The organism is Nonomuraea sp. NPDC049309 (assembly GCF_043196965.1).
GTDB classification, from domain to species: domain Bacteria; phylum Actinomycetota; class Actinomycetes; order Streptosporangiales; family Streptosporangiaceae; genus Nonomuraea; species Nonomuraea fastidiosa.
Genome location: NZ_JBICSH010000010.1, coordinates 1 through 113,595, shown reverse-complemented (window position 1 = coordinate 113,595; position 113,595 = coordinate 1). Strand labels below are relative to the sequence as shown.

The following is a 113,595-nucleotide window of genomic DNA, read 5'->3' as shown; positions in this document are numbered from 1 at the left end:
GGTACGGCCGCTCCTGTGGGTACGGCCCCACTCTCCTGCGGGTACGGCCGCTCCTGCGGATACGGCCGCTCCTGCGGGCACGGCCGCTCCTGCGGGCGAGGCGCTCTCCGGCGAGCTGGCCACCGTCGATCCACATTCCGGCGAGCAGGGCTCTGGCGAGTTCCGGTGGCTGCGGCGAGGCGAGGCTGCCGACGTGGCGGTGGGCACCGCTGAGCCTTCTTAGGGGCGGCGCTGCCCCGCGGGCCTCGCACGGGCGGCACCGACCCGGGTCTTACGGGTCGACGCCGAACCGCGTCGCCGACGCGTCGCTACGGGCGCTGCCTCCGGAGTTGCCGGGTGGTGCCGGTCGGGGGCGTCGTGCGGTGCTGGGGTGGTGCTGGCTCGGGTTTGCCGTGGCGGTGTTGGCCCGGGTGGCCGATGCGTCGTCGAGGTGGTGCTGTGTTGGGGCTTGCCGGGTGGTGGCGGCTCCGGGCGTCGGCGCGTCGCTCAGACGGCGCTGTGCGGCGGGGCGCTGAAGCGTCGCAAGCGCTGGCCGGGCGGCTTCGGCGTTACGTAGTGCTCTCCACCCGGGCCAGGGCGCCGGCTTCCAAGGCCACCCAGATCGCACCGTCCGGGCCTACGGTCAGGCCGTGGGGCTCCGCCCGGCGTTCAGTGCCCGGCCCCTGCCCGGCAGCCTGATGCTCGGCGCTCGATCCCCGAGAGGTGTCCTCGCGTCCGGCGTTCGTTTCCTGCGGAGTGTCGTCGTGTCCGGGGTTCGTTGCCTGCGGGGCGTCCTCGTGCTCTGCGTTCGTTGCCCGTGAGGTGGGCTCGTGCTCAGGGTTCGTTGCCCGTGAGGTGGGCTCGTGCTCGGGGTTCGTTGCTCGTGAGGTATCTCCGCCTTCGCCGTTCGACCCTTGCGCTTCTTCCGCGCGTTCGGCGGGAGCCGGTACGGAGGGGAGGGGGTGTTCGGTGATGTGGCCGTCCACGGTGATGCGGGCCAGGCGGCCGAGGCCCCACTCGGTGAACCAGAGGGCGCCGTCGGGGCCGGGGATGATCGCGTGGGGGCGGGCGGCTCGGTCGGGGAGCGGGTATTCGGTGATCTTGCCGTTGACGTCGATCCGGCCGATCTGGCCTGCGCCGATCTCCACGAACCAGAGCGCGTCGTCGGGCCCCCGGGTGATCCCCACCGGCGCCGCACCCTCCGTGGGCAGCGCGTGCACGGTCACCTCGCCCGACAGCGAGATCCGGCCGATGGCGTTGCCCTGGTTGAGCGTGAACCAGAGCGCGTCGTCGGGGCCGGCCGTGATGAACGACGGCATCCCACCCTTGACCGGCACCTCGTAGGAGGTGATCGTGCCGTCGGCGGCGATGCGGCCGATCCTGTCGGTCTGCATCTGGGTGACCCACATCGCGCCGTCGGGCCCGGCGGCCAGCCCGAACGGCGAGTCGACCGCATGGACGGTACGCCGTCCGTCGGTGGTGATGCGGGTGACCCGGCCGCCCTTCATCTCGCTGAACCACATCGCGTCGTCGTGGCCGCGCACGATCACCGTGGGCTGCCCGTCGGCCGGGTCGAGCTGGTGGATCTCGGGCCGCCCGCCCGGCACCAGCCGCCCGACGCGTCCCTCGTGGACGAGCGTGAACCACAGCGCGCCGTCGCGTGCGGTCGCGATGCCGTACGGCGAGCCGGAGCCGATCATGGTCAACATGGGAGTCCCCCCGATGGTGGTGGTCAAAGGATGCGCCCTCCTGCCAGCTCGATCTGCCTGCCGCGGAAGCGGCGGACGAGCGCGCGGTCGTGGGAGACCATGACGAGCGCGCCGTGGAAGCCGTCGAGGGCGCGTTCGAGCTCCTCGGCGAGCAGCGGCGACAGGTGGTTGGTGGGCTCGTCGAGCAGCAGCAGGTCGTGTTCGCGGGCCAGCAGCCTGGCCAGCGCCAGCCGTCGTTGCTGCCCGACCGAGAGCTCGCCCACCCGCTGGTCGAGGGTGTGCGGCCGGAACAGGCCGGTGGCCAGCAGCGCCGCCCTGCGCTCGTCGGGATGACCCTCTCCGTACGCCTCCAGCACCGGCAGCGCCGGGTCGAAGCTCACCTCCTGCGGCAGGTGGCCGACCCGGCAGCGGGCCTGCTCGGCCAGGACACCGAGCAACGTGGACTTGCCCGCGCCGTTGGCGCCCCTGACCAGGATCCGCTCGCCTGAAGTGATGATCAGCTCCTCGACCCGCAGCCGATCCCCGACCCGGATGTCCTTCAGGTGTACGAGGACTCTGTCGTGGCCGGTCCGCTGGCTCTCGCTGTCCCGCTGGTCCTGGCCGTCCCGCGCCTCGCGGGTGGCGCTGCTCGGGCCGGGGTGGTCGGGGTCGTATGTCGGCACGGTCTGTCGCGGAAGGGCGCTCGCGCCGGCCCCCATCGTGGCGCTGCGGGCGGGGGAGTGCGCGTCGAAGCTCAGTGCCGGGGTGCTTGGGGCAAGCGTGTCCGGCCGTCGCGTCGGGGTGCTCGTGGCGGGGTGCCGGGTGGACGGCGTCTGGACGCCGGGGGTGGTGTGGGGCGTCGCGGGGGTGCCGGTGGTGGTGTCAGGCGGCGGGCCGAACGTGGCGCGGAAGTGGAGCGGGGCCGGTGGGCGGGGGACCGGGTCGGCCTCCAGGCGGCGCAGCCGCTCGTGGGCGTTGCGGACCCGGCTGGCGATCGAGCTCTGCACCCGCCCGGCGTTGCGGTCGTAGGCCATCTTGTTGTTGTCACGCATCACGCGCCCGGCCGCGACGCGATGGGCGGTGGTGGCCGCGTACTCGCGCACCTGGCGCACCTCGGCGCACCAGGCCGCGTACGCCTGCTCCCACCGCGCCCTGGCCGCCGCCTTGGCCGCGAGGAAACCGCTGTAGCCCCCGCCGAAGCGGGTCACCGCACCCTGCTCGACCTCGACGATCGCGGTGGCCACCCGGTCGAGGAAGACGCGGTCGTGGGACACGACGGCCACCGCGCCGCGGTGCTCGCGCAGCCGGTCTTCGAGCCAGGTGAGCGCCGGCTCGTCGAGGTGGTTGGTGGGCTCGTCGAGCAGCAGCGCGCGGGGCGCGGCCGCCAGCACGCAGGCCAGGCCGAGCCGCGCCTGCTCGCCGCCCGAGAGGCTGCCGAGCGTGCGGTCGCGGCCCACGTGGGCCAGGCCGAGCCCGTGGAAGGCCCGGTCGACGCGGGCGTCGGCCTCGTAGCCGCCGCGCAGCTCGTACGCGGTGCACAGCTCGCCGTACGCGTCCATGACCTCCTGCGTCGCCTCCTCGGCCAGCGCCGACTCCAGCTCGCGCATCCTGCGCTCCATGGCGCGCAGGTCGGCCAGCGCGGCGTCGACGGCCTCCTGGACCGTGGCGCCGGGCGGCAGGCCCAGCGTCTCGGCGAGCGTCTGCGCGACATGGCCGAGGTCGGAGGTCAGGTGGACCTCGCCCTCGTCGGGACGCTCGACCCCGGCGAGCAGGCGCATCAGCGTGGACTTGCCCGAGCCGTTCTCACCGACGATGCCGACGCGCTCGCCGGCTCGTACGGACACGGACACGTCGCTGAGGACGGCCCGCCCGTCGTAGGACTTGGAAACTCCGCGGAGGGTGATCAGGATAGAACTCCAATCGCAACCGTTGTAGCTTTAGCATGGCATGCGAACGGAGTTAACGCAACTGGAGTAGTTTTTGGAGCGCAAGGAGCCACTCAAACGCCCCGGTGGGCGCAGCGCCCGCGTGCGCGACGCCGTACGCCGGGCGACACTCGCCGAGCTGGCCGAACACGGCTACAGCGGACTGACCGTCGAGCGCGTGGCGGAGCGGTCAGGCGTGCACAAGACGACCGTCTACCGGCGCTGGGGCGGAGTCGAAGGGCTGATCGCCGACGCGCTGGAGCTCGCCGCCGGCGAGCCGTGGCCCATCCCCGACACCGGGTCGATCGAAGGCGACCTGCGGGGGATCGTGCAGCTCGTCCGGTCCGGGTTCGCCGATCCCGAGCTGGGGCCGGTGTCGTCGGCCTTCGTGGCCGCCGCCGTCCAGAACGAGGCCGCCGCCCGTTCGCTGCACGACTTCTTCGTCTCGCGCAACGAGCAGTCGGCCGACGTCGTACGCCGGGCGATCGAGCGCGGAGAGCTGCCCGACGTCGTCGATCCCCGCGAGGTGATCAGGGTGGCGGTCGCGCCCGTCTACTACCGGCTGTTCGTCGCCCACGAGCCGGTCACCGAGGACGACGCGAACCGCGCCGCCGACGCCGCGCTCGCCGCCGCCCGCGCCGGTGTTCTTTGACCGCTTCTGTACGCCGACCGCTTCTGTACGCCGGCGGCCGCCATGCGCTCCCTTCACGCCGCCGTCCGCCGGGTGGTCGCTCGCGTGGGTGTGGGCCGGGTGGTCGCGAAGATGACCATTGCGGCCGGGCGATCGGCGTTCGCGGCGCGATTCGCCTGCGTGGGCGTCCGGCGCAAAGCCGTCCGCTGGGCGAGCGGGGGGGAGGCGTCAGGGCTCCAGGTTGCCGCGGAGCTCGAAGTCGTCCCAGGTGGTGCGCACCACCGACCGGTCGTCCTTCGGCGTGCGCGCGAACAACCCGAGTGAGCCGTTGCCGATCCCGTTCGGATCCTCGACCTCCTGGACGAGGTCGTCGTTCACCCACATCGACAGCCGCACGGTCTTGCCGCTCTGCTCGCAGGCCACGGTGATGCGCGCCTTGCCGGGCAGCGCGTCCACCTTCACGGGCTGGCCGATCACGCCGCCCGAGCCGTCGACGATGCGCCGGATGCGGGCGTTGCCCTTGGTGTCGAGGATGAACTCGTAGTAGTTCTCGCCGTCTTCGGAGTTGTGGCAGTAGAGGCCGTACTCGCCGGTGCCGACGGACCTCTTGACGTCGGCGGTGACCGACATGACGACCGATTCGGGCAGCATCGGCGTCGGGCTCGCCGACGGGTCGGGCGACTGCGTCGGCTTGTAGAACAGGAAGGGGACGGGCGCCTTGGCCCACCGCTCCTCGTAGTCGGGCTCGGCGTCGATGCCGTACGTGCCGTCGGGCCGGTAGCCGACGCTTCCCGGGCTCTCCGGGTCGTAGGTGCCGGTCCAGGCGCCGGTCGTCGTGAAGTCCTCCTGGTAGAGCAGCGCCAGGTTGTCGGGCGGCCCGCCGGGGCCGAGCAGCGCCCACGCGCCCACCCCGGCCGCGACCACGACCGCCGCGGCGGCGGCGAGGCCCGCGTACAGTCTGCCGCGCCGCGCCCGCCGGTCGCCTCCGCCTCCTCCCATGGGAGGGATCGTGTACGGGGCGGTGGACTGCTGCCAGGCCACCTGTACGGTGTGCGCCGCCTGCTCGGGCGCCGCCGACCGGCCCACGAGCTGGTCGAGGAGCTGCTGCGCGGTGGGCCGCTTGGCCGGGTCCTTGTTCAGCGCCGCCGCGACCAGCTCGCGCAGGCCGGGGTCGATGGCGTCGAGGTTCGGCTCGGTGTTGAGCACCTGGTAGACCATGGCCGGCAGCGTGTCGCCGCCGAACGGCGCCCGCCCGCTGGCCGCGAACGCCACCAGGCAGCCCCACGAGAACACGTCGCAGGCCGGCGAGACCGGGTCGCCGCGCAGCACCTCGGGCGCCATGTAGCGGGGCGTGCCGATGACCTCGCCGGTGCTGGTGACGCCGCCGATCGTGTCGAGCGCCCTGGCGATGCCGAAGTCGATCACGCGCGGGCCGACCGGTGACAGCAGCACGTTGGACGGCTTCAGGTCGCGGTGGACGACCCCCGCCGCGTGGATCGCGGTGAGCGCGGTGGCCACGCTGACGGCCAGCGCGTCGAGGCTGGAGCCGCGCAGCGGGCCCGATTGGCGCACGGCCTCGTCGAGGTTGGGGCCGGGGACGTATTCGGTGACCACGTAGAGCTGGTTGCCTTCGAGCGCGGCGTCGAGAACGGCGGCCGTGCAGAACCTGCGCACGCGCTGCGCCGCGTCCGCCTCCCTGCGGAAACGCGCCCGGAACTGCTCGTGCTGGCTGAGCTCAGGGTTGATCACCTTGATGGCGACCTTCTGGCCCGTGGGGTCTTCGGCGAGGTGGACCGTGCCCATCCCACCTCGCCCCAGCACGCTTAGCAGTCTGTAGCGCCCGATGTGGGAGGTTTCACCGCTCACGCCGCGCAAGCTTACCGATACAGGCCTCATCGTCGCAGTTCTCTGCTCCGACACGCGGCGCAACGCGGCCGGAGGAGCCGCGCGAGCGGCGCGGAGCCGGCCAGGCTCGGCGGCGTTCGGCATCAGAACCCGATCGGCCGGCATCAGGAACCCGATCGGCGTGGACCGGCTCGCAAGGCATGCGGGCGACTTGCGTTTCGAGCCGAGAGAACATATGTTCGAGTCATAAGCGCCCGTCTTCCCCCGGGTGGCTCAGCACAGGCACCAGAGCCGCGGGGAGAAGCGTCTTGAGCAGACTCTATGGCGATCCGATAGAGGTGTGGACCCGAGACGGGGAGCCGACCCAGTTCGTCTGGCGTGACCGGCTCTACCTCGTCCGCCGCGTGCTCGACCACTGGGTGGTCGCGCGTGAGTGGTGGAAGACCGGCGAGGGCGACCCCGGCGAGCGCCAGTTCTGGCGGGTGGAGGCGAGCCCCGGCCGCGAGGTGGGCTCCTATGAGCTGCGTTACGACACCGCCGGCAACGGCTGGCTGCTGCTGAGGGCGTGGGACTGATGGCGCCCCCGTTCCCGCACCTTCACGTGTGCTCCGCCTACTCGATGCGCTACGGCACCGCGTTTCCGCGAGCGCTGGTGAACCGGGCCGCCGAGTACGGCATGGACATCCTGGCGCTGACCGACCGCGACGGTCTCTACGGCGCGATGAAGCACGTGCAGGCGTGCGCCGACGCCGGGATCGCCCCCGTCATCGGCGTGGACCTGGCGCTCGACGCGCCCGTCACAGCGCGCCCGCGCACCGGCCCCGGCGCGGAAGACCGCGTCACCGTGCTGGCCCGCGGCAAGGGCTGGGCGCGGCTGTGCCGCCTGGTCACGGCCGCACACTTCGCGGGCGAGCGCGGCGCGCCGAAGGTGACCCGCGAGCTGATCGCCGAGTGGGCGGGCGGCAGGGAGACGCCGGGGTTCGGCGCGGAGGACGGCCTCGTGGTGCTGCTCGGCCCCCGCTCCGACGTGGGCCGCGCGGTGGCGGAGCGGCGCGACGAGCACGCGCGCATGCTGCTCGGGCAGTGGCGGGCCGCCGTGCCCGGCGTGGTGGTCGAGCTGGTCGACCAGTACGGCTTCCGCGACGCCACCACGGCCGTGCGCATGCTCGGCCTGGCCGAGTCGATGGACGTGCCGGCCGTGCTGACCAACGCCGTGCGCTACCTCGACCCCGGCGACCACCAGGTGGGCGACGTGCTCGACGCGGCCCGCCGGCTCGTCCCGCTGCACCCGCGCCACCTCGACCGCACGACCTCCCACGCCTACCTCAAGGGCGGCAAGGAGATGCTCCAGGTGGCGGCCAGGGTGTGCGCGGGCGACCAGGAGCGGGTGGTCCGCCTGCTGCGCACCACCAGACTGCTGGCCGAGGCGTGCGCGATGGACCCGCTCGACGTGCTGGCGCTGCGCAACGACCCGCCCGCCCTGCACCTGCCGGAGATCGGCCGCGACCCGGTGCCGCTGCTGCGCAACCGGGTCGAGGACGGCCTGTACAGGCGCGGGCTCGAGCGCTCGGCAGAGGCCAGGCGGCGGCTGGACGACGAGCTCGCCATCATCGAGCGCAAGCGCCTGTCGGGCTACTTCATCGCGGTGGCCGGCATCACCGACATGATCCGCGAGATGGGCATCCGCTGCGCCATCCGCGGCTCGGGCGCGGGCAGCCTGGTCAACTACCTCATCGGCATCGGCGAGGTGAACCCGCTCGACCACGGCCTGCTCATGGAGCGCTTCCTGTCGGAGGGCCGCATCGGGCTGCCCGACATCGACGTCGACGTCGAGTCGGCCCGCCGCCTGGAGTGCTACCAGGCCATCTTCGAACGTTACGGCGAGTCCAGGGTGGCCTGCGTCTCCATGATGGAGACCTACCGCGCCCGCAGCGCCATCCGCGACGTCGGCGCGGCGATGGGGCTGCCGCCTCACGAGATCGACGCCATCGCCAAGGCGTTCCCCCACATCAGGGCCAAGCAGATCACCGCGTCCCTGCGCGATCTGCCCGAGCTGCGCGAGAGCCGGCTCGGCGACGCCGGGCTGGACCGGGTGTTCCGGCTGGCGGAGAGGCTCGACGGGCTGCCCAGGCACATCGCGCTGCACCCGTGCGGCGTGCTCATCGGCAACGCCGGCCTGCGCGACCGCACGCCGGTGGAGCGCAGCCTGCTGGAGTTCCCGATGTCGCAGTTCGACAAGGACGACGTGGAGGAGGCCGGGCTGCTCAAGCTCGACGTGCTGGGCGTGCGGATGCAGTCGGCCCTGGCGTACGCGCTGAGCGAGATCAAGCGGGTCGACGGCATCACGGTCGAGCTGGACACCCAGCACGGCCCCGAACGCCCCGACGTCCAGTACGTCCCCCACGACGACCAGGACACCTACGACATGATCTGCGCCGCCCGCACCCTCGGCTGCTTCCAGATCGAGTCGCCGGGCCAGCGCGAGCTGGTCGCCAAGCTGGAGCCGCGCAAGATGCACGACCTGATCGTGGACATCTCGCTGTTCCGCCCAGGCCCGGTCAACTCCGACATGGTCACCCCCTACCTGGAGGCCAGGGGCGGCTGGCGCAAGCCGTACTACCCGCACGAGAGCCTGCGCGAGGCGCTGAAGGAGACCCACGGCGTGGTGGTGTTCCACGAGCAGGTCCTGAAGATCATCTCGGTGATGACCGGGCGCGACCTGTCGTACGCCGAGAAGCTGCGCCGCACGCTCGACACGCCGGAGGGCCGCGAGCGGGTGCGCCGCGCGTTCGTGCCGCTGGCCAGGGCCAACGGGTTCGACGACGCGGCCGTGGAGCGGGCCTGGCAGGTGCTCGACGCGTTCGGCTCGTTCGGGTTCTGCAAGGCGCACGCGGCGGCGTTCGCGCTGCCCACCTACCAGTCGGCCTGGCTCAAGCGGCATCACACGGCGGCGTTCTTCGCCGGGGTGCTCACGCACGAGCCCGGCATGTACCCGCCGCGCGTCATCATCGACGAGGCCAGGCAGTGCGGGGTGCGCATCCTGCCGCTCGACATCAACAAGTCGGGCAGGCACTGGCAGGTCGAGCGGCTCGGGCCGCGCGTCCAGGTGCGGGTGCGGCCGTCCGAGCTGGAGGGCGGCGGCGCGCGGGCGCGCAGGGAGTTCCGGATCGGCGACATCGGCAAGGGGTACGCGCTGCGCGTGCCGTTCTCGGCCATCAAGGGCGTGAGCGAGGCCGAGGTCGAGCGGATGGTGGCGGGACAGCCGTACACGTCGCTCGCCGACTTCTGGGACCGCGCGCGGCCCTCGCGGCCCACGATCGAGCGGATCGTCCAGGTCGGCGGCCTCGACGCGCTCCACGGCCTGCGCCCCGGCGGCCCGCGCTGGCGGCCGGGCGAGCTGACCCGCCGCGACCTGATCGCCCAGGTGGGCGCGCTCGACCGCGCCTCGGCCATCGGGGTGCAGGCGGGCCCGCGCAAGTCCCGGCGCTACAGCGCGCACATGTCCGGGATGCCGAAGGACGCGGCTCCTCCGGCGGTGCAGCTTCCGCTCGGGTTCGGCGAGAGGCTGTCGCCGGGGGAGCTGCCCGAGATGACCGAGGCGGAGATGGTCGAGGCCGAGCTGGAGATCCTCGGCATCGACGTCAGCCGCCACGTCATCAGCTTCCACGAGGAGCTGCTCGACGCGCTCGGGGTGGTACGTTCCAAAGACCTGCTGCGCCGGCGCAACGGCGCGGAGATCCTGGTCGCGGGGGTCAAGGTGGCCACCCAGACGCCGGCCATCCGCTCGGGTCAGCGGATCATCTTCACCACGCTCGACGACTCGACCGGGCCGATCGACCTGACGTTCTTCGAGTCGGTGCAGGGCAGGTGCGCCTCGGTCGTGTTCGGCTCGTGGCTGATGCTGGCCAGGGGCGTGGTGAGGCGCACGGGTGTGCGGGCGGTGACGATGCGGGCCCTCGACTGCTGGAACCTGGCCGACCTCGACGCGTTGTGGCGCTCGCGGGGCATCGAGGCGGTGCGCGCCGTCATCGACCGTGCCCCTGAGGAGGCGGCCGGCGGCGTCGGCGGGCGCCCGATCGAGTACGCCAACGGCTTCCGCCTGTCGCCCTACTCCGACCTCGCCCCGCCCGCCACCGCGAACCCGCCGAGGCGGCTCTGGCACGCCAGCCCGGGCAGCTCGGGCCCGACGGCCGCCTGAGCCCGGCCCCGCCTGGGCCCGAGCCGAAGGCCCGGCGTTCCCGGGCCGTCCCGGAGCCGCCCGGGGCCGCTCAGCTCGTCTGCGGCTGCGTCTGGGGCTGCGTCTGAAGCGGAGCCTGCAGCGCGTTCTGCGAGGCGTCCTGCGGCGGGGACTGCGGTTGTGCCGGCACCAGCGGCTGTGCGGGGATCACGGGCTGGGCCGGGGCCCGGTGGGCGGTCGTCTCGGCGGTCCACGAGGTGCGGGCGGCCCGCTGCAGGCCGGTCAGCTCGTGGACCGTGGCGGCGCACAGCACCGCCGCCACCGCCGCGCAGCTCAGCTCGGGCACGCCCACCCCGGTCAGGCCGCCGGCCGAGGAGTCGAGCGGCACCCTGATCGTCACCAGCGCCAGCGTGGCCAGCCAGCTCAGCCACCACGCCGACAGCAGCGCGAGCCACCTGCCGCGGCGGCCGGCCGGCGGGCGGGCGCCCCGCCACACCTGGTCGACGAGCACCGCGGGGGCGGCGAGGTTGACGAGCGGGATCAGCCAGGCGGCCGCCACCGGGCCGGTCGCGGCCGAGCGGTCGTTGGCCCGCCTGGCACGTACCAGCCAGGTGACGTAGGAGGCCGCCACCGCGAGCGTGGTGCCCGCCACCAGCATCATCAGCACCGCGAACGCGGTCACCGCGCCCACCACCGCCTCGGCGTCGGCGCCCTGGGGGCGGCCGCCGAACGCGGCGAGCTGCGCGGCGAGGTCGCGGCCGCGGGTCATTTCGAAGATCACGAGGGCGGTGAGGGAGAGCACCTGGGCGGTGAGCGTCACGTAGACGGCGGTGGCGGCTCTGGCGGGTGATGCCTGGGTGTAGCGCACGTTGTTCTCCCCCCGGGCCATGCGCTGAGGTTCTGATTCACTTGTATCCCGGGAGCCCCGCTGTTAATCAGCTCACCACGCCGGATTCCCACGCCCATGCCGCGATTCCGACCCTGTTGCGCACGCCGAGCTTGGCCTGGATGCTGCCCAGGTGGGTCTTGACCGTCGACAGTGACACGAACAGCTCGGCGGCCACCTCCTTGTTCGTCTTCCCCCTGGCCACCAGGCGCACGACGTCCAGCTCGCGCTCGGTCAGCGGCTCGGCGCCCGGCTGCGGGGCGGGCCGGCGGGGCTTGGCCAGGTGCTGCAGCAGCCGTACGGTCACCGACGGCGACACCAGCGCGTCGCCCACGGCGGCGGCCCTGACCGCCTCGACGAGCAGCGTGGGGCCGCTGTCCTTGAGCAGGAAGCCGGTGGCGCCCGAGCGGAGCGCGCCGTAGACGTACTCGTCGAGGTCGAACGTGGTGACGATGACGACCCGCAGCGGGTTCTCCACGCCAGGCCCGGCGAGGAGCCTGGTCACCTCCAGTCCGTCGAGCTTGGGCATCCGGATGTCGAGCAGGCACACGTCGGGGCGCAGCCGCCTCGCCTCGGCCACCGCCTCGGCTCCGTCCGCGACGGCCGCCACGACCTCTATGTCTGGTTGTGCGTCCAAAATCATCTGAAAGCCGGTTCGCACCAATTGCTGGTCGTCGGCGATGAGAACCCGAATAGTCACGTCGTCAACTCTAAGGATCAGCCGTTCGGCCGATGCGAGATGGACGCACGGCCGATCCCCGCGCACCGCCTTCCGAGGAAGGCTTGATGGCATGAACGAGGTACTTGTTGGACGGGCACTGACGAAGCGGTTCGGGCAGACGACCGCCCTCGCCGGCGTGGACATCACGGTCCAGGCGGGCGAAGCGGTGGCGATCATGGGACCGAGCGGGTCCGGCAAGTCCACCCTGCTGCACTGCCTGGCCGGGATCATGAAGCCGGACAGCGGCGAGGTGCACCTGCTCGGACAGCGCATCGACACCCTCGGCGAGCGCAAGCGCAGCGCCCTGCGGCGCACCCGCTTCGGCTTCGTCTTCCAGTTCGGCCAGCTCCTGCCGGAACTGCCCGCCGACGAGAACGTGGCGCTGCCGCTCATGCTGGGCGGCGTCCCCAGGGCGCAGGCCGTGAGCCAGGCCCGCGAGTGGTTCTGGCCGCTCGGCCTGCAGGGCATGGAGAGCAGGCGGCCCGGCGAGCTGTCCGGCGGCCAGGCCCAGCGGGTGGCCATCGCCAGGGCGCTGGTCACCAAGCCGGCCGTGGTCTTTGCCGACGAGCCCACGGGCTCGCTCGACCAGCAGACCGGCCAGGAGACCATGCGGCTGCTGGTGGAGGCGACCAAGCACAACGGCGCCAGCCTGCTCGTCGTCACCCACGACCCCAACGTGGCCTCCTGGTGCGACCGCACGGTCGAGGTCCGCGACGGCCGGCTGCTGCAGAGCGGAGCGATGGCATGAACCTCGATCTCACTTGGCGGCTGATCAAGGGTGGCGGGCGCAGGGGGATGCTCGGCACCTGGCTGACGTTCGGGGCGGTGGCGGTGGCGACGGCCCTGCTGCTGTTCGTGGTGGCGGCCAACCTCGCCTTCCAGGCCAGGGCCGAACGCAGCGCCTGGCGCAACCCGGTGCCGGCCGCGTCCGGCGCGACCCCGGTGGCGGTCGAGGCGCAGCGTTACGACTACGTACGCGACAAGAAGATCACCGTCATCGACCTGGCCGCGCTCGACGGCGCGCACCCGGAGCCGCCGCCCGGCCTGCCGCACTTCCCCAAGCCCGGTGAGGTGTGGCTGTCGCCCGCGCTCGCCGAGCTCGCCCGCGAGCTGCCCGCGAACGAGCTGGCCGACCGCTATCCCGGGCGCACGGGCGTGCTCGGCGACGAGGCGCTGGTCCACCCGGGCGAGCTGGTCGCGGTCTTCGGGCAGAAGCCGGACGCGCCCGCGATGACGGCGCAGCGCATCGACGACTGGGTGCAGTCCCGGCCGCCGGTCAAGGTCGCCAGCCTGGCCGGCGAGCCCAGCGAGGACGCGGTCGCCTACCAGTGGCTGTCGGCCATCGCCGGCGTGCTCATGGTGGTGCCGCTGCTGGTGTTCGGCGGGGCGGCGGCGCGGCTCACGGTGGCCAGGCGCGACAGCAGGCTGGCCGCGCTGCGGCTGGTCGGCGCCACGCCCGGCCAGGTCGTCGCGATGACCGTGACGGAGGCGGTGCTGGTCGCGCTGGGCGGCGCGCTCGCCGGAGCGGTCCTGTACGCGCTGTCGGTGCCGCTGCTCGCGCGGATCGAGATGCAGGGCGGCCCGTGGTTCGCCGGCGACCTGCTGCCCGGCCCGCTGACGTTGGCGGGGGTGCTGGTCGCGGTGCCGATCCTGGTCGGCCTGTCGGCCGTCGTCGGGCTGCGGCGGGTCGTGGTGAGCCCGCTCGGCGTGGCCAAGCGGGAGACACCGCCCGCCATGCGCTTCGTCCGCGTGCTCGCGCTGCTCGCCTCGCTCGCCGTCTTCCCGCTGCTGGGCGTGCAGACCAGCGTCACCGTCATCGTGATCGCGCTGGCCGTGGCGTTCCTGTGCATCAACCTGGCCGGTCCCTGGGTGGTCGGCATGATCGGCAGGATCGCGGCCGCGAGCGCGCGCCGCCCCGCCATGCTGCTGGCGGCCCGCAGGCTCGTGGACGACCCGCGCTCGGCCTGGCGCACGGTGAGCGGCGTCGCGCTGACCGGGTTCGTGGCAGGCTTCCTCGGCCTGCTCAGCCCGGGGGCGTTCGAGCAGGTCTCGGGGCCGCCGCAGCTCAGCGTGAACGTCACCGACGGCAGCCCCGCCCAGGTCGCCGAGCAGGCCCGCGACCGGCTGCGGGCGGCCGGCCTGACCGCCACCGTCGAGCAGCGCAAGGACGTGGTGGTCGCCGCCCTGGGCAGCGGGGCGGACGCGGCGGCCGTGGACAGGGCGCGCACCGCGCTGGCCGACCTCGTGCCCGGCCACACGCCCACCACACAGGAGGACAACCAGCGCTTCGGCTTCGACATCGTCGCCGACATCAGGGTCGGGACGATCGTGGTGCTGTCGGTGTCGTTCCTGGTGGCCGTCACCAGCTCGGGCATCACCGCGATGTCGTCGGTGCTGGACCGCAGGCAGACGTACGCGCTGCTGCGTCTGGCCGGCACGCCCCTGGAGGTGCTGGACAAGGCGCGCAGGTCGGAGACGCTGCTGCCGTTGATCGTGATGGGCGGCGGGTCGATCCTGACGGGCGTGTTCTGCGCCTGGCCGTTCATGCTCGGCGAGCCCAACCTGACCGGCGCGCTGACGCTGGCGGTGTGCGTGGTCGCGGGCTTCGCCGGGGTGCTCGGAGCGGGCGCGATGAGCCGGCCGCTGCTGCGCGCGGTCACCACCGACCCCGCGCCGCGCCCGGACTGACCCGCCCCGGCCGCTGAAGGGCTCAGCCGAGCACGAGGTCGCGGACGAGCTTCAGCGAGGGCTCGTCCCGCACCCCCATCACCAGCAGGGTGGTCACCGGGCTGCGGTGCCACAGCTCGAGGCGTTCCCTGATCCGGCCGGGCGGGCCGACGAGCGAGATGCCGTCGGCCAGCTCGTCCGGGATCGCGCGGAACGCCTCGTCCTTGCGTCCGGCCAGGTAGAGCGACTGGATGCGCTCGGCGGCCTCGGCGTAGCCCATGCGGCCGATGATGTCGGCGTGGAAGTTGCGCTGCCTGGCCCCCATGCCGCCGATGTAGAGGGTGAGCATGGTCTTGACGCCGTCGAGCGCGGCCCGCACGTCGTCGGAGATCACGACGAGCACCATGGCGGCCACGTCGAAGTCCGCGGGGGCCTTCGACAGGGCGTCGCCGTACATCTGCTCGATCTTCTCGGGGAACGCGAACAGCGGCAGCCAGCCCTGCGCCACCTCGGCGGCCAGCTCGACGTTCTTCGGCCCCTCCGCGCCCAGATAGACGGGGATGTCCTCGCGCAGCGGGTGGGTGATGAGCTTGAGCGGCTTGCCGAGGCCACCGGGCAGGGGCAGCGGGTAGTGCGGTCCCTCGCTGGTCACCGGCTCCTCGCGGCGCCAGACCTTGCGCATGATCTCGATGTACTCGCGGGTCCTGGCCAGCGGCTTGGCGAACGGCCGGCCGTACCAGCCCTCCACGACCTGCGGGCCCGACGCGCCCACGCCGAGCAGCAGCCGGCCGCCGGTGAGGTGGTCGAGGGTCATGGCGGTCATCGCCGTGGTGACCGGGGGACGGGCCGAGATCTGCGCAACCGAGGTGCCCAGCTTGATGCGCTTGGTACGCGCGCCGTACCAGGCGAGGGGCGTGAAGGCGTCGCTGCCGTAGGCCTCGGCGGTCCACACCGAGTCGTAGCCGAGGCGCTCGGCCGCGAGCACCGACTCGGTGGCGTCGTCGGCGTGGCGCTGCCAGTAGCCGAGGTTCAAGCCGAGCTTCATCGAGGACCACCTCCGGAATGAAGTTCCATTACCGCTGTGGTGGCCTTCACGTGTCAATGACGGATCCTCCGGGGAAGTCACACTCTGTGCTCAAGGCCCTGTGTCGACTCGCCTGCCTGCTGCTCGTGCTGCCGGCGGCCGAGCCCACCGTTGCCCAGAGCCAGTCGCGGCCCAACATCGTCGTCATCATGGCCGACGACCTCGAAAGCGGCACGCTGCAGCACTTCCCGAACATCACCCGCGAGCTCGTGCAGCAGGGCGCCACGTTCGACCGCCACTTCGTGACGAACTCCTGGTGCTGCCCGTCCCGCTCGTCGATCCTGCGCTCGCAGCACGTCCACAGCCACGGCGTGCTGACCAACACCGCTCCCGAGGGCGGGTTCCACCGCTTCCACGAGCTGGACCTGGAACGCTCCACGATCGGCACCTGGATGCAGCAGGCCGGCTACCGCACGGCGCTCATGGGCAAGTTCCTCAACCACTACCCGGGGGGCTCGGCGCCCGAGACGTACGTGCCGCCCGGCTGGAACGACTGGCGGGTCCCCGTACGCGCCCTGTACCAGGAGTACGGCTACCGTCTCAACGAGAACGGCACGCTGCGCGACTACGGATGGGGCGAGCGCGACTACCTGTCCGACGTGCTGGCGGGCTACGCCCGCGCCTTCATCAAGGCCTCGGACCAGCCGTTCTTCCTCTTCCTCAACCCGGTGGGCCCGCACAACCCGGCCAATCCCGCCTACCGGCACGCCGAGGCGTTCCCGACGGAGGCCGCGCCCCGCACCCCGTCGTTCAACCAGGACGACATCAGCGCCGAGCCGCTGTGGATGCAGATGCTGCCGCCCCTGTCGCGGCGGGCGAAGGCCGCCATCGACGAGCGCCACCGCACCAGGCTGCGCTCGATGCTCGGCGTGGACGACCTGGTCGGGTCGGTGCTGTCGGCGCTGCGCGAGTCCGGCAAGCTCGACAGCACGTACATCTTCTTCACCTCCGACAACGGCTTCCACCTCGGCACCCACCGGATCAAGCACGGCAAGACCACGCCGTTCGAGGAGGCGATCAGGGTGCCGCTCGTCGTCAGGGGGCCGGGCGTCGAGCCGGGCTCGACGATCACGCACATGACGGCCACGATCGACTTCGCGCCGACCATCGCCGAGCTGGGCGGGGCCACCGTGCCCGACTTCGCCGAGGGGCGCTCGCTGGTGCCGCTGCTGCGCGGGCAGCCGCCGCCGCAGTGGCGCAAACAGGTGCTGGTCGAGTTCGTCCGCCCGGCCAGCCGGGCGTCGGCCAGGCAGACGCCGGTGCCCGCCTACCAGGCGCTGCGCACCGAGCAGTACACGTACGTGCGGTACGAGACGGGGGAGCGGCAGCTCTACGACCTCGACGAGGACCCCTACCAGCTCGACAACCTCATCATGTCCGCCGACCTGTCGCTGCTGTCGCGGCTGGACCGGCGGCTGTCGGCGATGGTCTCCTGCTCGGGGGCGAGCTGCCGCCAGGCCGACATGGCCGAGTGAGCATCGGCCTGATGAGCATCGGCCCAGTGAGCATCGGCCTGATGAGCATCGGCCCAGTGAGAATCGGCCCAGTGAGAATCGGCAGGGCGTGTCAGGCGAAGAGCGTGGGGTAGGCGTGCGCCAGGTGCTCGGATACCGCTCTCGCCGCCTCGTCGGGGTCGCCGGACTCGATGGCCTCCAGGATGCGTACGTGGTCGGCGCGCAGGATCGAGATGTCGACGACCTGCCGCACCGCCTCCACCGAGTACTTGCGCATCGAGTCGCGCAGCGACCGCATGATGGCGGCGACGAGCCGGTTTCCCGAGGCGTCCGCGATCGCGCAATGGAAGGCCGTGTCGTGTTCAACGAACTGCTCGGGCGAGCCCGCCGAGTCCATCCCGGTCAGCGCCGCCGCCAGCTCCGATGTGTCGGCGCGGGCCGCGGCCGCGCGGGCGGCCGCCCATTGCTCGATCATGAGCCGGGTGTCGATGACCTCGCGCAGCTCGAGACCGGTCAGGCCGAGGTGCAGCCGCAGCAGGTCGCTCAGCGCCGCGTCGGGGCGCGAGGTGAGCACCGCGCCCGCGTCGGGGCCGCGCCCCACCTGGGAGGAGACCACGCCGAGGGTCTCCAGCACGCGCATGGCCTCGCGTACGGAGGAGCGGCTGACGCCGAGCTGCTCGGCGAGCTGGCGCTCGGCGGGCAGCCGGTCGCCCACGGTGAGCCCGTCCTCGGCGATGCGCCGTTCGATCTGGGCGAGCACGTCCTCGAACGTCCGCGTCCGCTTGACCGGACGCCAGCCGCTTACGTCCACGAGCCCTCCCTAGCCCGATATGAAGTATTCGACTATGGTCTGACCATTATGTGGTCAGACCATACCTTGGAAGGAGAGCCGTGCGAGTCGCCCTGTTCCTGACATGTGTGAACGACACGCTCTTCCCCGGAACCGGCAAGGCGGTCGTGTCACTGCTGCGCAGACTCGGCTGCGAAGTGGACTTCCCCGCCGCGCAGACCTGCTGCGGCCAGATGCACGTCAACACCGGCTACCGGACGGAGGGCGTACGGCTGGCGCGGCACTTCACCGAGGTGTTCGCCGGCTACGAGGCCGTGGTGATGCCGTCGGGATCGTGCGCGGCCATGGTGCGCGAGCAGTACCCGAAGCTGGTCGAACCCGGCAGCAAGGGGGCTGCGGCCATCGCCGAGGTCGTGCCCAAGGTGTACGAGCTGACGGAGTTCCTCATCGACGTTTTGAAGGTCGAGGACGTCGGCGCGTACTTCCCGCACCGGGTGACCTACCATCCGACCTGCCACTCGCTGCGCGGCCTGCACCTGGGCGACCGCCCCCTGCGGCTGCTGCGGAACGTGCGCGGCATCGACCTCGTCCCGCTGCCGGCCGCCGAGGAGTGCTGCGGCTTCGGCGGCACGTTCGCGGTGAAGAACCCGACGGTCTCGGCCGCCATGGGCGCCGACAAGACCCGTCACATCCTCGACACCGGCGCCGAGGTGCTGTGCGCGGCCGACAACTCCTGCCTGATGCACATCGGCGGCACACTGAGCCGCCAGCGGGCGGGCGTCAAGACCATGCATCTGGCGGAGATCCTCGCATCGACGGAGGAGGCCCAATGAGCGTCACCTTCATCGGGATGCCGCAGGCGTTCCCGAAGAAATCCGTGAAAGACGTTGAGAACGCACAGCTCCGCTTCAACCTCCGCAAGGCCACCCACACCATCAGGGAGAAGCGCGCCTCCGTCGTCGGGGAGCTGCCCGACTGGCAGGACCTGCGCGCCGCCGGCAAGGCCATCAAGGACCACACCCTGCGCAACCTCGACCGCTACCTGGTCCAGCTCGAGGAGGCGGTGACCCGCGCGGGCGGCACCGTCCACTGGGCCAGGGACGCCGCCGAGGCCAACCGCATCGTGGCCGACCTGGTCAAGGCCACCGGCGAGACCGAGGTGATCAAGGTCAAGTCGATGGCCACCCAGGAGATCGGGCTCAACGACGCCCTCGCCAAGGAGGGCATCACCGCATACGAGACCGACCTCGCCGAGCTGATCGTGCAGCTCGGCGACGACTACCCCAGCCACATCCTGGTTCCCGCGATCCACCGCAACCGCTCGGAGATCCGGGAGATCTTCCTCAAGAAGATGACCGAGGTCTCCGGCGACCTGTCCGACGAGCCGCGCGCGCTGACCGAGGCGGCCCGGCGGCACCTGCGCGAGCGCTTCCTCAAGAGCAAGGTCGCGATCTCCGGCGCCAACTTCATGGTGGCCGAGAGCGGCACCCTCGTCGTGCTGGAGTCGGAGGGCAACGGCCGCATGTGCCTGTCGCTGCCGGAGACGCTCATCAGCGTCGTCGGCATCGAGAAGCTGGTGCCGACCTGGCGCGATCTGGAGGTGTTCCTGCAGCTTCTGCCCAGGAGTTCCACCGGCGAGCGGATGAACCCGTACACGAGCACGTGGACGGGCTCCGTCGACGGCCAGGAGTTCCACCTGGTGCTGCTCGACAACGGCCGCACCGACGTGCTCGCCGACGAGGTGGGCCGCCAGGCGCTGCGCTGCATCCGCTGCTCGGCCTGCCTCAACGTGTGCCCCGTCTACGAGCGCGCAGGCGGCCACGCGTACGGCTCGCCCTACCCCGGCCCGATCGGCGCGATCCTCACCCCGCAGCTCAGGGGCATGCACACCGACCTGGACGCCTCGCTGCCGTTCGCCTCCAGCCTGTGCGGCGCCTGCTACGAGGTGTGCCCGGTCGCCATCGACATCCCGTCGGTCCTGGTGGACCTGCGCGCCAAGGCGCCGCACGCGGCGGCCGAGAAGGCCGCGATGGCAGTGGCGGGCCGGGTGCTGGAGAACCCCCGGCTCCTGGCGCAGGCGCAGCGCGCGGCCTCCCGCATGCGCAGGCTCGTCCCCAGGCGGCTTCCCGGGCCCCTGTCGGCGTGGACCGACACCAGGGACCTGCCGGACATCCCGGCCGAGCCGTTCAGGGACTGGTGGCAGCGCACCGGCGGCGGCCAGAGCGACGGGCAGCACAAGAAGGAGGAGCGGTGAGCGCGCGAGAGGAGATCCTCGCCAGGATCGGCAAGGCCGTCGCGGGGGCGCCCGACGTCGAGATCCCCCGCGGCTACCGCACCGACCGGCAGGCGGACGACAGGGAGGCGCTGGCGCGGCTGTTCGCCGAGCGAGTGGGCGACTACCGGGCCGTCGTGCACGTCGTGCCCGCGGCCGACGTGCCGGCCGAGATCGACGCGTGCCTGGGCGAGAAGAAGATCTTCGTCCCGGAGGGCTTCGACCGCGAGGGCGGCTGGCCGGACCTGCGCACCGCCGACGGCGTCGTCACCGGCTGCGCCGTCGGCATCGCCGAGACCGGCACCATCGTCCTCGACCACGGCCCCGGTCAGGGCACGCGGGCGGAGACGCTGCTGCCCGACTATCACCTGTGCGTGGTGCGCGCCGACCAGATCGTGCCCGGCGTGCCCGAGGCGATCGCCAGGCTCGACCCGTCGCGGCCGCAGACGTGGATCAGCGGCCCCTCCGCGACCAGCGACATCGAGCTGGACCGGGTGGAGGGCGTGCACGGCCCGCGCACCCTGGAAGTCATCGTCGGCATCTGAGCGCCCGGACCAGGGCGCTCAGCGCTCAGGTGCCGCTTGCGTGCACTGCGGCCGTCAGTACCTGAGCACCGCCGCGACGTCGTCCACGGCGTCGGTGAACCACACCTCGGCGTCCGTCATCGCGGCCGCCCTGATCAGCGCGGAGTCGGCGCGCTCGCGCATTGGCTCCGTCACACCCCAGTGGCGCAGCTCGCCGGGGTCGGTGCCCACCTGGGTGCCGGCCTCGCCGACCCAGACCGGCTTCGGCACCTCGCCGGGCATCAGCACCGCGTGCACGCGGCCCTCGCGCAGCGCCTTCGCCACGTGGCACGGCCCGGTGGGCGCGTCCGTCTCCTGGTGGCGTTCGAGCAGCTCGGCGCAGCGGTGGGCGAGCCACTCGTCGAGCGCGCGCTCCACGTCCCGCTCGAACTGCCCATGGTCCTCGCGGCTGCCGTGCTCGACGATCTTGACCCGGTCGGCCGCCTGCGTGCTGAGATGCTGCAGCAGGTACGCGCGCGACCTCGGCTGCCCGGCCACCAGCACCAGCTCGGCGCCGATCCTGCGCACCTGCCGGTCGATCTCCTGGGCCACGGCCACCGCGTTCTTCTCCCAGGTCTCCTCGACGGCCCGCTCGTAGCGGCGCTGCGACCAGCCGCCCTGCGAGGTCTTCTGCAGCGGCCAGGACTCGCCCTCCACCGTCGTACGGCGCGGCGCGCCCTCGCCGAACACGGTCACCTCGGCCCCCGCGTGGTCCACGATGACCCGGATGTGCGGCACGTTCTCGCCGCGCCGCATCAGCATCGGCGTCACGTGCGGCAGCGGCGTGTAGGTCACCAGGTCGGACGGCGGCTCCTCCAGCGACTCCGCGAACACGACCGAGCCGTCCGTGGCGAACAGCGCCCGCCCGGCGGCCGCCTGCAGCGCCTCCTCCTCCAAGGCCTCCATCGTGGCCTCGTCGACCTCGTGATCGAGCCGGTCGCGGACGGCACGCCAGTGGGCCTTGCGCTCGGCGGCGGTGAGCGCGCCCAGGTAGACCGACGCGTACGGGCCGGGACGGTCGTACAGGTGGCGGATGAAGTCGAGCCGCACGTTCTAGTACCTCCGCTGCTCCACGCCGAGGCCCAGGGCCTTGGCGATGTCGGCCATGTTCCTGTAGTCGCGGTCGGGCAGGGACTCCACCATGTCGAGCACGGAGTCGGGAGCGCCTTCCCGCCGGGCGCGGTCCAGCAGCTCGCTCTTGGACGCCGGCCAGTGCGTGGTGTCGCTGAGCCACTTCGCCAGCTCGCTGCGGACGTCCACGTCGTGCGGAGTCATGCCCTGCGGGACACCGGGCGCGTGGCCGGGCGCGTACGACGGGGTCTCCTCGCCGGGCGACGGCATGGCCTCGGGCTCCTTCCACTCCTCGGCGTGCGTCGTGCCGCCGCCGCGCACCAGGCCCTCGGTCTCGTGCTTCTGCTCTTCGTCCAGGCGCGGGCCGTGCTTGGCGCTCCCACGTTCCATGGTTCCCACACTCCTTTCAAGCCCGGCCCCTACCCCCGCTTTCGTGGGCAAACATCGCGGCTGTGTACCCTGCCCAGCGTGTTCGACCCCGATGTGCGCATCTCCACGGCACGGCTGACACTGCGGCCGTTCGGCCCTGAGGACGCGCCCAGGATCCGCAAGATCGTCTCCTCGGGCGCGCGGTTCCTGCCGCCCGGAGCACCCGTCAAGACCGGCGGAGTCGATCACTGGCTGCGGCACGGCGTCCACGAGCTGCGCCGCAGCGGGCAGGGCATCCACCTCGCCATGACCGACGCGGAAGGGCTCATCGTCGGCGCGATCAGCCTGTTCAAGACCTCGTGGAGCACCGGCACCACCGAGGTCGGCTACGGCGTGCACCCGCTGTACCGGGGCCGCGGCTTCGCCACCGAGGCGGTGCGCGGGCTGACGAAGTGGGTGTTCGAGAAGGTCGGGCTGCGCCGCGTCGAGCTGACCGCGAACCTGGACAACCTCGCCTCGCTCGCCGTCGCCCGCAAAGCGGGCTTCACCTGGGAAGGCGTCATCCGCGAAGGCGTGCTGGACGACGACGGAACCCACGACCTCGTGGTCTTCGGCCTGCTGCGCACCGACAGCCCCGCTCCCGGTCCCATGCTGCCCAAGGACGACCTGCTCACCCCGCGGCTGCACCTGCGCCCCCAGGAGCTCCGCGACGCGCCGCACCTGGCCGCCACCGGCGCGGACCCGCTCACCCAGGAGTTCACCGGCGTCCCGCGCGGCTACACCGAAGAGCACGCCCGCGCCTACATCGCGCACGCCGAACGCCGGCGCATCCGCGGCCTCGGCATCGCCTGGACCGCCGAGGAGCTCGTCACCGGCCGGTACGCGGTCAACATCGACCTGCGCGACCTCGACTGGAACAACAGGACCGCCGAGGTCGGCTACATGACCGCGCCCTGGGCCCGCGGCAACGGCTACGCCGCCGAGGCCGTGCGGGCCGTGGCCCGCTGGCTGTTCGACCGGCACGGCTTCGCCCGGCTCCAGCTGCGCGCCGCCACCGTCAACACCGCCTCCCAGCGGGTCGCCGAGAAGGCCGGCTTCGTCCGCGAGGGCGTCGCCCGCTCGTCCCTGGCCGGAGAGGACCTGGTCGTCTACAGCCTCATCCCCTCGGACCTCACCTGATCGGATCCGGCCCGAACGGACGGCCTCATCCCCTCGGACCTGGCCCGCAGGCACGGCGGACTGACCTCGCCACCCTTTGTGAAACCCCTCCGCAGCCGTCACCCTTGAAGTGAGGACGGTGAGGCGCATGATCACGGTTGTCGGCTGGGACGGATCCGAGCTGTCGGCCAAGGCGGTGACCAAGCTGCACGAGGCGGGGCTCGTCATCGGCCCCGACGCCATCCTCGGGCGGCTCAAGCTGAACGCGGCGACCACGGGAGACGGCGCGCTGCTGCAGACCATCGACGACCATCTCGAACGCGGCGAAGGGCCCGCGGTCGTGCTCGCGCCCGGCGACCCCGGCTTCTTCGGCGTCGTCCGCGACCTGCGCGCACACGGGCTCAAACCGGACGTCCTGCCCGCCGCATCGCTCGTCGGCCGCGCCTTCGCCGGCGCCGGGATGCACTGGGACGACGCGCTGGTCGTCGCGCCGTCAGGCCCCGAGCAGCTCGCCCGCGTGGTCAACGCCTGCCGCGCCCACCCCAAGGTCGCCCTGATCGTCGCGCCCGGCGTCGGCCCCGCCGAGATCGCCAGGGAGCTGGCGCCCACCACGCCGCGCGCCCTGATCGTCTGCGAGGACCTCGGCGGCCCCGACGAGCGCGTCGTCCACAGCCGCATGGGCGAGGCCACCACAAGGCCGTGGAAGGATCCCCAGGTGGTGCTCGTCATCGACCCGCTGCACCGGCCCGGGGAACGCGGCTGGGTGGCGGGCGCCCAGCCGGGGCCGCGGGAATGGGCGCTGGCGTTCGGCGGCCACGTCATGCCGCCGGAGGTCAGGGCGTACGTGCTGGCCAAGCTGGGGCCGCGCCTCGGCGACCTGGTCTGGGACGTCGGCGCGGGCGTCGGAGAGGTCGCCGTCGAGTGCGCGCGGCTCGGCGCGGCGGTCGTGGCCGTGGAACGCGACGAGGCCCGCTGCGCGGAACTGCGCCGCAACGTGCTCGCGCACGGCGTGAAGGTGGCGCTCACCAGAGGGCAGGCGCCGCCCGCCCTGGAGCCGCTGCCCGACCCCGACGCCGTCTTCGTCGGCGGCGGCGGGCTCGACGTGATCGACGCCTGCGCCGCCCGGCGGCCGCGCACGCTCGTCTGCGCGCTGCGCAAGGTCGAGCAGGTGCCCGCCGTGCTCGACCGGCTGCGCGAGCAGGGCTACCGGGGCGAGGGCACGCAGATCCTGGCCTCGCGGCTCAGCGTCGAACCCGACGGCGCACACGGCCTGACCCCGGCCGACCCCGTCTTCGTCGTGCACGCGCGGCCCGCCCACACAGCGTGACCTGTTCCCTACCGGCGCCCATCGGTTATCCTCGCGTGTCTTTGTCCACCGCATCGGAGATCCCCCACGATGAAGCCACCGCTCCTGCTGATCGGGCAGGGCTCCCAGGACGACGCCTACGCCGCCGAGTTCGGCAGGTTCGTACACCGCCTGCGCTGCCGCCTCGACCAGACCGGCGCCGACGTCTCGGGTGGCTACCTCGAGCGGGCCACGCCCCGGCTGAGCGACTCCATCGCCTCCCTGGTCGCGAGGGGGCACCACAGGCTCGTCGCGCTGCCGCTGAGCCTGAGCAGGATGGGCGAGGAGTTCTCCGCCGCGATGGCCCTGGAGCAGCAGCGCCACCCCACGCTGGTCTACGACTACTGCCGCCCGCTCGGCCCCGACCCGCGCGTGCTCGCCCTGCTGGCCGAGCGGCTCAACGAGGCGGCCGCCGAGATCTCCAGGCCGCGCGCGCTGGAGCTGGCCGGCGCGCGGCCCCGGCTGCGCGCCGTCGACTCCTCGCCGTCTGAGGACCCGCACGCCCACGTCGAGCCGGGAGAGACCGCGGTCGTCCTGGTCGGCGAGGGCTCGACCGACGCCACCGCCAACGCCGATATCCACCGCGTCTCCCGGCTGTTCTGGGAGACGCACGCCTACGACTTCATGACCGTCGAGACCGCGTTCGTCTCCGTCACCCCGCCCGGCGTGCCCGGCGGGCTCGAACGCTGCCGCCGGCTGGGCGCCAAGCGCGTCATCGTGGTGCCCTACCTGCTGTTCGCCGGCGGGCTGCTGGAGCGCGTGTGGGCGCAGGCGCTGGCGTACGGCGCCGGGCACCCCGATCTCGACATCCGCTGCGCCGAGGTGATCGGCGACTGCGAAACCCTCGCCGACGTCGTCATCGACCGATACGAGGAAGCACTCCAGCTCGTCCCGTAAGTGGAGGTTTTTCGTGCTCGCCGAGACGCTCGCCGACATCCGGCCCGCCGACCCGCAGGCGCTCGCGGACGCCCGCGCGCACCACGACCGCCTCACCAAGCCGCGCGGCTCGCTCGGCGCGCTCGAAGAGGTCGCGATCCGCCTCGCGGGCGCGGCGGGCGTCAGCCCGCCGCCCATGCCCGAGCCGGCCGCCCTGGCCATCTTCGCCGCCGACCACGGCGTGCACGCGCGCGGCGTCAGCCCGTGGCCGCAGGAGGTGACCGTGCAGATGGTCGCCAACTTCCTGAACGGCGGCGCGGTCGCCAACGCCTTCGCCGCCCAGGCGGGAGCCTCGGTGACGGTGGTGGACGTCGGGGTCGCGGCCGACCTGCCCGACGCGCCCGGCCTCATCAACCGCAAGATCGCGTACGGCACCGCCGACCTGTCGCAGGGCCCCGCCATGACCGTCGACCAGGCCGTCAGAGGGCTGGAGACGGGCATCCAGGTCGCCAGGGACCTCGTCTCCGGCGGCGCCCGCTGCCTCATCACCGGCGACATGGGCATCGCCAACACCACCGCCTCCGCTGCCCTCGTCTCCGCCTTCACCGGCAGGGACCCCGGCGAGGTGACCGGGCGGGGCACCGGCATCGACGACGCGACGTACGAGCTGAAGGTCGGCATCGTCCGCCAGGCCATGCGCAGGCACGCGCTCGCCGACGTGGCCTGCTCGCCCAGCGAGTCGCTGCGGGCGCTCGCCGCCGTGGGCGGGTTCGAGCACGCCGCCATCGCCGGGTTCATCCTCGGCGGTGCCGCGCTGCGCGTGCCGGTCATCCTCGACGGCGTCATCTCCGGCGCCGCCGCGCTCGTCGCCGCCGCCCTCGACCCGGCCGTGATCGACCACTGCGTGGCCGGCCACCGTTCCGCCGAGCCCGGGCACGCGGCCGCGCTCGACCACCTCGGCCTGCGCCCGATCATGGACCTGGAGCTGCGGCTCGGCGAGGGCACGGGCGGGCTGCTCGCGCATCCGACGGTGTGCGCGGCGGTACGGGTGCTGCACGAGGTGGCGACGTTCGACTCGGCCGGGGTGACCGAGAAGCAGGTCTGACCTCGGGGACCCGGACGGGCCGTTCACCCGGGCAACCTGCGGGGGCGGGTTATCCTGGGGGCCTGACAGCGATGGCCGGACGCCGTGGTCATGACGAAGGCGGGCCTCGCGGGAAGGCGCGGGGATCGCAGAAACGGCCGTTAACGTGTGCGCAGCAAATGACACAGGCGAAGCCGGTAGGTTTACCTCTTAACACAACCTTCGCGAACGGGAGATTCCCCCCATGGGTCCCTACCTCCTCGGCCTGCGGCTTACCGGCCGCCGGGTCCTCGTCGTTGGCGGCGGCCGCGTCGCCCAGCGCCGGGTGCCCGCGCTGCTAGAGGCCGGTGCGGAGGTCACGGTCGTCTCGCCGTCCGTCACGCCGGCGCTCGACGACCTGATCGCCGCGGGAAGGGTCACGTGGCACGCCCGGCCCTACGAGGTCGGCGACTGCGACGGGGCCTGGCTCGTACAGGCGTGCACCGACGACCGCTCGGTCAACACGGCGGTCGCCGCCGAGGCGGAGGCCAAGCGCGTGTGGTGCGTGCGCGCCGATGACAAGGACGCCTCCGCCGCCTGGACCCCCGCCACCGGGCGGGTCGACGAGATCAGCGTGGCCGTCACCGCGGGCGGCGACCCGCGCAGGGCCGCCGGCATCCGCGACGCCGTCGTCGGCGCGCTGCGCGACGGCACCGTCGACGCCCGGCGAAACCGCACCAAACCCGTCGGCGTCGCCCTCGTCGGCGGCGGCCCCGGCGACCCCGGCCTCATCACCGTGCGCGGACGCCAGCTCCTCGCCCAGGCCGACGTCGTCGTCGCCGACCGCCTCGCGCCCCGCGCCCTGCTCGACGAGCTCGCCCCCGACGTCGAGCTCATCGACGCCGCCAAGGTCCCCTACGGCCGCTCGCTGCCCCAGGAGACCATCAACGAGCTGCTCGTGGACCGCGCCAGGCAGGGCAAGTTCGTGGTCCGGCTCAAGGGCGGCGACTCGTTCGTGTTCGGGCGGGGCGGCGAGGAGCTTCTCGCCTGCGCCGAAGCCGGCATTCCGGTGACCATCGTGCCCGGCCTCACCAGCGCCGTCGCCGTGCCCGCCGCGGCCGGCGTACCCGTCACCCATCGCGGGGTGAGCCAGGAGTTCCACGTCATCTCCGTCCACGTCGCGCCCGACGACCCCCGCTCCACCGTCGACTGGCCCGCGCTGGCGCGTTCTCACGGCACGCTGGTGTTGCTGATGGCGCTCGAACGCCTCCCGAAAGTCGCAGAAGCGCTCATCCGTGACGGACGTTCGCCGGAGACTCCCGTAATGGTGGTGCAGGACGGTACCCTTCCGACCCAGCGGGCGGTCACCGCTTCGCTTTCCACCGTGGCCGACCGCGTGTCCGCGGCTGGGATCCGGCCTCCGGCGATCGTCATCGTCGGCGACGTCGTGAGGATCGGCCAGGAGGTCGAGATGGTTCGAGCGGAGCGCTTGCCGTGAACACGGCCATGGATGACGGGCGGCCCGAGTCGCCCGGGGAGCAGACAGTGAGCTTCCGCCCGGTGACCGACGAGGACCCTTCCGAGGTCCACGACGACACCGCCCCCGGCCGGGATCCGGGCGGGGGCGCGGACGCTCCTGCCCGCCGGCCGTCCCGCAAGGCCGACGTCCTGGCCGACGTCCTGGACGACGAGCCCGCGTCGGAGGCGCCCGCCGAGAGCGCGCGCGAAGACGCCGCCCAGCCCGCCCCGGACGGAGAGCCCGCCTCCGCGGCTCCGGCCTCCGTTCCTGAGAGCGCCGTTCCTGAGAGCGCCGTTCCTGAGAGCGCTGTTCTTGAGAGCGCAGAGCCCGAGAGCGCCGAGCCCGCGACCGAGGCGGAAACGTCAGCCGCGGAAGATGCGGTGGTGGCCGATGCCGGTGAGTCCGAGACCGGCCGGGCCGATGAGGCCGGAGGCGCCGCCTCCGCAGGGCGTGAGGCGACTGCGGGAGCCCGCGGCGGCCTCAAGGCCGAGGTGGCCGACGTGCTCGCCAAGGTGGCCGCCGCCGGCCTGCCGGTCGACACCGACCTGGCCGCGATCAGCGGAGCCGTGCAGGACCAGAGCGCCGGGGACATCAGCGCAACCGCGCCGGACCAGGGCGCCGAGGACGACGGCGGCGAGCCGGCGTCCGGCGAGCCGGCGTCCGAGGAGGCGCCCGCCCGCCCCGAACAGCCCGCTTCCCCCGGACCTTCACTCTTCGAAAAGCCGAACGTGCTGCAAGACCCCTCGACGACCGACAGCCCTCCAGCGGAGCTCCCGCCACCGGCGCCAGGCCGGTCGGCCGCGGCTTCCGGCCCCCGTACGTTGTCCGGCGATGACCGGCCCCTTACCGCGGACGGTGACGGCGCGGCGTCCGATGACGGGACCTCATGGGCGTTCCGTCCGGCGCGCAAGGTCGATCCGCAGCCCGAGCCGTCTTCGGGACGCCCTTCGCTGTTCGAGAAGCCGGCCGCGCTGCGCCGGCCCGCACCGCCCGGCGAGGGGCCGTCGCTTCCGTCCACGGACGCGCCGTCCGTGCCGTCGCTCGACTGGCCGTCGTTCCCGTCCATCGACGCCCCGGCCTCCGGGGCTGCCTCCGCCGCGCCTGAGCCGCCGTCGGGGCGCCCTTCGCTGTTCGAGAAGCCGGCCGTGCTGCAGCGGGAGGACACCCGGGAGGCCGTTCAGGAGACGGAGGAGTCCGTACGTACGGACTCCGCCGAAAAGACGGAGAGCGGCGAGAGCGCCGCGCCCCAGGAGCCGGAGGGCGAGCCGGACTCCGCCCCGCAGTCCGGCACGGCCGAGCAGTCCGGCACGGCCGAGCAGTCCGGCACAGCCGAGCGATCCGGCATGGCCGAGCGATCCGGCCCCGGCGAGCAGTCCGGCACGGCCGAGCGATCCGACACGGCCGAGCAGTCCGCCTCCGAGGAGCGGTCCGCCTCCGAGGAGCGGGACGGCTCAGGCGACCGCGCGGACGGCGAGGCGCGGCCCCAGGAGGCGGACAGCGCGCCGGAGACCGGGGAGGGCGACGACTCCTGGCCCGGCGTGTCGCCGCCCGGCCCCGGCGAGCGCGTGGAGGAGCTGCCGCCCGAGGTGGTCGAGGCGCTCACCTCGGCTCTGAACGCCCTCCGCGAGACCGTCGCCGAGGTGCGCCTCTGCGAGGACCTGCCCGGTGCGGCCGAGGCGCGCCAGGCGCAGCAGGCGCTGCTGGCCCAGCTCGAGAACTACGTCGTCCCGAGGATCAAGACCAGCACGGCCCCTGCGCTGATCGTGGTGGCGGGCTCGACCGGCGCGGGCAAGTCCACGCTGGTCAACAGCCTGGCCGAGAAGAACGTCTCGCGTACCGGCGTACGCCGCCCGACCACCGGGGTCCCGGTGCTGGTCTGCCACCCGGAGGACCACAAGTGGTTCGCCGAGGGCGAGCTGCTGGGCGGCCTGCGGCGGCTCGACAAGCCGGTCCCCGATGCCGGCCTGGACAGCGTGGTCATCGTCCCGACCGAGAAGCTGCCGCAGGGCGTGGCGCTGCTCGACACCCCCGACATCGACTCGGTGGTCGAGGAGCACCACGAGATCGCCCGCCGCATGCTCGACGCCGCCGACCTGTGGATCGTCGTGACGACCGCGGCCCGCTACGCCGACGCCCCGGCGTGGAATGTGCTGCGCCTGGCCAAGGAGCGCGGCGCGCGGATGGCCATCGTGCTGTCGCGGGTGCCGGAGAAGTCGGCCGACGTGGTGCTGAAGCACTTCGTCCGCATGCTGACCGAGTACGGACTGGGCGAGATCGAGCGGTTCATCATCCACGAGTCGAAGGTGACCGACGGCAGGCTGCCCGACAGCGAGGTGACGGAGCTGCGGCTGTGGCTCGCGGAGCTGTCGGTGGACGAGGCGCGGCGGGCGCAGGCCGTACGCGAGACGCTCAACGGCGTGCTCAACAGCTTCCGCACCCGCGTGCCCGCGCTGGCCAAGCACCTGGAGGCGCAGGCCGCGCTCAGGGCGGAGCTGCGCAGCGACATCGACACGGCGTTCACCGCCGCGATGCGCGAGATCGACGCCGCATCGAAGAACGGCTCGCTGCTGCACGGCGAGGTGCTGGCCCGCTGGCAGGACTTCGCGAGCTCCGGCGACCTGATGCGGGCGCTGCACCTGCGCAGGAAGGGCCGGGCGGCCAAGCAGGCGCCGGAGCGGGTGCTCGCGTTCAAGGCGGCGATCAGGTCGGGGCTCGAATCGGTGATCGTGGCCGCGGCCAACCGCGCGTCGAAGGAGGTGGCGGCGCGCTGGCGGCACCGTTCGGAGCTGGGGGCCAAGCTCGGGGAGGACCTCGACAGGCCGTCGGACGACCTCGTACGCCACGCGGGCCGGGCCATCGCGTCCTGGCAGGACCACCTGGGCGAGCTGGTGCGCACGGAGGGCGTGGCCAAGCGCTCCGTGTCGAAGATCGTCTCGTTCGATCCCGAGTCGCTGGCCCTGATCTTCATGGTGGCCATGTTCAGCGGGGGCAACGGCGAAGGCGTTCCGCACCGGCTGGTGAACGCCCTGCTCGGCGCCGAGTCCCTGCGCGGCATCGGCACCAAGGCGTTCAGCGATCTGCGGGCCAGGATCGGCATGCTCTTCGACGAGGAGGCCATGCGTTACGTGAAGGCGCTCGACTCCGCCGGCATACCGGACGAGTCCGTCGCAACCCGCCTCTACCAGGCAACGTACAACCTCGAGGTCGCTCGATGACCACCACGACCACGACCACGACCGCCCGGCCCGGGCTCGCTCAGCGGCTGTCCGCGCTCGCCAAGGTGGTGGAGCACGGCCAGGGGCGGCTCGAACCGAAGCTGCTCGAAGAGGCCAAGGCGCTGCTGTCGCGCGCCGGCGATCGGCTCAAGCTGTCGTCGGAGCACACGGTCGTCGCCCTCGCGGGCGGCACCGGCAGCGGCAAGTCGTCGCTGTTCAACGCCATCTCGGGGCTTGAGCTGTCGCCCACCGGCGTACGCCGGCCCACCACCGCCCGTACCCACGCCTGCGTGTGGGGGCTCGACGGCTCGGGCCCGCTGCTCGACTGGCTGCAGATCCAGTGGCGCCACCGCTTCTCCCGGGCGAGCGCCCTCGACAAAGGCGACAGCCAGCTCCACGGGCTGATCCTGCTCGACCTGCCCGACCACGACTCGATCAGGGCGCTCACCGACACCGAGGCCGACCGGCTCATCGGGCTCGCCGACCTGGTGGTGTGGGTGCTCGACCCGCAGAAGTACGCCGACGCCTCCACCCACCGCCGCTACGTCACCGAGCTGGCCGGGCACGACGCGGTCACCGTGTTCGCGCTCAACCAGGCCGACCGGCTGACCACCGAAGAGCTGGCCGAGCTGGTCATCGACCTCAACGACCTGCTGCGCAAGGAAGGCGTCGAGCACCCGAGCGTCGTACCGACCTCGGCCGTCACCGGACGCGGCATCGAAAGCCTCAAGAGCGTCATCGCCACCGCGGTCGCCCGGCGCCGCGCCGCCGTCCAGAAGCTCGAAGCCGACCTGCAGCGGCTCGAACGCAAGCTCAGCCAGGCCATGCCGCTGGGCGAGGCCCTGTCGGTGCCGTCCTCGGTCGACGAGGCCCGCCGCATGGGGCTCACCGACGCGCTCTGCGACGCCGTGGGCGTGCCGGCCGTCGGCGAGGCCATGGAGAACATGTACGCAGAACGGTCGAACCGCTACGTCGGCTGGCCGTACCCGCGGTGGGTGGCGAAGTTCCGCGCCGACCCGCTCAAGACGCTCAAGCTCGACGACATCGCCCAAGAGATCCGCGGCATCAGTACCACCTCCGTCACCGCACAGTCGGCCGAGGTCGCCAACGCGGTGCAGGCCCTGGCCGACGGGCTGTCGGCGAGCATGCACCCGGTCTGGCGCACGGCCGTCTACAAGGCGGCGCGGTCGCGCTCCCGGGACCTGCCCAAGAAGCTCACCGACGACCTCGCCGAGGTGGCGCCGCAGCTCGACCGCGTACCGATCTGGTGGTGGCTGCTGAAAATCTGGCAGTACCTGCTGGTGGTGGCGTTCGTGGCCGGGCTCGCCTGGCTCGCGGTCGGGCTGCTCATGCCGGACCGGCTGCCGCAGTCGCTGGAATGGCTCGGCGACAGCACGACACTGCCATGGGTGGGGCTCATGACGGCGTCCGTCCTCGGACTCGGCGCGCTGTCCGGCATCGCCTCCCGCAACTTCGTCGAGCTGGGGGCGTCGCGGGAACGCGAACGCCTCGAACGCGAGATGCGCCGCCGCGTCGGCGCCGTGTCCGCCACGATGGTCGTGGAGCCGGTGGAGCAGGAGCTGAAGCGGCACCACGCGTTCTACACGGCCCTGCGGGACCTCTCGGTCTGAGCGCCTGGGTGCTTGCTCCCTTGCTCCGTACGAGCAGGCACCCCACCACAGCCGACCGACCTGCGCCACGTTCCCCCAGGCACACGTTCACTGCGGCCGGGTCCAAGGGGCGGCGGCTCCGCTCCGACGGGGGAGCTTGGTGCCTGGCGGCTGATCGGCCTGTGCCATGTTCCCCCAGGCACACGTTCACTGCGGTCGCGTTCAGGAGGCGGCGGTCCCGTTCCGATGGGGGAGCTTGGTGCCTGGCGGCTGATCGGCCTGTGCCATGTTCCACTAGGCACACGTCCGTCACAGCCACGTTCAAGAGCCGGCGGCCCCGCTCCGACGGGGACACTTCGTGGCCCACGGCCGCCTCAGTCACTCCCGTTGATCGCAGCGGCCGATGGCTCACTGGGCTGTGGGCGTCTTGCGGTCGAGGGCCGCTTCCCTGCGCCGTTACAGCCGCTCGCAATGAGCGATGGCCCGCTTGAAGACGGACACTCTCAACCGCGCGCCCCCTTTTTCGCAGGCGTAAATCCACGAACGGACCCCGATGGAATCGGACGGGCGGAACCCCGCGGGCGGAATCGTGCGGGCGGGGTTGGACGCGCGGAGTCGAGCGGGCGGAATCGTGCGGGCGGAGTCGGACACGCCGAATTGCGCGGGCGGAGTCGGATGTGCGGGGTCCAGCCGGCGCAATCGCTGGGGCGGGACCGCTATCCACAGGCGGAGCCGCGTTCCTCTCCCCATCCACAGAACCCCGTTCGGAGCCTCCGCCCCCTGCCCTTCCCCGGCACCCTATGGCCCAGGTCGCGGGCACCCCGCCCGCCGCATGGGAGGCACGGAATGAACGACATCTACATCACGCTCACCGGAAACGTCGCAGCAGAGCCCAGGCAGTACAGCTTCGACGACGGCACCAAGGTCACCTCTCTGAAGGTCCTCACCGCACACCGCTACTTCGACAGGAAGACCGGCCAGTGGACGGACGGCGAGAAGGTCTGCTTCACCGTCCGCTGCTGGCGCGCCCTCGGAGAGAACGTCGCGGCCTCCGTACGATCGGGCCAGCCCGTGGTGGTGTCGGGCAAACTCCGCATCCGTGAGTTCGGCGCCGAGGGAGACCGCCGCTTCATGCCCGAGATCGAGGCCAGCGCCGTCGGCCACGACCTGCGCTGGGGCACGGGCGTGTTCACCAAGCCCGAACGCGGCGGCATCGGCTCGCTGAGCAAGGAGATGCGCGACAAGCTCGACGAGGAAACCCGCGACTGGGCCATGGGCCACAGCCCCGCCCGCGCGACCGCTTCGGCAGCCTCCGCCGCTCTCCGCCCGGTCGACAACGCGGACAGCGTTGCAGACGCCGACCAGCCACAGCCGCCCGCCTCGGAGACCCGAACCGAAAAGGGCAAGGTCCGCACGCTGGGCACGAACAACGACAGGGTCCGCATCCTCAGCGCCACCGACACGACCGACACCGACACCGGAAAGAAGGAACGCCCAGCGACAGACAAGCGAGCAGCCGCGTAACCCCCGCAGGTCAAACCGCACCCCACTGCTGGTGTCGGTGTAACGACACCCTGGCAGTGCGATGCGGTTTGCTCAGCCGCCGGTTGCGCGGTGTGACGACACTCTGCGGGCGAGACGAGGAGCCGGGGGAGGGGGTACGGGCAGGGCGCCGGCTCGGGGAGCCGGGGAGGGGGTACGGGCAGGGCGCCGGCTCGGGGAGCCGGGGAGGGGGGACGGGCAGGGCGCCGTGGACGGGGAGCTGGGGGAGGGGTACGGGCGCTGGGGGCGAGGAGAGGAAGGGGAGTAGTGGGGGGAGATCGGGGCGGAGCTGCAGGTCGCGACGGCGAAGATGGGGTCTGGCTGGAGCGGGAGGTATTGGGAGAGGGAGGGGGCACCGGCCGGAGTTTGTGAACGCCCCCGAGAGACGGCCAGTGGCGTGTCGTCGCCCGCCTCAGTGGGCTCGGGCGCCTGTCATGTCCAGGTCACGCCCCGCTCCATGGTCGCTCCTTTCCGACACGGCTGTCCGTCATGGCCCGCTCGCGATCTGAGCAGGTGCGGTCATTGCCAAACGTATCGGTTCCCATCGCACATCGCACACTCCGCAATTATTGTGTTACACATCGTTAGTCAGAGAGGAGACGAGATGGCGGTGACCGGTCACGCCTCGATCAAGCCTCGCGACGGTGTGTCAACAGCGGCCGATCGCTGGCCGTTGCTAGGGCAACGCCGCCCCCTGGTCGGCTACCTGTGCGCGATCGTCACTCTGGATCTCCTGGCTATCATTCTGCTCTCGGCGTCCACCACCTTCCACTGGTGGGACGTGCTGACGTTCGCCGCCCTCATGGCGTGCGGCGCCGTCTGCATCGAGGCGACCCGGCGGCTCGGCATGCCCGCCGGGGTGTCGCGCGACCTGCTGTCGGCCTGGTGGCTACCGGTGGCGTTGCTGCTGCCGCCGGTGTACGCGATCTTCGCCCCCATCGTGCTGCAGGTCCTGCTGCAGGTACGCGTACGCGCCACCGTCCTCTACCGCCGGGTCTTCAGCTCGGCCGCCATCGGGATCGCCGGGTGCGCGGCGTCCCTGATGTTCCACTGGTTCGTCCCCGACCCGATGGTGCTGACGCGGGGGAGTCCGGTGCCGCTCTTGTTCGCGGTGGCCGCCGCCGCGGTCTTCTCGCTGCTCAACACCGGCCTCATCGCCATCGCCGCTCACACCGCCGACCCCGACATGAGCTGGCGGGAGGTGCTATGGGACCGCGAGAGCGTGCTGCTGGACGTCGTCGAGCTCTGCCTGGGCATCCTGGTCGCGATCGCCTGCGGTCTCAACCTGGCCCTGCTGCTCTTCACGCTCCCGCCCGTGGTGCTGTTGCAGCGCAGCCTGCTGCACGCGCAGCTGCAGGCGGCCGCCCGTACGGACGCCAAGACCGGGCTGCTCAACGCGGCCGCCTGGCAGCGTGAGGCCGACACCGAGATCGTGCGGGCCCGGCGCACCGGCGAGTCGCTGGCGCTGCTCATCATCGACATCGACCACTTCAAGCGCGTCAACGACGCGCACGGCCATCTCGTCGGCGATCAGGTGCTGGTCGGGGTGGCGTCCACGCTGCGCAGCCAGTTGCGCGATTACGACGTGGTGGGCCGGTTCGGCGGTGAGGAGTTCGTGGTCCTGCTGCCGGGCGCCGACATCGACGAGGCCCGCCGCGTCGCCGAACGCCTGCGCGTGCACATCAGCCACATGGCCGTCCCCGTCGAGGACACGCTGGTCAAGGTCACGGTGTCGACGGGCGTGGCGTTGATGAGCATCCACGGTGACGACCTGATCGACCTCCTCGCGGCCGCCGACCTGGCGCTGTATCGGGCCAAGGAGCTGGGGCGGGACCGCGTCTGCATCCCCGCGATCCAGCAGTCCCCTCCTCCTCCCCGAGCCCCGTCTCCACAGACTCCACAGACTCCACAGTCTCCGCTTCCTCCGCAGGCTCCGCCCCTTGAGCCCCTGCCTTCGCAGGGTTCGTCTGGTGAGTCTGTGCCGCCCGAGGTTCCGCCTGCTTCGGGTTCATTTTCTGCTCAGGTGCCGCCTTTCGGGTCTCGGTCTTGGCGGGCTCCTTCTGGTGAGTGTGTGTCGCCCGAGGTTCCGCCTGTTCAGGGTTCGTTCTCTGCTCAGGTGTCGCCTTTGGAGTCTCGGTCTTGGCGGGCTCCTTCTGGTGAGTGTGTGTCGCCCGAGGTTCCGCCTGCAGAGTTCTTGTCTTCGCAGGGTTCGTCTGGGCAGCTCGCGCCGTCCCAGGATCCGTCTCTCCAGCCTTCGCTTCCTCCACAGGCTCTGCCTCCGCAGTCCCCGCATCCGCAGTCATCGCCTTCGCAGGCCCTGCCTCCTCACACCCCGTCGCCGCGTGAGATCCCTGGCGACGACGTTCCGCAGGATTCCGACCCCGGTCCAGGCTCCGGCCTCGGCCTCGATTCCGGCTCCGATCCGGACCCCATGTCTTGATCCGTCCGCCGGCTGATGTGTTCGGCGGTTGACCCGTCCGTCAGTTGATCTGCCCGTCGGCCGACTTGCTCGCCGGCTCTCCCGTTCTTTCTGTGCTCCCTCCTCCTGTGTCTGGTCTGCTCGCCCCTCCTGTGTCTGGTCCGTTCACCGGTCCTTCGGTACTCGTCAGTCCTTCTCGTCTGGTTCGGCTGCATCGTCGCCGTGGGTTGTGTCAGCGCTGTCAGGGGTGGCGGGCACTGGCCGCCGGAGCGACCTGGTAGCGGCCGTTGCAGGGCCGTTTCGTCCCGTTCCTTTGGTCAGAGCCCGTCCGGGTCGCGATGGGAACCGGCTGCGGGCGCCCGGTCGCTGTTGGATGTGCGGGCGGTCGCGGTGACGGGTCGCGTTGCATGTGTCGGCGGTCGGTGAGCGGTCGCTGTCTCATGTGTCGGTGGTCGGTGAGCGGCGGGCCGGGTCTTGCGGCAGGGTGTTCTCGTACGGCGTTATGACGTGTGTTCGTGCACGTCGGCGGCCGGTGAGCGCGGCGTGAGGCGGGGACCGCGGCGGGCGGGGCTGAGGAGCGGCGGAAGCCCGGGTTGAGAGCCCCTAAGCTAGATGGCATGCCGGAGTACATCTACACGCTGCAGCGCGTGCGCAAGGCGCACGGCGACAAGGTTGTCCTTGACGACGTCACGCTGTCGTTCCTGCCCGGGGCCAAGATCGGCGTTTTGGGGCCGAACGGCACCGGGAAGTCGACGCTGCTCCGGATGATGGCCGGCCTGGAGCAGCCGTCCAACGGTGAGGCCAAGCTGATGCCGGGCTTCACGGTCGGCATGCTTCAGCAGGAGCCGCCGCTCAACGAGGAGAAGACCGTCCTCGGCAACGTGCAGGAGGGCGTCGCCGAGACGATGGCGATGCTCCAGCGCTACAACGAGATCGCCGAGCAGATGGCCACCGACTACAGCGACGAGCTCCTCGAGGAAATGGGCAAGCTGCAGGAGCAGCTTGAGCACCGCAACGCGTGGGACCTCGACAGCCAGCTCGAGCAGGCCATGGACGCGCTGCGCTGCCCGCCGCCCGACGCCGACGTGACGAAGCTGTCCGGTGGTGAGCGCCGCCGGGTCGCGCTGTGCAAGCTGCTGCTCGAGGCGCCCGACCTGCTGCTGCTCGACGAGCCCACCAACCACCTCGACGCCGAGAGCGTTCAGTGGCTCGAGTCGCACCTGGAGAAGTACCCCGGCACCGTCCTGGCGGTCACCCACGACCGCTACTTCCTCGACAACGTCGCCAACTGGATCCTGGAGCTCGACCGGGGCCGTTGCTACCCCTACGAGGGCAACTACTCGACGTACCTCGAGATGAAGGCCCAGCGTCTGAAGGTCGAGGGCCAGAAGGACGCCAAGCGCAAGAAGCGCCTGGAAGAAGAGCTGCAGTGGGTCCGGTCCAACCCGAAGGCCCGCCAGACCAAGAGCAAGGCCCGACTCCAGCGCTACGAGGAGATGGCCGCCGAGGCGGAGAAGTACCGCAAGCTCGACTTCGAGGAGATCCAGATCCCGCCGGGCCCGCGCCTGGGCACCACGGTGATCAAGGCGGAAAACCTCACCAAGGGCTTCGGCGAGCGCCTCCTCATGGAGAACCTCACGTTCGACCTGCCGCGCAACGGCATCGTCGGCGTCATCGGCCCGAACGGTGTGGGTAAGACCACGCTGTTCCGCATGATCACCGGTAGCGAGACGCCCGACAAGGGCACGATCACCATCGGTGAGACCGTCAAGATCTCGTACGCCGACCAGGCCCGGGGCGGCATCGACCCCAACAAGACCGTCTGGGAGGTCGTCTCCGACGGGCTCGACCACATCAAGGTCGGCAACGTGGAGATGCCGTCGCGCGCGTACATCGCGGCGTTCGGGTTCAAGGGCCCCGACCAGCAGAAGAAGGCCGGCGTGCTGTCCGGTGGCGAGCGCAACCGGCTCAACCTGGCGCTCACCCTCAAGCAGGGCGGCAACGTGCTGCTGCTCGACGAGCCCACCAACGACCTCGACACCGAGACCCTGTCGTCGCTGGAGAACGCGCTGCTCGACTTCCCGGGCTGCGCCGTGATCACCTCGCACGACCGGTGGTTCCTCGACCGCATCGCGACCCACATCCTGGCTTGGGAGGAAGGGTCGAGCTGGTTCTGGTTCGAGGGTAACTTCGCCGACTACGAGAAGAACAAGGTCGAGCGGCTGGGGCCCGACGCGGCTCGCCCGCACCGCGTGACGTACCGCAAGCTCCACCGCGACTGAGGCCTCTCGCCGGCGGCGGCCGTCCGCTTTTTGCGTCCCGGCGGCGGCTGTCCGCGTACTCTTGCCGCCGGTGGCTGTCCGCGTCCTCTGGCGCCGACGAGTGTCTGCGTTCTCTGGCGCCGACGGTTGTCTGCGGGTGGTCGTCGGGTGGTCGTCGCCCCCGCGGACATTCCAGGTGTGCGGTATTAGGCGTTCCGAGCTGCAATCCGCCTCACGGTGGTCCTCTGGGGCTCCGGCGGGGGTGGAAGGTGCCGCCCTGCTCGAAAACTCCGGCATGTGCAGGGCGGCCGATCGGCTCGCCATCTGGCCCGGGGGTTGTGCCGTCTTTGCGCGATCCGGGTCGCGCCGTCTTTGCGCGGTTGGGGTCGTCGCCTTTGTGTGATTCGGGCCGGCCGCGGCTTGCCGTCGGTGGTCCCGCAGCGCAGGTAGCCGCCGTCGTCGGCTGCCGCTCTCCCCTCCGTAGCCGCCGGGCGCCGCTCCGGGCCGCTCAGGGGCTGGAAGCTGTCGCCTGAGGAATTCGCTCGCGCCGAGACCCGGTGCCCCGGGCACGGAGCCTGCTGCTCAGCACCCAGCTCGGCGGAGCGGGTAGTTCGGGGGAGGAACTTGGGCGCTGTGCGCGTGGTGGGTGAGCGCGCAGCTCGGCGTTGAGCGGGGGCCTGGTGCTGTGCACGGGGTCTGGCGATGGTGTGGAACTCGGTGCTGTGCGGGGGATGGCGCTCGTGTGGAGCCTGGTGCTGCGCGCGAGGATCGGTGCTGTGCGGGGGCCTGGTGGTGGGTGCGGGGTCTGACGCCGAGTGCTGAGGTTCGCGCTGTGCCCGGGTTCAGTGCTGGGTGTGGAGTTCGGCGCTGAGTTTTGGGCCCGGTGCGGGGTTTGGTGTTGAGCGCGGGGTCTGGTGGTGGGTTGGGGTGTGCGGAGCCCGGCGTGGGGCCGGGCTCGCGGACTCGTACGGCCGGCGTCACGCCTCCGCTTTCCCGACGCCCACCGTCGCCGCCGGTACGGGCTGGGCGGGGCGGCGCCAGGGGCCGTTGAACATCAGGATGGCGGGGATGAACAGGACGAGGCAGCCGAGGGCGACGAACAGCCACGTCTGCCAGTTGGTGGCCTCGACGACGTGCGGGATGACGAGCAGCCCGACCACCGCGATGCCCTTGCTGAGGAATCCGAACAGGCCCCACGCGGTGCCCTGCAGGCGCGGGTCGGCGTCCTCGGCGTCTTCGGAGTAATTGGCCATCCAGGGGGCGTACGCGACGCCGAGGGAGCCGCCGAGCAGCGCGCCGACGACCATGAGCAGCCCGGTGGAGACGTTCTCCTGGCCGAGTGAGAAGGCCAGGTACGCGGTGACGAGGACGGCCGCGATGGTGCCGCCGAGCGAGAACGGCTTGCGCAGCTGCGTACGGTCGGACAGGCGGCCGGTGACGATGAGCGTGATGAGGTTGAGGCTCCAGAAGGCCGCCATGATCGTGGAGGCTTCGGCGCTGCTGATGCCGAGCGCGCCGACCAGCATGGTCTGTCCGAACAGCGACAGCGTGATGTAGAGGACGAGCCACAGCGAGATGCCGACGACGTGGGCCCAGATGTTGCGGCGGCTGAACAGCGAGCGCAGGGTCGGCGGCTTGGCGAGGTCCACGACCTGGGTGGCGGCGCGTTCGGTGTGCTGGATCCTGGCCCGCAGCTCGGGGGAGAGGTCGGCGATGTTGAACGCGATGACGATCGAGATGACCAGCGAGAAGCAGCCCATGATGACGAACTGGGAGCGCCAGGAGTCGTTGAAGATGGGCAGCGTCCAGCCCGCGATGGCGGCGGCGAGGAAGTTGGCGCCGACGGGGCCCCACGTCCAGAAGCCGAACGCCTGAGCGCGTCCGAGGCGCGGCGAGAAGTCGCGGATGAGCGGCGCGGTGCTGGCCATGGCGACGCCGTCGACGAACGCCAGCACGATTCTGACGATCAGCAGGTCGCGCGGGGTGTGCACGAGGGTCATGGTGAAGCAGAGCACCGCGGTCAGCGCCATGAGGGGGATGAGCAGCCGGACCCGGCCGAGCCGGTCGGTGAGCCGGCCGCCGATGATGGAGGCGATCGCTCCGGTGATGGCGGCGCCGCCGGACACGGCGCCGTACGTGGCCAGCGACATGTCGAGGTCTTTGAGGAGCAGCGGGACGACGGGCGCGATCTGCCCTTCGTACGAGCCGATGAGGATGGCCAGCACGGCCATCGCGAGGATCTTCATGCGTCGGGCGCCGGTGGGGTACTCGTCGAGCTCACGGACGTAGGACAGCCTCATGGCCAGCCTTTCTGGTCGGGTCTTGACCCCCGTGTAGTTCTAGAAGGCGCCTCTAGAATCTATTTCTGCGATGCTGCCTCTCACATGGGACTCCGTCAAGAGTGAAGAGCCCGTCCGTTGCTAGAATGAAATTCTAGGATTGCCGAGAGCGAGGAGCCCCCGCGTGAACTTGGAACTGGACGGCCTCGACGTGCACTTCGACCACACCGCCGTGGCGGCGCCCCGGATCAGGGATCTGCTGCCGATCTACCGCGACCTGCTGGGCGGTCGCCACCTGGGCGGCGGCGGTGACAACCTGCGCGCCGGTTATCGCACGCTGCAGCTCACGTACGGCAACGGCGGCAAGGTCGAGCTGATGGAGCCGCTGGCCGGATCCACGTTCTTCGACAGCTTCTTCGAGCTCACCCGGGGCAGAGGCGGCGTCCACCACCTGAACTTCCACGTTTCCGACATCGACGCGGCGGTCGCGAAGCTGACCGAGCGCGGCTACCGGCTGCACGGTCTCAACCTGTCGGATCCGCGCTGGCAGGAGGTGTTCCTGCACCCCAAGGAGGCGCACGGCGTGCTCATCCAGCTCGCCAAGCCGGGGCCACGCGAGCCCGGCGAGGAGCGCCCGACGCTCGAGGACGTGCTGGCCGGCCGCGGCAGGAACGGCAACGGCATCCCCAGTCCCTGAGCATCCGCCCCGGTCCTCGTCCGTCTCCGTCGAGCCTTGCTTGCGGCCTCTTGAGCGGTTGTAGAACTTAGATCTAGAGTTGAATTCTAGAACTAGGATTGGGGAGGCCGATGAAGCCGGCACCTAAGCCCACACCGGAGACCCGGCCGTTCTGGGACGGGACGGCCGCGGGCGAGCTGCGGATCCAGCGCTGCACGGCATGCGAGCGCCACTACTTCTACCCCCGGCCCAGCTGCCCGCGGTGCGGCGGTGACCAGGTCGAGTGGGTCCGCGCCAGCGGGCGGGCGACCTTGTACTCGTACGTGATCAACCACCGCCCCGCGCCGGGGTTCGAGGACGAGGCCCCGTACGCGATCGCCGTCGTGGAGCTGGAGGAGGGCGTGCGGATGATGACCAACATCGTGGGCGTGCCCAACGACCCCGAGCATCTGGAGCTCGACATGGAGCTGCAGGTGGTGTTCGAGCGGCGCGGCGATGTGACGGTGCCGCTGTTCGAGCCGGCCGGAGGTGCCCGATGACCGTGGTGATCGCCGGGGCCGCCGAGACCGACGAGGTGGGCCGCCTGCCCGGCCACTCCACCCTGCAGCTCCACCTGGAGGCCGCGAGGAACGCGCTCGCCGACGCGGGCATGACCATCCACGACATCGACGGCATCGCCACGGTCGGCACGCCGGGCCCGATCCAGGTCGCCCACGCCCTCGGCATCACACCCGCCTGGCTGGACGGCACCGGCGTGGGCGGCTCGTCGTTCCTGTTCCACGTCCGGCACGCCGCCGCCGCGATCAAGGCGGGGATGTGCCACACCGTGCTCATCACGCACGGCGAGTCGGGGCGCTCGCGGGTGGGCGCAGGCCGGTTCGGCATCGCGCCGGACTCGCTGCTCGGCCAGTTCGAGCTGCCGTACGGGGTGATGGGCCCGACCACGTCGTTCACGATCACCGCGCTGCGCTACATGAAGGAGACCGGGCTCACGCACGAGCAGCTCGCCGAGGTCGCGGTGGCGCAGCGGCGCTGGTCGCACCTCAACCCCAGGGCGATGTACCGGGACCTCATCACGGTCGAGGACGTGCTCGCATCGCGCATGGTCGCCTACCCGTTCCACCTGCTGGAGTGCTGCCTGGTGACCGATGGCGGCGGCGCGCTGATCGTCACCACGCCGGAACGGGCCCGTCGCTCCCCGGTCTACCTGCTCGGCTCGGGGGAGGCGGCGGAGTCGCCGCTGATCTCCCAGATGGAGGACTTCACCACCTCGAAGGGCTTCCGGCTCTCGGGGGAGGCGGCCTTCGCCGAAGCGAAGATCACCCATGAGGACGTCGATCACCTCATGGTGTACGACGCCTTCGCCCACGTGCCCATCTACGGGCTGGAGGATCTGGGCTTCGTCGGGCGTGGCGAGGCCGGGGCGTTCATCGCCGAGGGCCACACCTCGCCGGGCGGCCGGCTGCCGATGAACACCAACGGCGGCGGGCTGTCGTACACCCACACCGGCATGTACGGCATGTTCGCCATCCAGGAGTCGGTACGCCAGCTCCGCGGCGAGGCGGCGGCGCAGGTACCGGGCGTCGAGGTGAGCGTGGTGCTGGGCAACGGCGGCATGTTCGCCTCGGCGGCCACGCTCGTGCTCTCCAACCGCCTGCCCTGAAACGGCCCCGGCGGGGGAGGGCGCACCTCTCCCGCCGGAGCCGCTTCAGGCGTAAGGGGGTGGCGCCCGGCCCTCCGGCCGCGCGAGCCCGGCCAGGGCCGCCCAGGGCCGGGCGCGCCCGGCCGGAGGGCGACCCGGGCCAGGGCCGGGCGCGCCAGGCGGGGTCAGCGCCAGGTCACCAGGGCGTCCAGCGCCTCCACCTGAGACCCCGTGACGAGCAGGGGATTGATCTCCAGCGACTCCAGCGCGTCGCCCAGCGTCTCGGCGAACCCCGCGATCCGCGCCACCACGTCGGCCACCGCGTCGAGGTCAGCGGCCGGTCCGCCGCGCACCCCGTTCAGCAGCGAGGCTCCGCGCAGCTCCGACAGCGCCGTGCGCACCTCGGCCGCGTCCACCGGCAGCACGCGCAGCGCGGTGTCGCGCAGCACCTCGACCCAGACGCCGCCGAGCCCCACGGCCAGCGTCAGCCCCCAGGCGGGGTCGCGGACGACGCCGACCAGCAGCTCGATCCCGCCCTCGCGCTGTGGCTGGACGAGCACGCCGTCGAGCGACGGCACGGCGGCGGCCACCTCGCGGTAGGCCCGCCGGACGTCCTCAGCGGAGCCGAGCCCCAGCCGGACCCCGCCGACGTCGCTCTTGTGCCCGAGCCCTTCGGCGGCGGCCTTGAGCACGACGGGATGGCCGAAGCGTTCGGCGGCGGCCACCGCCTCGGCCTCCGAGCGGGCCAGCTCGGACGGCACGACCGGCAGCCCGGCCGCGGCGAGCAGCGCCGCCGCGCGGTGTTCGGCCCACACGCCGTGCGCGCCGGGCGGGCGCCCCGCCTCGCCGGCGTGGGGGAGCGCTCGGGGCGCGGACGGCGGCCCGGTGCGGGGGATCGGCTCGGGACGCGACAGCAGCCGGGCGCGCGTGCGCGACCACCGGACGGCGGCCCCGATGGCGGTCATGCCGTGCTCGATGCCGCCCGCCACGTACGGGAACCCGGTCTCCTGCTGCACCTGCCGCCCGAACGCGGTGACGTCGGTGAGCACGTTGCTCACCACCACGACCGGCACCCGGGAGGCGGCGATGCGCTCGGCGCTGGCGCGGTACTGGGCGAGCACGGGGGCGGGGTCGGGCGGTGCGTTCTTGGGCGGCTCGGACAGCAGCATGACGAGGTCGATGTTCGGGTCGGCGGAGACCGTCTCCAGCGCGCGGCCGAGCAGGGTGCGGTCGATGAGCACGTACCCGGTGACGTCGAGCGGGTTCTGCACGGTGCCGAACGACGGCACGATCTCGCGCAGCCGCTCCACGGTCTCGGGCGCGAACGGCGGCAGCTCGAGGCCTTCGTCCTCGGCCCGGTCGGCGATGATCTCCGAGGCGCCGCCGGACGGCGTCACGACGCCGACGCGCGGCCCCGGCAGCGGCCCGCAGGCGGCGAGCAGCCCGGCGGTGATGATGAGGTCTTCCAGCGACCGTACGCGGATCACGCCGAGCTGGCGCAGCGCCGCGTCGATCACGTCGTCGTCGCCGACGAGCGCGCCGGTGTGGGCCTGCGCGGTGTGCGAGGCGAGCGTGCTGCGGCCGATCTTGAGCGCCACGATCGGCTTGCCCGCCTCCAGCGCCCGCCGCGCGACCCGGGAGAACTCGGCCGGGTTGCGCACGGTCTCCAGGAACAGCGCGATGACCCGGGTGGCCGGGTCGTCGATGAGGTAGTCGATGACGTCGGTGACGCTGACGACGGCCTCGTTGCCCATGGAGGTGAGCAGGCTGATGCCGACGTTGCGGGCCTGCGCGAAGGAGAGCACGGAGCTGGCCAGCGCGCCGCTCTGCAGCACCACGCCGACCTCGCCGCGCAGCAGCGGCGGCTGGATCGGCAGCCCGTACGGGGTGATGCCGGCGGCGGCGTTGATGTAGCCGTTGCCGTTGGGCCCGAGCACGGTCAGCCCGTGTTCGGCGGCGAAGCCGGCGATCTCCGATTCGAGCCGCGCGCCTTCCTCGCCGGCCTCGCCGAACCCGGCCGTGAGGATCACGTAGCAGCCGATGCCGAGTTTGGCGCCTTCGCGCAGCACGCCGAGCACGGCCGCGGTCGGCACCATCACGTAGGCCAGGTCCACGGGCTCGGCGATGTCGGCGAGGCTCTTGTGCGCCGGCATGCCGTGCACCACGCCGCCCCGGGGGTTGACGAGGTGCACGGGCCCGGGGAAGCCGTGGGCGCGCAGGTTGTTGAGCGTGCTGACGGACCAGCCGGACTTGTCCGTCGCGCCGACCAGGGCGATCGAGCGCGGGTTGAACAGCTCGCGGACGGACATGCCGCTCACTCTCCGATGAGGCCGAGCTTGACGTGCCCCTTGATGAGGTTGCGGGCGATGGTGCGGCGCTGGATCTCGTCGGTGCCCTCGAAGATGCGCAGCAGGCGCAGTTCGCGATACCACCGCTCGATCGGCAGCTCCTTGGTGTAGCCCATGCCGCCGTGGATCTGCAGGACGCGGTCCACGACCTGGTTCGCCATGACGGCGCCGTTGAGCTTGGCGATGGAGGAGGCGTGCCGGGCGTCCATGCCCTGGCTCACCCGCCAGGCGGCGTAGAGCGTGAGCCACTTGGCGGCCTCGATCTCCACCTGGGAGTCGGCGATCATCCACTGGATGGCCTGGTAGTTCGCGATGGGCTGGCCCATGGACTTGCGGATCTTGGCGTAGTCGATGGCCATCTGGAGCATGCGCTCGGCCGAGCCGATGGCGCGGGCGGGGATCATGTAGCGGCCCTGGCCGATCCACTGCATGGCCAGGTCGAAGCCCTTGCCCAGCTCGCCCAGGATGTTCTCCTCGGGCACCCGTACGTCCTCGAAGACGAGAGAGGCCGGCCCCCACTGGCCCATGGTCGGGATCGGCTCGGACTTCCAGCCCATGTCCCTGTCCACGAGGAAGCAGGTGACGCCGTACCCCTCGGCGACGGCGAAGACCATGACGAAGTCGGCCTCGTTGCCGCCGGTGATGAACGTCTTCTCGCCGTTGATCACCCATTCGGAGCCGTCGCGGACCGCGCGGGTGCGGATGTTGCGGGCGTCGGACCCGGCCCCCGGCTCGGTGATGGCGAAGCAGGAGCGCCGCTCGCCCTCGATGGTGGGGATGAGGTAGCGCTGCTTCTGCTCCTCGGTGCCGGCGTACAGGATGTTGTCGGCGCTGCCGCCGAACGAGAACGGCACGAACGTCCTGCCGGTCTCCATGGCGATGATCGCGGACATGATGGGGCCGAGCGCGGCGCCGCCGTACTCCTCGGGCGTGTTGATGCCCCAGAAGCCCGACTTCCTGGCCTTCGCGCGCAGTTCCTTCAGCACGTCGGGGGAGAGCCCGGGGCGGCCCTCGCGCTCATTGCGCAGGACCTCCGGCTCCAACGGCATGACCTCCTTCTCGATGAAGGACCTGACGGTGTCACGGATCTGCCGTTCCTCGGGGGTGAGCGAGAAGTCCACAGCCGCCTCCCTGGGCATTTCTAGAATCGTTCTCTAGGAAGAGGTTCTAGCCTTCGTGTCCCAGTGTCAAGAATCTGATTCTAGAATTAGCTGCGCTACGATTACCGGCATGGCACGCAAGTCCTCGTGGGAGTGGAGCCGTTCGGCCCAGACCCGCAAGAGCATGCTGCAGGCCGCGCGGGAGGTCTTCAGCGAGCACGGCTTCGCCGACTCCAACGTCTCCGACGTCGTCGCACGCGCCGGCTCCAGCGTGGGCAGCCTCTACCACCACTTCGGCGGCAAGACGGAGCTGTTCCTCGCCCTGTACGAGGATCATCAGGCGGCGCACGAGCAGGCGTCGGCCGCCAGCGTGGCCAAGGCCAAGAAAGAGGGGGTCACCGATCCGGTCGAGCTGCTGATCGCGGGCGCGCGGGCCTACCTCGCCGGCGCGTGGGAGCGGCGTGACCTGGTCAGGCTCTTCATCGACGGCGACGGACCCCCGGGCTTCGAGCTGATCCGCCGCACCCGCGGGCGCGAGTGGGTGCGCCAGAACGCGGTGCTGCTCGGCGCGGGCGGCGACCCGCTCGACCGGTTCACGGTGGCCGTGCTGACCAGCATCATCGGCGAGGCCGCCCGCGAGGTCGCCACCTCCGACAGCGAGGAGGAGGCGCAGGAGGTCATCGAGGCGGCGGTGACGCTCATCCGCCGCCTCGACCCCCTGAAGGCGCTGCGCGAGGACGACTAGACGATCGTCGCGCGGCCCCGGTCGATCACCACGGTCCCGTCGTCTTTGGCGGTACGGAACAGCACGTCCGTGCCGTCCACCCAGATCGAGACGGTCAGCGACTCGCCCGGGAAGACCGGGGCGGAAAAGCGCCCCGACATGGCCTTGAACCTGGCCGGGTCGGAGCCCGCCACGGTGTGCAGCAGCGCCCGCCCGGTCACCCCGTACGTGCACAGCCCGTGCAGGATCGGCCGGTCGAACCCGGCCCGCGCGGCGAACTCGGGATCGCTGTGCAGCGGGTTGTAGTCGCCCGACAGCCGGTAGATGAGCGCCTGCTCGGGGCGGGTCTCGTACGTCACCTTGTGGTCGGGCGCCCGGTCCGGCGCCGCCCATGGGTCGCGCGGCCCGCGGTCGCCGCCGAAGCCGCCCTCGCCTCTGATGAACACCGAGCTGCGCGAGGAGATCACGAGCTCGCCGGTGTCGATGTCCATGGCCCTGGACTCGGAGACCACCAGCGCGCCCGAGCCCTTGTCGTAGATGCCGGTCACCTTCGACGTGGTCCGCACCCCGCCCGCGGGCGGCAGCTCGCGGTGCAGCTCGAAGCCCTGCTCGGCGTGGACCAGCATGGCCGGGTCGAAGCCGCCGAGCCGACGCCCCGGCGCCTGCGCGGCCAGCACCGCGAACGTCGGCAGCACCCGCTGCCCCTTCTCCGTGGTGAACTCCAGCTCCGAGACGCCCGCGCCGACGCCGAGCGCGTACAGCATGGTGTCCTTGGCCGTCCACGTGCGCTCGTACGGCTCGCTCTCCACGCCGATGACGCTGTGATCGAGTGGCATGTCAGTCCTCCCGCCCGGGGATGCGGCCGTTGGTCAGCGCGTTGGGCTGGGCCTTCTCGACCAGGGCGGGGATGACCGAGCCCAGCTCCGCCGGGTCCCAGCGGCTGCCCTTGTCCACGCCGGGGCCGGCGTGCCAGCCCTCGGCCACGCTGATGGCGCCGCCGCGCACGTTGAACACCCGCCCCGTGATGGTGCGCGCCTCCGCGCTGGCCAGCCAGACGACCAGCGGCGCGATGTCCTCGGGGTCGGCGCCCTTGGCGCCCTTCGGCAGCAGGTTCTCGGTCATGCGGGTGAGCGCGGCGGGCGCGATGGCGTTGACCGTCACGCCGTAACGCTCCAGCTCCCTGGCGGCGATGATGGTCAGGCCCGCGATGCCGGCCTTCGCGGCGCCGTAGTTGCCCTGTCCCGGGTTGCCGTAGATGCCCGAGGACGATGTCGTGTTGATGATGCGGGCGTCCACCGGCTCGCCCGCCTTGGCCTTCGAGCGCCAGTAGGCGGCGGCGTGGCGCAGGGGCGCGAACGTGCCGCGCAGGTGCACCCTGATGACCGCGTCCCACTCCTCGGCGGTCATGTTGACCAGCATCCGGTCGCGCAGGATGCCCGCGTTGTTGACCAGCACGTCGAGCGTGCCGAAACGGTCGATGGCCGCGCGGATCAGCCGCTCGGCGCCGTCGAAGTCGGAGACGTCCTCGCCGTTGACGATGGCCTCGCCGCCCATGGCCTCGATCTCCGCGACCACCTCGGCCGCCGCCCCCGACCTGCCGGTGCCGTCCACCTCCGCTCCGAGGTCGTTGACCACCACCTTCGCGCCCTGCCTGGCGAACTCCAGGGCGTGCCCTCGCCCGATGCCCCTGGCCGCGCCCGTGACGATCACCACGCGGCCCTCGACTATCCCGCTCATCCGACACCTCGCTCCTAGACCGGCTGACGACGCATCGCGCAGCCCGACCGGCCGGCGGTGCGACCCGTTTCGGGTACGTCGCTCCGTGACCGGCCGGCGGTGCGACCCGCTGCTCGGGCACCTCGCTCCGTGACCGGCCGGCGGTGTCACCCGCTCAGCCGGCACCTCGCGCAGCTTGACCGGCTGGCGATGCGAATAAGATTCTAGTATTGAAATCTAGAAAGGATAAGGGCCTTTGGCGGCGACCACCCCGACCCTCGGCCACGCCTGGCGGACCCTGTCGGTCGTGAGCCTGGCCAGCGTCCTGACCGGGCTCGGCGGCAGCGCGATCAACGTCGCGCTCCCCGAGATCGCGCGGGAGACCGGCGCCGACGCCACCGCGGCGAGCTGGATACTCCTCGGCTACCAGTTGACCACGACCGTCCTCATGGTGGTATTCGGAAGACTGGCCGACTTGTTCGGCAGGCGCAGGATGTACCTGCTGGGGCTGGCCACGTACACGGTCGCCGCCCTGCTCGCCGGGCTCGCCCCGAGCCCCTGGCCGGTCGTCGCCATGCGGGTGGTGCAGGCCGCGGGCGCGGCCATGCTGCTCACCAACAGCGCCGCGCTGGTCAGCGACGCCTTCCCGCGCGAGCGGCTGGGCGAGGGCATGGGCGTGTACGTCGCCTCGTTCTCCATCGCCGGCCTCATCGGTCCCACGCTGGGCGGCGTGCTCGCCGCGAGCCTGGGCTGGCGCTGGGTGTTCTGGTTCAACGTGCCGATCGGCCTGATCTGCCTGCTGTGGGGCGCGCGCACGCTGCGCAGGACGGCGCCCGCCCGGCGCGACGGCGGGCTCGACGGGCCCGGCAGCCTGCTCGTGCTGCTGACGCTCGGCGGGCTGCTGCTCGCGCTGTCGGAGTTCACCAGGCTCGGCTGGGGACATCCCCTGGTGCTCGGCGGCGCGGTGCTCTTCCTGGTGGGGCTGCCGCTGTTCGTGCTCAGGGAACGCCGTGCCGCGCACCCCGTGGTGGACATGAGCCTCTTCCGCGAGCCGTCGTTCGCCTTCGGGACCCTCGCCTCCTTCCTCAACGCCGTCGCGCGCATGGGCATGGTCTTCCTCGTCGCGCTCTACTTCCAGGCCGTGCGCGGTGACGATCCCGTACGGGCCGGGCTCAAGGTGCTGCCGCTGGCCGTCGCCGCCATGACCGCCTCGGTGATCTCCGGTTTCCTGCAGCGCCGCTTCGGCGCCCGCACGCTCGCCGTGGCCGGGGCCGCCACCACCACCTGCGGGCTCGCGGTCATGATGGCCGTGATGTCCACGGCCATGCCGTACCCGGCGGTCGCCGCCGGGCTGGTGCTCATCGGGCTCGGCTCCGGCGTGTTCCTGCCCGCCAACAACACCGCCATACTCGACGGCCTGCCGTCCAACAGGCTCGGCATCGTCAACGCGATGCGCCTCATGCTGCAGAACACCGGAAACGTCGTCGGCACCGGCATGGTGCTGTCGATCCTCGTCGCGCCGCTGCCCGCCGCGCTGCACCAGCAGGTCTTCGCCGGCACGCTCGGCCTGCTGTCGGGGGAGGCGGTCGGGCAGCTGGTCCTCGGCTACCGGTGGGCGCTCGGCACGATGGCCGCGGTCTCGGTGCTGACCGTGCTGACCTGCCTGGCCCGCCGCCGCGCCACCTGAGCGCGCCCGGTACGGTGGCGGACGTGGTTGCACCTTCCCCGGAACGACGGCACATCTATCCGCGCGTGGTGAGATTCGGCGACATCGACTCTCAGGGCCATGTGAACAACGTGCGCTTCCTCGACTATCTGGAGGACGCGCGGTTCGGCATGCTCAGCATCGACCCGTACAACGAGGGCCACGAGCCCTTCGGAGGCCTCGTGGTGACCCGCCACGAGATCGACTACCGCCGCCCGCTGGGCTTTCGCGCGGCGCCCGTACGCGTCGAGACCTGGGTCACGGAGATCCGCCCGGTACGGTTCACGCTGCAGTACGAGATCCGCGACGACGAGGACCTCTACGTCACGGCGAAGTCGGTGCTCGCGGCCTACGACGCCGAGCGGGCCGCGCCGCGCCGCCTGACCGAGAGCGAGCTGGCCTACCTCAAGCGCTACGCGGTCTGAGCCGCCTCGGCCGATGAGACGGTGGTGGATGCTGGCGCTGGGCGTCAACGCGCACGCCAGCGTCACGTTAGGGCTGTACGGGCTGCCTCTGGTGATGCCCGAAATCCTGCGCCATTTCGGTGTCTCACTGCCTGTGGGCGGCCTGATCGGTAACGCCCCGGCGATAGGGATTCTGAGTGCCCTGGTCGCCTGGGGCGCGCTCGCCGACCGCCACGGCGAACGGCTCGTGCTCGGCCTCGGCGTCGGCCTGGCCGCCGTGACGCTGGCCGGCGCCGCCTTCGCCACGAGCACCTGGGCCGTGATCGCGCTGCTGGCCGCCGCCGGCGCGGGCGGCTCGGCCGCGATGGTCGGCGGCGGCCGGATCGTGCTGCGCTGGTTCCGGCCGCCGGAGCGCGGCGTCGCCATGGGCCTGCGCCAGGTCTCCTACACCCTCGGCATGGCCGTGGCCGCCTTCGTGCTGCCGCCCGTGGCCGCCGCTCACGGCCTGACCGGCGTGCTGCTGCTCTGCTCGGGCCTCGCGCTGCTCGCCGCCGTGCTGGCCGCGCTCTTCCTGGCCGAGCCGCCGCAGGCGGTGCCGGAGAGCAGGCCCGTCGCCGTGGGGTCGCCGTACCGGCAGCCCGCCCTGTGGCGGGTGCACGCCACCAGCGCCCTGCACGCGGTGCCGCAGATCGTCGTCGCCACGTACGGGGTGGACTGCCTGGTCACCTCCTACGGCTGGGACGGCGTCGCGGCCGGGCGGCTGTTCGGGGTGGCCGCGATCGCCGGCGCCGCCGTGCGCATCGTCGCAGGACGCTGGTCGGACCACACCGGCCTGCGCATGCGGCCGCTCCTGCTGCTCACGCTCTGGAACCTCGTCGTGCTCGCCCTGCTGGTCGCCGGGTCCTTCACCGGGGCCGCGTTCGGCGTGGCCATGCTCGCGCTCGCCTCGGTGATGACCGTGGCGGGCAACGGCCTGGCCTACCTCGCCGCCGGCGAGCTGGCCGGGCCCGGCTGGGCGGGGCGGGTGCTCGGCACGCACAACACCGTGCAGAACACCGTCGCGCTCGCCGCCACGCCGCTGCTGGGCCTGCTCATCGAGGGCTCAGGCTACTGGGCGGGCTTCGCCGCCGGCCTGGGCTGCGCGCTGATCTCGCTGCCCGTCATCCCGCTGCGGGCCGAGCGCTCATGACCGGCGGCGCAGCCACACCGCGGTGTCCGGCGGCAGCAGGTCGCGCCTGAGCGGGCCGCTCGGCAGCAGCACCTCGTCGTGCTCGGGCAGGCGTACGGGGCCGGTGCCGCAGTTGATCGCGCAGATCAGCGACCCCCTGGTGAAGAAAAGCGCTCCTTCGGGGGAATCGAGCCACTCCAAGGTATAAGGAATCTCCCCCACCAGCTCGCGGCGCAGCGCCAGCGCCCGCCGATAGAACTCCAGCGTCGAGTCCGCCACGCCCTCCTGCTTCTCCACGCTCAGCTCGGCGAACGAGGCGGGCTGCGGCAGCCACGGCTCCACCCCGCCCGGCGAGAACCCGTGCGAGGGCGGATCCACCGTCCACGGGATCGGCACCCGGCACCCGTCGCGCCCCGGCTGCTCGCCCTTCGTCTGGAAGAACACCGGGTCCTGCCTGGCGGCGTCCGGCAGGTCCGTGACCTCCGGCAGCCCCAGCTCCTCGCCCTGGTAGAGGTAGGCGGAGCCGGGCAGGGCCAGCATCGCGAGCAGCGCCGCCCTGGCCCGCGCCAGGCCCGTGCCGGGCTCGGCGCCCTCGTAGCGGGTGCGGTGGCGTACGACGTCGTGGTTGGACAGCACCCAGGTCGCGTGCGGCACGGCCGCCAGCGTGTCATCGATCACCTTGCGGAACGCCCCGGCCGACCACGGCGCCTGCAGCCAGGCGAAGTTGAAGCTCTGGTGCAGCTCGTCGGGGCGCACGTAGCGGGCCAGGTCCTCGTGGTCGTCGGTCCACACCTCGCCCACGGCCATCCGCTCGCCCGGGTAGGAGTCGAGCAGCCGCCGCCACTCGCGGTAGACGTCGTGCACCTCCGGCCGCCCCCACATCGGCGAGACCGTGCCGAAGGCCTGGTCGTCCACGTCGGGCAGCCCCTCCGCCTTGTACAGGCCCATCGCCACGTCGATGCGGAACCCGTCCACCCCGCGATCCAGCCAGAACCGCAGCACGTCGAGGAACATCTCGTGCACCTCGCGGTTGCGCCAGTTGAAGTCGGGCTGCGCCGGCGCGAACAGGTGCAGGTAGTACTGCCCGTCGGCGACCTGCGTCCAGGCGGGGCCGCCGAAGGTGGAGCGCCAGTTGTTGGGGCGGTCGCGGAAGATGTACCGGTCGCGGCCCGTCCCGCGCAGCGCCTCCTGGAACCAGGGGTGCTCCGACGAGCTGTGGTTGGGCACGATGTCCACGATCACCCGCAGGCCCAGCTCGTGCGCGCGGGCCACCACGGCGTCGAAGTCGGCGAGCGAGCCGAACATCGGGTCCACGCCCCGGTAGTCGGCCACGTCGTAGCCGCCGTCGGCCATGGGGGAGGGGTAGAACGGCGTCAGCCAGATGGCGTCGACGCCCAGGTCTCGCAGATAGGGCAGGCGCTCGCGGATGCCGGCCAGGTCGCCGACGCCGTCTCCTGAGGCGTCGGCGAAACTGCGAACGTAGATCTCGTAGACGACCGCGTCACGCCACCAGGGGATCTCCATGTGGCGTGTCATGCCCCGTTACGTGGGGGAGTTCACCAGGCTGTGGGCGGCGTACACCAGGTAGTCCCACAGCCGCTTCTCGTACTCCTCCGGCAGATCGAGCTCGTCGACCGCGTCGCGCATGTGGCGCAACCAGGCGTCCCGCTCGCGCTCGCCGATGACGAACGGCATGTGGCGCATGCGCAGCCGGGGGTGGCCGCGCTGCTCGCTGTAGGTCTTGGGACCGCCCCAGTACTGGATCAGGAAGCCCCGCAGCCGCTCTTCCGCGCCGGTGAGGTCGGCTTCCGGATAGAGCGGCCGCAGCAGCGGGTCTTCCGCAACCCCCTCATAGAAGCGGTGTACGAGGCGCCGGAACGTCTCCTCGCCCCCGACGGCGTCGTAAAAGGAGGTTTCAGTCACGATTACTAGCTTAGGCGCTGCCCACAAGCTGGATGCCCGCCGTGTCGAGGGCGTGCTTGACCCGCAGCCGCATCTCGCGCGCCACCTCGGACTGCGCGGCCGGCAGCGTCTTGGTGGTGAGGCGGAACACCAGCGAACTGTCGGACATCTGCTCCACGCCGAACACCTGCGGCTGCTCCACCATCTTGGTCTCGCGCAGCTCGGGGTCGGCCCACATCTCCTCGGCCACCTGTTCGAGCAGCACCTTGACGCCCACCACGTCGGCGTCGTACGGCACCGGCACGTCGACGTACGCCCGCGACCAGCCCTGCGACTCGTTGCCGACCCGGGTGATCGTGCCGTTGCGGATGTACCACACCCGTCCGTCGGCGTCGCGCAGCCGGGTGATGCGCAGCGTGACCGCCTCGACCGTGCCCACGGCGGGGCCGGCGTCGATCACGTCGCCCACGCCGTACTGGTCTTCGAGCAGCATGAACATGCCGGCGATGAAGTCCTTCACCAGCTCCTGGGCGCCGAAGCCGACCGCCACGCCCACGATGCCGACGCTCGTGAGCAGCGGGGCGATCGGGATCGTGAGCCGGTCGAGCACCGTCAGCACCGCGGTGCCGAGCACCACCACCGACACGACGTACCTGAGGATCGAGCCCAGGGTCTCGGCGCGCTGCTTGCGCCGCTCGTGCAGCAGCGCGTCGATGCCGTCTGTCGCCGCTCCTCTGCGGAACCTGCTGGTGAGCGAGCCGCTCATCGCCGCCCGGTGCACCACCTTCGTGATGATCCGCACGGCGAACTTCCGCACGACGAAGGCGAACACGAGGATGAGGACGATGGTGATCGCGTTGGACACCAGCGGCGCCCAAGGCTCGTTGCCGAACACCCTCACCAGCGTAGAGCAGAGGATGGTGTCGCTTTTGCAGACCGCCGACATCTCCGTGGCGATTTCGTCGACGTCCGGCAGCAGTGACGGAGACGGCGACGTCGGCTGTGGCGACGGCGTCACCAGCAGTAACACTATGGTGGATCCCCCTCCGGAAGCGGAACGGCCGACCCTTTGGACCGTTTCGATCCAAAAATACCGTCGGCCGAACCGCCCGCCGTCACATCACGCCGGGGAAGACGGGGTCGCCGGCTCTCTGGGCCGCGGAGGGAGAGAGGCGGCGCTCCGATGACGGACGGCTCGGACGGGACACGCACCCGGAAGCGTGTCCCGAGCCGGTTCCGGGAGGGATCCCCCGGACACCCGCCCGGCTGCGCGGACGGGTGGCTCGTGGTGCGGCCGGTACGGCCGGCCGGAACCGGCGGGGTGACCAGAGGCCCGGTACTTCGGCGCCCCTCCGCACCGGCCACCCCGCCGGCCCCCAGGAGCCGCCGTGGGTCGCGGTGAGCCGCGGTGGCTGCGCTCCACCCGGTTCACCGCCGTGCGCCGTGACGAGCCGCGGTGGCTGCGCTCCACCCGGTTCGCCACGTCGTTCACTCACCCGCGACGGCGAGCACGCGGGCGACCTTGTTCGCCGCACCGGCCGGATCGTCGGCCGTGTGCATCCGGTCGCCCCACGACCAGCAGTACCACCAGGACGAGGCGTCCGAGACGGCGGCCGGGCGGCACGTGACGTTCTCGGACAGGCTTGTGGCGTCCGGGTTGATCACCCGGACGAAGGTGCGCCCGCTCTGCGTGCGGACCACTCGGGCGAGCAGACCGCGGGCGCCGAGCTCGGTCACCAGACGCTCAAGGTGCTCGAAGTTGTCGTCCCCCACCGTTCGTCCCTCCCTTGTGATTCGTGGCCGGTGCGCCAAACATGGCCCAAGTCAGGGGATTGCGCAACGGGGCTGTTCGTTCACGGGGAGTCGCTTCTCACTCATGGGTTGTAAGAAACAGTCCTCGGGAGGACGATCCTTAACCGTAGGCTCCCTATCGGCGTTTCCCATCTCGCTGTCATTGCTTCATAGTCATGGGTAGGCGTACAGCGACTCAAGGGCTACGCTGAGTCACCAGTTGCGGACCGGTCGAGACTTGCGTGAGAGGGGCCGGGGATGTCCGGCAGACAGCACCGAGAGACTGAGATCGCTCGGCGGATCAGGGCCAGGGGCCTCGCCGCGGGGCGCACCACGGCCCAGATCGCCGATGAGATTCATGAGGCGTGCACCGCGCAGTTCAGCACGACTCGCATCAAGGCGCATCGTCTGGCGTACGGCATCGCGCTCGCCGACGTGATCGAACAGGTGCGCGCCCTGTTCGAGCGCGACAACAAGCCGATGCCCGGCATCGGCGAGACGCTGCTGTCGGCGTACGAGAGCGGCCTGAAACGCCCCGGCCCCGAGTACCTGCACTATCTGTGCACCGTCTACCGCGTCGAGCCGATCGCCCTCGGCTACGACGCGCCCTGCATATGCGGCCACAGCCACCGCGCCCCGAGCCCCGGCATCGAGATCAAGGAGCGCTGCGGCCAGCAGGAGCGCGACCTGACGATCAAGCCGGCCGACCCCGAGCCCGACCCCGACGCGGAGGAGGACGAGAACATCCTCCGGCGCACCCTCTTAAACCTGCTCAACACCGACGGCAAGGGCGTGAAGCTCGACGGTCCGGTGCTGGGGGCGTGCGAGGGCATCCGGCGCAGGATGGACGAGACGCTGGTCTCGGCCACGGTTTCGGCCGCGATGCTCGACCAGTGGGAGGAGGCGACGGTCAGCTTCGGCCGCCAGTACACGACGACGGCCCCGCTGCGGCTGCTGTGCGACGTGCTGCTGGAGCTGAGCGCCGTGCGCACGGCGATGTCCCGCCGCCAGCCGATCGACCTGCAGGAGCGGCTGTGCAGGATGGCCGCCCAGCTCGCCGGCCTGAGCGGGATGATCCTCATCAACCTCGGCGATCACCGGCTGGCCCGCTCGTTCTTCCGCACCGGGCGCACCGCCGCCGACGAGACCGGCGACCGCGCGCTGCGGGCGTGGATCTGCGCCCGCGAGTCGCTCGTCCCCCTGTACTTCGGCGACGCCCGCGAGGCGCTCAACCTCGCGAAGAAGAGCCGCGACATGGCGGGCTCCATGCCGTGCCCGGCGCAGGCCATGGCGCCGGTCGTCGAGGCCAGGGCGCTGGCCGCGCTGGCCGCGGGCGACGGCAACAAGAAGGAGATCGTCGATCAGGCCAAGCGCGCGCTGGCACGGGCGCGCAACGCGTTCGCCCACATGAGGGCCGAAGACCGCGAGGACGTCGCCTTCGGCTACACCGAAAAGCAGCTCTACTTCTACCAGGGCGACGTGCTCACCAAGCTCGGCCAGACGATCGAGGCGGAGGTCGTCCTCGACCAGGCGCTCACCAAGTACGAAGACCACATCCTCGACCAGACCCTGATCCGGCTCGACCAGGCCCAGTGCAAGCTCATCGACGGCGAGCTGGCGGAGGCCGTGGCCATCGGCACCCGCGCGCTCAGCCTGGTCGGCGACGAGTACTTCACCGACCTCATCGTCCGTCCCGCGCTCGCGCTCGGGGAGGCGCTCAAGGCCGCCGGCGCGCCAGGGGTGGACGAGTACTTCGCACAGCTTCGACGACCCAAACAGCACCTGATGCAAGGGGGCGATAAATGAAGCTGAGGATCAGGCGTTATCGCTGGTCCGACCTCGACACCCTGCTCGCGCTGCACCGGATCTGCCTCGCCGAGGTGGGCCTGGTGCCGGGAGACGGCGTCTACTACGAAGACGACTTCCCCCGCATCCAGGAGGTCTATCTCGCCTGCGGCGGCGACTTCCTGGTGGGCGAGGTGGGCTCGCGGATCGTGGCGATGGGCGGTCTGAAACCCATCGACACCTCCACGGCCGAGGTCTGCCGGCTGCGCGTGCATCCCGAACATCAACGGCGCGGATACGGCGCTGCCATGCTCGCCGCCCTCGAGCGGCGCGCGGTCGAGCTCGGCTTCCAGCGGGTGCGCGGTGACACCACGCTCAATCAGGAAGCCGCGCTGGCGCTCTACCAGCGCCGGGGCTGGCGCGAGCTCTCCCGCGAGCGGGTCGGCGAGCACACCGTCATCTACGGAGAGAAACGGCTCGTCCCGCGCGCCGTTATGGAAAGCTGACCAGTCCCGCTCACGTACGACCCCAAATACCCCCTCCTGGGGTCGCCACCTCTGCTTTTCCCGGTGACTGTTCCCGGGGACCCCGGCGTGACATGCCCGCCGAATCCCTTTGAGGACGTTCCGCGGTCCCGCCCGACCGGGCCCGATATCTGCGCGGAACGTGTCCGAGACGCCCCCTTCAGCCCTCGCGGATGAGGTGTTACGAACCCACGGGTGAGGCTCTTACCACCGAGGTGTAAGCAACCCTCACCGGCTGCGCCCTGTATATCTGACGTCGCGAATAGTAGTGCCATGCTTTTTCCATGGCAGTCTTGCCCGCTCCCCGCCCCCTACTGGGAGCCGCGCTCCTGTTGTTCGTCAGTGCCGCCTGGGGGTCGGCGTTCCCGCTGATGAAAGATCTCATCCCCCGTTTACCGGTGGAGGATCTGCTCGCCGAGCGGTATCTCATCGCGGGTCTCACGCTGATCGTCATCAGGCCGCGCGGCCTTCGGGGGATGTCGCGCCGCTCCTGGTTCCACGGCGTGATTCTGGGGTTCCTGTTCGGGGTGGGGCAGACGGCGCAGGCGATGGCGCTCAAGGACCTTCCGTCCGCGATCTCGGGCTTCGCCGTGGGGTGCAGCGTGGTCATCACGCCGCTGCTGTCGCTGGTGCTCTTCCGGCAGCGGGTGCCGCGGCGCATCTGGGCGGGGGTGGTGCTCGCACTGGCGGGCATGGGGGTGTTCACGCTCGTACGCGGCATGGACGCCGACGGCATGTCACTGCCCGCGCTGGGGATCACGCTCCTCGCCGCCGCTCTCTACTCGGGTCACACGCTCTTTCTCGCCCATCTGTCCAAACGGCCGTCGGGTTTTCCCGCGTACGGGCTGACCACCGTGCAGCTGCTCACCATCGGCGTGCTCACCGGCGGTTTCGCCGTACGCGACGGGATCTCCGTGCCGGGCGACCTGCCCGACTGGCTGATCCTCGCCCACCTGTCGGTGGTGTCGTGCGCGCTGGGCTTTCTGGCCCGCTCGTACGGGCAGGCGCACGTGCCCGCCATGCCGAGCCAGATCCTCATGTCCACGCAGCCCGTGTGGGTGGCCGCCATCGCGGTCATCTGGTTCGACGAGCCGATGGGCTGGGGCATGGTGCTCGGCGGCGTGCTGATGGGCGGGGCGACGCTGCTCGCGCTGCCCAGATCCGCGGGGCCGCCGCCGGACGAACGGCGCCGCCGTCACCTGCTCTCCGTCGCCCGCAGGGCCGCTCACGTGCTGGCCGAGCAGCGCGTCAAGCGCGAGGACCGGCTGCGGCTCGAGCGCGGGCCCGTACCGTACATCAACAGCAGCGCCTGTACGGACGCCGCGTCGTGCCCCTGGCAGACCCGCTCGCTCAAGGGCGGCGCGGAGCCCAGCCTGGAGCGCCTGCTCGACCGGGCCACCCGCATCGTGCGGGCCAAGAGCCTGCCGGGGCCGGGATGCTGTCAATCGATCACGTTGCTGGGGCGGTGCCTGTGCGACCTCATGGAGGATTCCGAGCGGTCTCATACCACAGGATTGCACCGCTGGTTTCGCTCCTAATGGGTTACATATGCCATTCGGAAGGCAAGTGGATTTTATCCATTAGCCTCCCACTTAATTCGAATAAATCTTGCTATTCGGTGGGGTGTCCCAATAATGGGTGATTAACCCCGAGTGGAGAGGCACGCCATGAAACGCATCGTCGTCCGCAAGCCTGGAACCGCGAGGCTCGCAGGGACCTCCAGCGTCATTCACAAGGGGTGACCGAGGAGAGGTCCCACCTCAAGGTCGAGGGCGGACCACCCGCCCGGAACGGGGCCGCGCGGCTGCTGATGCCGATGATCGACGCGCATCGGCGGCCGCGCGGCCCCTACACCTTCGCCGCCGCCCTCCTCGGCCACCTGGTGCCGGCGGCGCTGCGGGACGCTCCTGACCTGGTGGCCGCACACGACATCGAGATCCTGGCCGCCGCGCCCGAGCTGGCCGGCAGCGTGCCCGCACGGCGCGGCACGATCGACGCCCGGCTCTCCGACGAGGAACGCATCCTCGTGCCCGCGCCCCGCCGCACGCTGCGGCTGGCCAACGGGATCGCCGAGTTCGTCCGCGACGCCGTGCCGCCCGGGTCGGCCATCGCCGTGTGCAACGCGGCCGCCGCCGACCCCACCGACACCGAGCTGCTCGACGTGCTCATGCGGCGCGTACCGCCCGAGACCCTGGCGATCACCGTCTACTCCGGCGGACCCGAACCCCCGCCTGGGCCCAGCGCCCCCGAGGAGCTGTGGCCGCTCGTCGATCGCTGCATGCGCGAAGGATTCCTGCACGCCGCCGTCGAGCTCGGCCGCCTGGGCATGGCGGGCACGCGGGCCGGCGGAGCCCGCTGGTGGGACTTCGCCCAGCGCACCGCCACCGCGCTCGGCGGGCTCGGACGCACCGACGAGGCCCGCGAGCTGTGGGACCGCGTACGCGAGGCCAGCCAGGACCCCGCCATGCACGCCGCGGCCGCGTACGGCACCGCCATGCTCGACGCCCGCCACCCCGACCCCGCCGAACGCGACCTCACCCGCGCCCGCGCCTGGCTCAACCTCGCCATCGCCATCTCCGGCCTGCTGCCCGACCCCGCGGAACGCGCCTTCAAACTCGGCTTCGACCGCAACGGCCTGGCGCTCGTCGAACTGCGCCAGGGCCGGATCGACGCCGCGCTGTCCCTCGTCGAATCCGCCATCGAGCTGGCCCGCGAGCTCGGCCCCCGCCACCCCGTCCACCGGATGGTGCTGCTCGCCAACCGCGCCCAGTTACTGGCCGCCCACGGGCGCCACAAGGAGGCCCTGGAGGACTACGCCGCCGCGATCGCCCTCGACCCCGGCTTCCCCGACTACTACCTCGAACGCGGCAACCTGCTCTTCCGGCTCGGGCGGCACGAGGAGGCGCTGGCCGACTTCGAACAGGCCATCGCCGCTGGGCCGCCGCTGCCCGAGGCGTACTACAACCGGGCGGAGCTGCGTACCGTGCGGGGCGACATCGACGGCGCCCTCGCCGACCTCACCCGCGTCATCGAGCTCGACCCCGGCTACCTGGACGCCTACATCAACCGCGCCGGCCTGCTCGCCGCGCTCGACCGCGACGACGCGGCCAGGGCGGACGTCGACGCCGGGCTCGCCCTCGCGCCCGGCAACCCGCACCTGCTCACCGTGCTCGGCCAGCTCGAGACCGCCGCCGGCCGCTTCCCCGAGGCCGCCACCGCCCTCGACCTCGCCGTGGACCACGCCCCCGACCTGGCCGCCGCCTGGGGCAACCGCGGCGTCCTGCGCTACGCGACCGGCGACCTCGAAGGCGCGCTGGCCGACCTCACCCAGGCCATCGCCCTCGACCCCCAGCCCGACCTGTACGCCAACCGCGCCATCGTCCTGCGCGCCCTCGGCCGCCACCCGGAAGCCACCGCCGACGACCACCGCGCCACCACCTCGTGAAGCCGTCCACCGGCCGCTGAGCCCCGGGCCGGCGTGCTCGCCGCGCCGTGCTCGCTGCCGCAGCTCCTGCCACGCTCCACCCGGGCAGGGTGCGGGCGGGACGGTGGGAGCATGTGGAGCATGGGGCGGCGAATCGGGCGAGGTGCGGCGGTGTGCGGGGCGCTCGGCGCCTGGTGGTGGGCGAGCATGCGGCTGGCCTGGGCGGGCGTCGGGTGCGGCGACTGGGGGTGCCTGGTCCCGGCCATCGGCGTGGTCGCCGCCATCAGCCTGGCGCTGCTGGCCGTCGCGGCGTACGCGCTGGACGGGGCGGGCGTGCGCCCCGGACGGCGGGTGGCGCTGGTCGCGACCGGGATGTACGCGGTGTTCAGGCTGGCGGCGGGGCCCTTGCCGTCGTGGACGTCCACGCTCGCGCACGCGGCGGCGGAGCCGCTGCCGTCGTGGACGTCCGCACCGGCCCACCTGGTGGCCACCGGCGCGATGTTCGCGGCAGCCGGCGCGCTGGCGGCGTACGTGACGGAGCCCAGGACCCCGCGCGGCGGGCGGATCGCGGCGATCGCCGGCGTCGCCGCGCTGATTCCCGCCGCCCTGGCGATCACCCTCACCGTGTACGACCTGTGAGGAACCTCGCCGTCGTCTCCGGCGCGGATGACGCGGCGCGGGCGGCCGGTGGGTCTACGGTTGGGGCGTGAGCTTCAACGAGCTGCTCGACGACCTCGACCAGAGCGCCGGCGCCCAGGCGGCGGGCATCAGGCGCGGCTACGGCGGGCCGCCCGCCCGCACGGTCGCGGTCAGCTCGGGCCTGACCAGGCTGCGCTGCGCCTCCCTGCTCAAGCCCCTGTACGCCTGGGTGACGGCCGGCCGCATCGGCGACGCCGAGCGGTGGCGCAGGCACGCCGAGCCCGCGGTGGTCGTCTCGTCCAACGCCGACACGCTCGCCCTGTGGCTGTCGGTGGGGCCCCGCGTCATCCTCGACGACCTGTACGAGCGCACCGGCGTGCGCTGGACGCCGCCCAATGGCGACCCGTCGCGGTTCGGCTCTGTCGAGGTCGCGGCCGGCGAGGTGGCCGCCGCGTACGCGGTGCTCGCCCAGGCCGCCGCGACCGGCGACCCGGTGGCGGAGGCGGTGCTCGGCTGGATGGCGAAGGTGCCGGAGTCGCAGACGTTCGGGGCGCGCCAGGCGGTGGGCAGGGCGGACGCCGCGGTCAAGTGCGGCTGGTACGGCGGCCCCGACGAGACGTGCCTGCGCACGCACGCGGTGGCGGTCGTGCCGCAAGGGGGCACGAGGGTGAGCGTGGTCGTGGCGATGACCGCGCTGCCCTACACCGATCCGCACGAGCGCGAGGTCTATCGGGAGCGGGTCAACACCGGCATGTCCGTGGAGGACCGGCACGAGAAGCTGGCGGGCGAGCTGCTGCGCGGCCTCATGACGCGGACGATGACCGAGCTGGGGCACGGCGAGCGGTGAACCCGGACCGGGTCAGGCCGGCCGCTGAGACCGCGTCAGCCGCTCGATGATCTCCGGGAGCTCCGGCGGGTCGACGCCCTCCGGCAGCTCCTCGGCCGGCTCGCGCCGTGCGGCCTCCAGCGGGCTCTCCCCGGGTTCGAGCCGGCCGCCCGGCGGCTCGAAGACGTCGGCGCCGGCGATCCGGTCGTACCAGTGCATCAAGAGCACCCGGCCGTCGCGGTCGAGGCAGACGGCGCGGGCGCGGGGGTGGAGTCCTGGGCCTCGGTCATGCGTCCTCGCCGATCACCAGCGCGAGCAGCCCGGGGAAGCGCTCGTCGAATTCGGCGCGGCGCAGCCGGTTGAGCCGGCGCGCGCCCTCGTCGCGCTGTTCGAGCAGCCCGACGTTGCGCAGGACGGAGAAGTGGTGGCTGAGCGTGGACTTGGCGACGGGCAGGTGGTTGAACGTGCCGCAGGCCCGCTCCCAGTCGGGCACCTCGGCCAGCTCGCGCACGATACGGCGGCGGATCGGGTCGGCGAGCGCCTCCAGGGCGGCCTGGAGCGTGACCTCGGCGGGCGCGGTGTGGGTGAGCCCGCGGGCCCTGCTCGACGCGGTGCGCACGTTCTGTTGCATCTCAGTCGAACATCCTACCTGCGGGTTCACCGCTTCATGGCGCCGTCGGCGATCGCGTCGGCCGCCTCGCCGATCGCGATGCCGACGATCTCCAGCCGCCGCACCAGCTCGCGCTCCTTCATGGCCTCGGCGGACAGCTCGCCGGAGAAGATGCGGGAGATCTCGTACTGGTACATGCGCCGGATCGCGCCGCCCGCCTTCTTCGCCTCCAGTGCGTCCTGCGCCACCACGGAGGGCCGGGAGGTGAGGTTGCGCACGGCGTTCTCCAGGGCGTCGATGCCGACGATGACCTGGTCGAGCAGCGGCGTGAAACGGATCTGGTCGGGCACCCGGTACAGGTGGGACTCGCGGACGAAGTCGCGCAGCGAGTCGAGCACGTCGTCGATCGAGCGCGAGAGCCGGAACAGGTCCTCGCGGTCGATGGGCGTGACGAGGGCGGTCTTGAGCTCGTCGATGAGGCGGGCCCGCTCCTCGTCGCCGAGGTGCTCGATCGAGCGCATCTGCTCGTGCGCGCCCGTTCTGCCGACCTCACCGCCGATCATGGCCATGGCCAGCCACGCGCCCTCCTTCGTGGCCTCGAGCTGGCCGAGCAGCGCCTCGGACAGCGCGCTGTCCATGCGCCCGGTCATGAGGTCCCGGATCCGCCTCAGTCGTTTCACGTACGCACCCCCACTAACAAGATCGTCACGACAGCCTCACGCCCGCGAATCCCTTCACCAGTAGTGCGAGGCCCCATCCCAGGAGCGCGCTGGCCGGCAGCGTCAGCAGCCAGGCCGCCACGATCTTGCTCGCGGCGTACCAGCGGACCCGGCCGCCGCCCTGCGCGACGCCCGCGCCGATGAGCGCGCCCGCGATGGCCTGGGTCATGCTCACCGGCATGCCGGCCGCCGCGGACGCGATCACGGCCGTGCCGGCCGACAGCTCGGCGGCGACGCCGTGCGGGGGCCGGGAGACGATGATCTCGCGGCTGAGCGTGCGGCCGCCCCTGGGCAGCCCGTACATGGTGCCGATGCCGAACAGCACCGCGACCAGCACCGTGTACTGGACGGGCGCCCCGGTGAAGCCGGCCGCGACCATGAACACGGCCAGCATCTTCTGGGCGTCGTTGGCCGCGTACGCCAGCGTCTGCAGCAGGAACCCGGCCCAGTGCCAGCGCCACAGGCCCCGCGCGGTGGTGGCGGCGACGAGCACCCGGATGAGCACCCACGCCAGCAGCCCGCCGACGAAGGGCGCCGCGATGCCGAACGCCAGCACCAGCGCGACCGACCCGCCGGAGACCGGCAGGCCCCAGCCGAGCCCGGCCCCGGTGAGCCCGCCGACGACGGCCAGCGTCAGGCTGGTCGGGCGGCCTTTCGCGCTGAGCACGGTCACCACGATCAGCGCGGCCACGACCGCGATCGTCATCGCGGCGCGCCCGCCGGGGTCGTCGAACGAGGCCAGCCGGTTGACGAACGTCAGCGCCACCTGGTGGGTGAGCAGCGGCACGGTGGCCACCGCGACGACGAGCACCGCGACCCCGGTCACCGGCCGCACGGTGGGCAGTTTGAGCCCCGTCGCGACCAGTGCACCGCCGTCGTTGACCCCTGAGATCACGGCGAACAGACAGGCCACCACGATCAGTACGACGGCGTCCAAGGAAACGTGCTCCATCTCCGCCCCGCCAGCCCGCGACGAGGCAATTCACGCCACCTACCGTATCGGTACCGGTTTCAACCGACTTAACTACCCTGGAAGAAAGACAACGGCACCACTGCCTCAGGGCTTCCCGGGTACCCTCGACGATGACCGCCCAGCCGTTATGACGCGTGTTGTGACAGGTGTCGTGACGCTCAGGGCGGCCCACCGCTTCGAGCCCGCGAGAGTGAACGCATGACCAGCCCCGCCGAATACATCCTGACGCTGTCCTGTCCCGACCGGCCAGGTGTCGTGGCCGCCGTCTCCGGCCTGCTCGCCGGACACGGTTGCAACATCATCGAGAGCCAGCAGTTCGGCGACAGGGTGGGGCAGCGCTTCTTCATGCGCGTGCAGTTCTCGTCGCCGCTGGGCGAGGACGAGCTCAACGCCGCGTTCGCCGCGCTCGCGCCCGACTTCGCGATGGAGTTCGCGGTCCGCGACGTGGCCAGGAAGCCGCGCGTGATGATCATGGTGAGCAAGTTCGGCCACTGCCTCAACGACCTGCTCTACCGGGTGCGGACGGGGACGCTCGGCATCGAGATCGTCGCCGTCGTCTCCAACCACCCCGACCTGCGGCCGCTCACCCAGTCGTACGGCATCGACTACCACCACCTGCCGGTCACCCCCGAGACCAAGCCCAAGCAGGAGGCCGAGGTGCTGGCGCTGATCGAGCACTACCAGGTCGATCTGGTGGTGCTGGCCCGCTACATGCAGGTGCTGTCGGAGGAGCTCTGCGAGAAGCTGGCCGGGCGGGCCATCAACATCCACCACTCGTTCCTGCCGTCGTTCAAAGGCGCCAAGCCCTACCACCAGGCCCACGCCCGCGGCGTCAAGCTCATCGGCGCGACCGCCCACTACGTGACCGCCGACCTCGACGAGGGCCCGATCATCGAGCAGGAGGTGGTCAGGGTCAACCACAGCCACTCGCCCGAGGACCTGGTGGCGATGGGGCGCGACGTCGAGTGCCTGACGCTGGCCAGGGCGGTCAAGTGGCACGCCGAGCAGCGGGTGCTGCTCGACGGCCACAAGACGATCGTCTTCCCGCGCTAGGTACGGCTGGACGGGCGTTTCCTAGAGCCCGGTGTGCCGGGCGAGGAACGTCAGCGTGTCAGCCCACAGATCGGCCGACCTGCTGACCGCGCGCGCACCGTGACCCACCTCGGCCTCGTTGCGCAGCAGCACCGGCTTGCCCGAGGACGAGGCGTGCTGCAGCGCCGCGCACATCTTCCAGGCGTGCAGCGGGTGAACCCGCGTGTCGGACTGGAAGACCGTGAACAGCGTCGCCGGATACGCCACCCCCTCCTTGACGTGGTGGTAGGGGGAGTAACCCCACAGCCACTGGAACTGCTCCGGGTCGTCGGCCGAGCCGTACTCGACGTTCCAGGTGGCGCCGAGGCCGAACTTCTCGTACCTGATCATGTCGAGCAGTGGCGCCGAGCAGACCACGGCCGCATACAGCTCGGGACGCTGCGTCAGCGCCGCCCCCACCAGCAGGCCGCCGTTGGAGCCGCCGGAGATGCCGAGCTGCTCCCGCGTGGTCACGCCGGTGGCGATGAGGTGCTCGGCGGCGGCGTGGAAGTCGTCGAACACGTTCTGCTTGTCGGCCAGCATGCCCGCGCGGTGCCACTCCTCGCCCTCTTCGCCGCCGCCGCGCAGGTTGGCGATGGCGTAGACGCCGCCGGCCTCCACCCAGGCCAGGATCGAGGCGGAGTAGCCGGGGGTCATCGACAGGCCGAAGCCGCCGTAGCCGTACAGGATGGTGGGCCGCGGGCCGGACGCCTCGCCCGCCGGCGAGATGATCAGCATGCGGACGTCGGTGCCGTCCTTCGAGCGGTAGACCACCTGCTCCGTGCGGACCGGCGGCACCTCCACCACGCCCGGCGAGGCCGCCCACAGCGTGGTCTCGCCCGTCCGCGCGTCGTAGCGCTGCACGGTGGGCGGGGTGGTGTTGTCGGTGTAGCCGAACCACGCCTCGTAGCCGCCCTCGGGACGCTCGGCGATGCCGCCGATCGTGCCGAGCCCCGGCGTCGGCACCTCGCCGATGCGCTCGCCGGTCGCCAGGTCGTGCACGGTGATCTCGCTGATCGCGTGGCGGGTCCAGCCCACCAGCATGACCGGGCGCTCCAGGTCGTCAAGGATCGCGAAGTCGGACAGCACCGCCTCGGGGTCCTCGGGGATCAGGTCGCGCCAGCTCTCGTAGCCCGGCTCGGACGGGTCGGTGACGCACACCCGGCCCCGCCGCGCGTCGCGGTCGGTGTAGATGTACAGCCTGCCGTCGCGGCCGAACACCAGCCCGGTCTGCGCGTCCACGCCCTCCTGCACGACCCGCAGCTCGGGCCGGTCGATCGGCGATGCGGTCAGGTCGGCGACCCACAGGTCGTTGCGCGGCGCGGTGCCCTCGGACGCCGAGATCTGCAGCCAGCGGCCGTCGCGGGAGACCGAGACGCCGTAGTAGTTGGTCATCTTCAGGCCCTGCCCGAAGATCATCACGTCGTCCTCGGTGGAGGTGCCCACGCGGTGCAGGTAGACGCGGCGGTGGAACTGCCGCTCGTCCTCCGGCACCTCGGTCTCGGGCAGCCGGCGCACGTAGTAGAACGCCTCGCCGCCCGGCAGCCAGGCCACGGGGGAGTAGCGGCAGCGGTCGATCGGGCCCTCCACGCGCTCGCCCGTGGCGACGTCCATGACGTACAGGACCGACTCCTCGTCGCCGCCCACCGAGAGCTGGTAGGCGAGCAGCCGCCCCTCCTTGTCGGGCTGCACCGCGTCGAGCGTGGTCAGCCCCGACGGATCGATCGCCGTCGGGTCGATCAGGGCGCGCTCGGTGCCGTCCGGCTCGACCACGTAGTAGACGGCGTGCTCCTTGTCCGGCGTACGCCGGGAGAAGAAGTAGCGATCGCCGCGCCAGGCCGGCACCCCCACCGAGCCCGACTTGAGCAGCTCGGCGATGCGGTCCTTGAAGCGCTGCTCGCCCCGCTCCCTGGCGTACAGCTCGGCCTGCGCGTTCAGCCACTCCTTGGTCTCGGGGCCGTCCGGGTCCTCGAGCCAGCGGTACGGGTCGGGGACAGGGGTTCCGTGCAGGATGTCGACGGTGTCTTCGCGGCGTGCGCTCGGGTACGGCTCTCGCGTCATGGACCGAACCCTACTGCCAACGGGCATGCGTAAAGTGCTGGTCGAGCGGGCATAAAACGTACCGTGAGTCCCACTGGTCATTCCAGGGTGAGATTTTTTGGGGTGGCGGGGACCGCGGTGCAAACGCCAAACTGGGTGACAGGACGGTGCCGTGGTGACCACCCGTCGGGCCGTCCGGCGGAGGTCCACTGTGACGGAAGCACGAGTGCCCCAGGAGGGGTCGATAGCCGGGACATGCCGCGGCATGTCCCCCTTGATACGCGCGCAGTACGGAAAGGCCCGATAATGCGCCAGGTCCTGCTGCTCAACGCCACCTACGAGCCCTTGACCACCTTGTCGCTGCACCGGGCGATCGTCCTGGTGCTGCGGGACAAGGCCGAGGTCGTCCACCGCGACGGCCGCGGCGCGGTGCTGCGCTCCGCGAGCCGCACGCTCGACGTGCCCTCGGTGATCAGGCTCCGCAGATATGTCCGCATCCCCTACCGTTCCCGCATTCCGCTGACCAGGGCCGCCCTCATGCGGCGCGACGACTACCGCTGCGCCTACTGCGGGCAGAAGGCCGAGACGATAGACCACGTGATCCCCCGGTCGCGCGGCGGCACCCACACGTGGGAGAACTGCGTCGCCTCGTGCACCACGTGCAACCACAGGAAGGCCGACAAGTACCTGGAGGAGCTGGGGTGGACGCTGCGCGTGCGCCCCGCGGTGCCGAGGGGCGCCCACTGGCGGCTCATCGGCGCCTCCACCATCGGCGACCCGCAATGGGCGCCGTACTTGGAAGCCGCCGCATGAAGTCCGGCACAACACCACATTGAGGGTGAGGGCCGCGCCTGACAGCATGGTCAGGCATGTGGACCTTCACCTCGGACGTCGAGGAGTACGCCGCGGTCGCCGAGCCGTTCCTGCTCGGCGACCCGGTCCGCAACACCGTCGCGCTCACGGTGCTGGCCGCTCTGCGCGCGGGCATGCCCGCCAAGAGCGCCCGCTTCGGCTGGTGGACGGTCGGCGGTGAGGTGCGCGGCGCGGTCTTCCACACGCCGCCGCACCCCGCCGGGCTCTTCGCGGTGCCCGTCGAGGCGGTCGCCCCGCTGGTGGCCGGGTTCGGCGGCGACCTGCCCACGGCCGTCGGCCCGCTGGAGGTGACCGCCGAGGTCACCCGGCTCCTCGGCGCGCCCAAGCGGGTGGTTTCCGAGCGGCTCTACCGCCTCGGCACGCTCACCGCGCCCGACGTCGCCGGCCGGGGCCGTCCCTGTGTGCCCGGCGACTTCCCGCTGCTCGTGAGCTGGTATCACGCCTTCGGCGAAGAGGTCGGCATGGGCGAGGGCGACGAGGTCGAACGGGTCGCCAGGCGGCTGGCCGGCAGGGAGCTGTTCGTGTGGGAGGCCGGCGGCGCCCCCGTCGCCATGGCCGCGCTCTCGCCCGCCTGCGGCGGGGTGTGCCGCATCGGGCCCGTCTACACGCCGCCGTCACGCCGCAGACGCGGCTACGGGGCCGCCGTCACGGCGTACGCCAGCCGTACGGGGCGGGACGAGCGCGGGGCCGAGGTCGTGCTCTTCGCCGACCTCGGCAACCCCACCAGCAACGCCATCTACCAGGCCATCGGCTACGAACCGGTCGGCGACTACGCCCATGTCACGTACGCCTGACGCGGTTACCATGGCTGCATGCCGCGTTACGACTTCAGATGCCGCGCCTGCGGCTCCACCTTCGAGGTGTCCCGTCCGATGTCGGCCTCCGACGCCCCGGCCGTCTGCCCTGAGGGCCACGACGACACGGTGAAGCTGCTGTCCACGGTCGCGATGACCGGCAGCGCCGCCGCGCCCCGAGCGGGCGGCGGCTGCTGCGGTGGCGGCTGCTGCGCCTCCTAGCCGACCACCGTCGTCCTCCGGCCGGGCGCCGTGGTGGTCTGCCGACCGGCCCGTGGCGGCGGCGACCGCCATCCTCGCCATCCGCTCGACCGTCGCGACGCCCGCCTCCATGGTGGGGCTGCGCTCCGACAGCACGGCGATGACGAGGTCGTGACCGGCGACGATCACCCGGCCCACGCTGTTGACCGTCCACAGGCCGCCGTGCTGCTCGGCGGGCAGCCAGCCGTTCTTGAGCGCCACCTGGCCGCCCGCCGCCGCCGCGCTGACGCCCCACGCCTGTGACGGCTCCACCGACGACATCAGCTCCATCGCGTAGCGACGCGCCCGGTCGGCCAGCGGCCCCCCGGGCACCAGCAGCCGCTCCAGCACCTCCACCTGGTCCGGCGCCCGGCTGCGGGTATAGCCCACCTCCGTGGCCGCGCCCGGTTCGACGTGCCGCACGCCCAGCCTGCGCAGCGTGCGCGCCAGGCCGTGCGCGCCGCCGACCTCCGCGTACAGCTCGCGGGCGCAGTGGTTGTCGCTCCGCCGGATCATCTGCGAGACCAGGCGCCGCTCGTACGCGCTGAGCGGCCGCTGCCCCGCCCGCATCAGGAACGCCAGCAGCACGTCCACCTTGGCCACGCTGGCCAGCAGGAACGAGGCGCGCTCCCGGAAGGCGTAACGTCTGCCCGTGGTGCGGTCGTGGACGGCCAGCGCCGCCCGGCCCGGACGCCCGCGCAGATAGCGGTCAAGCCGCCGGTCGAGGCTCCGCCACACGTCGGCGGGCGGCGCGCTCTCGGCCCCCTCCGGCGCCTGCTGGACGGCGCGGCTCGGGGGCGGCGCCGCCTCCTTGGTCCCGGCACCGCCGGGGAGAGCGAGCAGCAGAGCGGCGAACAGCGACAGCTCCCGTACGCGCATGTGCGGGAGCCTGCCAGCCGCCACCCCAACGGCCGGGACACCGCAGGTCAAACGCCGGCCAGAACTCGCGCAGCCCCAGGCGGAACAGGCTCTGCACCCGGCCGATTCGGGACCCACACTCATCTGGCTCGGACCCTACGCCCGGCCGGACTGGGAACTCCGCTGGTTCGGGTTCTGTGCCCGGCCGGCTTGGGAGTCGTGCTCGGTCTGGTTCGGGTTCTGTGCTCGGCCGGCTTGGGAGTCGTGCTCGGTCTGGTTCGGGCTCTGCGCCCTACCGGACTGGGAGCCGCACTCTGCTCGGGTGAGGGCTCCGCATGGTCGGCTCGGGCACTGCACTCGGCGTGCTTCGGTCCCTCCACCCGACCGGTTCGGGAGCCGCGCGCGGTCGGGGAGGGTTGTGCGTGGTCGGCTGGGACTCTGCGCCGGGGGTGCTTCGGTCCCTCCGCCTGGCCGGTTCGGGAGCCGCGGTCGGCGGGGCAGAGTTGTGCATGGACGGCTGGGGCTCTGCGCTCGGAGGGGCGGGCGCAGCACCCGGACAGGGTCGGGCGCTGCGCTCGGGGTGGTCGCGCGTTACGCGGCGTTGGAGGCGCGCCGCTTGCGGCGCTGGAACGGCAGGAAGCGGTCGGCGAGGTGGGGCCTGGACGGTGTCAGCGTCGGCTCGACCGCGATGATCCGGTCGAACCTGAACGCCCTGATCGCCCGGCGCATCCTGCACACACCGACCAGGTACCAGTATTCGCGGTGCACCAGGCACGTCACCGGCTCCACGTCACGGACGGTGACGTGGCCGGAGGCGTCGCGGTAGTGGAGCCGGACGTTGAGCCGGCTGGTGATGGCGTCGGCCATGAGCCTGGCCCGCGCGGCGACGTCGACGGGCAGCGGCTCGGTGAGGGTCGTGAGCGTGGTGGCGATGACGTCGTCGTCGAGGTCGAGGTGCTGGAAGGCGTGCTGCAGGCCACGCCGTGCGGTGACGGCCTGCGGCCCCGCGCCGAGGTGGGCGAGGGAAAGGGCGAGGGCGGCGATCTCGGCGGTCGTCAGCGGACGGGAATCGTGCTTCACGACTGTCGTCATACCCTCACAATAGAGATGGCCACCGACAGTTTTCGAAAGTCTGTCCGGAAGGACAGCCCCGTGGCGGAGCATCCCCGCCCTCCACGTGGAGCATCCCCGCCCTTCACAACACCACCGCGCCGTTGCGTCTCCACCGCGGCACCCAGCCGTCGGACCGCCGCCCCGCTCCGGCCTGTGTCTCCACTGTGCCGTCGCGCTCGCCCTGGGCGGGTCTCCGTTGCGCCGTTCTCTGTGCCGGGCGAGCCGATGGAGGTGTTGCGCGCCGCCGCCGTCGAGCTGCGCGAGCTCGCGTGTCGCATTCTGCCGACGCTGGTGGTCGCATTCTGCCGACGCTGGTGGCCGACCCAGCCCAGGGGCACAGCAGGACGGTGGACCGGGAGGTGATGGTCGGCAGGCGGGGCGGGTGGTCGTTTCTGCCGGAGGTGCAGCGGGGCGGTGGATGGAAAGGCGATGGGCGCTGGTCGCCGTTCCTGCCGGAGGCGATGGTCGGTCTCGTGGCCGTTGCCCGGCGGGGCGGGCGGGATGAGGGTGGGCGGGGTGATTCGCTGCGTATGCGCGTACGCGGAAGAGCCCTCGCCGCACTTCGGCGAGGGCTCTTCAGGCGGAGGTCAGCGGGCGAGCTGGGAGAGGTCGCGGGAGGCGCCCGTGGAGGCGGACGTCGTCATCGCCGCGTACGCCTGCAGCGCCGCGCTCACCGGCCGGTTGCGGTCGCGCGGACGGTAGCCGCCCAGGTCGGCCAGCAGCCGCTCGCGCCGCCGCGCCAGCTCGTCGTCGGAGACGCGCAGCTCCAGGGTCCGGTTGGGGATGTCGATGTCGATGATGTCGCCGTCCTCGATCAGGGCGATCGCCCCGCCCTCGGCCGCCTCGGGGGAGGCGTGGCCGATGGACAGGCCGGAGGTGCCGCCGGAGAAGCGCCCGTCGGTGATCAGCGCGCACGCCTTGCCCAGGCCCTTGCCCTTGAGGAAGGACGTCGGGTAGAGCATCTCCTGCATGCCGGGGCCGCCCTTGGGGCCTTCGTACCGGACGATGACCACGTCGCCGGCCTTGACCCGGCCGCCGAGGATGCCGTCGACGGCCTGCTCCTGCGACTCGAAGACCACGGCGGGGCCGCTGAACTTCCAGATCGACTCGTCCACGCCGGCGGTCTTCACCACGGCGCCGTCGCGGGCGATGTTGCCGTACAGGACGGCGAGGCCGCCGTCGGCGGTGTAGGCGTGCTCGATGTCGCGGATGCAGCCGTTCTCGCGGTCGAGGTCGAGGGTGTCCCAGCGGTTGTCCTGGGAGTACGCCTTGACGGTGCGGACGTTGCCGGGCGCGGCGTGCCACAGCTCGACGGCCTCGGGCTTGACGGAGGGCGAGCGGACGTCCCAGGCGGCCAGCACGTCGCCGAGGGTGCCGCCGGCGACGGTGTGCACGTCGCGGTGGATCAGCCCGGCCCGGTCGAGCTCGCCCAGGATGGCGGGGATGCCGCCGGCGCGGTGGACGTCCTCGACGTGGTACTTCGCGGTGGCGGGGGCGACCTTGCACAGGCACGGCACCCGCAGCGAAAGCTCGTTGATCTCCTTGAGCCCGAAGTCGACCTGCGCCTCGCGGGCGGCGGCCAGCAGGTGGAGGATCGTGTTGGTCGAGCCGCCCATGGCGACGTCGAGGGCCATCGCGTTCTCGAACGCCTCGCGGGTGGCGATGGAGCGCGGCAGCACCGACTCGTCGCCGTCTTCGTAGTAGCGGCGGGTGATCTCGACGAGCTTCCTGCCGGCGTCCTCGAAGAGCTGCTTGCGGGCCTTGTGGGTGGCCAGGATGGTGCCGTTGCCGGGCAGTGCCAGGCCGATGGCCTCGGTCAGGCAGTTCATGGAGTTGGCGGTGAACATGCCGGAGCACGAGCCGCAGGTCGGGCAGGCGTTCTCCTCCATCTGCAGCAGCTCGGCGTCGGAGACCGAGTCGTCGGCGGAGGCGATCATGGGGTCGATCAGGTCGAGCTTCCTGCCGGGCGTCTTGCCGGCCTCCATGGGGCCACCCGAGACGAAGATCGTCGGGATGTTCAGCCGGAATGCCGCGAGCAGCATGCCCGGCGTGATCTTGTCACAGTTGGAGACACAGATCAGCGCGTCGGCACAGTGGGCGTTGACCATGTATTCAACGGCGTCGGCGATCAGCTCGCGCGACGGCAGCGAGTAGAGCATGCCGCCGTGGCCCATGGCGATGCCGTCGTCGACCGCGATCGTGTTGAACTCGCGGGGGATCGCCCCGGCCGCCCTGATCGCCGCGGACACCACATCGCCCACCTCGCGCAGATGCACATGACCAGGGACGAACTGCGTGAAACTATTGGCCACCGCGATGATGGGCTTGCCGAAATCGCTCCCGGCTACGCCGGTCGCCCGGAGCAGGGCCCGGGCACCGGCCATGTTCCTGCCGTGGGTGACTGTACGTGACCTGAGGGCGGGCATTGGCGCTTCTCCCATCGCTTAGTGAGTCTTCACATGGTACGACCACCGCCCGGTAAATGAGACGACTGTCCAGACGCCGGACAGCCGTTACCCGATCGTGCCCTGCGGACCGGCGGACACCGCCGAAGACGGGCAGAAAAGCGGCCGCCCGCCTCGGAGCGCGAGGCGGGCGGCCGGCGACGTCGGAAAGGCGGGTCAGTCCTCGCCGTAGCGTGGGGGCAGCACCTGCGCGGCGATCTCGTAGATGCGGTCGATCTCGGCGGCGGTCAGCGCCCGCTCGCGCTTGGTGATCCACTTGCGGGCCCGGTGGCCCTCGTAGACGTCCACGTCGCGAATGGTCATGATCTTCCACGGGACCGCGGGGCCGTAGATGGCCAGCGACGGCACGACCGAGATCTCATGGCCGAGCTTCTCGCTGATCAGCTTGCTGGCCTCGGACGCCTCCCACTTGGCCTCGGAGAGCCGGTCCTTCATGTCGAAGGGGCCGTGGAAGAGCTTCTTGCCCATCTGCACGCGTACGGGCAGACGGCGATCCCACTTCTCGGAGTCGACCGCGTAGACGCCCGTGGGACCCACCACCAGATGGTCGATCTGCGCCTCGCTGCCCGGAATCGCGCGGGCGTGCAGGGTGCGGTAGCCGTTGCGTTCGAGCCTGCGCAGCTGCGCTTCGGTGCGTCGCTCGGCCACCGACGTGCGCCGCCACGCGGGCACGGACGAGTTGGACCGCGAGCGGTAGATCGCCTCCGCGATGGCCGCGATGACGCCGGCGGTCACGCCGATCCGCCAGTCGCGCACGAGGAAGCCCACCACGACGGCGACGGCCACGCCCAGCAGGACGCGGTTGCGCAGGCGGCGGACCCGTGGCTGCTGCAGGAGGTCGAGCACGGACGCGCGCTCGACCGGCGCGTACGTGGAAGTGGGCGCCGAAGGCTTCGCAGCGGAGGTCTGCTCGCTGCTCTCTGGCCGGTCGCTCACCCAGATGGGCGAGGTGTTGTGACCGTCTTCACGCTGGTTGTCGGAGTCCACGCAACTCACCGTAGCCCGGGGTTTCGATCGATTCCTAGTGTTGCCGCGTCCATAGTTTTATGGCCCGGCTCATCGTGTTCCACGCAGGTTTTCGGGGTATGTCTTCTGTTCTTCTCTAGAGATGCCCGAGGGGCCCGAACGTGCCTGAACTCCACGAGCTCTCCGCGCTCGATCAAGCCCGCTCCATCCGTTCGCGTGACATCTCGCCCGTCGAGCTCACGCGCCACTACCTCGACCGGATCGAACGCATCGACCCGGACATCGGAGCGTACGTGACCGTGACCGGCGAACAGGCGCTCGACCAGGCACGACGCCTGGAGCGTGCGCTGCCCGACGGACCGCTGGCCGGAGTGCCCGTCCCGGTGAAAGATCTTAACCTGGTGAAGGGCGTGCCGATCGGTTTCGGCTCGGCCACCTACCGTGACTTCGTGGCGCCCGTGGACGACACCGTCGTCGTACGCCTGCGCGAGGCCGGCACGATCATGCTCGGCAAGACCGCCACCCCCGAGTTCGGCCTGCCCTGCTACACCGAGACCGCCGTCGGGCCGCCCGCCCGCTCCCCGTGGGACCCGCGCACGTCGGCGGGCGGCTCCAGCGGGGGAGCGGCCGCGGCCGTGGCCGCCGGGCTCGCCCCCGTCGCGCAGGGCAGCGACGGCGCCGGCTCGATCCGCATCCCCGCCTCCGTCTGCGGCCTGTACGGCATCAAACCCACGCGCGGCCGCATCAGCTTCGCCCCGATCGTCCCCGACCTGGCCGGGCTGTCCACCAACGGCCCCATCGCGAGGACCGTCGCCGACGCCGCCGCCCTGCTCGACGTCATGGCGCACAACGTGCCCGGCGACCTCTACCTGGCGCCGCCGCACGAGGGGACGTTCCTGGAGTGCGCGGGCCGCGACCCCGGGCGGCTGCGCATCGCCCGCTACGCCGATCCCGTCGTGCCGGATGCGGAGGTCCATCCCGAGGTGCTGCTCGCGTACGAGGAGGCCGCGAAGACCCTCGCCGGCCTCGGCCATGACGTCGTCGACATCCCCCGGCCCTTCGGCTCCGATCTGGTGCCCGCGTTCGTCACCCTCTGGTACGCCTTCGCCTGCATGCACCCCGTTGCGGAGGAGAGCGAGCATCTGCTGCGGCCGCTCACCCGCCGGCTGCGCGAGCGCGGCCAGGCCATCAGCGCGCCGGACTTCCTCCAGGCGCAGGCCCGGCTCCAGCTCGCCACCCGAGCCGCCCTGGAGCTCACGAACGCCTACGACGCCGTCCTCACGCCGACCGTCACCCAGCCGCCGCGCCCCGTCGGCTGGTTCGAGGACGTGGACGACCCGGAGGAGACGTTCGAGCGAATGAAACGCTTCGCCGCCTTCCCCGCCATCTGCAACGTCACCGGCCAGCCCGCCGTGAACCTCCCGCTCCACTGGAGCGCCGACGGGCTGCCCATCGGCGTCATGCTGGCCGGCCGGGTCGGCGGCGAGGGCCTGCTGATCTCCCTGTCGGCCCAGGTCGAGGCGGCCAGGGGCGGCTTCTGGGGCGACCGGCGGCCACCGATCTGGTGAGACACCCGCGCCGGGTCTGGCCGGACTCAACGGCGCGGTTTACGGTCTTGACATGAACAGCGCGGCAGAGATCCTGCTCTTCCTCATCGGGGTGTCCCTGGGGCTGTTCGTCCTGATCAGCCTGCTCGTCCTGCTGTCCGGACGCGGCGGGCCCCGCCCCGGCGGCTCCGGCCCGATCTGGCTGGGCGGCCCGGAAAGGAGCGAACGGGGAGTGAGCACCTCCGGCGTGGTGCTGGCCGACCGGGTGCCGCAGTGGGCCGAGACGCCCGAGCACGACTGGCGCGCACTCGCCGAGACCGCGGAGCCGAGCGGCCGCGTCGGCGGCGCCTCGGCGGGCTGGTGAGGCGGCGATGCGGGGGCTGACCGCCGCGCAGGCGGACGACATCAGGCAGGCGCTGCACGCCGCCGAGCGCCGCAGCGGCCTGCGCTTCGGTCTCTACCTGGGTGAACCCGTCGGCGCGCGCCGCCACTTCGCCGAACGCCTGCACGCCGCGCTCGGCCCCGAGGCCCCGGATGCCGTGGTCATCTTCGTCGACCCGGCGGGGCGCGGCCTGGAGATCGTCACCGGCGAGAACGCCAGGCGGCGGCTCAGCGACGCCGCCTGCCGCCTCGTCGCGATGTCGATGGCCACCGCGTTCAGCGTGGGCGACATCGCCGGCGGCCTGCTGTACGGCATCGCCGCCCTGGCCGAGCAGGCCACCGCCCGCCGCTGACGCGCCGGGGGCCGCCGCGAACCGCGGGCGCCGGACGGGTCCTCATCGGGCGGCCGGAAGCGCGGCGAGGAGAGGGACGTCAGAGGCGTTCGAGGAGGGTGACGATGTGCTTGCTGACGCCCTCGAGCAGCGTCGAGGGCGCGATCGGCGCGTCCGCGATCGCCGAGAACAGCGACGGCAGCCCCGGCAGCGGGAATCCGTCGTCCTTCAGCGCCGCCGCGCCCACGGCGTTCTTGTCCAGCGTGGCCCGGCTGCGCTCCCAGGCGTCCAGCACCTCCTCGGGTGACGGCACCCCGAACCCGTGGCCCACCGGCGCCGCGTGGCGCAGCCGTACGAGCGGGGTCTCGGCGAAGGCCAGCGCCGTACGGGCCCGCGTCTCCAGGCCGGCGCGCGCCTCGGGGTCGATCCAATCCATCGCCGTGCAGGGGTTGCGGCAGGTGGCCACGCACACCGCCAGCGCCCCCGCCACCTGGCTGTGCTGCCGGTCGAAGTACGCCCGCCACCCCTCGGCGGGCTCCACCGACACGCGCAGCGTACGGTTCGTGGCGGACTGCTCGGACTTGGTGTGATCGCACTCCCGATCCCCGATCACCCCGAATCTGCTCCCGACCGCGCTCAGCCCCTCCGGCCACTTCGCCGGGTCCCCGGCGTGGCCGAGCTGCGGCTCGAACGCCAGCAGCGGCAGGTACTCGCTGGCGATGTGCACGGCCGCGATCATCGGGCTGAGCTCGCGCCGGTCCCACCGGGCCGCGATGACCTCGAGCAGCAGCCCGTACGCGGGCCGCAGCGACTCCAGGGCACCGCGCGGCTGCTGGCGCGGGGTCTGCGGCATGTGGCACGCGCGGGCCTGCCGCCGCAGGTCGGCGGGCACCGCACGGGCCTCGGCCGCGAAGTCCTCGGCGTCGAGCGAGAGCAACCGCTGCCCGAACTCGCACACGTCCGCGATCTCCACGTCGGGCACGAGCGCGCCGAGATCGGCGAAGGCGTAACGGCGGGCGAGGGCGATGAGCAGGTCACGAGTCGAGTCCACCTGACGACTTTCTCACGATCGGCCGACGATTACGGACATGGACTCCTCACACACTATTCACCCCGGCATGCACCCCGGCGCCGCACAGCCGGAAGGGCGGGACCGGACGAATTCACCCCCGCGCCGCACAGCAGGCAGGGCGGTGCCGGACGAAAGGCGCAACCTCCGCCGGATCTCGCCCCAGGAGCAACAAGCACCGTGGCCCCGCCGGGGAAGCAGCGGGCCCGCCCCGCCGGGTCACGGGGCAGGCGCCGCTCTCAGCGGAAGGAGGTCAGGGGCACGGGGCGCGGATGCACTGGATCTTGCCCGGCGGCCTGCCGGCCGACGGCTCCGAGGTGGGCTCCTCCGGCCCCGGCGTCAGCGTCGGCTGCTCCTCCGAGGGCTCCGGCTCGGGCTCCGGCTCCGCGGGCGTGGAGGGCTGCGACGTCGGCGTACGGATCGGGGTGGTGGGCTCCACGCTCGGCCGCGTGGCGGTGGGCGAGGCCGGCTCCGTGGTGGTGGACGTCGTCGTCGCCTTGGGCGTGGGCGAGCGCTTGACCGCCTGAGTCGTGGGCCGCCTGGAGGGTGCGGCCGTCGGCGTGGGCGGCTCGATGCCGTCGGGCGTGCCGAAGAAGGTGGGCGGCGAGACGGTCGCGCCGCCGCTGGTCGGCTCGGCGGGATGCCACCACACCCATCCGGCCATGACGGCGGTCACGAGCACGGCGACGGCCATGGTGACCCCGGCCCGCAGCGCCTTGCCGCGCCGCCGCGGCGCGGGCAGCTCGCGGGGCGCGCTGAGCGCCCTGCGCGCCGCCTCGGCCATCTGCGGCGCGGACTGCCAGCGCGCCTCGGGCGACTTCTCCAGCGCCCTGGCGACGACCTGGCGCGGCCCCGGCGGCACGCTGTCGGGCAGCCGCGGCACGGGCGCGTTGAGGTGCTTGAAGATGATCTGTACGGGGGTGTCGCCCTGGAAGGGCAGCTGCCCGCTCAGGCACTCGTACGCCACCACGCCGAGCGCGTAGATGTCGACGGCGGGCGTGACGTCGCTGGCGGTGGCCATCTCGGGCGCGCAGTAGCCGGCCGAGCAGAGCATGGTGCCGGTGGCGGTGAGGTTGCCCGCCGATGCCGAGTGGGCGATGCCGAAGTCGGTGAGCACGACACCGCCGCCGGCCCTGACCATGAGGTTGGCCGGTTTGACGTCGCGGTGGACGATGCCCTGGGCGTGGGCGGCGGCGAGCGCGTCGGCGACCTCCGCGACCAGCCGCATGGTGGCCTCGACGCCGAGCGGCCCGCGCCGCAGCACGCGGTCGAGCGACTCGCCCTCGACGTACGCCATCACCAGGAAGCTGACCCGCCGGCCGTCGATCTCGCAGACGCCGTAGTCGTAGACGTCGACGACGCCGGGGTGGCGCAGGGTGGCCATGGCCCTGGCCTCGTTCTGGAAGCGCTGGATGAAGGTCGGGTCCTCGCTGAGGGCCGGCATCAGCACCTTGACCGCGACCGTGCGGCCGAGCACGGTGTCGTCGGCACGCCAGACCTCGCCCATGCCGCCTCCGCCGAGGCGGTCGCCGAGTACGTAGCGGTCGTTGAGGGAGGTCCCCGGGCCTAGCACTGTTCGAGGCTAACATCGCCGCCGCGGCGACACCGCCAACTCGCGGTAGCCGGTAGGTCACCGAGACCTACCGGCTACGGCGATGAGACCCGGTTCAGGCCGAGGCGGCGTCCTTCTCCCGGTTGCGCAGGGCCCGGCTGACGCCGTCGGCGCCCTCCAGGACGAGCCGGCGCAGCGCCTGCGGCGGCTGGGCGTCGTCGATGAAGCGCTGGGCGGCCTCGACCGTGGCCGGCTCGATGAGCAGCGCGGGGAAGCAGCCCGTGGCGAACGTCGAGGCCTGGTCGAACGTCCACTCCTTGTAGATGCGCCCGACCTCGGCGAAGTACTTCTCCCGGTACGGCGCGAGCAGCTCCACGTGGTGCGGGTCCTGGAAGCCCGCGATGGTGGCCCTGGCGATGTGGTTGGCCAGCGTGCCGCTCACGATGCGCTCCCACGCCGCCGCCTTGGCCTCGGCGGTCGGGATGGCGGCCCGGCAGGTGGCGGCCGAGCGCTCGCCGGTGGCGGTGGGGTCGCGGCGCAGCTCGGCCTCGATGTCGGACTCGCCGCGCCGGCCGCCGGAGACCAGCGCCTGCAGCAGCGTCCAGCGCAGGTCGGTGTCGACGGCCAGGCCCTCGGGCACCGAGGTGCCGTCGAGAATGTCCTGGATCATGTCGAGGTCGGCGGGCGAGGTGGCGACGGCGGCGAACGCCTGCACGAACGCGAGCTGGTGGTCCGAGCCGGGCTCGGCGGCGGCGATCAGCTTGCGCAGCTCGGATGCCAGCAGCGCCAGGCCCTCCGCGCGCCAGGCCGGGTCGGCGTACTGCTGCACGGCCTGGCGGGCCTGGCGCAGCACCGCCTGCAGGACCGTGATGTCGCCGACCGTGGCGGCGCCGGAGACGACGAGCCTGACGTAGTCGCGGGTGGACATCTCGCCGTCGCGGGTCATGTCCCAGGCCGCCGACCAGCACAGGGCGCGCGGCAGCGACTCGGTGAACTTCGCGATGCCGCCGTCCACCAGCGTGCGCAGGGAGCGCTCGTCGAGGCGGATCTTGGCGTACGTCAGGTCGTCGTCGTTGAGCAGCACCAGGTCGGGCTGCTCGGCGCCGACCAGCTCGGCCACCTTCGTACGCGCGCCGACCACGTCGAGCTCGACCCGCTTGGTCCTGGTCAGCTTGCCGTCGGCCAGCGAGTACAGGCCGATCGCGATGCGGTGCGAGCGCAGCGTCGGGTAGTCGGCGGGGGCCTCCTGCAGCACCTCGAACGAGGTGAAGCGGCCGTCGGACACCTCGAACTCCGGCCGCAGCGTGTTGACCCAGGAGGTCTCCAGCCACTCCTTCGACCAGGCCGACAGGTCGCGCCCGGAGGTGCGCTCCAGGGCGTCGAGCAGGTCCTTCAGCTCGGTGTTGCCCCAGGCGTGCTGGGCGAAGTAGTCGCGCACGCCGGCCAGGAAGTTGTCCAGCCCCACGTACGCGACGAGCTGCTTGAGCACGGAGGCGCCCTTGGCGTACGTGATGCCGTCGAAGTTGACCTCGACCGCCTGCATGTCGGGGATGTCGGCGGAGATGGGGTGGGTGGAGGGGAGCTGGTCCTGGCGGTAGGCCCAGGCCTTCTCCACGTTCGCGAACGTCGTCCACGCGCCGCCGCCCCACCGGGTGGCCTCGGCCTGGGCGAGCACCGACATGTAGGTGGCGAACGACTCGTTGAGCCACAGGTCGTCCCACCAGCGCATGGTGACGAGGTCGCCGAACCACATGTGGGCCATCTCGTGCAGGATCGTCTCGGCCCGCCGCTCGACCAGGGCGTCGGTGACGCGGGAGCGGAAGACGTAGTCCTCCAGGAACGTCACGCAGCCCGCGTTCTCCATCGCGCCCGCGTTGAACTCGGGCACGAAGAGCTGGTCGTACTTGCCGAACGGGTAGCGCACGCCGAAGACGCGGTGGAAGAAGTCGAAGCCCTGCCGGGTGATCTCGAGGATGTTGTCGGCGTCGAGGTGCTCGGCCAGTGAGGCGCGGCAGTAGACGCCGAGCGGGATGCCGTCGTGCTCGGAGGTCACCTTGTGGTACGGCCCGGCCACCAGTGCGGTGATGTAGGTGGAGATGACCGGGGTGGGCGGGAACTCCCATCGCTTGGCCGCCCGCGCCGTGCCGTGCCTGCCCTTGTGCTCGGGCAGGTCGGTCACCGTCTCGACGGCCGCGTTGGAGACGACCTCCCAGTCGGCGGGGGCCACCACGGTGAGCTTGAAGGCCGCCTTGAGGTCGGGCTGGTCGAAGCACGCGTACATGCGGTGCGCGTCGGCCGTCTCGAACTGGCTGTGCAGGTAGACCTTCTGGTCCACCGGGTCGACGAAGCGGTGGAGCCCTTCGCCGGTACGCATGTAGGTGCAGTCGGCGTCGATGACCAGCTCGTTGCTCTCGGCCAGCGACGGCAGCGGGAAGCGCCCGCGCTCGGCGTCGTAGGCCGACACGTCGAGGTCCTCGCCGTTGAGCGTGACCCGCTTGACGTCGGCGCCGTGCAGGTCGATGAAGGTGGACGCCCCAGGAGCGGTGCTGGTGAAGCGGACCTTCGTGACGCTCTCGAAGCGCTCGTCTCCCTCGGTCAGGTCGAGCGCCACGTCGTACGACTCGACCGCCAGCAGCCGGGCGCGCTCGCGAGCCTCGTCCCGGGTCAGGTTGCCTGCCAACTTGTGCTCCTTCTCACCACTTCGTCGGGGTTGTCGGTATCCTGCCACGCCGGGAATAGGACCCGAACCACCTCAGGTTACGGGCTGACATGACTGAGAAGATTCCCGTGGACCTCTGGTTCGACCCTGCGTGTCCGTTCGCATGGATCACCTCGCGGTGGCTGCTCGAGGTCGAGAAGGTCCGGCCGATCGAGCCGCGCTGGCGGCAGATGTCGCTGTACTTCCTCAACGAGGAGAAGGACGTCCCCGCCGACTACCTCGAGCGCGCCGCGAAGGGCATGGGCTCCGTACGGGTCATCGCAGCCGCCGCCGCCAAGCACGGCGAGGAGTACATCGGGCGGCTCTACACCGCCATCGGCACCCGGCTGCACAACCAGGGCCTCGGCAAGGAGCCCGAGCGGCTGCGCGAGGTCATCGAGGACTCCCTCGAGGAGGTCGGCCTCGACCGCTCGCTCGCCGACGAGATGCGCTCGGAGGAGTGGGACCCGGCCATCCGCGCCTCCCACGAGGAGGGCATCGGCCTGGTCGGTGAGGAGGTCGGCACCCCGATCATCCGCGTCGGCCAGAACGCGTTCTTCGGCCCGGTCATCACGAAGATCCTGCGCGGTGAGGACGCGGGCAAGCTCTGGGACGGCGTCCTCCAGGTCACCCAGTACGACGACTTCTTCGAGCTGAAGCGCACCCGGACCAAGCGTCCGCAGTTCGACTGACACCTCAGGAGAAGAAAAGTCGGTCGCGGTGTTAAGGGGCTTATCCCCGATAATGGATGAGCCCTCGCGTCCAGGGCCCGGTCGCTGTCAGTATGGGTTCATGCGTCAGCTGTACATCGACGGCTCCTGGACCGCATCGGCTTCCGCCGAGCCCATCGAGGTCGTGAACCCGGCCACCGAAGACGTCATCGACCACGTGCCCGCCGGCACCCCCGACGACGTCGAGTCGGCCGTGGCCGCAGCGCGGCGCGCCTTCCCGGCCTGGGCGCGCACGAGCCCCGCCGAGCGGGGCAGGCTGCTCGCCGAGGCGGCGGAGCTGCTGAGACAGCGATCGCACGACATGGCCAAGACGATCGCCACCGACATGGGCGCGCCGCTGGGCTTCGCGCTCAAGGTCCAGACGCTCATGCCTGCGAGCGTCCTCGCCTTCTACGCCGAGCTGGCCGAGAGCCACGAGCGCGAGACGCGCACCGGCAACTCGCTGGTGGTCAAGGAGCCCGCCGGCGTCGTCGCGGCCATCACGCCGTGGAACTACCCCCTGCACCAGATCGTGTGCAAGGTCGCGCCCGCGCTGGCCGCCGGCTGCACGGTGGTGCTCAAGCCGAGCGAGGTGGCGCCGCTCGCCGCGTACGCGCTGACCGAGATCTTCGACGAGGTGGGCCTGCCGCCCGGCGTGTTCAACCTCGTCAGCGGCCGCGGGCCCGTCGTCGGCGAGGCCATGGCCACCCACCCCGACGTCGACATGGTCTCCTTCACCGGCTCCACCGCCGCCGGCCGCAGGGTGGCCTCGCTGGCCGCCGAGACCGTCAAGCGGGTGGCGCTCGAGCTCGGCGGCAAGTCCGCCAACGTCATCCTGCCCGACGCCGACCTGCCGCTCGCGGTCAAGGCCGGCGTGGCCAACTGCTTCGTCAACGCCGGGCAGACCTGCTCGGCCTGGAGCCGCATGCTCGTCCAGCGCGACCAGTACGACGAGGCCGTGCGCCTGGCCGTCGAGCACGCCCGCGCCTACCGCGTCGGCGACCCCTTCGACGAGTCCACCAAGATCGGCCCGCTGGTCTCGGCCGCCCAGCGCGACCGCGTCATCCGCTACATCATCCGCGGCCAGGAGGAGGGCGCCCGGCTGGTGGCCGGCGGCACCGAGCGGCCGCACGAGCGCGGCTACTACGTCGAGCCCACGGTCTTCGCGGCCGTGGAACCGGGCATGGCGATCGAGCAGGAGGAGATCTTCGGCCCGGTGCTGTCGCTCATCCCGTACTTCGACGAGGACGACGCCGTCAAGATCGCCAACGGCACCCGCTACGGCCTGGCCGGAGCCGTCTGGGCGGGCACTCAGGAGCGCGCCCTCGAGGTCGCCGGCCGCCTGCGCACCGGCCAGGTGTCGATCAACGGCGGCCGCTTCAACCCGATGGCGCCCTTCGGCGGCTACAAGCAGTCGGGCCTCGGCCGCGAGCTGGGCGAGCAGGGCCTGGAGGAGTTCCTCGAAACCAAGGCCCTCCACCTCTGACCGCCCCACGCCCCGGCCGTCCCCACCCCCGCTCGCTTCTCCACCCGCCTAGCGGTCGTTTCTTCAGTGGCTCTGCCCCTCCGAGCGGCGCTGCGTCCTCCCCAAGCGGGTGGCGTGCCTCTGGGCGGAACTGCGCGCGCCCCTACGCCTCCCGACGCGCCGCGAGGTGGGGTGAACCGTCGCGCGGGGCGGCGCTGAGGCGTCGCGAAAGGGTCAGACGAGGAGACCGCCTGTGGCCAGGATGTTCTGGCCGGTCACCCAGCGCCCGTCGGGGCCGGCCAGGAACGCCACCACCGCCGCGATGTCGTCGGGCCGGCCCAGCCGCCCCAACGCGGTCATGGCGGGCATGCGCTCCAGCGCCTCGGGCGGGTTGGCCCCGCGCAGCATGTCGGTGTCGGTGGCGCCGGAGGAGACCGCGTTGACCGTGATGCCGCGCCCGCCGAGCTCGCGCGCGGCCACCTTGGCGAACTGCTCGATCGCCGCCTTGCTGGCGCAGTAGAGGGCCAGGGTGGGCGCGGGTACGTGGGTGTTGAGCGAGGAGACGTTGATGATCCGCCCGTTGTCGCGCATCACCCGGCCCGCCCACTGGATGGCCAGGAAGACCGCCTTGGTGTTGACCGCGAACACCCGGTCGTAATCTTCGCTGGTGACCGCGTCGATGGGCTTTTGCGCCTCGGCGGTGGCGGCGTTGTTGACCAGGATGTCGAGGCCGGGCAGCCGCGCCTCCGCCGCGGCGAACAGCCGCCGCAGGTCCTCCTCGTCGCCCACGTCGGCGCGTACGGCGTGCGCTCCCGTCTCCTTGGCGACCTGCTCGGCCGCCTCGTCGGAGCTGCGGTAGCAGAAGACGACCTCGGCGCCGTCGGCGGCCAGGCGCTCGACGATCGCCTTACCGATGCCCCTGGCGCCGCCGGTGACCAGCGCGCCCTTTCCGGAAAGTACGCTCATGCCGCCCAAGCTATGCCTGGAGCAGGATCGTCCGGGCCTCGGTTCGCGGCAGGCGATCAATATAGAGCTTGCCGTCGAGGTGGTCGGTCTCGTGCTGCAGGCAGCGGGCCAGCGAGCCGCGTGCCTTCAGCCGTACGGGCCGCTGCAGCCGGTCGAGGCCCTCGACGGACACGCCCGCCGCGCGGGCCACCGGAGCGTAGAGCGGCTTGCGCGTCTCGCGGTCGGTCACCGACAGGCAGCCCTCCTGGTCGATCACCTCTTCGGGGTCGTCGACGGTCAGCACCGGGTTGATCACGTGCCCCCTGCGCCCGGCGATGTCGTAGACGAACAGCCGCCGCGACACGCCGATCTGCGGGGCGGCGAGGCCGACGCCGTTGACCGCGTACATGGCCTCGAACATCTCCTCGATGAGCCTGCGCAGCTCGCGGTCGAAGTCCGTCACCGGCTCCGCGGGCGTGCGCAGGACGGGGTCGCCGATGGCCCGGATCTCTCGCATGGCTCTGCTCTCGCTTCCCTGTAAGGACTGGATGCGGCTAGGAGTCCTTACTTTAGCGGTACGGTGGCGGCCGCGACCCTTCATCGGGGGCTGTGAAAGACTGGAACCGTGCGTGTCTACATCGGTGCCGACCATGCCGGCTATGAGCTCAAGAACCACCTCGTGTCCTGGCTGAAGGACCATGGGCACGAGGTGACCGACTGCGGTCCCTTCGTCTACGACCCCGAGGACGACTATCCCGCGTTCGTCCTGCGGGCGGCCGAAGGCGTCGCGGGCGATCCGGGCAGCCTGGGCATCGTGATCGGCGGATCGGGCAACGGCGAGCAGATCGCCGCCAACAAGGTACGCGGCATCCGCGCCGCCCTGGCCTGGAGCGAGGAGACGGCCAGGCTGGCCCGCGAGCACAACAACGCCAACGTCGTCAGCGTCGGCGCCCGCATGCATTCCATCGAGGACGCCACCAGGTTCGTGGAGATCTTCCTCTCCACGGCGTTCTCCGGCAGCGAGCGCCACAGCAGGCGCATCGCGCAGCTGACCTCCTACGAGACCATCGGCCAGCTGCCCTCGCTGCCGTCGTAGTCAGCTCTTGCGCCTGGCCTCGCGCCTGGGCATCTCGTCACGCAGGGGCCGCCGGTCGGCGGCCTCCTGCTGCTGCTTCGACGGTCGCGACACGTCGCGGGCGCGCATGGCGACCACCGGCGTGATCTGCAGACTTCGCAGTGCCATGACCTCGAGCCTACGCCAGATCCCGGCGCCGGTCGCGGGGCCGGCGCCGGGAAACCCGCGCTAGAAGACGAGCCCCGCCCAGGGCTTGGGGCTCCACGACATCGCCGTGGCGAGCCTGCGTACGGTGCCCGCGGTGTGCTCGCGCAGCAGGCCCGCATGGAACTGCTCGGTGAGCAGGCCGTCGCCGAGGTAGGCGGAGCCGAGCGACGACACCGGCAGCGTGACGTCCGGCTCGTCGTCCACCGGCTTGCACTCGGCGCCCGACGGGTCGGCGGTCAGCCGCCAGCGGCCCGCGTTCCACGGGCACACGTCGTCCTCGACCTCGATCACCGCGTCCACCGGCGCCGAGTACGCCCGCGCCGACAGCGCGCGGTCCACCTCGACCAGGCGCACCCACAGCTCGTCCGACCAGCGGGCGCGCACCTGGCGGTGGTCGGCGAGCAGCGCGAGCAGCGGGTCGTCGACCGGCCTGCCGTAGGTCTCGACGCGGGTGACCAGGTCGCGGTCGAGCACGTTGCGCCACAGCAGCGCGTAGGCGGCCGGGTCGCGCGCCTCGATCTCGCCCAGGTACAGCGTGCCCGCGGGGAGGTCGTTGTCGTCCCACGACGCCTTGATGCGGAACAACGCATAGCCCCGCACGCCCTGGTCGTCCTCGGCCAGGATCGAGCGCAGCGGGCCGCGGCCGTTCTGGTCGGGCTCGTCGTCGGCGAAGATCTCGTCCCAGAGCTCCCGGTTGCGCGCGTAACGGCCCGGGCGCCGGGTGACGACGGAGGCGAACAGCTCCTCCAGCTCCGCGCGCACCTCGGCGGGCCGCGCCACCCTGATCCGCAGCGACGGATCCTGCGGGGCGTGCGGCACGAACGCCGAGCGGTGGGTGTCGATGCGGAACGGCAGGTTGGTCGAGGCCCTTCCGTACCCGTACCGGCCGTAGATGGCCGACTCGGAGGCGTAGAGCGCGGCCACGGGCTCGCCGCGGTCCCGGATGTCGGTGAGCTGCCTGCGCATGAGCGAGGACAGCACGCCACGGCGGCGGTGGGACGGCAGCACGCTGACCGCCGTCACGCCCGCGACGGGAAGCCGCCCGCCCGGCACCGTCATCGTGAAGCTGAAGATGGAGGTGACACCGGCCATCTGGTCGCCGTCGAAGGCGGCGAGAGTGCGGTCGAACTCGGTTCGAGCCTTGTTCCGCTCAGCAAGAGCGGGATGCGGCGCCCAGCCGAACGCCTCCTGGAGCACCCGGCTGAACGCCGGCCACTCCGACTCTTCAATCGGACGGATCGGGTACGTCATTCATCCACGGTAGGAGCGGGCAAAGGGGTGGGGCCACCGAATTATCCCTGCTTAATGATCAAGGCGTTGGTCAAGTGGGCTGCCCAAACCGGGGGCAGACCGATACAGTCAGGCCCATCATGAGTTCCCGTCCGGCGCCGCTGATCCCGCCACGGGTCCGCGCCGCCTTGGTGCGGGTGCCGTTCTTGGTGCATGTCGTCCGGTTCGTCCGGCGTGTGCTGATCGCCCGCGACCGCAACCTGCTCATCACGCTCACCGTGCTGGCGCTGCTGATCGGGTTCCTCGCGGCCGAGGTCTCCCACGAGTGGTTCTCGCCTTCGCTGCTCATCCTCGTCACGCTCGTCGGCGGGCTCCAGCTCCGGCTGCGCAGCCTGATCAAGCTGCTGGTGGGCGTCGGTGTCGCGCTCGGCTACATCGCCGTCAACCTCGGCGTGGGCCGGATCGGGCTCGGGCTCGGCGTGACCATCCTGTTCACCTCCGTGCTCGCCGTGCTCATGGCGCGCACCCGGGGGAAACTCGGCGTGCAGGGCCTGCGCGGCGACGCCATGCTGCTGGAGCTGCGCGACCGGCTCAAAAGCCAGGGCGAGCTGCCGCCACTGCCCAAGGACTGGGGTGCCAAGGTCGTGCTCAAGCAGGCCGGCGGCTCGTCGTTCGGCGGCGACTTCCTGGTCTCCATGCGCGACGGAGACACCGTCGAGATCGCGCTGGTCGACGTCTCGGGCAAGGGCGTCGACGCCGGAACGCGGGCGCTGCTGCTGTCGGGCACGTTCGGCGGTCTGCTCGGCTCCGTCGACGACTTCCTGCCCGCCTGCAACGCCTACCTGCACAGGCAGCGGGTCGACGAGGGCTTCGTCACCGCCGTGCACCTGCGGCTCGACCTCGCCACCGGCGACTACACGATCACCTCGGCCGGGCATCCACCGGTGGTGAAGTTCGACGCCGGCACCGGCAACTGGCAGGTCGCCTCCGCCAAGGGCGTCGTGCTCGGCGTCGTGCCCGACCTGCACTGCGAGCCCGACAGCGGCACCCTGCGCAAGGGCGACGCGCTGCTGCTGTTCACCGACGGGCTCATCGAGCAGCCGGGCCGCGACATCGACGCCGGGCTCGACCGGCTGCTCGGCGAGGCCGAGCGGCTGCTGCCCTCCGGCTTCCGCGACGGCGCCAGAGCCCTCGTCAACGCCATGGCCTCCGGACACAACGACGACTGCGCGCTGGTGCTCATCTGGCGCCCATGACGTTTCACACGGGCCGAGTCGTGACACCGGTCACTGGCAGCGCCCGGCGCTCGCCTGAGATCCTCTAGGGGGTCGGGCCCCGGCGGAGCGGCGCGGCTCCACCGGGTCCCGCACGCCCTTTCCGCGCCAGGCCGTCACAGCCAGCCGCAGTCGCTCGCGATGCGGACCGCGTCGAGCCGGTTGCGCGCGCCCGTCTTGCACATGATGCGCGACAGATGGTTCCGTACAGTGCCGACCGACAGGAAGAGCTGGTCGGCGATCTCCGTCGAACGCGCACCGCCCGCCGCGATGCGCAGCACGTCGAGCTCGCGCCTGGTCAGCGGGTTGTCGGCGCAGCGCAGCGCGGCCACCGCCAGCTCCGGCTCGATCGCCCGCCGCCCCGCGGCCACCTGGCGCACGCCCTCGGCCAGGCGCTCAGGGCGTACGCACAGGCTCATGAAGCCCAGCGCCGGGCCCGCCAGCGCCTCGCGCACCTGCGCCGGATTCGGTGAGGCCGACAGGATCAGCACCCCGCACCGGGGCGCCTGCTCGGCGAGCAGCTCCCGCACCGGCGGCCCTGGAAGGTCGAGATCGACGACGGCCACGTCGGGATCGGCGCTGCGCGCCGCCAGGACGGCTTCGTCGGCGTGCCCGGTCTCGGCGACCACCCGCATGTCGGGCTCGGCCCCGAGCGTGGCGAGCAGACCACGGCGCACCAGCGGCAGGTGCTCGGCGATCAGAATGCGGATCAAGACGCCCCCCTCCATCGTCTCTTAGGGTGATCGTCTGATCGCAAACTGTCAATGCTTGCTAAAAGCGGTAAGCCGTAAGGCGTGGTGAGTTCGACTACTCTGGGGGCTGTCGGACCAATCGTCTGTCCTTATCGTCTGCCGGGAGCGCGCCTAGATGAACTGGCTCTACGCCGTGGGGATCATCCTGTTCCTCATCGGCCTGATGGTCTCCATCGCGCTGCACGAGCTCGGTCACCTGGTCCCCGCCAAGCTGTTCGGCGTCAAGGTCACCCAGTACATGGTGGGCTTCGGCGGCACGGCGTGGTCCCGGCGCAAGGGCGAGACCGAGTACGGCATCAAGTGGATCCCGTTCGGCGGCTACATCCGGATGATCGGCATGCTGCCGCCGCGTCCCGGCGACGACCCCCGCAAGGTGCGCAGCACCGCCACCGGGCCGTTCCAGGGGCTGATCGAGTCCGCCCGCGACGCCGCGCAGGAAGAGGTGCGGCCCGGCGACGAAGACCGCGTCTTCTACCGCAAGAAGTGGTGGCAGAAGGTCATCATCATGTCGGGCGGCCCGGCGATGAACTTCGTGCTCGCCTTCGTCTTCTTCAGCGTCCTGCTGGTCGGCATCGGCCTGCCCACCTGGGCGCCGATCGTCTCGCCCGACACCAACACGTGCGTCATCCCCATCTCCGAGCAGCGCACGCAGTGCAAGCCCGGCGACCAGCCGACCCCCGCGGCCCAGGCCGGCCTGAAGCCCGGTGACGAGCTCGTCACCTTCGACGGCAAGAAGATCGGCTCGTGGGAGGACGCCACCACGTTCATCCGCTCCCACGGCCCAGGCCCGGCGAAGATCGGCATCATCCGCGACGGCAAGCCGATGACGCTCGACGTCACGCTCATCGCCCAGGACCGGCCCAACCTCGAAGACCCGTCGAAGATCGACAGGAACGTCGGCTTCCTCGGCGTGCTGCCCACCGAGGTCATGCAGAAGCAGAGCATCGGCCAGGTCATCGGCTACATGGGCGAGCTGTCGGCCCGGGTCGCGGGCTCCCTGCTCAACCTGCCCGACAAGATGGTCGGCGTCTGGCACGCCGCCTTCTCCGGCGAGGAACGCGACCCCGAGGGCCCGGTCGGCGTCGTCGGCGCGGGCCGCATGGGCGGCGAGATCCTCGCCTCCGACCTGTCCACCGAGAAGAAGATCGCCATCTTCGTCAACCTGCTGGCCGGCTTCAACCTGGCGATCGGCATGTTCAACCTGCTGCCGCTGCTGCCGCTCGACGGCGGACACATCGCGGGCGGCCTGTGGGAGGGCATCAAGCGGGCGTACGCCAAGATCATGCGCCGGCCGGAGCCCGCGTACGTCGACATCGCCAAGGTGCTGCCGGTGACGTACGCGGTGGCCATCGTCATGATCATCATGGCCGGTCTCCTCGTCTACGCCGACCTCGTCAACCCGCTCACGCTCACCAACTGACCCGGGCCCCCATGAGGGCGAGGCACTGGATGGCGGCCGGCCCGTATACGAGGCGGAGAACGTCGTGCGCACCCCCGGCACACAGGTGGACGGGTTGAGCGTGTCGTCCACCTCTGCACGGCCCGGTCGCGGTCGTGGGCGTACTCCCGGCTCATGGGCGGCAAATCAGGAAGGCGCGCCAGGTGCGGGCGGCCCCCGCGCCGCCCGCACCACGGTCGCTAGTGGCCGAGAGGCTTTTTCAGCCGGTGCGTATTCTGCGACCGACCACCGGCCTTGAGTGGCGAGTCAACTCACCCGGGGGTTGGGGCAGTGGCGGCGATGTGAGCGCATCGCCTTCGGTCATGCGGCAGCCCGGCCTCCTTGAAGACCAGGCCGACGCTCCCGTCCTCCTAGTACATCCAGTTGTGATAGGGCAGCCCGAGCGATAGCGACAACGGAACGCGAAGGCCCGCAGCGGCCCCGATCGTCATTGAAGCCCGTCAGTCAGCGTGCCCCGGTGGGCGGGCGGTTCCCAGCGGGCCTGACGCACTCCGCGGCGCCAGACCTCGGCGATGGAGCCGGTAGAGGTGATGTCACGGGCGGGGTCGCCTTCGACCAGCACCAGATCCGCGCGAAGACCAGGGGCGATCCGGCCGCGGTCGGCCAGCCCGAAGTACCGCGCGGGCACGCTCGTCGCGGCGGCGAGCGCCTCTTCGGCGCTGAGCCCGGCCTCGGTGAGCAACTGCAGCTCGCGGTGCATACCAGCGCCATGGGCCGGCACGAACGGGGTGGCATCCGTCCCGGCGAGCAGTGGCGCGCCCGCACGGCGCAAAGCCCGCAGCGCGCCGATGGCGTTGGCGGAGCTGCCGGGACGGGCGCAGTCGGCGGTCTCGACGTGCTGCGCAGTGATCGCCTCGAAATAGGCGAGCGTGGTCACCACGAAGACCCCTTGGGCTCGAACCCGCTCAGCCAGTCGCTGCGAGGCCGGGTCGTCCGGCGCCAGGTCAGCCCACACATGAGCCAGGCCGTCGACGCCGGCCTCGAGCGCGATCTCCACCTCGGAAGCGGTGATCGCATGAGCGATCACCCGTAGTCCCGCCTCGTGTGCCGCCGCGGAGAGGGCGGCGGCGATGTCCGCCGTCATGACGGGAAGGTCGGCCCCGTGCACGGCGCCATCGTCGATGACGATCTTGAGGTAGTCGGCCCCCTCAGCCAGCCGGGCCTGGACGAAGGCCGGCGCCTGCGCGGGATCGGAGACGAAGTCGATCGCTGCGGCGTCGAGCCCGTTCAGTACGGTGCCCGCCAGGGCCGCCAGCAGCTGGGTCGGGTGCCCACCTGGAGCGGTGGCGAGCGTGCCGGCGCTGCGAAGATCGGCCACGTCGTCGTTGTCGGCGGCCAGCCGCCGCTGCCCCGCGAGGATCTGCGGGAGGCAGAACATGTCGAGTTCGGTGGTGACCCCCCACCGCAAGGCCTGGGCCAGGCTGCCGTCGAACACGTGCGTGTGCGCGTCGATCAGCCCCGGCAGCAGCGTCCTGCCCGTCCCTTCGACCTCGACATCGGCCGGGCGGTCTCCGCCGGCGCCGACCACGGCGATCAGACTGTCCTCGATCACCACGTCGGCCGTCGCAATGGTGCGCTCGCCGTCGAACACCCTGACGTCGCGGATCAGTGTACGCATCGAAAATCTTCCCTCTGAGTCGTGAATCCCTGGACGCCACCACAGAGGGATGCCGGCCGGGAACTGTGACATCCCTACCAACGGCCGCGGCACAGATCATGTCTGAGGCGTTCATGTCACACTCGCCACGTGACGAGACTCTTCGGTCGCGGCAGATGAGGAGGTACGCCATGACATCGATCCCACGGCACGCGACCGACGCCGTCACCGAACAGTTCCTCGGTTATCGGGAGCTGCTGTTCTCCGTGGTCTACAACATGCTCGGCAGCGTCGCCGACACCGAGGACGCGCTGCAAGAGGTGTGGCTGGCGTGGTCCGATCGCCACCGCAAGCAGGACGCCGGACGGGTCGAGAACGCTCGGGCCTATTTGGTGCGTATCGCGGTGAACCAGGCACTCGCCCGGCGTGCGAACTTGAGCCGCCGACAGGAGACCTACGTCGGCCCATGGCTACCGGAACCGCTGGTCACGGCCGAGGACAACGCCAGCGGCACCGCCGAGCGCGCCGAATCGTTGTCGATGGCGGTGCTGGTGGTGCTGGAAACCCTGTCACCGCTGGAACGAGCAGTGTTCGTGCTGCATGAAGTGTTTGGGTTCAGCCATCCGGAGACAGCTGACATCCTCGGCCGTAAGCCGGCCGCGGTCCGCCAGCTCGCGGCCCGCGCGCGCCGCCACGTCCACGCACGCCGTCCCCGTCACCGGACCGAGCCCGACGTTCATGCCCAGGTCACTGAACGGTTCGCTGCGGCCGCACTCGGCGGCGATCTGCGGGCCCTGCTCGAGGTGCTGGCACCAGACGTGACCTTGTGGACCGACGGCGGCGGTAAGGGGCCTGCCACCAGCCTGCACCCGGTGCGTGGCCGCGATCAGGTGGCCGCGCTGTTCATGTCGGTCGCCGCGACGCTGTCGCCAGGCGAGGTGGACCTCCGCTACCGGCGTGTGGCCGGCGACCCGTGCGCGCTCGTCTTCTCCGGCGACAGCCCACTCGCCGTGGTCGTCGTGGATCTCACGCCCGGTGGCGACCGGATCGCCGCTATCTACTCAGTCACCAATCCCGAAAAGCTCACTGGCATCCGCTCAGAACAGCGCCCTCCCGCGCCTGAGGACACCGAGGTGGCGCACAAGCACGTCGACGACGCTCATCGCGAGCTCGTCACCGAGCTCATCCAGCAGGCCCGCGCCCAGCATGGACCTGGTCGGGGAGAACGGGCTGCTGGGGCGGGCTGACCAAGCTGGTGCTGGAGTCCGCGCTCGAGGGCGAGCTCACCGACCACCTCGGCTACGGCAAACGCCAGCGCAGCGACGGCAACGGCAACGCCCGTAACGGCACACGCTCCAAGACGGTCATCGCCGATGTCGGGCCGGTGGAGATCAGCGTGCCCCGCGACCGGGACGGCAGCTTCGAGCCGAAGATCGTGCGCAAGCGGCAGCGGCGCCTGTCCGGGGTGGACGAGATGGTCATCTCCCTGGCCGCCGAGGGGGCTGACCACCGGGGAGATCTCCGCTCACCTGGCCGAGGTCTACGGCGCCGAGGTGTCCAAGCAGACCATCTCGGCCATCACCGGCAAGGTGCTGGCGGGCATGGCCGAATGGCAGAACCGGCCACTGGATCCCGTCTGCCCGGTGATCTTCATCGACGCCATCCACGTCAAGCTGCGCGACGGGCAGGTCGCCAACCGGCCCATCTCCCTCGCCCTGGCGGTCGCCGTCGACGGCGAGCGCGACATCCTCGGGCTGTGGCGCGCCTCGTTCCGGTACGCCGCCCGCCGGCACGGGGACGCCATCGCTCGTGCGCTCAAGCCCGTCTGCACCGCTGCGACCGGGGCAGCCGCACTGGAGCGCTTCATGGAGTTCGCCGAGGCCTGGGGCGGCAGATACCCGGCGATCGTGAAGCTGTGGGAGGACGCCTGGGCCGAGTTCGTGCCCTTTCTGTCCTTCGAGGCCGAGATCCGGCGGGTGATCTGCTCGACCAACGCCATCGAATCGGTCAACGCACGCATCCGGCGGGCGGTCAACGCCCGCGGCCACTTCCCCAATGAGCAGGCCGCCCTCACATGCGTCTACATGGCGATCATGAGCCTGGACCCGACCGGCAAAGGCCGCAAACGCTGGATCACTCGCTGGAAAACCGCCTTGAACGCCTTCGCCATCACCTTCGAAGGCCGCCTGACACCTACCACCCGCTGAAACAACTCACGCAGCGTTACACCGTCTACTGGACAGCCCCCAAGACCAGGGCTACTGCCGTACAAACGCCCTCAACTTGTGGATATCCATCATCAGATGCAATATCCCCTACTTTCAGTTCATCGAGATGTGCACGTGGTCGTAGTGGTTCTCGGTGATGCTGCCGCGGTCGGCCATCGCGCGCCAGCCGGTGCCGGAGTTGATGCGCTGCTTCCAGATCACGTACTTCACGCCGAGCTTGTCCTTGTTCTGCAGCGCCCACTCGGCGATGCGGTCGCCGAGCGCGTTGTTGGCGGGCGTCGGCAGGGTGCCGCCGGTGCTCATCATGAAGTCGCAGGCGCGGCCGAGCGGGTGTTCGCCGCTGGAGCCCGCGCGGAAGCAGCCCACCGTGTACGGCAGCGCGAAGTTCTTCTCGATCTGCTGCTTCATCAGCCGCGTGCGCGGGGTGATGTTGTCGGGCCCGCCGGGCAGTTCGGGCGCCCAGGTGCCGTTGGACCTGCGGCCGGTGGCGACCGGCACGAGGTCGCGCAGCTTCTTCTCGATGTCGCTGATGACGCCTTCGGCCTCGCGGCGCTGCCTGGCCACCTCCGCCGCGTCCTTCTTGATCTTGGCGGTGAGCGCGGCGGCCTCGTCGCTGGCCTTCTTGCGTTCGTCGCGGGCCTTGGCGACGCTCGCCACGACGGCCTGCTGTTCGGCGGTGAGCTGTTCGAGGAGGGCGGCGGTGCCGGCGTCGCCCGGCATCATGAAGCCGGGCAGCGACGGGTCGATGTTCTGGTAGCGCAGGCGGGCGATCTCGGCGACGCGCTGCTCGGCGGCGGCGAGCGTCTGCTCGGCCGCGGTCAGCTTGGCCTGCGCGGCTTTGGCGGCTTCCTGTGCCTTGGCCAGCTCGACGCGCTTGAGGTTGTACTTCTCGATGAGCTTGTCGACCTTGTTGTTGAGCTGCTTGAGCTGGGCGCGGAGCTCGGACTCCGTCGGTTTCGGGGCGGCCGTCGCCGCGTGCGCCGGGAGGACGGCGATGGCGGCGGCGGCGATGAGACCGATGGCAAGTTTCGCGGGGGACGAAGCCGCCACGTATGAGTTCCTCTCCCTCTGCCGGCCGGGTTAGCTGACGGGTTCGGGCATGGGAGTCGCTCCCTACCGCCGTAGCGGATTCACCCCAAGGCGCGGTTGGGTCCCCGGCTCCCGGGCGACGCGCCCGGGATTAGGCGGGCATCAGCCGTGTTACGGGCGATGCATATGGGGATATTAGTGGTAGATCACGAGTCATGCGACCTTAAGTAGAAATCTATTAGTGATCGATCTGTGATCGAATCATCCGGGCCGCCTCCTCGGGGCGCACGTCGTTCACGAACGCCCCCATCGCCGACTCCGAGCCCGCCAGATACTTGAGCTTGTTCGGCGCCCGCCGGATGGAGAACAGCTCCAGGTGCAGGTACGCGAGGTCGCGCCCCGTGCGCACCGGCGCCTGGTGCCAGGCCGAGATGTACGGCATGACGATCCCGAACAGCCCGTCGAACGCCCGCAGCACCGAGGTGTAGAGCGGGGCGAACGCGGCGCGCTCCGCATCCGTGAGCGCCGCCAGGTCCGGCACCTGCCGGTGCGGATAGATGTGCACCTCGAACGGCCAGCGCGCGGCGGCCGGCACGAAGGCCGTCCACAGCTCGTTGGAGGCGACCACCCGCGTGCCCTCGGCCCGCTCGGCGGCCAGCACGTCGGCGAAGAGGTTCCCCGGGCCCTTGTAGCGCTCGGCGGCCCCGAGCTGCAGCTTCGTCCTCGGCGTGACGTACGGGTAGGCGTAGATCTGCCCATGCGGGTGCGCGATGGTGATGCCGATCTCCGCGCCCCGGTTCTCGAAGCAGAAGACCTGCTCGACGCCCTCGATGCCGGACAGCTCCGCCGTACGGTCGGCCCACGCCTCCATGACCAGCACCACCTGCTCGTCGGAGAGCGCGGAGAAGGAGGAGTCGTGGTCGGAGGTGAAGCACACCACCTCGCAGCGCCCCACGCCCGGACGGACCTCGCTCAGGCCCCCCACAGGCTCATAAGTGCCGAAATTTCCGGAGAAGGAGGGGAAGCGGTTCTCGAACACGACCACGTCGTAGTCGTAGGAGGGGATCTCCGTCGCGCGCTCGTCCGACGATGGGCACAGCGGGCACTCGGCCGTGCCGCCGGTCGGCAGGAACGTCCGCGTCTGCCGGTGCCCCGCGATCGCGATCCACTCCTCGGTCAGCGGGTCGTAGCGCAGCTCCGAGGCCGGCGGCCGGGGGTCGAGCCGGCGCCGGTCGATCGCGCTCCTGTCCGCGTCGTCGCGCCGGTCGAAGTAGATCAGCTCCCGGCCGTCGGCGAGATGGGTGATGGTGCGCTTCACGACGAGCCCTCCGCGATGATCAGTTCGCCGGCCCGTTCGGCCAGCTCCGTACGTGCTTCCTCCGGCAGGCCCGCGTCGCTGACGACCACGTCGGCCTCGTCCAGCTCGGCGATCGTGCTGATGCCCACCGTGTTCCACTTCGTGTGGTCGGCCGGGACGACCAGCCGGCTCGCCGCCGCCACCAGCTCCCTGTCGGTCTCCGACTCCAGCAGGTTGGGCGTGGTGAACCCGGCCCGCACGCTCATGCCGTGCACGCCGAGGAAGAGCGTGTCGACGTGCAGGCGGCGGATCGCGGCCACCGCGACCGGCCCTACCAGCGCGTCGGACGGCGTGCGCACGCCACCCGTCAGCACGACCGTACGGTCGGCGCGCGGGTTGCGATGGAAGACCTCGGCGACCGGGATCGAGTTGGTGATCACGGTCAGCTCGGGCACGCCGATGAGGTGGTGCGCCAGCGCCCACGTGGTGGTGCCGGCCGACAGCGCCACGGCGGTGCCGGGGCGGACGAGCATGGCCGCGCGCTTGGCGATGGCCTCCTTCTCCTGCTGCTGCCTGGCCGACTTGGCGGTGAAGCCGGGCTCCTCGGTCGAGCCGGGGCCGAGGGCGGTGGCTCCGCCGTGCACCTTCTCCAGCAGGCCGCGCTCGGCCAGCACCTCCAGGTCGCGCCGGATGGTCATGTCGGAGACGCCGAGTTCGCGTACGAGGTCGGCCACTCGCACGCCGCCGAGCCTGCGGACGCGTTCGAGGATCGCCTGCTGACGCTGCTGTGCGAGCACACCCGCTCCTTCCAACACATTCCACCAAATTATGACATGGACATGTTGAGGAATGTTAGTTCGTGCGGAGCGCTTGCGCCGGTCACCGTGTGGGGAGACGTTGAGTCAGAAGCAGTGTCGATCACTGGGCCGATCACTGGGCCGATCACCGGGCCGGTCACTGGGCCGGTCACAGGAGCCGATCAACGGGAGGCGAGCTCATGGCAAAGCGCGCACGTAAGGGCAGGGCACGCAAGAAGAAGAAGGCGAACCACGGCAAGCGCCCGACCGCGCGATGACGGCGGGGTGGCCGCAGGACGCGGCCACCCGCTCGTCCGACCGGGCCCGTCAACCGGGGAGTTCGGTGAGCGCCTGGTCGAGGCGCTCCTGCGGCAGCGTGTAGTCCTCCAGCTCGCCCGCCAGATAGCGCTCATAGGCGGCCAGATCGAAGTGCCCGTGACCGCACAGCGCGGTCAGGAGCACCTTCTCCTCGCCGCTCTCCTTGCACCGCAGCGCCTCCGCGATGGTCTCCGCCAGCGCGTGCGTCGGCTCCGGCGCGGGCAGGATGCCCTCGGTTCGCGCGAAGCGCACGCCCGCGGCGAAACACTCCCGCTGCGACCGGGTCACCGCCGTGAACAGGCCCAGCTCGTACATGTGCGACAGCAGCGGCGACATGCCGTGATAGCGCAGGCCGCCCGCGTGGATCGGGTCGGGCACGAACGAGTGGCCCAGCGTGTGCATCTTCAGCAGCGGCGTGAACCCGGCCGTGTCGCCGAAGTCGTAGGCGTACACGCCGCGCGTGAACGACGGGCAGGCCGCCGGCTCGACCGCCCTGAACTCCGTCTCCAGCCGCCCCGCCAGCTTCTCCCGCAGGAACGGGAAGGCCAGGCCGGCGAAGTTCGAGCCGCCGCCGGTGCACCCGATCACCAGGTCGGGCATCTCGGGCAGCTGGGCCAGCGCCTCCTCGCCGATGACCGTCTGGTGCATCAGCACGTGGTTGAGCACGGAGCCGAGCGCGTACCTCGCGTCGTGGTTCTCGGCGGCCACCTCGACCGCCTCGCTGATCGCGATGCCCAGGCTGCCCGGCGAGTCCGGGTCGTCGGCCAGCACCTTGCCGCCCGCCTTCGTCACGGGGGAGGGGCTGGCGTGCACGGTCGCGCCGTACACCTGCATGAGAGAGCGCCGGTACGGCTTCTGATCGTAGGAGGCGCGGACCATCCAGATCCGGCACTCCAGGCCGAACTGCGAGCAGGCGAACGCCAGCGCCGAGCCCCACTGGCCCGCGCCCGTCTCCGTGGTGAGCAGCCGTACGCCCTCGCGCGCGTTGTAGAACGCCTGCGGCACCGCGGTGTTCGGCTTGTGCGAGCCCGCGGGCGAGACGCCCTCGTACTTGTAGTAGATCCTGGCCGGCGTGCCCAGCTCCTTCTCCAGCCGCCGGGCCCGCATCAGCGGCGTCGGCCGCCACAGCCGGTAGACGTCGAGGACCTCCTGCGGGATCGGCACGAACCGCTCGCCGCTCACCTCCTGCGCGATCAGCTCCATCGGGAACAGCGGAGCGAGATCGTCGGGCCCCACGGGCTGCCGCGTGCCGGGATGCAGCGGCGGCGGAGGCGGCTCGGGCAGGTCCGGAACGATGTTGTACCAGTTGTTGGGGATCATCGCCTCAGTGTGCGACGTCGCCTGCCCGCGTTCCAGTACCGCCGGGCATCAGCACCGCGAGCCGCGCCGGATGGTCGGCTCGCACCACCACGTCAGCGCTGTGCTGCGGGGCGGCCTCGCGCTCGTACCGCTCGTAGGCGGGCAGCCGCCACCGGTCCTCCTCCGGCGTGCCGCGTTCGAGCGCGCCCGGCGACAGCCACAGGTGCACGCTCACCTCGAACGCCAGCCCCCGCCCCAGCAGCAGCGTCCCGTCGATGAGCACCACCCCGCCGGGCGGCAGCTCCTCGTACGGCAGCCGGTACGCCCGGTCGGTCGCGCTGTTCCACAACGCCGGCAGCACCCGCCCGGAACCGCCCGGCTCCAGCGGATCGAGCACCTCCCGGCGCAGGGCCTTCACATCCAGCCAGTCGTCGTAGAAGACGTCGGGGTCGGTCCTGCCGAACTCCAGCCGCAGCGACGCGGGCCGCAGGAAGTCGCCCGCCGACACCCGGATCACCGGCCGCCCGCGCAGCCGCACCGGCGCGACCAGCTCGTCGGCCAGCGCCTCGGGCCGCGCCGCGGGCGCGCCGTCCACCGCCACCCGGACGTACGCGCCGGGCGGGCGGTCGCAGATCAGCTCGGCCAGCTCCTCGACGAGAGCCTCACGGGAGATCGGTCGCGCACGCATCCCACCCAGCCTACGAGCGTGGCGCCTCCAGACGGGAAGGAGCCTGCGCGCGTGGCCATCGGGACGGTGAGCCCGCGAGGGCGGGTTCCGGGTGGTGAAGGGGCCCGCGCGCGTGGCGCATCGGGGCGGGCGGCACGGCGGGCGGTGTTCGCCCGGCGCGGAGGACACAGAAGGCCAGGCTCCCCGATTACCGGGGTTGACCTGGCCTTTCCTTCTCTTGGAGCGGACGACGGGAATCGAACCCGCGTAGCTAGTTTGGAAGACTAGGGCTCTACCATTGAGCTACGTCCGCGCGAACCGGTCGAACTCTGGTCTAGACTTCATCCGGTCGTCAGAGCGTAAGCGTACCGGAGACCCGGGGCGCTTGTGCAACCGGCGAGACGGGGCGTGGCGCAGCTTGGCAGCGCGCTTGCTTTGGGAGCAAGAAGTCGCAGGTTCAAATCCTGTCGCCCCGACCAGCGCAAAAGGCCCTTCCCGCATCGGGGAGGGCCTTTTCAGTGCCCTTCTGCGGGCGGTCAGGTGAACGTACTCCTGCGTGCGGCCACATCGTCGACGACCGCCTCTTCCACCCCGGCGGCGTCCACTCCTGGACAGGCCGCCCCGAGCAGCGTCCCTGAGCAGAAGGGTGCACGTAGGTCCACCTCATCGGGCAGCCAGCGCGATTCTCCCCGGCCTCCCGCCTCCCTAGCGTCGGACGTACCGAATCATCAAGGGGAGGCAGATCATGGCGATGGCATCGCAGAGCCGCACCACCGGCGGCAGGGTCGCTCACGTCGCCCTGTGGGTCCTGCAGGTCGTGCTGGCCGGGTTCTTTGTGATGAGCGCGCTCGGGAAGTTCACCGGGGCCGAGCCGGCGAAGTCCACGTTCGAGGCGATCGGGTGGGGTGACTGGTTCCGCCATCTGACCGGCGTCCTGGAGGCGGCGGGGGCGGTGGGGCTCGTCGTGCCGCCGCTCGCGGGGCTCGCCGGGCTGGCGTTCGTGGCGCTCACGGCGTGCGCGGCGCTGGCGGAGTGGCTGGTGAACGGGGGTTCCGGCGTGCTGCCGCTCTGCGTGCTCGTGCTCTGCGCGGTCGTCGCGTGGGGCCGCAGGGAGTCGACCAGGCGGCTGTGGTCGCGGCTCACCGGGCGCTGAGCGGCATCATGGCGGCCATGGGTCTCTTCGACGGCGATCCCATGGCCGAGCCGCTGACGTACCCGGGCCGCGTCCCCGAGGGCTCCGGCGTGCTGGACGGGGACGCGTACGTGCCGCTGCGGCCCCACGGCCGCCCGGAGACGTGGCGGACGACGGCGGCCGCCCGCGCCGTTGCGCAGGGCTCACCGACGAGCAGTTGCGCCTGCGCTCGGCGGAGCCCTCATCGCTGTCCCTGCTGGGCCTGGTCAGGCACATGGCCCACGTCGAGCGCGTGTGGTTCCGCGTCGTGCTCAACGGCGAGGACCTGCCCAGGCTCTGGGGCAAGGACCGCGACGACGACGCCGACTTCAAGGAGGCGGACACCGCCTCGGTGAAGGAGGCGTTCGACGTCTGGCGGGAGGAGACCGAGCGCGCCCGCGCCATCTCGGCCGCCAAGCCGCTCGACGCGGTGGGCGACCGCAACGGGCGCGCGTGCACCCACCGTTACATCCTGGTGCACATGATCGAGGAGTACGCCCGCCACAACGGCCACGCGGACCTGCTGCGCGAGCGGATCGACGGCGTCACCGGCGAGTGAGGGCCTTCCCGGCCGCTCAGGCGTCGGCGCGGAAGAGCGCCCAGACCGCCTTGCCGCCGCGGGCCAGCGGGTCCCAACCCCAGCACTGGCTGTAGGTCTCGACGATGTAGAGCCCGCGCCCGTTCTCGGAGATGAAGTCGGGCTCCTTGGGCGTGGGCACCTCGTCGCTCGGGTCGGTCACGGCCAGCAGCACGTGCGGCGCGACCCGCATGAGCAGCAGCTCGATCCCGTGCCTGCCGCCCGCGTACATCGCGTACCTGACCGCGTTCGTGACCAGCTCCGAGACCACCAGCGCGGCGTCGTCGCTCAGCTCGTGCAGGCCCCAGCCGCGCAGCGTGTTGCGGGTCACGTCCCGGGCGGTCTTGACCGAGTCGGCCTGAAAGGGCAGCGGGCACGAGGTGGTGTACGGCTTGCCGCCCATGAGCAGGTGGTCGAAGCCCACCTCACGGGTGATCTGCAGGCAGTCGGCAGTGGCCAGAGGGTCCTCCACCATGCTGCCGATACCTCCCCGTAAAGCCTTGGTCAGTGCATGTATGGCCCAATATGCACTAAGCCATCATGGGTCACGAACGCGGCAGCTGCAAGACCCAAATGCACGTGCAGGTGCAATGTGCAACCGCAAGCGGCGTTTCGGGGTCATTGGTATCCGAATCGGACACCGCGCAGAGACCTTGTCATACCTGGCGGTGTGGTGTCACTGTGTGTGCGGACCTTGATAGGAGGCAAAGTGACGCAGAACCAGCCGGGTTCCGGGCCGACGGCGCTGCGCATCCTCCTGGGCTCCCAGCTGCGCAAGCTCAGGGAAGCGAAGAACGTCACTCGCGAGGAGGCCGGCCACATCATCCGCGGGTCGGAATCCAAGATCAGCCGGATGGAACTCGGCCGAGTGGGGTTCAAAGAACGTGACGTGGCGGACCTGCTGACCCTGTACGGGGTGGTGGACGAGGAGGCTCGCGCCGCGGTGCTCGACCTGGTCGCCACCGCCAACGAACCGGGCTGGTGGCACCGGTTCAACGACGTCCTGCCCACGTGGTTCCAGGCGTACGTCGGCCTTGAGGAGGCCGCGACCAGGATCCGGACCTACGAAGTCCAGTTCGTGCCGGGACTGTTGCAGACCAAGGAGTACGCACGGGCTGTGGTGACCGCCGGGGCGGCGGGCATCGGGGCGGAGGAGATCGCCAGGAGGGTGGACCTCCGTCTGGAGCGCCAGAAGATTTTCGACAAGCCGGACGGCCCCGTCTTCTGGGCGGTGATCGACGAGGCCGCGCTGCGGCGGCCGATCGGCGGTGTCGAGGTGATGCGGGCGCAGATCGAGCACCTCATCGACCTCATGCGCCAGCCGAACATCACCATCCAGATCATGCCGTTCAGCTTCGGCGGGCACAGCGCGGAAGGGGGCGCGTTCAGCATTCTGCGCTTCGCCGACACCGACCTGCCCGACGTCGTCTACGTCGAGCAGCTGGCGAGCGCGCTCTACCTGGACAAGCGCGAGGACGTGGACCGATACACCGAGGTGATGGAGCGGTTGTGCGCCGTCAGCACCACCCCGGATGAGACGATCGAGCTGCTGAGGACGATCGCGGACGAGTTCTGATCGCGTTTTCTCAAAGCGGTGGCGTCGTGGTTGGGTATGCATCTGCCCTAGACTGGCCATCGGCGTTGGATGCCGCCGTGGCGGAGCATGCCCAACACCGCTCATGTGGGCGCGGCGCGTGAGCCGTACCGAATGGACGCGCCCGCGATCACTCGTAGCTTGATCAAGGAGACCATTCCGTGAAGACCGCTGTCGAGGAGCTCAGCCCGACCCGGGTCAAGCTCACTGTCGAGGTGCCGTTCGACGAGCTGCGCCCGAGCATGGATGCGGCGTACAAGAAGGTCGCGCAGCAGGTGCGCGTCCCCGGGTTCCGGCCTGGCAAGGTTCCGGCCCGCATCATCGAGCAGCGCTTCGGCCGGGCGGTAGTGCTGGAGGAGACCCTCAACGACGCGGTGCCCAAGCTGTACGGCCAGGCCGTCGACGAGGTGGACGTGTTCCCGGTCAGCCAGCCGGACATCGAAGTCACCAAGATCGACGACGGTGAGCAGATCGAGTTCACCGCCGAGGTCGACATCCGGCCCAACTTCGAGGTCCCCGACTACCAGGGCATCGAGGTCACGGTCGACTCCGCCGAGGTCTCCGACGAAGACGTCGACGCCCAGCTCGACGCGCTGCGCCAGCGGTTCGCCACGCTCACCGGCGTCGACCGCCCGGCCGCCAACGGCGACTTCGTCGTCATGGACCTGCGCGCCGAGATCGACGGCGTCAACATCGAGGAGCAGCAGGCCAACGAGGTCTCGTACGAGGTCGGCGCCGGCTCCGTGCTGCAGGGCCTCGACGACGCGCTCCAGGGCATGTCCGCGGGCGAGGAGAAGAGCTTCAAGACCGAGCTGGTCGGCGGCAAGAACGCCGGCGAGGAGGCCGACGTCATCATCAACGTCAAGTCGGTCAAGGAGAAGGTCCTGCCCGACCTCGACGACGAGTTCGCCCAGCTCGCCAGCGAGTTCGACACGCTCGAGGAGCTCAAGGCCAGCATCCGCGAGCAGGCCCGCCGCAACAAGCTGATCGACCAGGTCGTCCAGGCTCGCGAGAAGGCGCTCGACGCGCTGCTCGAGAAGATCGACATCCCGATCCCCGAGAGCGCGCTCAAGGCCGAGATCGACGCCCGCAAGCACAACCTCGACCACCAGATCGCCGAGAGCGGCCTCAGCCGCGAGGCCTTCTTCCGCCTCTACCAGACGACGGAGGAGGAGCGCTTCGCCGAGTTCGAGAAGAACTCCGCGCGCGCCATCAAGGTCGGCTTCGTGCTCGACAAGATCGTCAAGGCCGAGGAGCTGGGCGTCTCCGAGCAGGAGCTGACCAACTTCGTCGTGCGCCGCGCCATGGAGATGGGCGTCCAGCCCAACGACCTGGCCAAGCACCTCGCCGACAACGACCAGCTCACGCTGGCCATGGTCGAGATCGTGCGCGACAAGGCCAAGTCCGTCCTGGGCGACGCCGCCAAGGTCGTCGACACCAACGGCAACGAGGTCGACCTCAAGGCCATCTACACCGAGATCAACGGTGAAGAGGTCGTCCAGGAGGAGGCCGAGTCCTCCGAGGAGGCCAAGTCCGAGGCCTGACGCCTCATCCGGCTTCGAGAAAGCCCCCGGGGCGCGTCCCGGGGGCTTTCCCATGCCCGGGGTCCGTGCCGGACGCTGAGCGGGCCCAGCGCGCATCGCGGGCGCGCGGGGCGTACGAGAGCCGTCCCGGGCGCGCGACTGCTCTCAGAGGCCGCCTGAGCGCTCCCAGCGCCGGTCGGCGTGATTCCCGCGCCGGCCCTCGATGCGCGGGCGTTAAACCTCGTACGGCAACGAAAGCCGCATCGGAGGACAGCCGCCACGCCGCCCGAACCTGCGCCGTCAGCGAACAGCGCCGGGGACCGGGCATGAGCTGTAGGCGGCTCGCGTTAAGGTCACAAGCAAAGCCAATCGATTACGACGCATCGGAAGGTGACGCTGTGACCAGCCCGCCGACCTTCTATCAGCCTGAGTCTCGAGGCCGTGAGAACGGCTCCGCCTTCCGGCTTGAGGACCAGCTCTACCAGCGCCTGCTCCGGGAGCGCATCATCGTGCTCGGGCAGGAGGTCAACGACGAGATCGCCAACCGCATCTGCGCCGAGTTGCTGCTGCTCGCTGCCGACGACCCCGAGCGCGACATCACGCTCTACATCAACTCGCCAGGCGGCTCCGTCAGCGCCGGCATGGCCATCTACGACATGATGGAATACGTGCCTAACGACGTGTCCACCGTGGTCATGGGCATGGCGGCATCGATGGGGCAGTTCCTCCTCACGGCCGGGGCCAAGGGCAAGCGTTACGCTCTTCCCCACGCCCGGGTGATGATGCACCAGCCGTCCGGCGGCATCGGCGGTACCGCCGCCGACATCGCCATCCAGGCCGAGCAAATGCTTTATGTGAAGAAGACGCTGGCCGAGCGGATCGCCTACCACACCGGGCAGCCGGTGGAGCAGATCGAGGCCGACTCCGACCGCGATCGCTGGTTCACGGCCGAGGAGGCCAAGGACTACGGCTTCATCGACCACGTGGTGCGCAGTGCGCGTCAGGTGCCCTCCGCGGGCCCGGTTTCCTAGGGGGAGCTGACATGAACATCCAGAGCCGTTACGTTCTCCCCTCCTTCGTCGAGCGCACGTCGTACGGCGTGAAGGAGATGAACCCCTACAACAAGCTCTTCGAGGACCGCATCATCTTCCTCGGAGTGCAGATCGACGACGCGTCGGCCAACGACGTGATGGCCCAGCTGCTGACGCTGGAGTCGCTCGACCCCGACCGTGACATCAGCATCTACATCAACTCGCCCGGCGGCTCCTTCACCGCCATGACGGCGATCTACGACACGATGCAGTTCGTCCGGCCGGAGATCCAGACCGTCTGCCTCGGCCAGGCCGCGTCCGCCGCGGCCGTGCTGCTGGCCGGCGGCACCCCGGGCAAGCGGTTCGCGCTCCCCAACGCCCGGGTGCTGATCCACCAGCCGTCCACCGAGGGCGGTGGCCAGGGAAGCGACATCGAGATCCAGGCCCGCGAGATCCTGCGCATGCGCACGCTGCTCGAGGACATCATCGCGAACCACACGGGCAAGACCTCCGCCCAGATCCGCAAGGACATCGAACGCGACAAAATTCTCAACGCGGTCGAGGCAAAGGCGTATGGTCTGATCGATGACATCATCCCGTCCAGGAAGAAGCGAGCTCAGGCCGTCGCTTCCTAGACGAGACGTGACGCACCGGGGCGCTGCCCTATAGGGCACGTTCCGGTGCGACTCGCCGCTAGGGGGCTCACTGAGGGCCCAGAAGACGGTAACGTCGAAACCTGAGCGGTTCGGCCTAGTCCGGAGGATGTCCGGAGACACTGCTCTCGTGAGCAGGGCGGTCCCACGCAAAGGAGTATCTGGGGTGGCACGCATCGGCGACGGGGGAGACCTGCTGAAGTGCTCTTTCTGCGGAAAGAGCCAGAAGCAAGTCAAGAAGCTCATTGCCGGTCCAGGCGTCTACATCTGCGATGAGTGCATCGATCTCTGCAACGAGATCATCGAGGAGGAGCTGAGCGAGTCCTCCGAGCTCAAGTGGGACAACCTGCCCAAGCCGAGGGAGATCTACGAGTTCCTCGACGCCTACGTCATCGGTCAGGACAAGGCGAAGAAGGCTCTCTCGGTAGCGGTGTACAACCACTACAAGCGGGTGCAGTCGGGAGACCGGGGCAGAGACGACGGCCTCGAGCTGGCCAAGAGCAACATCCTGCTGCTCGGGCCCACGGGGTCGGGCAAGACGCTGCTGGCGCAGACGCTGGCGAAGATGCTCAACGTGCCCTTCGCCATCGCCGACGCCACCGCGCTCACCGAGGCGGGATACGTCGGCGAGGACGTCGAGAACATCCTCCTCAAGCTCATCCAGGCCGCCGACTACGACGTCAAGAAGGCCGAGACCGGCATCATCTACATCGACGAGGTCGACAAGATCGCCCGCAAGAGCGAAAACCCGTCGATCACGCGCGACGTCTCCGGTGAGGGCGTGCAGCAGGCGCTGCTGAAGATCTTGGAGGGCACCACCGCATCGGTGCCTCCGCAGGGCGGGCGCAAGCACCCGCACCAGGAGTTCATCCAGATCGACACCACCAACGTGCTGTTCATCTGCGGTGGTGCGTTCGCCGGCCTGGAAAAGATCATCGAGTCGCGCATCGGCAAGAAGGGCATCGGCTTCAACGCGATCATCCGGTCGAAGGAAGAGGTCGACACCGCCGACATCTTCGCCGACGTGATGCCGGAGGATTTGCTGAAGTTCGGCATGATCCCCGAGTTCGTCGGCCGGCTCCCGGTCATCACCTCGGTGCACAACCTCGACCGCGAGGCCCTCATCCAGATCCTCACCGAGCCCCGCAACGCGCTGGTCAAGCAGTACCGCAAGCTGCTCGAGCTCGACGGCGTGGAGCTGGAGTTCACCGACGGAGCCCTCGAGGCCATCGCCGACCAGGCGATCCTGCGCGGCACCGGCGCCCGCGGCCTGCGCGCCATCCTGGAGGAGGTGCTCCAGTCCGTCATGTACGAGGTGCCCTCCAGACAGGACGTCGCCAGGGTCGTCATCACCCGCGAGTCGGTGCTCGAACACGCGATCCCGACCCTCGTACCGCGCGACCAGCTCGCCGCCAAGCAGCAGCGCACGCCGCGCGAGAAGTCGGCCTGAGCGCAGCCTCCGGCAGCGCAGCCGGCACCGCCGACGCCCCGTGGTCATGAACCATGGGGCGTTCCGCTTTTCCGTCTCCCTAGAATTGGATGCTGTGACAACGCCAGAGCTGCCCACCCAATACACACCGGCCGACGTCGAGACCCGCAGCTACGAGCGCTGGGTATCCGAAGGCTACTTCCGCGCCGACCCGGGCAGCTCGCGCGAGCCGTACACCATCGTCCTGCCGCCGCCCAACGTCACGGGCGTGCTGCACATCGGCCACGCACTCGACCACTCCATCCAGGATGCGCTGACGCGCCGTGCCCGCATGCGGGGCTACGAGACGCTCTGGCTCCCTGGGACGGACCACGCGGGCATCGCGACCCAGAACGTGGTCGAGCGTGAGCTGGCCAAGGAGGGCAAGTCCCGCCACGACCTCGGGCGCGACGCGTTCGTCAAGCGCGTCTGGGAGTGGAAGGAAGAGTCCGGCGGCCGCATCCTCGGCCAGATGCGCAAGCTCGGCGACGGCGTGGACTGGTCGCGCGAGCGGTTCACCATGGACACCGGGCTGTCGCGGGCCGTACAGACCATCTTCAAGAAGCTCTTCGACGACGGGCTGATCTACCGCGCCGAGCGCATCATCAACTGGTGCCCGCGCTGCCTGACCGCGCTCTCCGACATCGAGGTCGAGCACAGCGAGGACGAAGGCGAGCTCGTCTCCATCCGCTACTCCGACGAGATCGTGGTGGCCACCACGCGCGCCGAGACCATGCTCGGCGACACCGCCGTGGCCGTTCACCCGTCGGACGAGCGGTACGCCCACCTGGTCGGGACCATGGTCGAGGTGCCGCTGACCGGCCGCATGATCCCGGTGGTCGCCGACGAGCACGTCGATCCCGAGTTCGGCACCGGCGCGGTGAAGGTGACGCCCGCCCACGACCCCAACGACTTCGAGATCGGCCGCCGCCACGACCTGCCGTCGATCGCCATCATGGACGAGCGCGGCGTGATCACCGCGCACGGTCCTTTCGAGGGGCTCGACCGGTTCGAGGCGCGTCCCGCGGTGGTGGCCGCGCTGCGCGCCGAAGGCAAGATCGTCGAGGAGAAGCGGCCGTACCTCCACTCCGTCGGCCACTGCTCGCGCTGCAAGACGGTGGTCGAGCCGCGGCTGTCGTTGCAGTGGTTCGTCAACGTCGCGCCGCTGGCCAAGGCCGCCGGCGACGCCGTGCGCGACGGCCGTACCCGCATCCACCCGCCGGAGATGGCCAAGCGCTACTTCGACTGGGTCGACGACATGCACGACTGGTGCATCTCGCGCCAGCTCTGGTGGGGCCACCGCATCCCGGTCTGGTACGGCCCGAACGGCGAGGTGGTCTGCGTCGGCCCCGACGAGGAGCCGCCCGCCGGCTACGTCCAGGACCCCGACGTCCTCGACACCTGGTTCTCGTCGGGCCTGTGGCCGTTCTCCACGCTGGGCTGGCCCGACCGCACGCCCGACCTGGAGCGCTTCTACCCGACCTCGGTGCTGGTCACGGGCTACGACATCCTCTTCTTCTGGGTCGCCAGGATGATGATGTTCGGCCTGTACGCGATGGACGGCGAGCCGCCGTTCCGCGTCGTCGCGCTGCACGGCATGGTCCGCGACCAGTACGGCAAGAAGATGTCGAAGTCGTTCGGCAACGTCGTCGACCCGCTCGACTGGGTCGAGCGCTTCGGTGCCGACGCCACCCGCTTCACGCTGCTGCGCGGTGCCAACCCCGGCGCCGACGTCGCGGTGAGCGAGGAGTGGGCGGCCGGCTCGCGCAACTTCTGCAACAAGATCTGGAACGCCACCCGGTTCGCTCTGATGAACGGCGCCGCCGTGGGCTCGCTGGAGGGCGCCGAGCTGACGGCGGCCGACCGGTGGATCCTGTCGCGGCTGCAGGCCGTCATCACCCAGGCCGACGCGGCGTTCGAGGAGTTCGAGTTCGCCAAGGTCTCCGACCTGCTCTACCACTTCGCCTGGGACGAGGTGTGCGACTGGTACCTCGAGCTGGCCAAGATCCAGCTCGCCGAGGGCCTGGAGCACACCCGGCTGGTGCTCGGCAACGTGCTCGACGCGCTGCTGCGGCTGCTGCATCCGCTGGTGCCGTTCGTGACGGAGGAGCTGTGGCGGGCGGTCACCGGCGGCGAGTCGATCGTGATCGCCCCGTGGCCCACGGCCGACCCGCGCTACACCGACCCGGACGCCGAGGCGGAGATCGAGGCGTTGCAGGAGCTGGTCACCGAGGTCCGCCGGTTCCGCTCCGATCAGGGGCTCAAGCCGGGCCAGAAGGTGGCCGCACGGCTCGGCCTGTCCGGCACGCCGCTGGCCGGTCAGGAGCGCGCCATACGCGCGCTGCTGCGCCTGACGGAGCCCGGGGAGTCGTTCAGCACCACCGCGCGCCTGACGGTGAGCGGTGTGACCGTTGAGCTCGACACCGCCGGCGCCATCGACGTCGCGGCCGAGCGCAAGCGCCTGGAGAAGGATCTCGCGGCCGCCCGTAAGGAGGCCGCGCAGGCGGCCGCCAAGCTGGGCAATGAGCAGTTCATGGCCAAGGCGCCGCAGGAAGTGGTGGCCAAGGTCAAGGCGCGTGCCGAGCAGGCGTCCGCGGACATCGAGCGCCTCGAGGCGCAGCTCGCCGCTCTGGGCGTTTAGACCGTACGGGCACCGGGAAGGTCCATTTGTTACCGGAGATGGACCTTCCCGGTCTCTGAGGCTGCTAGAGTTTTGAACCGCAGGGCCGCTCGGCTCTGACATCCCAGTGAACGAACCCCGATCTTCGGGTTGCGTCCGCCGTGCGGTTGGACAAGAGCCGAATGTTGGAGTAAGTTTGCAGGGTTGCCTCGGAGAGAGGCGAGTCCGGAAGATCCCGGAACGGGCGGTTTGACAAGGATCGTCCGGATCGGGTAATCTGGAGGAAACGAAGTGTGCGCCTCGCGCACTAGGGTCCCTCAAGGATTCTGGTGCGGATGCACGCGTCCGTTTCTTGAGAACTCAACAGTGTGCTAAAAGCCAGTGCATGATGCATTACCCCGTCATGTTTCCATGACGTGGATTCCTTTTGGTTGACACCCTTGATCGGGTGTCGGCTGGGATTGTTTTCCAGACATTGTTTGGAGAGTTTGATCCTGGCTCAGGACGAACGCTGGCGGCGTGCTT

94 protein-coding genes, 2 tRNA genes, 4 pseudogenes and 1 riboswitch are annotated in these 113,595 nt (G+C 71.1%); of the genes and pseudogenes, 57 read left to right on the top strand and 43 right to left on the bottom strand.

All coding sequences use genetic code 11. The features are described 5' to 3' along the window. Nucleotides 1-223 (top strand): hypothetical protein (locus ACGFIM_RS38510; protein WP_393211537.1); only part of this gene is annotated, 223 nt, incomplete at its 5' end. Between the two features lie 325 nt (nucleotides 224-548). Here the strand turns inward: ACGFIM_RS38510 and ACGFIM_RS38505 are convergent. Both ACGFIM_RS38505 and ACGFIM_RS38500 read right to left on the bottom strand, forming a co-directional pair. Continuing rightward, on the bottom strand, nucleotides 549-1,688 hold the full coding sequence (locus ACGFIM_RS38505; protein ID WP_393211534.1) for a hypothetical protein: 1,140 nt from the start codon (nucleotides 1,686-1,688) through the stop codon (nucleotides 549-551). Nucleotides 1,689-1,711: 23 nt separating this feature from the next. Beyond that, on the bottom strand, nucleotides 1,712-3,517 hold the full coding sequence (locus ACGFIM_RS38500; protein WP_393211531.1) for an ATP-binding cassette domain-containing protein: 1,806 nt from the start codon (nucleotides 3,515-3,517) through the stop codon (nucleotides 1,712-1,714). Between the two features lie 130 nt (nucleotides 3,518-3,647). Here ACGFIM_RS38500 and ACGFIM_RS38495 point away from each other — a divergent pair, with 130 nt between their 5' ends. Further along, on the top strand, nucleotides 3,648-4,244 hold the full coding sequence (locus ACGFIM_RS38495; RefSeq protein WP_393211528.1) for a TetR/AcrR family transcriptional regulator: 597 nt from the start codon (nucleotides 3,648-3,650) through the stop codon (nucleotides 4,242-4,244). Between the two features lie 207 nt (nucleotides 4,245-4,451). On the opposite strand, the gene ACGFIM_RS38490 is transcribed toward ACGFIM_RS38495, so the two are convergent. Further along, nucleotides 4,452-6,119 carry a serine/threonine-protein kinase gene (locus tag ACGFIM_RS38490; protein WP_393211525.1) on the bottom strand — a complete coding sequence of 556 codons (1,668 nt, stop codon included), beginning with the start codon at nucleotides 6,117-6,119 and terminating at the stop codon, nucleotides 4,452-4,454. 257 nt (nucleotides 6,120-6,376) lie between these two features. Here ACGFIM_RS38490 and ACGFIM_RS38485 point away from each other — a divergent pair, with 257 nt between their 5' ends. Next, nucleotides 6,377-6,643, top strand: a complete 267-nt coding sequence (locus ACGFIM_RS38485; protein ID WP_305915238.1) for a DUF6504 family protein — start codon at nucleotides 6,377-6,379, stop codon at nucleotides 6,641-6,643. After that, nucleotides 6,643-10,266 (top strand): DNA polymerase III subunit alpha, encoded by a 3,624-nt coding sequence (locus tag ACGFIM_RS38480; protein WP_393211522.1) that lies wholly within the window; start codon nucleotides 6,643-6,645, stop codon nucleotides 10,264-10,266. Before ACGFIM_RS38485 ends, ACGFIM_RS38480 begins: the two co-directional genes overlap by 1 nt. Before the next feature lie 70 nt (nucleotides 10,267-10,336). On the opposite strand, the gene ACGFIM_RS38475 is transcribed toward ACGFIM_RS38480, so the two are convergent. After that, nucleotides 10,337-11,134 carry a DUF4328 domain-containing protein gene (locus ACGFIM_RS38475; protein ID WP_393211519.1) on the bottom strand — a complete coding sequence of 266 codons (798 nt, stop codon included), beginning with the start codon at nucleotides 11,132-11,134 and terminating at the stop codon, nucleotides 10,337-10,339. Nucleotides 11,135-11,180: 46 nt separating this feature from the next. Next, entirely contained in the window at nucleotides 11,181-11,831 is a 651-nt protein-coding gene (locus ACGFIM_RS38470) for a response regulator (RefSeq protein ID WP_393211516.1), read from the bottom strand. A 91-nt stretch (nucleotides 11,832-11,922) separates the two neighbouring features. Here ACGFIM_RS38470 and ACGFIM_RS38465 point away from each other — a divergent pair, with 91 nt between their 5' ends. Beyond that, on the top strand, nucleotides 11,923-12,600 hold the full coding sequence (locus ACGFIM_RS38465; RefSeq protein WP_393211513.1) for an ABC transporter ATP-binding protein: 678 nt from the start codon (nucleotides 11,923-11,925) through the stop codon (nucleotides 12,598-12,600). Further along, nucleotides 12,597-14,540: an FtsX-like permease family protein gene (locus tag ACGFIM_RS38460; RefSeq protein WP_393211510.1), complete on the top strand. Its 1,944-nt coding sequence runs from the start codon at nucleotides 12,597-12,599 to the stop codon at nucleotides 14,538-14,540. Before ACGFIM_RS38465 ends, ACGFIM_RS38460 begins: the two co-directional genes overlap by 4 nt. Nucleotides 14,541-14,562: 22 nt before the next feature. Here ACGFIM_RS38460 and ACGFIM_RS38455 read toward each other — a convergent pair whose 3' ends face one another. After that, nucleotides 14,563-15,564: an LLM class F420-dependent oxidoreductase gene (locus ACGFIM_RS38455; protein ID WP_393211507.1), complete on the bottom strand. Its 1,002-nt coding sequence runs from the start codon at nucleotides 15,562-15,564 to the stop codon at nucleotides 14,563-14,565. 86 nt (nucleotides 15,565-15,650) lie between these two features. Between ACGFIM_RS38455 and ACGFIM_RS38450 the strand changes: the two genes are divergently transcribed. Next, nucleotides 15,651-17,078, top strand: a complete 1,428-nt coding sequence (locus ACGFIM_RS38450) for a sulfatase (protein ID WP_393211504.1) — start codon at nucleotides 15,651-15,653, stop codon at nucleotides 17,076-17,078. 91 nt (nucleotides 17,079-17,169) lie between these two features. Here the strand turns inward: ACGFIM_RS38450 and ACGFIM_RS38445 are convergent, their stop codons facing one another. Next, entirely contained in the window at nucleotides 17,170-17,868 is a 699-nt protein-coding gene (locus ACGFIM_RS38445; protein ID WP_393211501.1) for a FadR/GntR family transcriptional regulator, read from the bottom strand. Between the two features lie 80 nt (nucleotides 17,869-17,948). On the opposite strand from ACGFIM_RS38445, the gene ACGFIM_RS38440 reads away from it, so the two are divergent. From ACGFIM_RS38440 to ACGFIM_RS38430, 3 genes are read left to right on the top strand one after another with little or no spacing between them, the layout of a single operon-like run. Next, complete coding sequence (locus tag ACGFIM_RS38440; RefSeq protein WP_393211498.1) at nucleotides 17,949-18,680, top strand: (Fe-S)-binding protein; 732 nt, start codon at nucleotides 17,949-17,951, stop codon at nucleotides 18,678-18,680. Continuing rightward, nucleotides 18,677-20,101 (top strand): lactate utilization protein B, encoded by a 1,425-nt coding sequence (locus ACGFIM_RS38435; protein ID WP_393211495.1) that lies wholly within the window; start codon nucleotides 18,677-18,679, stop codon nucleotides 20,099-20,101. Before ACGFIM_RS38440 ends, ACGFIM_RS38435 begins: the two co-directional genes overlap by 4 nt. Continuing rightward, complete coding sequence (locus ACGFIM_RS38430; protein ID WP_393211492.1) at nucleotides 20,098-20,664, top strand: lactate utilization protein C; 567 nt, start codon at nucleotides 20,098-20,100, stop codon at nucleotides 20,662-20,664. Before ACGFIM_RS38435 ends, ACGFIM_RS38430 begins: the two co-directional genes overlap by 4 nt. Nucleotides 20,665-20,718: 54 nt before the next feature. Here ACGFIM_RS38430 and ACGFIM_RS38425 read toward each other — a convergent pair whose 3' ends face one another. Both ACGFIM_RS38425 and ACGFIM_RS38420 read right to left on the bottom strand, forming a co-directional pair. Further along, nucleotides 20,719-21,732 (bottom strand): Vms1/Ankzf1 family peptidyl-tRNA hydrolase, encoded by a 1,014-nt coding sequence (locus tag ACGFIM_RS38425; protein ID WP_393211489.1) that lies wholly within the window; start codon nucleotides 21,730-21,732, stop codon nucleotides 20,719-20,721. A 3-nt stretch (nucleotides 21,733-21,735) separates the two neighbouring features. Further along, the gene (locus tag ACGFIM_RS38420) at nucleotides 21,736-22,143 is read right to left on the bottom strand and encodes a DUF2795 domain-containing protein (protein WP_393211487.1); all 408 of its coding nucleotides are present in this window, start codon (nucleotides 22,141-22,143) and stop codon (nucleotides 21,736-21,738) included. Nucleotides 22,144-22,221: 78 nt separating this feature from the next. Here ACGFIM_RS38420 and ACGFIM_RS38415 point away from each other — a divergent pair, with 78 nt between their 5' ends. The 10 genes from ACGFIM_RS38415 (at nucleotide 22,222) to ettA (ending at nucleotide 39,151) form a co-directional block, all read left to right on the top strand. After that, nucleotides 22,222-23,301 carry a GNAT family N-acetyltransferase gene (locus ACGFIM_RS38415; protein ID WP_393211484.1) on the top strand — a complete coding sequence of 360 codons (1,080 nt, stop codon included), beginning with the start codon at nucleotides 22,222-22,224 and terminating at the stop codon, nucleotides 23,299-23,301. A 127-nt stretch (nucleotides 23,302-23,428) separates the two neighbouring features. Next, on the top strand, nucleotides 23,429-24,607 hold the full coding sequence (locus ACGFIM_RS38410; protein WP_393211481.1) for a precorrin-6Y C5,15-methyltransferase (decarboxylating) subunit CbiT: 1,179 nt from the start codon (nucleotides 23,429-23,431) through the stop codon (nucleotides 24,605-24,607). Between the two features lie 69 nt (nucleotides 24,608-24,676). Beyond that, a complete protein-coding gene (locus ACGFIM_RS38405; protein ID WP_393211478.1) occupies nucleotides 24,677-25,522 on the top strand; it encodes a sirohydrochlorin chelatase in 846 nt (281 codons plus the stop codon). 13 nt (nucleotides 25,523-25,535) lie between these two features. Further along, the gene (gene cobT / locus ACGFIM_RS38400; RefSeq protein ID WP_393211475.1) at nucleotides 25,536-26,606 is read left to right on the top strand and encodes a nicotinate-nucleotide--dimethylbenzimidazole phosphoribosyltransferase; all 1,071 of its coding nucleotides are present in this window, start codon (nucleotides 25,536-25,538) and stop codon (nucleotides 26,604-26,606) included. 223 nt (nucleotides 26,607-26,829) lie between these two features. Continuing rightward, a complete protein-coding gene (gene cobA / locus ACGFIM_RS38395; protein ID WP_393211472.1) occupies nucleotides 26,830-28,062 on the top strand; it encodes a uroporphyrinogen-III C-methyltransferase in 1,233 nt (410 codons plus the stop codon). Nucleotides 28,063-28,109: 47 nt separating this feature from the next. Further along, on the top strand, nucleotides 28,110-31,298 hold the full coding sequence (locus ACGFIM_RS38390) for a dynamin family protein (protein ID WP_393211469.1): 3,189 nt from the start codon (nucleotides 28,110-28,112) through the stop codon (nucleotides 31,296-31,298). Next, entirely contained in the window at nucleotides 31,295-32,929 is a 1,635-nt protein-coding gene (locus ACGFIM_RS38385; RefSeq protein WP_393211466.1) for a GTP-binding protein, read from the top strand. Before ACGFIM_RS38390 ends, ACGFIM_RS38385 begins: the two co-directional genes overlap by 4 nt. Nucleotides 32,930-33,754: 825 nt before the next feature. Beyond that, nucleotides 33,755-34,432 (top strand): single-stranded DNA-binding protein, encoded by a 678-nt coding sequence (locus tag ACGFIM_RS38380; RefSeq protein WP_393211463.1) that lies wholly within the window; start codon nucleotides 33,755-33,757, stop codon nucleotides 34,430-34,432. A gap of 622 nt (nucleotides 34,433-35,054) precedes the next feature. Next, nucleotides 35,055-36,890, top strand: a complete 1,836-nt coding sequence (locus ACGFIM_RS38375) for a diguanylate cyclase (RefSeq protein WP_393211460.1) — start codon at nucleotides 35,055-35,057, stop codon at nucleotides 36,888-36,890. A gap of 596 nt (nucleotides 36,891-37,486) precedes the next feature. Then, nucleotides 37,487-39,151 carry an energy-dependent translational throttle protein EttA gene (gene ettA / locus ACGFIM_RS38370; RefSeq protein WP_393211457.1) on the top strand — a complete coding sequence of 555 codons (1,665 nt, stop codon included), beginning with the start codon at nucleotides 37,487-37,489 and terminating at the stop codon, nucleotides 39,149-39,151. Nucleotides 39,152-40,107: 956 nt separating this feature from the next. On the opposite strand, the gene ACGFIM_RS38365 is transcribed toward ettA, so the two are convergent. Continuing rightward, nucleotides 40,108-41,430, bottom strand: coding sequence for an MFS transporter (locus tag ACGFIM_RS38365; RefSeq protein ID WP_393211454.1), 1,323 nt, complete (start codon nucleotides 41,428-41,430; stop codon nucleotides 40,108-40,110). A 163-nt stretch (nucleotides 41,431-41,593) separates the two neighbouring features. Between ACGFIM_RS38365 and ACGFIM_RS38360 the strand changes: the two genes are divergently transcribed. The 3 genes from ACGFIM_RS38360 (at nucleotide 41,594) to ACGFIM_RS38350 (ending at nucleotide 43,748) form a co-directional block, all read left to right on the top strand. Then, nucleotides 41,594-42,106 (top strand): VOC family protein, encoded by a 513-nt coding sequence (locus ACGFIM_RS38360; RefSeq protein WP_364057836.1) that lies wholly within the window; start codon nucleotides 41,594-41,596, stop codon nucleotides 42,104-42,106. A 110-nt stretch (nucleotides 42,107-42,216) separates the two neighbouring features. Next, a complete protein-coding gene (locus ACGFIM_RS38355) occupies nucleotides 42,217-42,624 on the top strand; it encodes a Zn-ribbon domain-containing OB-fold protein (protein ID WP_393211450.1) in 408 nt (135 codons plus the stop codon). After that, nucleotides 42,621-43,748 carry a thiolase gene (locus ACGFIM_RS38350; protein WP_393211448.1) on the top strand — a complete coding sequence of 376 codons (1,128 nt, stop codon included), beginning with the start codon at nucleotides 42,621-42,623 and terminating at the stop codon, nucleotides 43,746-43,748. Before ACGFIM_RS38355 ends, ACGFIM_RS38350 begins: the two co-directional genes overlap by 4 nt. 164 nt (nucleotides 43,749-43,912) lie before the next feature. Here ACGFIM_RS38350 and ACGFIM_RS38345 read toward each other — a convergent pair whose 3' ends face one another. Beyond that, the gene (locus ACGFIM_RS38345) at nucleotides 43,913-46,036 is read right to left on the bottom strand and encodes an acetate--CoA ligase family protein (RefSeq protein ID WP_393211445.1); all 2,124 of its coding nucleotides are present in this window, start codon (nucleotides 46,034-46,036) and stop codon (nucleotides 43,913-43,915) included. Nucleotides 46,037-46,041: 5 nt separating this feature from the next. Further along, a complete protein-coding gene (locus ACGFIM_RS38340) occupies nucleotides 46,042-47,214 on the bottom strand; it encodes an acyl-CoA dehydrogenase family protein (protein ID WP_378784741.1) in 1,173 nt (390 codons plus the stop codon). Nucleotides 47,215-47,305: 91 nt separating this feature from the next. Between ACGFIM_RS38340 and ACGFIM_RS38335 the strand changes: the two genes are divergently transcribed. Continuing rightward, complete coding sequence (locus ACGFIM_RS38335; protein ID WP_393211441.1) at nucleotides 47,306-47,920, top strand: TetR/AcrR family transcriptional regulator; 615 nt, start codon at nucleotides 47,306-47,308, stop codon at nucleotides 47,918-47,920. On the opposite strand, the gene ACGFIM_RS38330 is transcribed toward ACGFIM_RS38335, so the two are convergent. Beyond that, nucleotides 47,917-48,735 carry a MaoC/PaaZ C-terminal domain-containing protein gene (locus ACGFIM_RS38330; protein ID WP_393211438.1) on the bottom strand — a complete coding sequence of 273 codons (819 nt, stop codon included), beginning with the start codon at nucleotides 48,733-48,735 and terminating at the stop codon, nucleotides 47,917-47,919. The genes ACGFIM_RS38335 and ACGFIM_RS38330 overlap by 4 nt on opposite strands. Nucleotide 48,736: 1 nt before the next feature. Continuing rightward, the gene (locus ACGFIM_RS38325; RefSeq protein WP_393211436.1) at nucleotides 48,737-49,636 is read right to left on the bottom strand and encodes an SDR family oxidoreductase; all 900 of its coding nucleotides are present in this window, start codon (nucleotides 49,634-49,636) and stop codon (nucleotides 48,737-48,739) included. A 235-nt stretch (nucleotides 49,637-49,871) separates the two neighbouring features. Between ACGFIM_RS38325 and ACGFIM_RS38320 the strand changes: the two genes are divergently transcribed. The 3 genes from ACGFIM_RS38320 to ACGFIM_RS38310 are packed head-to-tail and all read left to right on the top strand — an operon-like array spanning nucleotide 49,872 to nucleotide 52,913. Continuing rightward, nucleotides 49,872-51,302: an MFS transporter gene (locus tag ACGFIM_RS38320; protein WP_393211433.1), complete on the top strand. Its 1,431-nt coding sequence runs from the start codon at nucleotides 49,872-49,874 to the stop codon at nucleotides 51,300-51,302. A gap of 23 nt (nucleotides 51,303-51,325) precedes the next feature. After that, a complete protein-coding gene (locus tag ACGFIM_RS38315; protein WP_393211430.1) occupies nucleotides 51,326-51,745 on the top strand; it encodes an acyl-CoA thioesterase in 420 nt (139 codons plus the stop codon). A 13-nt stretch (nucleotides 51,746-51,758) separates the two neighbouring features. Continuing rightward, nucleotides 51,759-52,913 (top strand): MFS transporter, encoded by a 1,155-nt coding sequence (locus tag ACGFIM_RS38310; RefSeq protein WP_393211427.1) that lies wholly within the window; start codon nucleotides 51,759-51,761, stop codon nucleotides 52,911-52,913. On the opposite strand, the gene ACGFIM_RS38305 is transcribed toward ACGFIM_RS38310, so the two are convergent. The 4 genes from ACGFIM_RS38305 to ACGFIM_RS38290 form a co-directional block, all read right to left on the bottom strand. Beyond that, nucleotides 52,908-54,416 carry an alpha-amylase family glycosyl hydrolase gene (locus ACGFIM_RS38305; RefSeq protein WP_393211546.1) on the bottom strand — a complete coding sequence of 503 codons (1,509 nt, stop codon included), beginning with the start codon at nucleotides 54,414-54,416 and terminating at the stop codon, nucleotides 52,908-52,910. The two genes, ACGFIM_RS38310 and ACGFIM_RS38305, sit on opposite strands and share 6 nt — an antisense overlap. An 18-nt stretch (nucleotides 54,417-54,434) precedes the next feature. Next, nucleotides 54,435-54,815, bottom strand: coding sequence for a globin (locus ACGFIM_RS38300; protein ID WP_364057803.1), 381 nt, complete (start codon nucleotides 54,813-54,815; stop codon nucleotides 54,435-54,437). A 10-nt stretch (nucleotides 54,816-54,825) separates the two neighbouring features. After that, nucleotides 54,826-55,689, bottom strand: coding sequence for a mechanosensitive ion channel family protein (locus ACGFIM_RS38295; RefSeq protein WP_393211424.1), 864 nt, complete (start codon nucleotides 55,687-55,689; stop codon nucleotides 54,826-54,828). A 593-nt stretch (nucleotides 55,690-56,282) separates the two neighbouring features. Beyond that, the gene (locus tag ACGFIM_RS38290; protein ID WP_393211422.1) at nucleotides 56,283-56,567 is read right to left on the bottom strand and encodes a hypothetical protein; all 285 of its coding nucleotides are present in this window, start codon (nucleotides 56,565-56,567) and stop codon (nucleotides 56,283-56,285) included. A 276-nt stretch (nucleotides 56,568-56,843) separates the two neighbouring features. Between ACGFIM_RS38290 and ACGFIM_RS38285 the strand changes: the two genes are divergently transcribed. The 6 genes from ACGFIM_RS38285 (at nucleotide 56,844) to ACGFIM_RS38260 (ending at nucleotide 63,804) form a co-directional block, all read left to right on the top strand. Continuing rightward, nucleotides 56,844-58,391 (top strand): XRE family transcriptional regulator, encoded by a 1,548-nt coding sequence (locus ACGFIM_RS38285; RefSeq protein WP_393211419.1) that lies wholly within the window; start codon nucleotides 56,844-56,846, stop codon nucleotides 58,389-58,391. Then, a complete protein-coding gene (locus tag ACGFIM_RS38280; RefSeq protein ID WP_393211416.1) occupies nucleotides 58,388-58,876 on the top strand; it encodes a GNAT family N-acetyltransferase in 489 nt (162 codons plus the stop codon). The genes ACGFIM_RS38285 and ACGFIM_RS38280 overlap by 4 nt, the downstream gene beginning before the upstream one ends. A gap of 302 nt (nucleotides 58,877-59,178) precedes the next feature. Then, nucleotides 59,179-60,432, top strand: coding sequence for a DMT family transporter (locus ACGFIM_RS38275; RefSeq protein ID WP_393211413.1), 1,254 nt, complete (start codon nucleotides 59,179-59,181; stop codon nucleotides 60,430-60,432). A gap of 200 nt (nucleotides 60,433-60,632) precedes the next feature. Next, nucleotides 60,633-62,339, top strand: coding sequence for a tetratricopeptide repeat protein (locus ACGFIM_RS38270; RefSeq protein WP_393211410.1), 1,707 nt, complete (start codon nucleotides 60,633-60,635; stop codon nucleotides 62,337-62,339). 120 nt (nucleotides 62,340-62,459) lie between these two features. Next, nucleotides 62,460-62,957 (top strand): hypothetical protein, encoded by a 498-nt coding sequence (locus ACGFIM_RS38265; RefSeq protein ID WP_393211407.1) that lies wholly within the window; start codon nucleotides 62,460-62,462, stop codon nucleotides 62,955-62,957. A 67-nt stretch (nucleotides 62,958-63,024) separates the two neighbouring features. Beyond that, on the top strand, nucleotides 63,025-63,804 hold the full coding sequence (locus ACGFIM_RS38260) for a hypothetical protein (protein WP_393211404.1): 780 nt from the start codon (nucleotides 63,025-63,027) through the stop codon (nucleotides 63,802-63,804). Between the two features lie 12 nt (nucleotides 63,805-63,816). Here ACGFIM_RS38260 and ACGFIM_RS38255 read toward each other — a convergent pair. The 4 genes and pseudogenes from ACGFIM_RS38255 to ACGFIM_RS38240 form a co-directional block, all read right to left on the bottom strand. Continuing rightward, a pseudogene (locus tag ACGFIM_RS38255) lies at nucleotides 63,817-64,044 on the bottom strand (NUDIX domain-containing protein); the annotation flags it as partial. 25 nt (nucleotides 64,045-64,069) lie between these two features. Then, entirely contained in the window at nucleotides 64,070-64,414 is a 345-nt protein-coding gene (locus ACGFIM_RS38250; RefSeq protein WP_393211401.1) for an ArsR/SmtB family transcription factor, read from the bottom strand. Nucleotides 64,415-64,440: 26 nt separating this feature from the next. Next, nucleotides 64,441-65,073 carry a DUF47 domain-containing protein gene (locus ACGFIM_RS38245; protein ID WP_393211398.1) on the bottom strand — a complete coding sequence of 211 codons (633 nt, stop codon included), beginning with the start codon at nucleotides 65,071-65,073 and terminating at the stop codon, nucleotides 64,441-64,443. 25 nt (nucleotides 65,074-65,098) lie between these two features. After that, nucleotides 65,099-66,049 carry an anion permease gene (locus tag ACGFIM_RS38240; RefSeq protein ID WP_393211395.1) on the bottom strand — a complete coding sequence of 317 codons (951 nt, stop codon included), beginning with the start codon at nucleotides 66,047-66,049 and terminating at the stop codon, nucleotides 65,099-65,101. A 234-nt stretch (nucleotides 66,050-66,283) separates the two neighbouring features. On the opposite strand from ACGFIM_RS38240, the gene purU reads away from it, so the two are divergent. After that, nucleotides 66,284-67,138, top strand: coding sequence for a formyltetrahydrofolate deformylase (purU, locus tag ACGFIM_RS38235; protein WP_393211392.1), 855 nt, complete (start codon nucleotides 66,284-66,286; stop codon nucleotides 67,136-67,138). Nucleotides 67,139-67,159: 21 nt separating this feature from the next. On the opposite strand, the gene ACGFIM_RS38230 is transcribed toward purU, so the two are convergent. Next, the gene (locus ACGFIM_RS38230; RefSeq protein ID WP_393211389.1) at nucleotides 67,160-69,217 is read right to left on the bottom strand and encodes a prolyl oligopeptidase family protein; all 2,058 of its coding nucleotides are present in this window, start codon (nucleotides 69,215-69,217) and stop codon (nucleotides 67,160-67,162) included. A gap of 285 nt (nucleotides 69,218-69,502) precedes the next feature. On the opposite strand from ACGFIM_RS38230, the gene ACGFIM_RS38225 reads away from it, so the two are divergent. Genes ACGFIM_RS38225 through ACGFIM_RS38215 form a run of 3 tightly spaced genes read left to right on the top strand, consistent with a single transcriptional unit; the run spans nucleotide 69,503 to nucleotide 71,085 of the window. Then, a complete protein-coding gene (locus ACGFIM_RS38225) occupies nucleotides 69,503-70,009 on the top strand; it encodes an HNH endonuclease (protein WP_393211386.1) in 507 nt (168 codons plus the stop codon). A 56-nt stretch (nucleotides 70,010-70,065) separates the two neighbouring features. Continuing rightward, complete coding sequence (locus tag ACGFIM_RS38220; RefSeq protein WP_393211383.1) at nucleotides 70,066-70,863, top strand: GNAT family N-acetyltransferase; 798 nt, start codon at nucleotides 70,066-70,068, stop codon at nucleotides 70,861-70,863. 18 nt (nucleotides 70,864-70,881) lie between these two features. After that, on the top strand, nucleotides 70,882-71,085 hold the full coding sequence (locus tag ACGFIM_RS38215; RefSeq protein ID WP_393211543.1) for a zinc ribbon domain-containing protein: 204 nt from the start codon (nucleotides 70,882-70,884) through the stop codon (nucleotides 71,083-71,085). A 141-nt stretch (nucleotides 71,086-71,226) separates the two neighbouring features. Here ACGFIM_RS38215 and ACGFIM_RS38210 read toward each other — a convergent pair. The 4 genes and pseudogenes from ACGFIM_RS38210 to ACGFIM_RS38195 all read right to left on the bottom strand — a co-directional run. After that, nucleotides 71,227-71,673: pseudogene (locus ACGFIM_RS38210) on the bottom strand (serine hydrolase); the annotation flags it as partial. Nucleotides 71,674-72,552: 879 nt separating this feature from the next. Beyond that, nucleotides 72,553-73,053, bottom strand: coding sequence for a WYL domain-containing protein (locus tag ACGFIM_RS38205; protein WP_393211380.1), 501 nt, complete (start codon nucleotides 73,051-73,053; stop codon nucleotides 72,553-72,555). A gap of 608 nt (nucleotides 73,054-73,661) precedes the next feature. Beyond that, nucleotides 73,662-75,500 carry a dihydroxy-acid dehydratase gene (gene ilvD, locus ACGFIM_RS38200; RefSeq protein ID WP_393211377.1) on the bottom strand — a complete coding sequence of 613 codons (1,839 nt, stop codon included), beginning with the start codon at nucleotides 75,498-75,500 and terminating at the stop codon, nucleotides 73,662-73,664. 195 nt (nucleotides 75,501-75,695) lie between these two features. Then, on the bottom strand, nucleotides 75,696-76,526 hold the full coding sequence (locus ACGFIM_RS38195) for a nuclease-related domain-containing protein (RefSeq protein WP_393211374.1): 831 nt from the start codon (nucleotides 76,524-76,526) through the stop codon (nucleotides 75,696-75,698). Nucleotides 76,527-76,666: 140 nt separating this feature from the next. On the opposite strand from ACGFIM_RS38195, the gene ACGFIM_RS38190 reads away from it, so the two are divergent. Genes ACGFIM_RS38190 through ACGFIM_RS38180 form a run of 3 tightly spaced genes read left to right on the top strand, consistent with a single transcriptional unit; the run spans nucleotide 76,667 to nucleotide 78,786 of the window. Further along, nucleotides 76,667-78,073 (top strand): amidase, encoded by a 1,407-nt coding sequence (locus ACGFIM_RS38190; RefSeq protein WP_393211372.1) that lies wholly within the window; start codon nucleotides 76,667-76,669, stop codon nucleotides 78,071-78,073. A 52-nt stretch (nucleotides 78,074-78,125) separates the two neighbouring features. Continuing rightward, entirely contained in the window at nucleotides 78,126-78,416 is a 291-nt protein-coding gene (locus ACGFIM_RS38185) for a hypothetical protein (protein WP_393211369.1), read from the top strand. Nucleotides 78,417-78,423: 7 nt separating this feature from the next. Further along, on the top strand, nucleotides 78,424-78,786 hold the full coding sequence (locus tag ACGFIM_RS38180) for a DUF5130 family protein (RefSeq protein WP_393211367.1): 363 nt from the start codon (nucleotides 78,424-78,426) through the stop codon (nucleotides 78,784-78,786). Nucleotides 78,787-78,865: 79 nt separating this feature from the next. Here the strand turns inward: ACGFIM_RS38180 and ACGFIM_RS38175 are convergent, their stop codons facing one another. From ACGFIM_RS38175 to pepN, 3 genes are all read right to left on the bottom strand, one after another. Next, on the bottom strand, nucleotides 78,866-79,816 hold the full coding sequence (locus ACGFIM_RS38175; protein WP_393211364.1) for a hypothetical protein: 951 nt from the start codon (nucleotides 79,814-79,816) through the stop codon (nucleotides 78,866-78,868). A 271-nt stretch (nucleotides 79,817-80,087) separates the two neighbouring features. Continuing rightward, on the bottom strand, nucleotides 80,088-81,407 hold the full coding sequence (locus ACGFIM_RS38170) for a protein kinase (protein ID WP_393211361.1): 1,320 nt from the start codon (nucleotides 81,405-81,407) through the stop codon (nucleotides 80,088-80,090). Nucleotides 81,408-81,501: 94 nt separating this feature from the next. Next, nucleotides 81,502-84,066, bottom strand: coding sequence for an aminopeptidase N (gene pepN, locus ACGFIM_RS38165; protein ID WP_393211358.1), 2,565 nt, complete (start codon nucleotides 84,064-84,066; stop codon nucleotides 81,502-81,504). 89 nt (nucleotides 84,067-84,155) lie between these two features. On the opposite strand from pepN, the gene ACGFIM_RS38160 reads away from it, so the two are divergent. Together ACGFIM_RS38160 and ACGFIM_RS38155 are read left to right on the top strand one after the other, a co-directional pair. Continuing rightward, entirely contained in the window at nucleotides 84,156-84,776 is a 621-nt protein-coding gene (locus tag ACGFIM_RS38160; RefSeq protein ID WP_393211355.1) for a disulfide bond formation protein DsbA, read from the top strand. 100 nt (nucleotides 84,777-84,876) lie between these two features. Beyond that, nucleotides 84,877-86,280, top strand: coding sequence for an aldehyde dehydrogenase family protein (locus ACGFIM_RS38155; protein WP_393211353.1), 1,404 nt, complete (start codon nucleotides 84,877-84,879; stop codon nucleotides 86,278-86,280). 213 nt (nucleotides 86,281-86,493) lie between these two features. On the opposite strand, the gene ACGFIM_RS38150 is transcribed toward ACGFIM_RS38155, so the two are convergent. Both ACGFIM_RS38150 and def read right to left on the bottom strand, forming a co-directional pair. Then, nucleotides 86,494-87,225, bottom strand: a complete 732-nt coding sequence (locus ACGFIM_RS38150) for an SDR family oxidoreductase (RefSeq protein WP_393211351.1) — start codon at nucleotides 87,223-87,225, stop codon at nucleotides 86,494-86,496. A 10-nt stretch (nucleotides 87,226-87,235) separates the two neighbouring features. Further along, on the bottom strand, nucleotides 87,236-87,721 hold the full coding sequence (gene def / locus ACGFIM_RS38145; protein ID WP_393211348.1) for a peptide deformylase: 486 nt from the start codon (nucleotides 87,719-87,721) through the stop codon (nucleotides 87,236-87,238). Between the two features lie 108 nt (nucleotides 87,722-87,829). Between def and ACGFIM_RS38140 the strand changes: the two genes are divergently transcribed. Continuing rightward, on the top strand, nucleotides 87,830-88,300 hold the full coding sequence (locus tag ACGFIM_RS38140) for a ribose-5-phosphate isomerase (protein WP_393211345.1): 471 nt from the start codon (nucleotides 87,830-87,832) through the stop codon (nucleotides 88,298-88,300). Here ACGFIM_RS38140 and ACGFIM_RS38135 read toward each other — a convergent pair whose 3' ends face one another. Together ACGFIM_RS38135 and ACGFIM_RS38130 are read right to left on the bottom strand one after the other, a co-directional pair. Beyond that, entirely contained in the window at nucleotides 88,301-88,447 is a 147-nt protein-coding gene (locus ACGFIM_RS38135) for a hypothetical protein (RefSeq protein WP_393211342.1), read from the bottom strand. It abuts the gene before it with no gap. 60 nt (nucleotides 88,448-88,507) lie between these two features. Beyond that, the gene (locus tag ACGFIM_RS38130; protein WP_393211339.1) at nucleotides 88,508-89,737 is read right to left on the bottom strand and encodes a GNAT family N-acetyltransferase; all 1,230 of its coding nucleotides are present in this window, start codon (nucleotides 89,735-89,737) and stop codon (nucleotides 88,508-88,510) included. A gap of 119 nt (nucleotides 89,738-89,856) precedes the next feature. Here ACGFIM_RS38130 and ACGFIM_RS38125 point away from each other — a divergent pair, with 119 nt between their 5' ends. After that, nucleotides 89,857-90,972, top strand: coding sequence for a PP2C family protein-serine/threonine phosphatase (locus ACGFIM_RS38125; protein WP_393211336.1), 1,116 nt, complete (start codon nucleotides 89,857-89,859; stop codon nucleotides 90,970-90,972). Nucleotides 90,973-91,106: 134 nt separating this feature from the next. Here the strand turns inward: ACGFIM_RS38125 and ACGFIM_RS38120 are convergent, their stop codons facing one another. Further along, nucleotides 91,107-91,703, bottom strand: a complete 597-nt coding sequence (locus ACGFIM_RS38120) for a response regulator transcription factor (RefSeq protein ID WP_393211333.1) — start codon at nucleotides 91,701-91,703, stop codon at nucleotides 91,107-91,109. A 154-nt stretch (nucleotides 91,704-91,857) separates the two neighbouring features. Between ACGFIM_RS38120 and ACGFIM_RS38115 the strand changes: the two genes are divergently transcribed. After that, complete coding sequence (locus ACGFIM_RS38115; protein WP_393211330.1) at nucleotides 91,858-93,162, top strand: M50 family metallopeptidase; 1,305 nt, start codon at nucleotides 91,858-91,860, stop codon at nucleotides 93,160-93,162. A gap of 466 nt (nucleotides 93,163-93,628) precedes the next feature. Here the strand turns inward: ACGFIM_RS38115 and ACGFIM_RS38110 are convergent, their stop codons facing one another. After that, a complete protein-coding gene (locus ACGFIM_RS38110; RefSeq protein ID WP_393211327.1) occupies nucleotides 93,629-94,819 on the bottom strand; it encodes an amidohydrolase family protein in 1,191 nt (396 codons plus the stop codon). A gap of 98 nt (nucleotides 94,820-94,917) precedes the next feature. Between ACGFIM_RS38110 and sigJ the strand changes: the two are divergent. Next, nucleotides 94,918-95,883, top strand: a pseudogene (gene sigJ, locus ACGFIM_RS38105) (RNA polymerase sigma factor SigJ); the annotation flags it as partial. Between the two features lie 6 nt (nucleotides 95,884-95,889). After that, nucleotides 95,890-97,005: pseudogene (locus ACGFIM_RS38100) on the top strand (transposase). A gap of 114 nt (nucleotides 97,006-97,119) precedes the next feature. Here ACGFIM_RS38100 and ACGFIM_RS38095 read toward each other — a convergent pair. The 3 genes from ACGFIM_RS38095 to ACGFIM_RS38085 all read right to left on the bottom strand — a co-directional run bounded on the left by ACGFIM_RS38095 (nucleotide 97,120) and on the right by ACGFIM_RS38085 (nucleotide 100,149). Continuing rightward, a complete protein-coding gene (locus ACGFIM_RS38095; protein ID WP_393211324.1) occupies nucleotides 97,120-98,076 on the bottom strand; it encodes a coiled-coil domain-containing protein in 957 nt (318 codons plus the stop codon). A gap of 5 nt (nucleotides 98,077-98,081) precedes the next feature. Further along, nucleotides 98,082-98,223: riboswitch (cyclic di-AMP (ydaO/yuaA leader) on the bottom strand. A 70-nt stretch (nucleotides 98,224-98,293) separates the two neighbouring features. Next, the gene (galT, locus tag ACGFIM_RS38090) at nucleotides 98,294-99,373 is read right to left on the bottom strand and encodes a galactose-1-phosphate uridylyltransferase (protein ID WP_393211321.1); all 1,080 of its coding nucleotides are present in this window, start codon (nucleotides 99,371-99,373) and stop codon (nucleotides 98,294-98,296) included. Beyond that, nucleotides 99,370-100,149, bottom strand: coding sequence for a DeoR/GlpR family DNA-binding transcription regulator (locus ACGFIM_RS38085; protein ID WP_364057683.1), 780 nt, complete (start codon nucleotides 100,147-100,149; stop codon nucleotides 99,370-99,372). The genes galT and ACGFIM_RS38085 overlap by 4 nt, the downstream gene beginning before the upstream one ends. A gap of 200 nt (nucleotides 100,150-100,349) precedes the next feature. Here ACGFIM_RS38085 and ACGFIM_RS38080 point away from each other — a divergent pair, with 200 nt between their 5' ends. Further along, on the top strand, nucleotides 100,350-100,427 hold the full coding sequence (locus ACGFIM_RS38080) for a 50S ribosomal protein bL37 (protein ID WP_393211540.1): 78 nt from the start codon (nucleotides 100,350-100,352) through the stop codon (nucleotides 100,425-100,427). Between the two features lie 49 nt (nucleotides 100,428-100,476). Here ACGFIM_RS38080 and ACGFIM_RS38075 read toward each other — a convergent pair whose 3' ends face one another. The 3 genes from ACGFIM_RS38075 to ACGFIM_RS38065 form a co-directional block, all read right to left on the bottom strand. Next, nucleotides 100,477-101,787 (bottom strand): TrpB-like pyridoxal phosphate-dependent enzyme, encoded by a 1,311-nt coding sequence (locus ACGFIM_RS38075; RefSeq protein WP_393211318.1) that lies wholly within the window; start codon nucleotides 101,785-101,787, stop codon nucleotides 100,477-100,479. Nucleotides 101,788-101,791: 4 nt separating this feature from the next. Further along, on the bottom strand, nucleotides 101,792-102,454 hold the full coding sequence (locus ACGFIM_RS38070) for a uridine kinase (protein WP_393211316.1): 663 nt from the start codon (nucleotides 102,452-102,454) through the stop codon (nucleotides 101,792-101,794). 218 nt (nucleotides 102,455-102,672) lie between these two features. Then, nucleotides 102,673-102,746, bottom strand: a tRNA-Gly gene (locus tag ACGFIM_RS38065). A gap of 89 nt (nucleotides 102,747-102,835) precedes the next feature. Here ACGFIM_RS38065 and ACGFIM_RS38060 point away from each other — a divergent pair. From ACGFIM_RS38060 to ACGFIM_RS38050, 3 genes are all read left to right on the top strand, one after another. Beyond that, nucleotides 102,836-102,912, top strand: a tRNA-Pro gene (locus tag ACGFIM_RS38060). A 266-nt stretch (nucleotides 102,913-103,178) separates the two neighbouring features. Continuing rightward, the gene (locus tag ACGFIM_RS38055; protein ID WP_393211313.1) at nucleotides 103,179-103,586 is read left to right on the top strand and encodes a DoxX family protein; all 408 of its coding nucleotides are present in this window, start codon (nucleotides 103,179-103,181) and stop codon (nucleotides 103,584-103,586) included. A gap of 142 nt (nucleotides 103,587-103,728) precedes the next feature. Continuing rightward, the gene (locus ACGFIM_RS38050) at nucleotides 103,729-104,163 is read left to right on the top strand and encodes a DinB family protein (RefSeq protein ID WP_393211310.1); all 435 of its coding nucleotides are present in this window, start codon (nucleotides 103,729-103,731) and stop codon (nucleotides 104,161-104,163) included. Between the two features lie 16 nt (nucleotides 104,164-104,179). Here ACGFIM_RS38050 and ACGFIM_RS38045 read toward each other — a convergent pair whose 3' ends face one another. After that, a complete protein-coding gene (locus ACGFIM_RS38045) occupies nucleotides 104,180-104,656 on the bottom strand; it encodes an ATP-binding protein (RefSeq protein ID WP_393211307.1) in 477 nt (158 codons plus the stop codon). 234 nt (nucleotides 104,657-104,890) lie between these two features. Between ACGFIM_RS38045 and ACGFIM_RS38040 the strand changes: the two genes are divergently transcribed. From ACGFIM_RS38040 to ACGFIM_RS38015, 6 genes are all read left to right on the top strand, one after another. Next, nucleotides 104,891-105,757, top strand: coding sequence for a helix-turn-helix domain-containing protein (locus ACGFIM_RS38040; protein WP_393211304.1), 867 nt, complete (start codon nucleotides 104,891-104,893; stop codon nucleotides 105,755-105,757). A 179-nt stretch (nucleotides 105,758-105,936) separates the two neighbouring features. Further along, complete coding sequence (tig, locus tag ACGFIM_RS38035) at nucleotides 105,937-107,319, top strand: trigger factor (protein WP_393211301.1); 1,383 nt, start codon at nucleotides 105,937-105,939, stop codon at nucleotides 107,317-107,319. Between the two features lie 377 nt (nucleotides 107,320-107,696). Continuing rightward, nucleotides 107,697-108,329 (top strand): ClpP family protease, encoded by a 633-nt coding sequence (locus ACGFIM_RS38030; RefSeq protein ID WP_393211298.1) that lies wholly within the window; start codon nucleotides 107,697-107,699, stop codon nucleotides 108,327-108,329. A gap of 11 nt (nucleotides 108,330-108,340) precedes the next feature. Next, entirely contained in the window at nucleotides 108,341-108,964 is a 624-nt protein-coding gene (locus ACGFIM_RS38025; protein WP_364057652.1) for an ATP-dependent Clp protease proteolytic subunit, read from the top strand. A gap of 184 nt (nucleotides 108,965-109,148) precedes the next feature. Then, on the top strand, nucleotides 109,149-110,432 hold the full coding sequence (clpX, locus tag ACGFIM_RS38020) for an ATP-dependent Clp protease ATP-binding subunit ClpX (protein WP_138691280.1): 1,284 nt from the start codon (nucleotides 109,149-109,151) through the stop codon (nucleotides 110,430-110,432). A gap of 46 nt (nucleotides 110,433-110,478) precedes the next feature. Then, complete coding sequence (locus ACGFIM_RS38015; RefSeq protein WP_393211293.1) at nucleotides 110,479-113,091, top strand: valine--tRNA ligase; 2,613 nt, start codon at nucleotides 110,479-110,481, stop codon at nucleotides 113,089-113,091. The last annotated feature ends 504 nt before the right edge of the window (nucleotides 113,092-113,595 follow it).

What these genes read in the sequence shown, in the direction of transcription:
- ACGFIM_RS38505 (WP_393211534.1), bottom strand. Translation starts at nt 1,688, where the DNA reads ATGTTGACCATGATCGGCTCCGGCTCGCCGTACGGCATCGCGACCGCA.
- ACGFIM_RS38490 (WP_393211525.1), bottom strand. Translation starts at nt 6,119, where the DNA reads ATGAGGCCTGTATCGGTAAGCTTGCGCGGCGTGAGCGGTGAAACCTCC.
- ACGFIM_RS38480 (WP_393211522.1), top strand. Translation starts at nt 6,643, where the DNA reads ATGGCGCCCCCGTTCCCGCACCTTCACGTGTGCTCCGCCTACTCGATG.
- ACGFIM_RS38475 (WP_393211519.1), bottom strand. Translation starts at nt 11,134, where the DNA reads ATGGCCCGGGGGGAGAACAACGTGCGCTACACCCAGGCATCACCCGCC.
- ACGFIM_RS38465 (WP_393211513.1), top strand. Translation starts at nt 11,923, where the DNA reads ATGAACGAGGTACTTGTTGGACGGGCACTGACGAAGCGGTTCGGGCAG.
- ACGFIM_RS38460 (WP_393211510.1), top strand. Translation starts at nt 12,597, where the DNA reads ATGAACCTCGATCTCACTTGGCGGCTGATCAAGGGTGGCGGGCGCAGG.
- ACGFIM_RS38455 (WP_393211507.1), bottom strand. Translation starts at nt 15,564, where the DNA reads ATGAAGCTCGGCTTGAACCTCGGCTACTGGCAGCGCCACGCCGACGAC.
- ACGFIM_RS38435 (WP_393211495.1), top strand. Translation starts at nt 18,677, where the DNA reads ATGAGCGTCACCTTCATCGGGATGCCGCAGGCGTTCCCGAAGAAATCC.
- ACGFIM_RS38420 (WP_393211487.1), bottom strand. Translation starts at nt 22,143, where the DNA reads ATGGAACGTGGGAGCGCCAAGCACGGCCCGCGCCTGGACGAAGAGCAG.
- ACGFIM_RS38410 (WP_393211481.1), top strand. Translation starts at nt 23,429, where the DNA reads ATGATCACGGTTGTCGGCTGGGACGGATCCGAGCTGTCGGCCAAGGCG.
- ACGFIM_RS38405 (WP_393211478.1), top strand. Translation starts at nt 24,677, where the DNA reads ATGAAGCCACCGCTCCTGCTGATCGGGCAGGGCTCCCAGGACGACGCC.
- cobA (WP_393211472.1), top strand. Translation starts at nt 26,830, where the DNA reads ATGGGTCCCTACCTCCTCGGCCTGCGGCTTACCGGCCGCCGGGTCCTC.
- ACGFIM_RS38385 (WP_393211466.1), top strand. Translation starts at nt 31,295, where the DNA reads ATGACCACCACGACCACGACCACGACCGCCCGGCCCGGGCTCGCTCAG.
- ACGFIM_RS38380 (WP_393211463.1), top strand. Translation starts at nt 33,755, where the DNA reads ATGAACGACATCTACATCACGCTCACCGGAAACGTCGCAGCAGAGCCC.
- ACGFIM_RS38375 (WP_393211460.1), top strand. Translation starts at nt 35,055, where the DNA reads ATGGCGGTGACCGGTCACGCCTCGATCAAGCCTCGCGACGGTGTGTCA.
- ettA (WP_393211457.1), top strand. Translation starts at nt 37,487, where the DNA reads ATGCCGGAGTACATCTACACGCTGCAGCGCGTGCGCAAGGCGCACGGC.
- ACGFIM_RS38365 (WP_393211454.1), bottom strand. Translation starts at nt 41,430, where the DNA reads ATGAGGCTGTCCTACGTCCGTGAGCTCGACGAGTACCCCACCGGCGCC.
- ACGFIM_RS38355 (WP_393211450.1), top strand. Translation starts at nt 42,217, where the DNA reads ATGAAGCCGGCACCTAAGCCCACACCGGAGACCCGGCCGTTCTGGGAC.
- ACGFIM_RS38350 (WP_393211448.1), top strand. Translation starts at nt 42,621, where the DNA reads ATGACCGTGGTGATCGCCGGGGCCGCCGAGACCGACGAGGTGGGCCGC.
- ACGFIM_RS38345 (WP_393211445.1), bottom strand. Translation starts at nt 46,036, where the DNA reads ATGTCCGTCCGCGAGCTGTTCAACCCGCGCTCGATCGCCCTGGTCGGC.
- ACGFIM_RS38340 (WP_378784741.1), bottom strand. Translation starts at nt 47,214, where the DNA reads ATGCCCAGGGAGGCGGCTGTGGACTTCTCGCTCACCCCCGAGGAACGG.
- ACGFIM_RS38335 (WP_393211441.1), top strand. Translation starts at nt 47,306, where the DNA reads ATGGCACGCAAGTCCTCGTGGGAGTGGAGCCGTTCGGCCCAGACCCGC.
- ACGFIM_RS38330 (WP_393211438.1), bottom strand. Translation starts at nt 48,735, where the DNA reads ATGCCACTCGATCACAGCGTCATCGGCGTGGAGAGCGAGCCGTACGAG.
- ACGFIM_RS38325 (WP_393211436.1), bottom strand. Translation starts at nt 49,636, where the DNA reads ATGAGCGGGATAGTCGAGGGCCGCGTGGTGATCGTCACGGGCGCGGCC.
- ACGFIM_RS38310 (WP_393211427.1), top strand. Translation starts at nt 51,759, where the DNA reads ATGAGACGGTGGTGGATGCTGGCGCTGGGCGTCAACGCGCACGCCAGC.
- ACGFIM_RS38305 (WP_393211546.1), bottom strand. Translation starts at nt 54,416, where the DNA reads ATGGAGATCCCCTGGTGGCGTGACGCGGTCGTCTACGAGATCTACGTT.
- ACGFIM_RS38285 (WP_393211419.1), top strand. Translation starts at nt 56,844, where the DNA reads ATGTCCGGCAGACAGCACCGAGAGACTGAGATCGCTCGGCGGATCAGG.
- ACGFIM_RS38280 (WP_393211416.1), top strand. Translation starts at nt 58,388, where the DNA reads ATGAAGCTGAGGATCAGGCGTTATCGCTGGTCCGACCTCGACACCCTG.
- ACGFIM_RS38275 (WP_393211413.1), top strand. Translation starts at nt 59,179, where the DNA reads ATGGCAGTCTTGCCCGCTCCCCGCCCCCTACTGGGAGCCGCGCTCCTG.
- ACGFIM_RS38265 (WP_393211407.1), top strand. Translation starts at nt 62,460, where the DNA reads ATGGGGCGGCGAATCGGGCGAGGTGCGGCGGTGTGCGGGGCGCTCGGC.
- ACGFIM_RS38250 (WP_393211401.1), bottom strand. Translation starts at nt 64,414, where the DNA reads ATGCAACAGAACGTGCGCACCGCGTCGAGCAGGGCCCGCGGGCTCACC.
- purU (WP_393211392.1), top strand. Translation starts at nt 66,284, where the DNA reads ATGACCAGCCCCGCCGAATACATCCTGACGCTGTCCTGTCCCGACCGG.
- ACGFIM_RS38230 (WP_393211389.1), bottom strand. Translation starts at nt 69,217, where the DNA reads ATGACGCGAGAGCCGTACCCGAGCGCACGCCGCGAAGACACCGTCGAC.
- ACGFIM_RS38225 (WP_393211386.1), top strand. Translation starts at nt 69,503, where the DNA reads ATGCGCCAGGTCCTGCTGCTCAACGCCACCTACGAGCCCTTGACCACC.
- ACGFIM_RS38220 (WP_393211383.1), top strand. Translation starts at nt 70,066, where the DNA reads ATGTGGACCTTCACCTCGGACGTCGAGGAGTACGCCGCGGTCGCCGAG.
- ACGFIM_RS38215 (WP_393211543.1), top strand. Translation starts at nt 70,882, where the DNA reads ATGCCGCGTTACGACTTCAGATGCCGCGCCTGCGGCTCCACCTTCGAG.
- ACGFIM_RS38205 (WP_393211380.1), bottom strand. Translation starts at nt 73,053, where the DNA reads ATGACGACAGTCGTGAAGCACGATTCCCGTCCGCTGACGACCGCCGAG.
- ilvD (WP_393211377.1), bottom strand. Translation starts at nt 75,500, where the DNA reads ATGCCCGCCCTCAGGTCACGTACAGTCACCCACGGCAGGAACATGGCC.
- ACGFIM_RS38185 (WP_393211369.1), top strand. Translation starts at nt 78,126, where the DNA reads ATGAACAGCGCGGCAGAGATCCTGCTCTTCCTCATCGGGGTGTCCCTG.
- ACGFIM_RS38180 (WP_393211367.1), top strand. Translation starts at nt 78,424, where the DNA reads ATGCGGGGGCTGACCGCCGCGCAGGCGGACGACATCAGGCAGGCGCTG.
- ACGFIM_RS38160 (WP_393211355.1), top strand. Translation starts at nt 84,156, where the DNA reads ATGACTGAGAAGATTCCCGTGGACCTCTGGTTCGACCCTGCGTGTCCG.
- ACGFIM_RS38155 (WP_393211353.1), top strand. Translation starts at nt 84,877, where the DNA reads ATGCGTCAGCTGTACATCGACGGCTCCTGGACCGCATCGGCTTCCGCC.
- ACGFIM_RS38150 (WP_393211351.1), bottom strand. Translation starts at nt 87,225, where the DNA reads ATGAGCGTACTTTCCGGAAAGGGCGCGCTGGTCACCGGCGGCGCCAGG.
- def (WP_393211348.1), bottom strand. Translation starts at nt 87,721, where the DNA reads ATGCGAGAGATCCGGGCCATCGGCGACCCCGTCCTGCGCACGCCCGCG.
- ACGFIM_RS38135 (WP_393211342.1), bottom strand. Translation starts at nt 88,447, where the DNA reads ATGGCACTGCGAAGTCTGCAGATCACGCCGGTGGTCGCCATGCGCGCC.
- ACGFIM_RS38130 (WP_393211339.1), bottom strand. Translation starts at nt 89,737, where the DNA reads ATGACGTACCCGATCCGTCCGATTGAAGAGTCGGAGTGGCCGGCGTTC.
- ACGFIM_RS38125 (WP_393211336.1), top strand. Translation starts at nt 89,857, where the DNA reads ATGAGTTCCCGTCCGGCGCCGCTGATCCCGCCACGGGTCCGCGCCGCC.
- ACGFIM_RS38115 (WP_393211330.1), top strand. Translation starts at nt 91,858, where the DNA reads ATGAACTGGCTCTACGCCGTGGGGATCATCCTGTTCCTCATCGGCCTG.
- ACGFIM_RS38110 (WP_393211327.1), bottom strand. Translation starts at nt 94,819, where the DNA reads ATGCGTACACTGATCCGCGACGTCAGGGTGTTCGACGGCGAGCGCACC.
- ACGFIM_RS38080 (WP_393211540.1), top strand. Translation starts at nt 100,350, where the DNA reads ATGGCAAAGCGCGCACGTAAGGGCAGGGCACGCAAGAAGAAGAAGGCG.
- ACGFIM_RS38075 (WP_393211318.1), bottom strand. Translation starts at nt 101,787, where the DNA reads ATGATCCCCAACAACTGGTACAACATCGTTCCGGACCTGCCCGAGCCG.
- ACGFIM_RS38070 (WP_393211316.1), bottom strand. Translation starts at nt 102,454, where the DNA reads ATGCGTGCGCGACCGATCTCCCGTGAGGCTCTCGTCGAGGAGCTGGCC.
- ACGFIM_RS38055 (WP_393211313.1), top strand. Translation starts at nt 103,179, where the DNA reads ATGGCGATGGCATCGCAGAGCCGCACCACCGGCGGCAGGGTCGCTCAC.
- ACGFIM_RS38045 (WP_393211307.1), bottom strand. Translation starts at nt 104,656, where the DNA reads ATGGTGGAGGACCCTCTGGCCACTGCCGACTGCCTGCAGATCACCCGT.
- ACGFIM_RS38025 (WP_364057652.1), top strand. Translation starts at nt 108,341, where the DNA reads ATGAACATCCAGAGCCGTTACGTTCTCCCCTCCTTCGTCGAGCGCACG.
- ACGFIM_RS38015 (WP_393211293.1), top strand. Translation starts at nt 110,479, where the DNA reads ATGAACCATGGGGCGTTCCGCTTTTCCGTCTCCCTAGAATTGGATGCT.